The organism is Agromyces sp. NDB4Y10, from assembly GCF_001620055.1.
GTDB classification, from domain to species: domain Bacteria; phylum Actinomycetota; class Actinomycetes; order Actinomycetales; family Microbacteriaceae; genus Agromyces; species Agromyces indicus.
In genome coordinates, this window is sequence record NZ_LQGY01000004.1 from 55,681 (window position 1) to 145,385 (window position 89,705).

General features: G+C 71.3%; 89 protein-coding genes (1 of these 89 running past the window's edge). 63 read left to right on the top strand and 26 right to left on the bottom strand.

What is annotated here, in order from left to right; genetic code table 11:
• Both pknB and AVP42_RS01215 read right to left on the bottom strand, forming a co-directional pair.
• Positions 1–768, bottom strand: partial view of a Stk1 family PASTA domain-containing Ser/Thr kinase gene (gene pknB / locus AVP42_RS01210; RefSeq protein ID WP_067945478.1) — the 5' portion only. The gene continues 1,116 nt to the left of window position 1, outside the view; 768 of the gene's 1,884 nt are visible here — the first part of the coding sequence; the start codon lies at positions 766–768; its stop codon lies off the left edge, out of view.
• Positions 769–889: 121 nt separating this feature from the next.
• The gene (locus AVP42_RS01215) at positions 890–2,086 is read right to left on the bottom strand and encodes a LysM peptidoglycan-binding domain-containing protein (RefSeq protein ID WP_067945317.1); all 1,197 of its coding nucleotides are present in this window, start codon (positions 2,084–2,086) and stop codon (positions 890–892) included.
• Positions 2,087–2,220: 134 nt separating this feature from the next.
• On the opposite strand from AVP42_RS01215, the gene AVP42_RS01220 reads away from it, so the two are divergent.
• On the top strand, positions 2,221–2,559 hold the full coding sequence (locus AVP42_RS01220; protein ID WP_067945319.1) for an Rv2175c family DNA-binding protein: 339 nt from the start codon (positions 2,221–2,223) through the stop codon (positions 2,557–2,559).
• Positions 2,560–2,587: 28 nt separating this feature from the next.
• Here AVP42_RS01220 and AVP42_RS01225 read toward each other — a convergent pair whose 3' ends face one another.
• A complete protein-coding gene (locus tag AVP42_RS01225; protein ID WP_067945321.1) occupies positions 2,588–3,700 on the bottom strand; it encodes a polyprenyl synthetase family protein in 1,113 nt (370 codons plus the stop codon).
• Between the two features lie 76 nt (positions 3,701–3,776).
• Between AVP42_RS01225 and AVP42_RS01230 the strand changes: the two genes are divergently transcribed.
• From AVP42_RS01230 to AVP42_RS01345, 24 genes are all read left to right on the top strand, one after another.
• Positions 3,777–4,172: a DUF3040 domain-containing protein gene (locus AVP42_RS01230; RefSeq protein WP_067945323.1), complete on the top strand. Its 396-nt coding sequence runs from the start codon at positions 3,777–3,779 to the stop codon at positions 4,170–4,172.
• A gap of 247 nt (positions 4,173–4,419) precedes the next feature.
• Positions 4,420–4,851: a division/cell wall cluster transcriptional repressor MraZ gene (mraZ, locus tag AVP42_RS01235; protein ID WP_067945325.1), complete on the top strand. Its 432-nt coding sequence runs from the start codon at positions 4,420–4,422 to the stop codon at positions 4,849–4,851.
• Between the two features lie 104 nt (positions 4,852–4,955).
• The gene (rsmH, locus tag AVP42_RS01240; protein WP_067945327.1) at positions 4,956–5,909 is read left to right on the top strand and encodes a 16S rRNA (cytosine(1402)-N(4))-methyltransferase RsmH; all 954 of its coding nucleotides are present in this window, start codon (positions 4,956–4,958) and stop codon (positions 5,907–5,909) included.
• Positions 5,906–6,490 (top strand): hypothetical protein, encoded by a 585-nt coding sequence (locus AVP42_RS01245; RefSeq protein ID WP_082846891.1) that lies wholly within the window; start codon positions 5,906–5,908, stop codon positions 6,488–6,490. The genes rsmH and AVP42_RS01245 overlap by 4 nt, the downstream gene beginning before the upstream one ends.
• Before the next feature lie 55 nt (positions 6,491–6,545).
• A complete protein-coding gene (locus AVP42_RS01250; protein ID WP_197466915.1) occupies positions 6,546–8,339 on the top strand; it encodes a penicillin-binding protein 2 in 1,794 nt (597 codons plus the stop codon).
• Positions 8,340–8,352: 13 nt separating this feature from the next.
• Positions 8,353–9,897, top strand: a complete 1,545-nt coding sequence (locus AVP42_RS01255; RefSeq protein WP_067945333.1) for a Mur ligase family protein — start codon at positions 8,353–8,355, stop codon at positions 9,895–9,897.
• Positions 9,894–11,306: a UDP-N-acetylmuramoyl-tripeptide--D-alanyl-D-alanine ligase gene (gene murF, locus AVP42_RS01260; protein WP_067945335.1), complete on the top strand. Its 1,413-nt coding sequence runs from the start codon at positions 9,894–9,896 to the stop codon at positions 11,304–11,306. The genes AVP42_RS01255 and murF overlap by 4 nt, the downstream gene beginning before the upstream one ends.
• Positions 11,303–12,397: a phospho-N-acetylmuramoyl-pentapeptide-transferase gene (mraY, locus tag AVP42_RS01265; RefSeq protein WP_067945336.1), complete on the top strand. Its 1,095-nt coding sequence runs from the start codon at positions 11,303–11,305 to the stop codon at positions 12,395–12,397. Before murF ends, mraY begins: the two co-directional genes overlap by 4 nt.
• Complete coding sequence (gene murD / locus AVP42_RS01270; RefSeq protein WP_067945338.1) at positions 12,382–13,935, top strand: UDP-N-acetylmuramoyl-L-alanine--D-glutamate ligase; 1,554 nt, start codon at positions 12,382–12,384, stop codon at positions 13,933–13,935. Before mraY ends, murD begins: the two co-directional genes overlap by 16 nt.
• Complete coding sequence (gene ftsW / locus AVP42_RS01275; protein WP_082846892.1) at positions 13,892–15,148, top strand: putative lipid II flippase FtsW; 1,257 nt, start codon at positions 13,892–13,894, stop codon at positions 15,146–15,148. The genes murD and ftsW overlap by 44 nt, the downstream gene beginning before the upstream one ends.
• Complete coding sequence (gene murG, locus AVP42_RS01280) at positions 15,145–16,245, top strand: undecaprenyldiphospho-muramoylpentapeptide beta-N-acetylglucosaminyltransferase (protein ID WP_067945340.1); 1,101 nt, start codon at positions 15,145–15,147, stop codon at positions 16,243–16,245. Before ftsW ends, murG begins: the two co-directional genes overlap by 4 nt.
• Before the next feature lie 46 nt (positions 16,246–16,291).
• On the top strand, positions 16,292–17,698 hold the full coding sequence (gene murC, locus AVP42_RS01285; RefSeq protein WP_067945342.1) for a UDP-N-acetylmuramate--L-alanine ligase: 1,407 nt from the start codon (positions 16,292–16,294) through the stop codon (positions 17,696–17,698).
• 10 nt (positions 17,699–17,708) lie between these two features.
• The gene (locus tag AVP42_RS01290; RefSeq protein WP_157356665.1) at positions 17,709–18,746 is read left to right on the top strand and encodes an FtsQ-type POTRA domain-containing protein; all 1,038 of its coding nucleotides are present in this window, start codon (positions 17,709–17,711) and stop codon (positions 18,744–18,746) included.
• A gap of 160 nt (positions 18,747–18,906) precedes the next feature.
• Positions 18,907–20,097: a cell division protein FtsZ gene (ftsZ, locus tag AVP42_RS01295; RefSeq protein ID WP_067945344.1), complete on the top strand. Its 1,191-nt coding sequence runs from the start codon at positions 18,907–18,909 to the stop codon at positions 20,095–20,097.
• Between the two features lie 43 nt (positions 20,098–20,140).
• Positions 20,141–20,812, top strand: coding sequence for a YggS family pyridoxal phosphate-dependent enzyme (locus AVP42_RS01300; protein ID WP_231878494.1), 672 nt, complete (start codon positions 20,141–20,143; stop codon positions 20,810–20,812).
• Between the two features lie 33 nt (positions 20,813–20,845).
• Positions 20,846–21,319, top strand: coding sequence for a cell division protein SepF (locus AVP42_RS01305; RefSeq protein ID WP_067945346.1), 474 nt, complete (start codon positions 20,846–20,848; stop codon positions 21,317–21,319).
• A 9-nt stretch (positions 21,320–21,328) separates the two neighbouring features.
• A complete protein-coding gene (locus AVP42_RS01310) occupies positions 21,329–21,634 on the top strand; it encodes a YggT family protein (protein WP_067945348.1) in 306 nt (101 codons plus the stop codon).
• Positions 21,635–21,748: 114 nt separating this feature from the next.
• Positions 21,749–22,450 carry a DivIVA domain-containing protein gene (locus tag AVP42_RS01315; RefSeq protein WP_067945350.1) on the top strand — a complete coding sequence of 234 codons (702 nt, stop codon included), beginning with the start codon at positions 21,749–21,751 and terminating at the stop codon, positions 22,448–22,450.
• The gene (gene lspA / locus AVP42_RS01320) at positions 22,440–23,048 is read left to right on the top strand and encodes a signal peptidase II (RefSeq protein ID WP_067945352.1); all 609 of its coding nucleotides are present in this window, start codon (positions 22,440–22,442) and stop codon (positions 23,046–23,048) included. Before AVP42_RS01315 ends, lspA begins: the two co-directional genes overlap by 11 nt.
• Position 23,049: 1 nt before the next feature.
• Entirely contained in the window at positions 23,050–23,970 is a 921-nt protein-coding gene (locus tag AVP42_RS01325) for an RluA family pseudouridine synthase (RefSeq protein WP_067945354.1), read from the top strand.
• Positions 23,971–24,047: 77 nt separating this feature from the next.
• A complete protein-coding gene (dnaE, locus tag AVP42_RS01330) occupies positions 24,048–27,578 on the top strand; it encodes a DNA polymerase III subunit alpha (protein ID WP_067945356.1) in 3,531 nt (1,176 codons plus the stop codon).
• A gap of 47 nt (positions 27,579–27,625) precedes the next feature.
• Positions 27,626–28,939, top strand: a complete 1,314-nt coding sequence (gene hisD / locus AVP42_RS01335) for a histidinol dehydrogenase (protein ID WP_067945358.1) — start codon at positions 27,626–27,628, stop codon at positions 28,937–28,939.
• A 24-nt stretch (positions 28,940–28,963) separates the two neighbouring features.
• Positions 28,964–29,437 carry a transcriptional regulator NrdR gene (nrdR, locus tag AVP42_RS01340; RefSeq protein WP_067945360.1) on the top strand — a complete coding sequence of 158 codons (474 nt, stop codon included), beginning with the start codon at positions 28,964–28,966 and terminating at the stop codon, positions 29,435–29,437.
• Positions 29,438–29,450: 13 nt separating this feature from the next.
• Positions 29,451–30,506 carry a quinone-dependent dihydroorotate dehydrogenase gene (locus AVP42_RS01345; protein WP_067945362.1) on the top strand — a complete coding sequence of 352 codons (1,056 nt, stop codon included), beginning with the start codon at positions 29,451–29,453 and terminating at the stop codon, positions 30,504–30,506.
• Between the two features lie 52 nt (positions 30,507–30,558).
• Here AVP42_RS01345 and AVP42_RS01350 read toward each other — a convergent pair whose 3' ends face one another.
• Positions 30,559–31,617, bottom strand: a complete 1,059-nt coding sequence (locus AVP42_RS01350) for an App1 family protein (RefSeq protein WP_067945363.1) — start codon at positions 31,615–31,617, stop codon at positions 30,559–30,561.
• Positions 31,618–31,728: 111 nt separating this feature from the next.
• Between AVP42_RS01350 and AVP42_RS01355 the strand changes: the two genes are divergently transcribed.
• The 5 genes from AVP42_RS01355 (at position 31,729) to AVP42_RS01375 (ending at position 35,660) form a co-directional block, all read left to right on the top strand.
• Entirely contained in the window at positions 31,729–32,388 is a 660-nt protein-coding gene (locus tag AVP42_RS01355; protein WP_067945365.1) for a TetR/AcrR family transcriptional regulator, read from the top strand.
• A gap of 107 nt (positions 32,389–32,495) precedes the next feature.
• Complete coding sequence (locus tag AVP42_RS01360) at positions 32,496–33,308, top strand: ABC transporter ATP-binding protein (RefSeq protein ID WP_067945367.1); 813 nt, start codon at positions 32,496–32,498, stop codon at positions 33,306–33,308.
• On the top strand, positions 33,305–33,991 hold the full coding sequence (locus AVP42_RS01365) for an ABC transporter permease (RefSeq protein WP_067945369.1): 687 nt from the start codon (positions 33,305–33,307) through the stop codon (positions 33,989–33,991). The genes AVP42_RS01360 and AVP42_RS01365 overlap by 4 nt, the downstream gene beginning before the upstream one ends.
• On the top strand, positions 33,988–34,731 hold the full coding sequence (locus AVP42_RS01370) for an ABC transporter permease (RefSeq protein ID WP_067945370.1): 744 nt from the start codon (positions 33,988–33,990) through the stop codon (positions 34,729–34,731). Before AVP42_RS01365 ends, AVP42_RS01370 begins: the two co-directional genes overlap by 4 nt.
• On the top strand, positions 34,728–35,660 hold the full coding sequence (locus tag AVP42_RS01375) for an ABC transporter substrate-binding protein (protein WP_067945372.1): 933 nt from the start codon (positions 34,728–34,730) through the stop codon (positions 35,658–35,660). Before AVP42_RS01370 ends, AVP42_RS01375 begins: the two co-directional genes overlap by 4 nt.
• Here the strand turns inward: AVP42_RS01375 and AVP42_RS01380 are convergent.
• Genes AVP42_RS01380 through AVP42_RS01390 form a run of 3 tightly spaced genes read right to left on the bottom strand, consistent with a single transcriptional unit; the run spans position 35,657 to position 37,779 of the window.
• Positions 35,657–36,436: a DedA family protein gene (locus AVP42_RS01380; protein ID WP_082846893.1), complete on the bottom strand. Its 780-nt coding sequence runs from the start codon at positions 36,434–36,436 to the stop codon at positions 35,657–35,659. The two genes, AVP42_RS01375 and AVP42_RS01380, sit on opposite strands and share 4 nt — an antisense overlap.
• Before the next feature lie 43 nt (positions 36,437–36,479).
• The gene (locus AVP42_RS01385) at positions 36,480–37,406 is read right to left on the bottom strand and encodes a M56 family metallopeptidase (RefSeq protein ID WP_067945374.1); all 927 of its coding nucleotides are present in this window, start codon (positions 37,404–37,406) and stop codon (positions 36,480–36,482) included.
• Position 37,407: 1 nt separating this feature from the next.
• Positions 37,408–37,779: a BlaI/MecI/CopY family transcriptional regulator gene (locus AVP42_RS01390; RefSeq protein WP_067945376.1), complete on the bottom strand. Its 372-nt coding sequence runs from the start codon at positions 37,777–37,779 to the stop codon at positions 37,408–37,410.
• Positions 37,780–37,885: 106 nt separating this feature from the next.
• On the opposite strand from AVP42_RS01390, the gene AVP42_RS01395 reads away from it, so the two are divergent.
• The 10 genes from AVP42_RS01395 (at position 37,886) to holA (ending at position 54,061) form a co-directional block, all read left to right on the top strand.
• Positions 37,886–39,298: a cytochrome ubiquinol oxidase subunit I gene (locus AVP42_RS01395; protein ID WP_067945378.1), complete on the top strand. Its 1,413-nt coding sequence runs from the start codon at positions 37,886–37,888 to the stop codon at positions 39,296–39,298.
• A gap of 12 nt (positions 39,299–39,310) precedes the next feature.
• Complete coding sequence (gene cydB / locus AVP42_RS01400; protein ID WP_067945380.1) at positions 39,311–40,315, top strand: cytochrome d ubiquinol oxidase subunit II; 1,005 nt, start codon at positions 39,311–39,313, stop codon at positions 40,313–40,315.
• A 1-nt stretch (position 40,316) separates the two neighbouring features.
• Entirely contained in the window at positions 40,317–41,948 is a 1,632-nt protein-coding gene (gene cydD, locus AVP42_RS01405; protein WP_067945382.1) for a thiol reductant ABC exporter subunit CydD, read from the top strand.
• Positions 41,941–43,650: a thiol reductant ABC exporter subunit CydC gene (gene cydC / locus AVP42_RS01410; protein ID WP_067945384.1), complete on the top strand. Its 1,710-nt coding sequence runs from the start codon at positions 41,941–41,943 to the stop codon at positions 43,648–43,650. The genes cydD and cydC overlap by 8 nt, the downstream gene beginning before the upstream one ends.
• A gap of 130 nt (positions 43,651–43,780) precedes the next feature.
• Positions 43,781–45,646 (top strand): PA domain-containing protein, encoded by a 1,866-nt coding sequence (locus AVP42_RS01415; RefSeq protein ID WP_067945386.1) that lies wholly within the window; start codon positions 43,781–43,783, stop codon positions 45,644–45,646.
• Positions 45,647–45,749: 103 nt separating this feature from the next.
• Positions 45,750–47,153, top strand: coding sequence for an aminodeoxychorismate synthase component I (pabB, locus tag AVP42_RS01420; protein WP_067945388.1), 1,404 nt, complete (start codon positions 45,750–45,752; stop codon positions 47,151–47,153).
• A gap of 87 nt (positions 47,154–47,240) precedes the next feature.
• A complete protein-coding gene (gene leuS / locus AVP42_RS01425; RefSeq protein WP_067945390.1) occupies positions 47,241–49,817 on the top strand; it encodes a leucine--tRNA ligase in 2,577 nt (858 codons plus the stop codon).
• 96 nt (positions 49,818–49,913) lie between these two features.
• Positions 49,914–50,618 (top strand): ComEA family DNA-binding protein, encoded by a 705-nt coding sequence (locus AVP42_RS01430; protein ID WP_082846894.1) that lies wholly within the window; start codon positions 49,914–49,916, stop codon positions 50,616–50,618.
• A complete protein-coding gene (locus tag AVP42_RS01435; RefSeq protein WP_067945392.1) occupies positions 50,619–53,015 on the top strand; it encodes a ComEC/Rec2 family competence protein in 2,397 nt (798 codons plus the stop codon).
• Between the two features lie 29 nt (positions 53,016–53,044).
• The gene (holA, locus tag AVP42_RS01440) at positions 53,045–54,061 is read left to right on the top strand and encodes a DNA polymerase III subunit delta (protein ID WP_067945394.1); all 1,017 of its coding nucleotides are present in this window, start codon (positions 53,045–53,047) and stop codon (positions 54,059–54,061) included.
• A gap of 127 nt (positions 54,062–54,188) precedes the next feature.
• On the opposite strand, the gene rpsT is transcribed toward holA, so the two are convergent.
• The 4 genes from rpsT to AVP42_RS01460 all read right to left on the bottom strand — a co-directional run bounded on the left by rpsT (position 54,189) and on the right by AVP42_RS01460 (position 57,204).
• On the bottom strand, positions 54,189–54,449 hold the full coding sequence (rpsT, locus tag AVP42_RS01445; RefSeq protein WP_067945396.1) for a 30S ribosomal protein S20: 261 nt from the start codon (positions 54,447–54,449) through the stop codon (positions 54,189–54,191).
• A gap of 149 nt (positions 54,450–54,598) precedes the next feature.
• On the bottom strand, positions 54,599–55,351 hold the full coding sequence (locus AVP42_RS01450; RefSeq protein WP_082846895.1) for an alpha/beta fold hydrolase: 753 nt from the start codon (positions 55,349–55,351) through the stop codon (positions 54,599–54,601).
• A gap of 3 nt (positions 55,352–55,354) precedes the next feature.
• Complete coding sequence (locus tag AVP42_RS01455) at positions 55,355–55,981, bottom strand: response regulator transcription factor (protein WP_067945398.1); 627 nt, start codon at positions 55,979–55,981, stop codon at positions 55,355–55,357.
• On the bottom strand, positions 55,978–57,204 hold the full coding sequence (locus tag AVP42_RS01460; protein WP_082846896.1) for a sensor histidine kinase: 1,227 nt from the start codon (positions 57,202–57,204) through the stop codon (positions 55,978–55,980). Before AVP42_RS01460 ends, AVP42_RS01455 begins: the two co-directional genes overlap by 4 nt.
• A gap of 79 nt (positions 57,205–57,283) precedes the next feature.
• Between AVP42_RS01460 and lepA the strand changes: the two genes are divergently transcribed.
• Genes lepA through hemW form a run of 3 tightly spaced genes read left to right on the top strand, consistent with a single transcriptional unit; the run spans position 57,284 to position 61,055 of the window.
• The gene (lepA, locus tag AVP42_RS01465) at positions 57,284–59,140 is read left to right on the top strand and encodes a translation elongation factor 4 (RefSeq protein WP_067945400.1); all 1,857 of its coding nucleotides are present in this window, start codon (positions 57,284–57,286) and stop codon (positions 59,138–59,140) included.
• Positions 59,141–59,170: 30 nt separating this feature from the next.
• Complete coding sequence (locus AVP42_RS01470; protein WP_067945402.1) at positions 59,171–59,818, top strand: DUF1990 family protein; 648 nt, start codon at positions 59,171–59,173, stop codon at positions 59,816–59,818.
• 1 nt (position 59,819) lies between these two features.
• Entirely contained in the window at positions 59,820–61,055 is a 1,236-nt protein-coding gene (gene hemW, locus AVP42_RS01475) for a radical SAM family heme chaperone HemW (protein ID WP_067945404.1), read from the top strand.
• 21 nt (positions 61,056–61,076) lie between these two features.
• On the opposite strand, the gene AVP42_RS01480 is transcribed toward hemW, so the two are convergent.
• Together AVP42_RS01480 and AVP42_RS01485 are read right to left on the bottom strand one after the other, a co-directional pair.
• Positions 61,077–61,400, bottom strand: a complete 324-nt coding sequence (locus AVP42_RS01480) for a DUF4870 domain-containing protein (RefSeq protein WP_067945406.1) — start codon at positions 61,398–61,400, stop codon at positions 61,077–61,079.
• A gap of 280 nt (positions 61,401–61,680) precedes the next feature.
• Complete coding sequence (locus AVP42_RS01485) at positions 61,681–62,070, bottom strand: DUF4870 domain-containing protein (RefSeq protein WP_067945408.1); 390 nt, start codon at positions 62,068–62,070, stop codon at positions 61,681–61,683.
• A gap of 203 nt (positions 62,071–62,273) precedes the next feature.
• Here AVP42_RS01485 and hrcA point away from each other — a divergent pair, with 203 nt between their 5' ends.
• The 9 genes from hrcA to AVP42_RS01530 all read left to right on the top strand — a co-directional run bounded on the left by hrcA (position 62,274) and on the right by AVP42_RS01530 (position 70,049).
• Positions 62,274–63,293: a heat-inducible transcriptional repressor HrcA gene (hrcA, locus tag AVP42_RS01490; RefSeq protein ID WP_067945410.1), complete on the top strand. Its 1,020-nt coding sequence runs from the start codon at positions 62,274–62,276 to the stop codon at positions 63,291–63,293.
• 56 nt (positions 63,294–63,349) lie between these two features.
• Positions 63,350–64,450 (top strand): molecular chaperone DnaJ, encoded by a 1,101-nt coding sequence (gene dnaJ / locus AVP42_RS01495; protein WP_067945412.1) that lies wholly within the window; start codon positions 63,350–63,352, stop codon positions 64,448–64,450.
• 19 nt (positions 64,451–64,469) lie between these two features.
• The gene (locus AVP42_RS01500) at positions 64,470–65,204 is read left to right on the top strand and encodes a 16S rRNA (uracil(1498)-N(3))-methyltransferase (RefSeq protein ID WP_067945414.1); all 735 of its coding nucleotides are present in this window, start codon (positions 64,470–64,472) and stop codon (positions 65,202–65,204) included.
• A 24-nt stretch (positions 65,205–65,228) separates the two neighbouring features.
• Positions 65,229–65,588 carry an HIT domain-containing protein gene (locus AVP42_RS01505; protein ID WP_067945416.1) on the top strand — a complete coding sequence of 120 codons (360 nt, stop codon included), beginning with the start codon at positions 65,229–65,231 and terminating at the stop codon, positions 65,586–65,588.
• Entirely contained in the window at positions 65,575–66,699 is a 1,125-nt protein-coding gene (locus tag AVP42_RS01510; RefSeq protein ID WP_369798121.1) for a PhoH family protein, read from the top strand. Before AVP42_RS01505 ends, AVP42_RS01510 begins: the two co-directional genes overlap by 14 nt.
• Complete coding sequence (gene ybeY / locus AVP42_RS01515; RefSeq protein ID WP_067945418.1) at positions 66,696–67,157, top strand: rRNA maturation RNase YbeY; 462 nt, start codon at positions 66,696–66,698, stop codon at positions 67,155–67,157. The genes AVP42_RS01510 and ybeY overlap by 4 nt, the downstream gene beginning before the upstream one ends.
• Before the next feature lie 5 nt (positions 67,158–67,162).
• Positions 67,163–68,479, top strand: coding sequence for a hemolysin family protein (locus AVP42_RS01520; RefSeq protein ID WP_067945490.1), 1,317 nt, complete (start codon positions 67,163–67,165; stop codon positions 68,477–68,479).
• Entirely contained in the window at positions 68,476–69,369 is an 894-nt protein-coding gene (gene era / locus AVP42_RS01525; RefSeq protein ID WP_067945420.1) for a GTPase Era, read from the top strand. The genes AVP42_RS01520 and era overlap by 4 nt, the downstream gene beginning before the upstream one ends.
• A gap of 101 nt (positions 69,370–69,470) precedes the next feature.
• Positions 69,471–70,049, top strand: a complete 579-nt coding sequence (locus AVP42_RS01530; RefSeq protein WP_067945422.1) for a hypothetical protein — start codon at positions 69,471–69,473, stop codon at positions 70,047–70,049.
• Positions 70,050–70,097: 48 nt separating this feature from the next.
• Here AVP42_RS01530 and AVP42_RS01535 read toward each other — a convergent pair whose 3' ends face one another.
• Positions 70,098–70,739 carry a hypothetical protein gene (locus AVP42_RS01535; protein ID WP_067945424.1) on the bottom strand — a complete coding sequence of 214 codons (642 nt, stop codon included), beginning with the start codon at positions 70,737–70,739 and terminating at the stop codon, positions 70,098–70,100.
• A gap of 98 nt (positions 70,740–70,837) precedes the next feature.
• Between AVP42_RS01535 and AVP42_RS01540 the strand changes: the two genes are divergently transcribed.
• The 5 genes from AVP42_RS01540 to leuA all read left to right on the top strand — a co-directional run bounded on the left by AVP42_RS01540 (position 70,838) and on the right by leuA (position 76,956).
• A complete protein-coding gene (locus AVP42_RS01540) occupies positions 70,838–72,037 on the top strand; it encodes a sensor histidine kinase (RefSeq protein WP_067945426.1) in 1,200 nt (399 codons plus the stop codon).
• Positions 72,034–72,702 (top strand): response regulator transcription factor, encoded by a 669-nt coding sequence (locus tag AVP42_RS01545; protein WP_067945428.1) that lies wholly within the window; start codon positions 72,034–72,036, stop codon positions 72,700–72,702. The genes AVP42_RS01540 and AVP42_RS01545 overlap by 4 nt, the downstream gene beginning before the upstream one ends.
• Before the next feature lie 91 nt (positions 72,703–72,793).
• The gene (locus AVP42_RS01550; RefSeq protein ID WP_067945430.1) at positions 72,794–73,555 is read left to right on the top strand and encodes an ABC transporter ATP-binding protein; all 762 of its coding nucleotides are present in this window, start codon (positions 72,794–72,796) and stop codon (positions 73,553–73,555) included.
• On the top strand, positions 73,552–74,952 hold the full coding sequence (locus AVP42_RS01555) for an ABC transporter permease (RefSeq protein ID WP_067945432.1): 1,401 nt from the start codon (positions 73,552–73,554) through the stop codon (positions 74,950–74,952). The genes AVP42_RS01550 and AVP42_RS01555 overlap by 4 nt, the downstream gene beginning before the upstream one ends.
• A 228-nt stretch (positions 74,953–75,180) precedes the next feature.
• Positions 75,181–76,956, top strand: coding sequence for a 2-isopropylmalate synthase (leuA, locus tag AVP42_RS01560; RefSeq protein ID WP_067945434.1), 1,776 nt, complete (start codon positions 75,181–75,183; stop codon positions 76,954–76,956).
• Between the two features lie 63 nt (positions 76,957–77,019).
• Here the strand turns inward: leuA and AVP42_RS01565 are convergent, their stop codons facing one another.
• Entirely contained in the window at positions 77,020–77,679 is a 660-nt protein-coding gene (locus tag AVP42_RS01565; RefSeq protein ID WP_067945436.1) for a trimeric intracellular cation channel family protein, read from the bottom strand.
• Positions 77,676–78,467, bottom strand: coding sequence for an SDR family oxidoreductase (locus tag AVP42_RS01570; RefSeq protein ID WP_231878496.1), 792 nt, complete (start codon positions 78,465–78,467; stop codon positions 77,676–77,678). The genes AVP42_RS01565 and AVP42_RS01570 overlap by 4 nt, the downstream gene beginning before the upstream one ends.
• Positions 78,468–78,558: 91 nt before the next feature.
• Between AVP42_RS01570 and recO the strand changes: the two genes are divergently transcribed.
• Both recO and AVP42_RS01580 read left to right on the top strand, forming a co-directional pair.
• The gene (recO, locus tag AVP42_RS01575; protein WP_067945440.1) at positions 78,559–79,296 is read left to right on the top strand and encodes a DNA repair protein RecO; all 738 of its coding nucleotides are present in this window, start codon (positions 78,559–78,561) and stop codon (positions 79,294–79,296) included.
• On the top strand, positions 79,293–80,108 hold the full coding sequence (locus tag AVP42_RS01580; RefSeq protein WP_067945442.1) for an isoprenyl transferase: 816 nt from the start codon (positions 79,293–79,295) through the stop codon (positions 80,106–80,108). The genes recO and AVP42_RS01580 overlap by 4 nt, the downstream gene beginning before the upstream one ends.
• A gap of 204 nt (positions 80,109–80,312) precedes the next feature.
• Here the strand turns inward: AVP42_RS01580 and AVP42_RS01585 are convergent, their stop codons facing one another.
• Positions 80,313–80,567, bottom strand: a complete 255-nt coding sequence (locus tag AVP42_RS01585) for a hypothetical protein (protein WP_067945444.1) — start codon at positions 80,565–80,567, stop codon at positions 80,313–80,315.
• On the bottom strand, positions 80,564–80,800 hold the full coding sequence (locus AVP42_RS01590; RefSeq protein ID WP_157356666.1) for a hypothetical protein: 237 nt from the start codon (positions 80,798–80,800) through the stop codon (positions 80,564–80,566). Before AVP42_RS01590 ends, AVP42_RS01585 begins: the two co-directional genes overlap by 4 nt.
• Before the next feature lie 145 nt (positions 80,801–80,945).
• Here AVP42_RS01590 and AVP42_RS01595 point away from each other — a divergent pair, with 145 nt between their 5' ends.
• Positions 80,946–81,248 carry a hypothetical protein gene (locus AVP42_RS01595; RefSeq protein ID WP_067945448.1) on the top strand — a complete coding sequence of 101 codons (303 nt, stop codon included), beginning with the start codon at positions 80,946–80,948 and terminating at the stop codon, positions 81,246–81,248.
• Between the two features lie 55 nt (positions 81,249–81,303).
• On the opposite strand, the gene AVP42_RS01600 is transcribed toward AVP42_RS01595, so the two are convergent.
• The 3 genes from AVP42_RS01600 to AVP42_RS01605 form a co-directional block, all read right to left on the bottom strand.
• Positions 81,304–81,624 (bottom strand): hypothetical protein, encoded by a 321-nt coding sequence (locus tag AVP42_RS01600; RefSeq protein ID WP_157356667.1) that lies wholly within the window; start codon positions 81,622–81,624, stop codon positions 81,304–81,306.
• Positions 81,625–81,731: 107 nt separating this feature from the next.
• Complete coding sequence (locus tag AVP42_RS16335; protein WP_157356668.1) at positions 81,732–82,049, bottom strand: hypothetical protein; 318 nt, start codon at positions 82,047–82,049, stop codon at positions 81,732–81,734.
• A gap of 386 nt (positions 82,050–82,435) precedes the next feature.
• Positions 82,436–83,137, bottom strand: coding sequence for a potassium channel family protein (locus AVP42_RS01605; RefSeq protein WP_067945492.1), 702 nt, complete (start codon positions 83,135–83,137; stop codon positions 82,436–82,438).
• Between the two features lie 169 nt (positions 83,138–83,306).
• Between AVP42_RS01605 and AVP42_RS01610 the strand changes: the two genes are divergently transcribed.
• The 3 genes from AVP42_RS01610 to AVP42_RS01620 all read left to right on the top strand — a co-directional run bounded on the left by AVP42_RS01610 (position 83,307) and on the right by AVP42_RS01620 (position 85,565).
• Complete coding sequence (locus tag AVP42_RS01610; RefSeq protein ID WP_197466916.1) at positions 83,307–83,954, top strand: hypothetical protein; 648 nt, start codon at positions 83,307–83,309, stop codon at positions 83,952–83,954.
• Between the two features lie 58 nt (positions 83,955–84,012).
• Complete coding sequence (locus AVP42_RS01615) at positions 84,013–84,696, top strand: class I SAM-dependent methyltransferase (RefSeq protein WP_369798122.1); 684 nt, start codon at positions 84,013–84,015, stop codon at positions 84,694–84,696.
• A gap of 470 nt (positions 84,697–85,166) precedes the next feature.
• On the top strand, positions 85,167–85,565 hold the full coding sequence (locus tag AVP42_RS01620) for a hypothetical protein (RefSeq protein WP_067945454.1): 399 nt from the start codon (positions 85,167–85,169) through the stop codon (positions 85,563–85,565).
• A 98-nt stretch (positions 85,566–85,663) separates the two neighbouring features.
• Here AVP42_RS01620 and AVP42_RS01625 read toward each other — a convergent pair whose 3' ends face one another.
• The 5 genes from AVP42_RS01625 to AVP42_RS01645 form a co-directional block, all read right to left on the bottom strand.
• Complete coding sequence (locus AVP42_RS01625; RefSeq protein WP_067945456.1) at positions 85,664–86,227, bottom strand: hypothetical protein; 564 nt, start codon at positions 86,225–86,227, stop codon at positions 85,664–85,666.
• 243 nt (positions 86,228–86,470) lie between these two features.
• Complete coding sequence (locus tag AVP42_RS01630) at positions 86,471–87,688, bottom strand: hypothetical protein (protein WP_197466917.1); 1,218 nt, start codon at positions 87,686–87,688, stop codon at positions 86,471–86,473.
• Positions 87,689–87,775: 87 nt separating this feature from the next.
• Positions 87,776–88,561, bottom strand: a complete 786-nt coding sequence (locus tag AVP42_RS01635; protein ID WP_067945460.1) for a hypothetical protein — start codon at positions 88,559–88,561, stop codon at positions 87,776–87,778.
• A gap of 73 nt (positions 88,562–88,634) precedes the next feature.
• Complete coding sequence (locus tag AVP42_RS01640) at positions 88,635–89,081, bottom strand: hypothetical protein (protein WP_067945462.1); 447 nt, start codon at positions 89,079–89,081, stop codon at positions 88,635–88,637.
• 180 nt (positions 89,082–89,261) lie between these two features.
• The coding region (locus AVP42_RS01645) for a GNAT family N-acetyltransferase (protein ID WP_157356669.1) at positions 89,262–89,705 on the bottom strand (444 nt) is incomplete at its 5' end.

Below are 89,705 nucleotides of genomic sequence, written 5' to 3' on the forward strand. Positions count from 1 at the left end.
GGCCGGCCGCTGGTCGGGGTCCCTGGTGGTCGCCCAGAGCACGAGCTCGTCGAGCTCGGGCGGGATCGATGGATTGCGCGTGCTCGGCGCCGGAACGGAGTCGTTCGCGTGCTGGTAGGCGATCTGCATCGGCGCCTCGCCGACGTAGGGCTGCTCGCCCGTGAGCATCTCGTAGGTCATGATGCCGAGCGCGTAGATGTCGCTGCGCGCATCGGCCACGCCGCGCGTCACGAGCTCGGGGGAGAGGTAGGCGATGGTGCCGAGCAGGGCCTGGCCGGTCGCCGTGTTGGCGCTCGCCGCGCGCGCGAGCCCGAAGTCGCCGAGCTTGATGCGGCCGTCGTCGGCGAGCAGCACGTTCTCGGGCTTGAGGTCGCGGTGGACGATGCCGGCCTTGTGGGCGGCGGCGAGGCCCGAGAGCACGGCATCGAGGATGTCGACGGTCTGCTCGGGGGTCAGCCGCGTGTAGTCCTTCAGCAGGTCGCGGAGGGTGATGCCCGGCAGGTACTCCATGACCAGGTAGGCCATGTCGGCGTCCTGGCCCTGGTCGAAGACGTTCACGACGTTCGGATGCGCGAGCCGCGCGGCCGACCGCGCCTCCTGCACGAACCGGGTCTTGAACGTGTTGTCGTCTGCCAGGTGGCCGTGCATGATCTTGATCGCGACGCGGCGCTCGAGGCGGAGGTCGGTCGCGAGGTATACCGTCGCCATGCCCCCGCGGGCGATCCGCGAGCGCACCTGATACCGGCCGTCGACGAGACGGCCGATCATCGGGTCGGCGGGCGGCGCGGTGGTCACCGTACGAGTGTACGAATTCGCGTATGCCGCGAGCCGAACAAACGCCGGGGAGCCTCAGGATCGCAACGGCATCGTGATGACGGATGCCGCGGGCTCAGCCGAGCTCGTCCAGCCAGCGCCGCGCCGTCGCCTCCCACTTGGCGTAGTGGTGCGGATGGGCGCTCCGCTGGACCGCCTGCGCGGCCTCCGTCACGGGCATCGACGACCAGCCGTCGATGTCCAGCAGGCCGGGCGCGATCCCCGCCGTCGGCGAGGTCGGTCCGCCGTAGAAGGCGCGCGCGGCCCGGACCGGGTCCAGCACCTCCTCGGGAGTTCCCCAGCCCTGGCTGGGCCGCTGCTGGAACAGGCCCATCGAGTCGCGGTCGCCGTGGCGGAGGTTCCTGAGGCCGGACTCCTGGGCGGCCGCGGCGAGGGCGATGACGATGCCGCGGTCGGGCACGCCGAGCCGCCGTCCCACCTCGACGATGATCCGGGCGTTCGCCCGCATGTCGGGGTCCAGGGGGACGTCCGTCGACGCGGCGGCCGTGGCCTCGACGGGCTCGGCCCGGCGGACCACGAGTCGCTGGCCCGGGTGGATCACGGCGTCGCGGTCGAGGTCGTTGAGCTCGAGGAGCCGCGCGAGCGTGATGCCGTGGCTGACGGCGATGCCGATGGGCGTGTCGCCGGCGACGACCTCGTGCGTGACGGTCGTGCTCGCGGGGGCCGACGAGCCGCCGTCCGGAGCGTCGGCACGGGGGAGGACGATCGACTGCCCCGGGAAGATGAGGCTCGCGCGGTTCAACCCGTTCGCCCGCAGCACGTCGTCGACCGCGAGGCCGTGCTCGGCCGCGATCCGCCCGATGGTGTCGCCGGGCGCCACCACGTGTCGCGCGATGTCGGGCCGCTCGGCCGTCCGCTGCGGCCCGCCGGCGGGCAGCGCCAGGCGCTGGCCGGGGAAGATCAGGCTCGACCAGCTCAGCCCGTTCTTGGCGAGCACCTCGGCGGTCGACAGCCCGTATCGCGCGGCGATCCCGCTGACGGTGTCCCCGTCGCCGACGGTGACCTCGGCGGGCACGTCGGTCGCGGTGCGCACCTGCGGCGCGGCGGTGGGCGCGGAGCGCTGCGCCTTGGCCTTCGGCGACCGCTTCACCGTCTGGGAGGTCGCCTCCGCCGGGTGCGCGAAGCCGAGCGTCACGGCGACGGCGCTCGCGAGCGCGATGGGGACGGTCAGCAGGCGACGGACGGTGCGCGGCCGGATCGCCGGCACGTGCGCGTCGTCACCTGTCGGTGCGGTCCCCGGATGCTGCGTCATGTTCCCCCTCCGCTCCCAGGCGGACGCCGTCACCGTCTCACGCGGCCCGGAGCGAGTCAAACTCATCCGCGCGCGTCGCCCGGGCCCGGCGAGGGCGGTTCCGTCGGCCCGGTCCGTCGTGGCAGGCTGGATGCGTGACCGATGCCGACCAGACCGACTGGCTGACCATCCCCGAACTCGTCGAGCGCCTCGGCCAGACCCCGAGCCGGATCCGACGCCTCATCGACGAGCGCTACCTCCTGGCGACGAAGATCGACGGCGTGCTGAAGGTGCCGGCCGACTTCCTCCGCGACGACGCGCCGCTGCCGGAGCTCCATGGCACGGCGATCGTCCTCGCCGACGCCGGCTTCAGCGACGCCGAGGCGCTCGAGTGGCTGCTCGGCGAGGAGGACAGCCTGGGCACCACGCCGATCGCGGCGCTGCGCGCGGGCCGGAAGTCGGAGGTCCGCCGGGTGGCGCAGGCGCTCGCCTGAGCCCCGACGCCTCGTCCGCGGCTCGTCGTCAGCTGACCCGCCGGGTCACCGCATCGGCGAGTTCGGCCAGTCCGGCCGCGGCATCCGGCTGGAGGTCGGCGGCGTCGAGCGCCGCCATGGCCTGCGCGGTGTTCTCGTCGATCAACTGCTCGACGGCGTCGACCGCCCCGGCGTCGCGGATGGCTCCCTGCAGGTCGGCCACCTGGGCCTCGGTCAGGTCGGGGTCGCCCAGCAGGTCGTCGAGGCGGCGTCGATCGGCCGGATCCATCCGCTCGCGCGCGATCGCCACGAGGACCGTGCGCTTGCCCTCGCGGAGGTCGTCGCCCGCGGGCTTGCCGGTGACGCCGGGGTCGCCGTAGACGCCGAGGAGGTCGTCGCGCAGCTGGAACGCCACCCCGAGCGGCAGCCCGAACGCCCGCAGCGCTTCGAGGTCGCCGCGCGATGCTCCGGCGATGGCTCCGCCGATCGCGAGGGGCGCCTCGATCGAGTACTTCGCCGACTTGTAGACCACCACGCGCTCGGCCCGGGCGCGCTGCTCGGTCTCGGCCCGCGCGTGCCAGGCGCGCTCCTCGAGGATGTCGAGGTACTGGCCGGCGGTCACCTCGGTGCGCATCCGGTTGAACTCCAGCCGCGCCGCCCGCACGGCTGCGAACGAGCCGAGGCCGGCGAGCCCCTCGTCGAGGAGTTCGTCGCTCCAGCCGAGGAGCAGGTCGCCCAGGAGGATCGCGGTGCCGCGCCCGTAGTCGGCGGAGTCGCCCGACCAGCCCGAATCGCGGTGCTGGCCCTCGAACACGCGATGGGCCGACGGCGCGCCCCGACGCGTGTCGGAGTGGTCGATCAGGTCGTCGTGCACGAGCGCCGCGGCGTGGAACACCTCGAGGGCGGCCGAGGCCGACACGACGGCGGCCAGGCCCGCCTCGTCGCCCGCGTCGGCGCTCCCGTCGCCGCGTCCGCGGACCGCCTCCCAGCCGAGATGGCAGAACCGTGCGCGGAAGCGCTTGCCGCCGCTGAGAAAGCGCTCCGAGAATCCGGACAGCGGGTCGAGGTCGACCGCGATGGAGCGGAGAATGGAAGCGCGATCGGCGAGGAACTCCTCGAGGCGTTCGTTGACCAGTTCGACGAGTCGGGGAGCCGGGACCATCGTCCTAGCCTAGCGACGGCGCGGGAGACTAGAATGGACGCTACGAAGCGTCGGTTCCGAACACGAGGGGAATGAGATGCCGCTTTCGGAGCAAGAGCAGCGCCTTCTCGAAGAGATGGAGCGGAACCTCTACAAGAACGACGCCGACTTCGTCGCGACCGTCGGAGGTTCGGGCCGCGGTCGTCCCAATTACCGGGCGATCGTGATCGGCGTGCTGCTCGCCGTGGCCGGAGCCGGTGCCCTCATCGGCGGGGTCGCCTCCCAGCTGCTCATCGTCGGCGTGCTCGGCTTCGCGCTCATGTTCGTCGGGGTCCTCGTGGCCATCACGCCGTCCAAGCGCACGGCGACCGCCGCGTCGCCGTTCGCCGGCCCGACGCAGACGGGCGCCGCGCGGCCGAGCGCGCCCGCTCGTGGCGGTTTCATGGACCGCCTCAACGAACGATGGGATCGCCGCCAGGAGGGCCGCGACTGACGCTCCACCCCGACTGAACCACTCCGCCTGACGGGCCGATCATCCGATCGGCCCGTTTTTCGTGCTCCCCGGGCGCCACACGTCTCCCCGAGCCATCCACTTCCCTCCACCCTTCGAGAAGCCTGAGAATCCGGGCTTCCACTGAGGTACGACGCGCCGAAACACGGCAATGTCATTGAGTGGTGGAGGACAGTGGAGTAAAGTGGGGCCACACCTGGTTCCTGGCCGGAGGAGTGGGGGTGACGCGATGTTCCTCGGAAGCTACGAGCCCAAGCTCGATGAGAAGGGTCGCGTCATTCTTCCGGCGAAGTTCCGGGAGGAGCTGTCGAACGGCCTCGTGCTCACACGAGGTCAGGAGCGCTGCATCTACGTGTTCAGCGCGCGGGAGTTCGAGAGCATGAGCGACAAGATCCGCCAGGCCCCGGTGACGAGCAAGCAGGCGCGCGACTACATGCGCGTCTTCCTCTCGGGGGCATCCGCGGAGACCCCCGACAAGCAGCATCGGGTGACCATCCCCGCGACGCTTCGCGCGTATGCGGGCCTCGGCCGCGACCTCACGGTCATCGGCGCAGGCAGCCGGGTGGAGATCTGGGATGCGGCGGCGTGGCAGACGTACCTCGCCGAGCAGGAGGCGGCCTTCGCGGAGACGGCGGAGGAGGTGATTCCCGGACTCTTCTGAGTCCTCGGGTCCCGACTCCCAGCCGTGCGAGCCTGCTGCACTTCCCCGCAGCAGGACGAACGGATGGGGATCGGGCCCCGGGGCCCCGGAAGGAGGGAGAGCACATGGACATCGATCGCATCCACACGCCGGTCATGCTGGAGCGCACGCTCGACCTGCTGGCGCCGGCGCTCGAGCGCGAGGGCGCCGTCTTCGTCGACGCCACGCTCGGCATGGGCGGGCACAGCCTCGCCGTCCTCGAGCGCTTCCCGGGCGCCGTCGTGATCGGACTCGACCGCGACACCGAGGCCCTCGCCATCGCGCGGGAGCGGCTCGCCCGGTTCGGCGACCGCATGCGCTTCGTCCACACGGTGTACGACGGCATCGCCGACGCGGTGCGGGGCGAGGGCTTCGACGAGGTCCAGGGCATCCTGTTCGACCTCGGCGTCTCCTCGATGCAGCTCGACCGGGCCGAGCGCGGCTTCGCCTACGCGAAGGACGCCCCGCTCGACATGCGCATGGACTCGACCCGGGGCCGCACGGCCGCCGACGTGATCGCCGAGTACGACGAGGACCAGCTCCGCCGGATCTTCCGGGAGTACGGCGAGGAGAAGCTGGCGGCCCGCTACGCCCGGGCCATCGTCCGGGCGCGCGAGGCCGAGCCCATCACGCGCTCCGGTCGGCTGGTCGAGGTCCTCACGGATGCGACGCCGGCCGCGGTGCAGCGCGCCGGGCACCCCGCCAAGCGCGTGTTCCAGGCCCTGCGCATCGAGGTGAACGAGGAGCTCGTCGCGCTGGAGGCGGCGATCCCCGCGGCCCTCGACCTCGTCTCGACCGGAGGGCGCATCGTCGTGCTCTCGTACCAGTCGCTGGAGGACCGCCTCGTGAAGCGGGCCCTCGCCGCGGCATCGAGCTCCACGGCCCCCGCAGGGCTGCCCATGGAGCTCCCCGAGCATCGTCCGCAGTTCCGCCTCCTCGTGAGGGGCGCGGAGCTGGCGAGTGAGTCCGAGCAGGCGGAGAACCCGCGTGCCAAGCCGGTGCGGCTCCGTGCCGCAGAGCGAGTGAGGAGGCCGTCGTGAGCGCACTGCCGGCCCAGACACGACCCGTCCGACGGCCCGCCACCGAGCGCGGTCCGCGGCTCAGGCCGGTACCCGAGGCGCCCGCAGGTACCCGCGGTCGTCCGCGGCTCGCCTATGCCGTGGTCGCGCTCGCCTCGATCGGGGCGATCGCGATCGTGCAGCTGCTCCTGTCGATCGCGATGACCCAGGGCGCGTACGAGATGGACGAGCAACTCCTGCGGCAGGCGGAGCTGCGTCGCGAGGAGGCGAAGCTCTCCGACGACCTCGACCGCATGGGCTCGCCGCAGTTCCTCGCCATGAACGCCGAGGCGCTCGGCATGGTCCCGAATGCCGAGCCGGTGTACCTGCGACTGTCCGACGGAGCCGTGCTCGGCGAGCCGACGCCCGCCGGTGGCGCCGCGGCATCCGCTGCGCCCCTCGTGCCGAATGCCCTGATCGACGGCGTGCCGCCCGTGACGGAGCAGGCGGAGGGGAAGACTGCGAAGGAGGGCCAGGGGGGCCGGCCCGACGCTCCGGCGGCGGGCACCCCCGCCGCCCCGCCCGCGCTGACCGGGGGGCTGCCGACCCCGGCGACGCACTGATCGCCCGACCGAGCCGACCACACCACACGAGGAGCGAAACCCGACGATGAACCGAGTGAGCCGGCATCCCATGCGGCGGATCCTCGCCGCCGGCGTGGTCCTGCTCCTGCTGGTCGGGTGGTTCGTGCTCCGACTCGTCGACATCCAGGTCGTGCGCGCCGCCGAACTCAACGAGGCCTCGCAGGACGTCCGGTCCCGGGACCAGACGATCTACGGGGAGCGCGGCGAGATCCTCGATGCCACGGGCGCGGTCCTGGCCGAGACCGTCGTGCGCTACGACATCGCGCTGTCGCCCAAGCAGGCCATGCTCGGCCGGGTGACCCGCGAGGAGCCGGACCCCGACGACCCGTCGAGCACCCGGACGGTCGAGGTGCCGCTCGACCAGGTCCTCGCCGAGCTCGGCGAGGTCGTCGGCCGGACGGGCGAGGAGCTCCGCGCGCAGATCGACACCGCCCTCGCCGCCGACCCCGACGACGACTTCGAGTACGCCGCGCGGCACGTCGACACGGCGACCTACGAAGCGGTCAAGGCCCTCGGGATCCCGTGGGTGGAGCCCTACATCCAGCCCGGGCGCCGCTACCCCAACGGGGCCGTGGCGGGCAACCTGCTCGGCTTCACGAACGCCGACGGCGAACCCGTGGCGGGACTCGAGCTGTCGGAGGACCAGTGCCTCGCGGCCGAGAACGGCACCATGCGGTCGCTGCGCAGCCTCACCGACTGGGTGACGATCCCCGGCTCCGAGCAGGTGATCGAGGAGTCGCACGACGGCGGCGACCTGCAGCTGACGATCGACGCCGACCTGCAGTACTTCGTGCAGCGCGTCGCGGCCGAGCAGGTCGCGGCGGTGCAGGCCGACTGGGCCACGGTCACCGTGATGGAGGCGAAGACCGGTCGGCTCCTCGCCGTGGCGGACGTGCCGACCGTCGACCCGAACTCGCCGACGTCCGTCGACTCGCAGGACCGCGGTTCGCGGGCGTTCACCGCGCCGTTCGAGCCCGGATCGACGTTCAAGTCGCTGACCTCGGCATCCGTCATCGACGCGGGGGAGGCGACGCCGACGAGCCGCGTCACCGCGCCGTACCGATACGAACCCGACGGCGCCGACATCACCGACTCCTTCGGCCACGACCCCGAGCGCTGGACCATGACGGGCATGCTCATCGTGTCGTCGAACACGGGCATGTCGATGTTCGGCGAGCGGCTGAGCGATGCCGAGCGGTACGACTACATGCGGGCCTTCGGCCTGGGCTCGCCGACCGAGGTGGGCTTCGCGAGCGAGGCGGCCGGCGACCTGAACTACGACGGCGGCTGGCCGGACTCGCAGACGCGCTACGCGACCATGTTCGGCCAGGGCCTCACGACGACGGCCGTGCAGATCGCGAGCGCCTACCAGGCGATCGCGAACGGCGGCGTCCGCAAGCCGGTGACGCTGGTCGACGGATGCCGCATGCCCGACGGCACGCTCGAGGGGGAGCCGGCCACCGAGGGCCGGCGGGTCATCTCCGAGGCCGCCGCGCAGGAGACCACCGACATGCTCGAGCGCGTGTACGAGGACGCATGGGTCTCGGACCTGTGGGAGATCCCCGGATACCGGGTGGCCGCGAAGACCGGTACCGCGCAGTTCTCCGACGGCGACGGCTACGAGGCGGGATACCTGGTGTCGGTCGCCGGCTTCGCCCCGGCCGACGACCCCGAGTTCGTCGTTTCGGTGAGCATCAAGAACCCGGTTAAGATGAATTCGTCCGCCGCAGCTGCTCCCGTCTTCCAACAGGTGATGAGCCAGGTGCTGAAGAAGTATCGGACGGTTCCATCCGGCGCTCCGGCGCCTGAACTGCCAGCAAACTGGTGAGAAAGTTGGGTTCGTGACCGGAACGCCTCCGACGGCACTCCGGCCGCAGCACCCGAATCCTCGTTCGCTCCGCGGCCTCGCGGAGGCGTTCGGATTCGAGGTGCGCGGCGGGATCCACGACTTCGACGTGACCGGCGTGGCCATCGCGTCGGGCGCCGTCCAGGGCGGCGACCTCTACGTCGGCGTCCCGGGCCGCAACGCGCACGGTGCGCGGTACGCCGGCCAGGCGGCGGCGAACGGCGCGGTGGCGGTGCTGACGGATGCCGCCGGCGTCGAGCTCGCGGCGGAGTCCGGACTGCCGGTCCTCGTCACGCCCGACGCGCGCGCCGCGCTCGGCGAGGTGGCGGCATGGATCCACCGGACGGACGAGAACCCCGCCACCCTGCTCGCGGTCACGGGCACGAACGGCAAGACGAGCGTCGTCTACCTGCTCTACGCGATCCTGCGACAGCTGGGCGTCACGGCGGGCCTCACCTCGACGGCGGAGCGTCGGATCGGCGATGAGGCGGTCACGAGTTCGCTCACGACGCCAGAGGCGAGCGAGCTGCACGCGCTGCTCGCGCGCATGCGCGAGGTCGACGTGCGCGCGGTCGGCATCGAGGTGTCGGCCCAGGCCCTCACCCGGCACCGGGTCGACGGCCTCGTGTTCGACATCGCGGGCTTCACGAACCTGTCGCACGACCACCTCGACGACTACGCGTCGATGGACGAGTACTTCGAGGCCAAGCGCGAGCTCTTCACGCCCGAGCGTGCTCGCCGCGGCGTCGTCACGGTCGATACGGAGTGGGGACGCCGCCTGGTGGCCGACACCCGGATCCCCGTCACGACCCTCGCGACCGAGCCGGGCGTCGACGCCGACTGGCGGATGTCGCTCCTCGAGCAGGCGCCGACGCGCACGTCGTTCCGGCTCGAGGGCCCCGACGGCCGCGCGCTCGAGACGCACGTGCCGCTCATCGGCCGCTTCATGGCCGCCAACGCGGCGCTCGCCATCGTGATGCTCGTCGAAGCGGGGCACGATCTCGACCTCGTCGCCGGGGCGATCGCGGAGCGCGGCATCGACGCGTACATCCCGGGTCGCGCGGAGCGCGTCTCGGGCGAGCGCGGACCGGTCGTGTACATCGACTACGGCCACACCCCCGATGCGTTCGAGCAGGCGCTGGAGGCCATCCGCAGCACGACCGACGGACGCGTCGTCATGGTCTTCGGCGCCGACGGCGACCGCGACACGACCAAGCGCGCCGACATGGGCGCGATCGCGGCTCGCGGCGCCGACGCGCTCGTCATCACCGACTTCCACCCCCGCTCCGAGGACCCGGCCGCGATCCGCGCGGCCCTGATCGCCGGGGCCCGCGCGGCGGTGCCCGAGCGGGAGATCCACGAGATCGGCGACCCGCGGGCCGCCTTCCGACGTGCGCTGACGCTCGTCGGCGAGGGGGACGCGGTGCTCTACGCCGGCCCGGGCCACGAGGACTACCACGAGGTGGCCGGGGTGAAGCATCCGTATTCGGCCCGGGACGACGCCCGGCTGGCACTGCAGGAAGCGGGGTGGCTCGAATGATCGCGCTGACCATGGCCGAGATCGCCGAGGCGACGTCCGGGCGGTTCGAGGCGAGCGGCACGGAGGCGACGCCCGAGTCGGTGGTGACGGGTGCCGTCACGACCGATTCGCGCGAGGTCGAGCCCGGCGGGATCTTCGTCGCCAAGCGCGGCGAGGCCGACGACGGGCACCGGTTCGCGCCGGGCGCGGCCGAGCGGGGCGCGGCGCTCCTCATCGTGGAGCGGCCGCTGGGGGTCCCCGTGCCGCAGATCGTCGTGTCGGACTCCGTCGAGGCGCTGGGCGCGCTGGCGACCGAGGTCGTCCGGCGGGTTCGCGCCCTCGGCCGCCTGCGGATCGTCGGGGTGACCGGATCGAACGGCAAGACGACCACGAAGAACCTCCTGCGCACCGTCCTCGAGCAGGTCGGGCCCACCGTGGCCGCCCGCAAGAGCTACAACAACGAGGTGGGCGCCCCGACGACCATGCTCGAGCTCACCGAGGACACCGAGTTCCTGGTGGCGGAGATGGGCGCCTCGGGCATCGGACACATCGCGCACCTCGTGCGCATGGCCCGCCCCGACGTGGGCATCGTGCTCAAGGTCGGCCTCGCCCACGCCGGCGAGTTCGGCGGCATCGAGAAGACGGTGCAGGCGAAGTCCGAGATGGTCACCGACCTGCTCCCGACCGACGTGGCGGTGCTGAACGCCGATGACCCGCGCGTCGCCTCGATGGCGGAGCTCACGCGCGCACGCGTCGTCTGGTTCGGGCTCGCCGAGGAGGCCGACGTGCGCGCCACCGACGTCGTGGTCCACGCCCGCGGCACCTCGTTCACCGTCACGGTGCCCGGCGGGGAGTCGGCCCGGGTGGACTTCTCGGTCCTCGGCGAGCACCACGTGATGAACGCGCTCGCGGCGGTCGCCGCGGCGCTGCAGCTCGACGTGCCGCTCGACACGATCGTCGCCGGCCTCGAGCAGGTGACGCTCGCCGAGGAGGGCCGCATGCAGGTCCTGGGCGGCCGCGACGACATCACGGTCATCAACGACGCGTACAACGCCAGCCCCGACTCGATGGCGGCGGCGCTGAAGACGCTCGCGCAGGTGAAGCGTCCCGGTGCGCGCAGCATCGCCGTGCTCGGCGAGATGAGCGAGCTGGGCGAGTTCGCGGGGGAGGAGCACGACCGCATCGGCCTGCTCGCCGTGCGGCTCGGGATCTCGCAGCTGGTCGTCGTGGGCGAGGGGGCTCGGCGCCTGCACATCTCCACGATCAACGAAGGATCGTGGGACGGCGAGTCGGCGTACGTCGACACCGCCGACGAGGCGTTCGAGCTCGTGACGTCCATGGCCCGCCCGGGGGACACCGTGCTGGTGAAATCGTCGAACGCGGCGGGGCTCCGTCACCTCGGCGACCGACTGGGAGAATGGTTCGCGTGAGAGCACTTCTGACCGCCGGAGCCTTGTCGCTCTCCTTCACGCTCTTCCTGACGCCGTTGTTCATCCGGCTGTTCACGAGGCTCGGATGGGGGCAGTTCATCCGCGACGACGGACCGCAGACCCACCACGTCAAGCGCGGCACGCCCACCATGGGCGGCATCATCTTCATCCTCGGCACGCTGTTCGGCTACTTCAGCGCCACGTTGATCATCGGCGACGGTCCGACCGCGTCGGGCCTGCTCGTCCTCTTCATGATGGTCGGGCTCGGCATCGTCGGCTTCGTCGACGACTTCCTGAAGACCCGCAAGAAGCAGAGCCTGGGGCTCGGCGGGTGGGCGAAGATCGCCGGCCAGACGCTCGTGGCCGCCGCGTTCGCGCTCCTGGCCCTGCAGTTCCCGAACGAGCAGGGCGCGACGCCGGCGACGACGAAGATCTCGTTCATCCGCGACCTGCCGCTGGACTTCATGGTCTTCGGCACGGTGTTCGGCATCGTGGCGTACGTCGCGTGGATCGTGCTGATCTCCGCCGCCGCCTCGAACGGCGTGAACGTCACCGACGGGCTCGACGGTCTCGCATCCGGTGCCTCGATCCTCGCGATCGGCTCGTTCATCATCATCGGGTTCTGGCAGTTCAACCAGTCCCGCTTCAGCGAGAACCTGAACCCGAGCGACCTGTACCGCAGCTACGACGTGCGCGATCCGCTCGACCTCGCCATCGTCGCGACCGCGATCGTCGGCGCGGTCGTCGGCTTCCTCTGGTGGAACACCAACCCGGCGCACATCTACATGGGCGACACCGGCTCGCTCGCACTCGGCGGCGCGCTCGCGGCGCTCGCGGTGACCAGCCAGACCGAGCTGCTGCTCCTCGTGATCGGCGGCCTCTTCGTGATCGAGGCCGGATCGGTCATCGTCCAGCGGGCCTACTTCAAGCTGTCCGGCGGCAAGCGCATCTTCCTGATGAGCCCGATCCACCACCACTTCGAGCTCAAGGGCTGGGCCGAGGTCACGATCGTCGTGCGCTTCTGGATCATCGGCGGCCTCTTCGTCGCCGCCGGCGTGGGCGCGTTCTACTTCGAATGGCTGCAGAGTTGACGGATGCCACGGCCGGCGCCACGCGCCTCGACGGACTGACCAGCTGGCACGCCGACTGGCGCGGGCTCCGCGTCGCCGTGCTCGGCCTCGGCGTGACGGGCTTCGCGGTCGCCGACACCCTGGCCGAGCTCGGCGCCGACGTGACGGTGTTCGCGCGTGACCGCGACGACGACCGTGCCCGGATCCTCGACGTGATCGGCGTCCGCCTCGTCGTGCACCCGCTCGACGAGGTGCCCGCCGACCTCGCCGAGACGCCCCCCGAACTCGTGGTGGTCTCGCCCGGCTTCCGCCCCGACCATCCCGTGCTCCGGTGGGCGGCGGATGCCGGCGTGCCGGTATGGGGCGACATCGAGCTGGCCTGGCGCGTGCGCGACAAGGTGAAGGCCGCCGAGTGGATGCTCATCACGGGCACGAACGGCAAGACGACCACCGTGCAGCTCGCGGCGACGCTCATCGCAGCGCACGACGTGCGGGTCGCGCCGTGCGGCAACATCGGCGTGCCCGTGCTCGACGCGGTCCGCGACCCGCTCGGCTACGACGTCCTCGTCGTCGAGCTCTCGAGCTTCCAGCTCCACGCGATGCCCACGAGCGGTCCTGGGGCGGTGCACCCGTTCTCCAGCGTCTGCCTGAACCTCGCCGACGATCACCTCGACTGGCACGGTTCCATGGAGGCCTACCGGGACGCGAAGGCCAAGGTGTACCAGAACGCCAAGGTCGCGTGCGTGTACAACCGCGCCGACGAGGCGACCATGCACATGGTCGAGGACGCCGAGGTCGAGGAGGGCGCCCGCGCGATCGGCTTCGGGCTCGACACCCCGGGCCCGAGCGACTTCGGCGTGGTCGACGGCATCCTGTGCGACCGGGCGTTCCTCGAGGAGCGGCGGACCGCTGCGCTCGAGATCACCACCCTCGACGAGCTCGAGCCCCGGGGGCTCGCCGTCCCGCACATCGTCGCGAACATCCTCGCCGCCTCGGCGCTCGCTCGCTCGTACGGCGTGCCGGTGGGCGTCATCCACGATGCGCTCGCCTCGTTCCGCCTCGACGCGCACCGGATCGAGACGGTCGCCATCGCGGGCGGCATCCGCTGGATCGACGACTCGAAGGCGACCAACCCGCATGCGGCCGAAGCCTCGCTGCGCGCGTTCGGCCGCGTGGTCTGGATCGTCGGGGGCCTCCTCAAGGGCGTCGACGCCGACGCGCTCGTCGCGCGCCACGCCGCGCGACTTCGGGCGGCGATTGTGATCGGTCGCGACCGCGCCGCGCTCGTCGAGGCGTTCCGCCGACACGCGCCCGACGTGCCCCTCTTCGAGGTCGCGACGACCGACACTGAGAGCGTGATGCCCGACGCCGTCGCCCTGGCGGCCTCGGTCGCGGAGGACGGGGACACCGTGCTCCTCGCCCCGGCCGCGGCATCCATGGACCAGTTCACGGACTACGCCGACCGCGGGCGGCGATTCCACGACGCCGTCCGCGAGCGGCTGGGAGGCACGGCGAATGACGAGCCCGACTCGGACGACCCGCCCGCCGAAGGGCGCTGACGGCTCGGGGCTCGCTGCCCGGATCCGGCTGGGGGCGTTCCGCGCCGAGTCGAAGGACTACTTCCTGCTGCTCGGCACGGTCCTCTTCCTCGTGGTGCTCGGGCTCGTCATGGTGCTGTCCTCCTCGATCGTCCAGTCGGGCCTCGAGAACAACGGCGACTTCACGTCCCGCGCCATGCAGCAGGCGACGTACGCCCTCATCGGCGTACCGGTGATGCTCCTCGCCGGGCGGATGCCCGAGACGTTCTGGATGCGGATCGCCTGGATCGCGCTCGGCATCTCGTGCGCCCTCCAGCTGCTCGTCGTCGCCACGCCGCTCGGCGTCGAGGTCGGCGGCAACACCAACTGGCTGCGCATCGGCGGCGTCCAGTTCCAGCCCTCCGAGCTCATCAAGGTCGCGCTGGTCATCTGGCTCGGCCTGATCGTGACGAAGAAGAAGGACCAGCTCGGCGACTTCACGCACGGCATCCTCCCCATCCTGCTGGTCGGCGGCGGCGCCATCGGGCTCGTGCTCCTCGGCGGCGACCTCGGCACGGTCATGGTGATGGCCGGGATGCTGCTCGGCACCCTCTTCCTCATCGGCGTCCGCCTGCGCCTGCTCCTCGTCCCGCTGCTGTTCGGTGTGGTGGCCTTCGGCCTCGTCGCGGTGTCCAGCGAGAGCCGCATGAAGCGCATCACCGCGTTCCTCCAGGAGCACTGCACCCAGTTCGACACTGCCGACTGCTGGCAGATCCAGCACGGCACCTTCGCGCTCGCCAACGGCGGGATCTTCGGCGTCGGGCTCGGCAACTCCGCCGCGAAGTGGTCGTGGCTGCCCGCGGCCGACAACGACTTCATCTTCGCGATCATCGGCGAGGAACTCGGACTCATCGGCGCGATCGTGGTGCTCGGCCTGTTCGTCCTGCTCGCCCTCGCGCTCGCGCGGGTGCTCCGCGCAGCCGAGACGCCGTTCGCCAAGACGGTCGCGGCGGCGGTGCTCGTCTGGGTCATCGGCCAGGCCTGTGTCAATATCGGTGTCGTGCTCGGCGTCTTCCCCGTCCTCGGTGTCCCGCTGCCGCTCGTCTCCGCCGGCGGCACGGCACTGCTCACCACCCTCTTCGCGATCGGCATCGTCCTGTCCGTCGCGCGCGATCCGCAGGCTCCCGAGCGCGCGGCCGTCCGCGCGGAGCAGCGCCGCGAGGCCCGTGCCGAGAAGGCGGCCCGCGCCCGATGACGACGTACTTGCTCGCCGGCGGGGGCACCGCCGGCCACGTGAACCCCCTGCTCGCCGTCGCCGATCGGCTCCGCGAGCGCGACCCGGCGGCCGACGTGCTCGTGCTCGGCACCGCCGAGGGCCTCGAGTCGCGGCTCGTGCCCGCGCGGGGCTACGAACTGATCACGATCGAGAAGGTGCCCTTCCCGAGGCGTCCGAACGGCGCGGCGCTCCGCTTCCCGGGTCGCTTCCGTCGATCCGTTCGCACGGTCGCCGACGTCATCGCCGAGCGCCGGGTCGACGTGGTCGTGGGCTTCGGCGGCTACGTCGCCACTCCCGCCTACCTCGCCGCCCGGCGGGCCGGCGTTCCCGTGGCGATCCACGAGGCGAACGCCAAGCCGGGGCTCGCCAACCGCCTCGGCGCGCGCTTCGCGGCACGCGTGGGCGTGGCGTTCCGTGGCACGCCGCTGCCGCGTGCGGAGTTCGTCGGGATGCCCCTGCGGCGCGAGATCGAGACGCTCGACCGCGTCGGGCGTCGCGCCGAGGCGGCCGAGCTCTTCGGACTCGATCCGGCCCGGCCGGTCCTGCTCGTCACCGGCGGATCCCTCGGCGCCCGCCGGATCAACCGCACGATGGTCGGCAGCGCGTCGTCCGTCGTCGACGCGGGCTGGCAGGTGCTGCACGTCACCGGCGCGGCATCCGATGTCGACGACCCGGGGATCGACGGCTACCGCATGGTCGAGTACGCCGACCGGATGGATCTCGCGCTGGCGATCGCCGACGTGGCGGTCTCCCGGGCGGGTGCCGCGACGGTGAGCGAGCTCTCCGCCCTGGGGATCCCGGCGGTGTACGTCCCGTATCCGGTGGGCAACGGCGAACAGCGGTTCAACGCGGCCGACGTCGTCGGCGCCGGCGGCGGGCTGCTCGTCGACGATGCGGCGTTCCTGCCCGAGTGGGTCGAGCGGGAGCTCGTGCCCCTGCTCGCCGATCGGGAGCGCCGGTCGGCGATGGGTCGCGCGGCGGCATCCGTCGGCGCCCTCGACGGCACCGACCGCATGGTGGCGCTCGTCGACGGCGCGCTGGCGCTTCCGGGCGCTCCGCCCTCGCCGGGCGCGTAACGTTGACGTCGACCGCCGCACACCATCGAGGAAGCACCACGACACCGTGACCATCAAGCCCGACCTCTCCACGCCCATCCCCGCCGACCTCGGCGCCGTCCACTTCGTCGGCATCGGCGGATCCGGCATGAGCGGCATCGCGCGCCTCGTGCTCGGGGCCGGGCACCGCGTCACGGGCTCCGACGTGCGGGACTCCGACAACATCGCCGCCCTCCGCGACCTCGGCGCGACCGTCGCGATCGGGCACGCCGCCGAGAACCTGCCGGCCGACGTCGACACGGTCGTGGTGACCGGGGCGCTCTGGCAGGACAATCCCGAGTACCAGCTGGCGCTCGAGCGCGGCATCCCGGTGCTGCACCGCTCGCAGGCGCTCGCGTCGGTGATCGCGGGCCAGCGCCTGGTCTCGGTCGCGGGCGCGCACGGCAAGACGACCTCCACCGGCATGATCATCACGGGGCTGCTCGCGCTCGGCGAGGACCCGAGCTTCGTCAACGGCGGCGTCATCGAGGAACTCGGCGTGAGCTCGGCGTCCGGATCGGGCGAGCTGTTCGTCGTCGAGGCCGACGAGTCCGACGGCTCCTTCCTGCTCTACGACACGTCGGTCGCGCTCATCACGAACGTCGACCCCGACCACCTCGACCACTACGGTTCGCTCGAGGCGTTCGAGCAGGCGTTCGTCGACTTCGCCGACCGGGCACGCGAGTTCGTCGTGATCTCCTCCGACGACGCGGGTGCCCAGCGGGTGGCCGGGCGCCTGTCCCACGAGCGCGTGATCACGTTCGGCGAGGCGACGGATGCCACGGTCCGCGTGCACTCGATCGAGACCGACGGCCCGGTGGCGTTCGCCGTCTCGTACGAGGGCGCCGAGTACCGGGCTCGCCTGCGCGTTCCCGGGCGCCACAACGCGATCAACGCCGCCGGCGCGTTCGCGGTGCTCGTGGGGCTGGGCTTCGACCCGGCCGCCTCGCTCGAGGGCATCGCACGGTTCGCCGGCACCGGCCGGCGGTTCGAGCTCCACGGCACGGTCGAGGGCGTGAGCGTCTTCGACGATTACGCGCACCACCCGACCGAGGTGGCCGCCGCGCTGTCCGCCGCGCGCACGGTCGTCGGCGACGGCCGCATCATCGCCGTCCACCAGCCGCACCTCTACAGCCGCACGCGGCTGTTCGCGAAGGAGTTCGCGGAGGTGCTCGAGCAGTATGCCGACGAGACGGTCGTGCTCGACGTCTACGGTGCCCGCGAGGACCCGGAGCCGGGCGTGACCGGGGCGCTCGTGAGCGAGCGGTTCGAGCAGCCCGAGCACGTGGCGTTCATCGCCGACTGGCAGGAGGCGGCCGACCACACCGCGCGGATCGCCCGTCCCGGCGACTTCGTGATCACCCTCGGCTGCGGTGACGTCTACCGCATCGTGCCGCAGATCCTCGGCTCGCTCGAGCGCGAGCGGCGCGCCTGAGGATCGTCCGATGAAGCGGCCGCAGGGATTCCAGCCGCCGGCGGCGCCGGCGCGACCGCCCGGGCGGGATCCTGCGGCGCCGACCCGAAGCTCGGCGCGCCACGGCGCGCCGTCGCGCGATCAGGCGCTCACCGAGCCGATCCGCCTCGACGTCGATGAGCGCGCGGCCGCAGCCGTCCCGATGCGCGCGCAGTCCGAGCCCCGGGAATCGGCGCGCGCCGAGACCGTGCCGTCGACGGATGCCGCGGCCGCGGCCTCGCCGACCGGCACTGCGATGCGCGACGTGCGCGCCGCGAGGCGCGCCCTGGCTGCGGCCGAGCGTCGCCGCCGGCGGTACGAGCGGCAGGAGGTGCGCCGGTTCACGCGTCGCGGTCGGCTGCGGCGGATGACCTGGCTCGCGGGGCTCGCGGCGGTCGCGGCGCTCGCCCTGCTCGCGGTCGGCGTGGCGTACTCCCCGCTCATGGCGCTGCGCGAGATCCGCGTCGAGGGCGCCTCGCGCGTGCCGGCCGCCGACATCCGTGCGGCGTTCGACGATCGCCTCGGCACGCCGCTGCCGCTCATCACGACCGACGAGGTGCGCGGAGCGCTGTCGGAGTTCCCGCTGATCGAGACCTATTCGACCGAGACGGTGCCACCCGGCACCCTGGTCGTGCGAATCGTCGAGCGCACGCCGGTCGGCGTGGTCGAGACCGCCTCCGGGCTCGTGACGGCGGATGCCGCGGGCGTGGTGATCGAACGCGTCGAGGCGGCGCCGGAGGGACTGCCGCTCGTGAACGCGGAGGGCGGGCTGGACGGCGACGCCTACCGGGCGGCCGGTGCGGTGCTCCGCAGCCTCCCGGCGGAGCTGCGCGCGCAGGTCGCGCAGGTGACGGCGGACACGCCCGACGATGTTCGGTTGGAACTGGCCGAGGGCGCGGTGGTCGTGTGGGGGAGCGCGGACGAGTCGTCGCTCAAGGCGACGGTCCTGGCGCGGCTCATGGCGGCCGCTCCGCCGGAGGACGTCGGCGGCTACGACGTGTCGGCGCCGCTCAGCGCGGTCGTGTACTGATCCGTCCGGCGAGAACGGGGCAACGGATCGCGACACGCGGGAGTGCCTCGCGGCCCGGTGGGTCGCCGCCGCTACCGTCGAGATCAGGAATTGCATACTCGGCAAAACTTTAACCTTCGACTGGAGGTTGAAAGTTCAGAGTTCGCACGGAGGGCCGGACATGTCGACTAACCAGAACTACCTCGCCGTCATCAAGGTCGTCGGCATCGGCGGTGGCGGCGTCAACGCCGTCAACCGCATGATCGAACTCGGACTGCGTGGCGTCGAGTTCATCGCGATCAACACCGACGCCCAGGCGCTGCTCATGAGCGATGCCGACGTCAAGCTCGACGTCGGCCGCGACCTCACCCGCGGTCTCGGGGCGGGTGCCGACCCGGAGGTCGGGCGCCGCGCCGCCGAGGACCACGCCGAGGAGATCGAGGAGGCGCTCGCGGGCGCCGACATGGTGTTCGTCACCGCGGGCGAGGGCGGCGGCACGGGCACCGGCGGCGCCCCCGTGGTGGCGCGCATCGCGAAGTCGATCGGCGCACTCACCATCGGTGTCGTGACGAAGCCGTTCAGCTTCGAGGGCAAGCGTCGCCAGACCCAGGCCGAGCAGGGCGTCGCGCGCCTGAAGGAGGAGGTCGACACCCTCATCGTCGTGCCGAACGACCGGCTCCTCGAGATCAGCGACCGGGGCATCTCGATGCTCGAGGCGTTCGCCACGGCCGACCAGGTGCTCCTCGCCGGTGTACAGGGCATCACCGACCTCATCACCACGCCCGGCCTCATCAACCTCGACTTCGCCGACGTGAAGTCGGTGATGCAGGGGGCGGGCTCGGCCCTCATGGGCATCGGCTCCTCGAGGGGCGCCGATCGGGCGATCAAGGCGGCCGAGCTCGCCGTCGCCAGCCCGCTGCTCGAGGCGTCGATCGACGGGGCCCACGGCGTGCTGCTGTCGATCCAGGGCGGCTCGAACCTCGGCATCTTCGAGATCAACGACGCCGCGCGACTCGTCCAGGAGGCCGTGCACCCGGAGGCGAACATCATCTTCGGTGCGGTGATCGACGACACCCTCGGCGACGAGGTCCGCGTGACGGTGATCGCCGCCGGGTTCGACGGCGGCGACCCCATGCCCAAGCCGGTCGAGGTGAAGAAGCCGGCGGCCGTCCCGGCCGCGGTCGGTGCGGGCGTCGGCGCGGTCCTCGCGGGCTCCGACGCGGGCGAGCCGCTCGCGGAGATCGACATCGAGGAGCTCGTCGAGACGGCGAACTGGGGCGAGGCGACGAGCACCACGGCCGACCAGATCGTCTCCGACCCGGCGTTCGCCGACGACTCCGACGACCTCGACATCCCCGACTTCCTGAAGTGAGGGGCCGGCCCGGGGCCGGCGGGACGATGCCGGGGGAGCGGTCGTGAGCGCCCTGGCGGACCGGCTGCACTCGGTGCGCGCCGGCATCGAGGACGCCGCCCGCGACGCCGGGCGCGATCCGGGTGGGATCACCACGATCGTCGTGACGAAGTTCCAGCCGGTCTCGCTGATCCGCGAGCTGGCTGCGCTCGGCGTGCGCGACGTCGGTGAGAACCGTCACCAGGAGGCGCAGGCGAAGGCCGCCGAACTCGGCGACCTCGGGCTCCGATGGCACTTCGTCGGGCAGTTGCAGAGCAAGAAGGCCAGGCAGGTGCGCGCCTACGCGTCCGCGATCCACTCGGTGGACCGCGAATCGCTCGTCGACGCGCTCCGCTCGGAGGAGGCATCCGTCGACTGCTTCGTGCAGGTCAACCTCACCGACGACCCGGGCCGCGGGGGCGTGGCGCCCGACGCGCTGGAGACCCTCGTCGAGAAGGTCCTCGAGACGCCCGGTCTCGAGCTCCGCGGCCTCATGGCGGTGGCTCCCCTCGGCGAGCCGGCGCGGCCCGCGTTCGCGAACGTCCGGACGATGTCCGAGCGGGTGCGGCGGCTCGCGCCCGAAGCCACGTCGTTGTCCATGGGGATGTCGCACGACTATCGCGACGCCATCTTGGAGGGTGCGACACACCTTCGGATCGGCACGGCAATCACGGGCAATCGGCCGACCGGCGGATAGCCTCGAACCACGGAACCACTGACGGAGGCAGCGATGTCGAACCCGCTCAAGAAGACCATGGTCTACCTCGGACTCGCCGATGAGGAGCTCGAGCCCGAGACCGCGCAGCCGGCGCCCGCGCCCGTCGTGCACGCCGCGCCCGCGCCGGCCGCCCCCAAGGGCGGCGCCGCGGTGACGCCGCTCCGGAAGACGCACGTCCAACCCACACCCCCGCAGGCGGATATGAACGAGATCCTCACGGTGCACCCGCGCCAGTACCGCGACGCACAGATGATCGCCGAGTCCTTCCGGGACGGCGTGCCGGTCATCATCAACCTGTCGCAGATGTCCGACGCCGACGCGCGCCGACTCATCGACTTCGCCAGCGGCCTCTCGCAGGGCCTCTACGGCAAGATCGAGCGGGTCACCAGCAAGGTGTTCCTCCTCTCTCCGGCGCACGTGGTCGTTTCGGGTGAGGCGGGCGAGGCCGAGGGCGACGTGGACGCATCGTTCTTCGCGCACGCGTAGACTCCCGACGTGAGTGCCCTCGCCGTCGTCTGGAATCTGGTCTACACCCTCCTCCTCATCTACTTCTTCGCGATGTGGGCGCGGTTCGTGCTCGACCTCGTCCGCACCTTCAACCGCTCGTGGCGTCCTCGCGGCGTCATGCTGGTGCTCGTCGAGGCCGTGTACACCATCACCGACCCGCTCGTGAAGTTCTTCCGCCGCCTGATCCCGCCGATCCGCCTCGGGCAGGTCGCGCTCGACCTCGGGTGGAGCGTCGCGATGCTCGTGGTCATCATCGCGATGACCGTCGTGTCGTCGCTCGCGGCGGCGTCCTGAGCGGATGCCGGGAGCGGTCCGGCGGCGTGTCGCTGCACTGCCTCCGCTCGGGTCTCTTTGCTACCGTTAGCTGAACGTGATCGACAGTTCGACAGATTCGAGGGATGGGAAGCCATGGCGCTAACTCCGGAAGATGTGGTCAACAAGCGCTTCCAGGCGACGAAGTTCCGGGAGGGCTACGACCAGGACGAGGTCGATGACTTCCTCGACGAGGTGGTCGTCGAGCTGCGCCGGCTGAACCAGGAGAACGAGGAACTCCGGCAGCGGCTCGCCGCCGCCGAGGCTCGTTCCTCCGAGGGCGGCCAGGCCGCACCGGCCCAGGCGCCCGCTCCGGCCGCGCCCGCCCCGGTCTACGCGGAGCCCGCCGCCACGCCGCCGACCGTCGCCGTGCCGACGCACACCGCGACGCCCCAGTCGGAGATCGACGAGCAGACCAGCACGACCAACCTGCTCCAGCTCGCCCGTCGCCTGCACGAGGAGCACGTGCGCGAGGGCGTCGAGAAGCGCGACGCGCTGATCGCCGAGGGCCACGCGACCGCCGCGCGCATCGTCGCCGAGGCCGAGGCCAAGCAGCGTGCGCAGATGGGCATCCTCGACCAGGAGCGGATGGCGCTGGAGAAGCGCGTCGACGAGCTCCGCGTGTTCGAGCGCGAGTACCGCCAGAAGCTGAAGAGCTACATCGAGGGCCAGCTCCGCGAGCTCGACACGGCGCAGCCGGTGCAGGTCTCCGGCGGATCCGGGTTCTCGGCGCCCGTCGGCGCCCAGGGCGTGAGCAACGAGCAGCCGTCGCCGACGTTCCAGGGCTTTGCGGGCTGAGCGCCCGGCCAGGGTCGGCATCACCGCACTGCTCATCCTGGTCGGCGTCGCCGTCACCATCTACGGCGTCGACCAGGTGAGCAAGCAGTTCGTGGTCACGAGCCTCGCCGAGGGCGAGGTCGTGCCCGTGCTCGGGAACGTCCTCCAGTGGCAGTTCGTCCGCAACCCGGGCGCGGCGTTCTCGATCGCCAGCGGCATGACGTGGATCTTCACGATCCTCGCCGCCGGCGTGATCACGTTCATCGTCTGGTTCGCACGTCGCATCCGCTCGATCGCCTGGGCCCTGGTGTTCGGGCTGCTGCTCGGCGGCGTGCTGGGCAACCTCACCGATCGCCTGTTCCGTGAGCCGGGCTTCGGCGTCGGCCACGTGATCGACTTCATCTCGACGCCGTGGCTCATCCCCGCGATCTACAACGTGGCGGACATCGCGATCGTGTCGAGCATGGTGCTGTTCATGATCCTCACGATCCGCGGCGTCGGACTCGATGGAAGCCGGCCCGCGCGCGACCGCACGGGCGCCGAGGCCGAGGAGCCGGGCCGCGGCGAACGCGACGCGCGCGGAGGCACGGCCGGCGTCGAGCTGGCGCGCGAGCCCTGACATGGAGCACCGGTCCCTCCCCGTCCCCGACGGGCTCGACGGGTCGCGGGTCGACGCGGGGCTCGCGAAGCTCCTCGGGTTCTCGCGCACGCAGGCGGCGGAGGTCGCCTCGGCCGGCGGCGTCCTGCTCGACGGGTCGGTCGTCGACAAGGCCGACCGGCTGCGCGCCGGCTCCTGGCTCGAGGTGAGCTGGGCGCCTCCGCGCGCGCTCGAGGTCGAGGCGATCCCGGTCCCCGACCTCGGCATCGTCCACGACGACGACGAGCTCGTCGTGGTGGACAAGCCCGCGGGCGTCGCGGCCCACCCGTCGCTCGGGTGGGAGGGCCCCACGGTCGTGGGCGCCCTCGCCGCGGCCGGCTACCGCATCTCCACGTCGGGAGCGGCGGAGCGGCAGGGCGTCGTCCACCGCCTGGACCAGGGCACGAGCGGCCTCATGGTCGTGGCGAAGTCCGAGCGCGCCTACCGCGAACTGAAGCGGCAGTTCCACGATCGCGAGGTCGAGAAGGTCTACCACACGGTGGTGCAGGGCCACCCCGATCCGCTGGCGGGGACGATCGACGCGCCGGTCGGGCGCCACCCGCGGTCCGAGTGGAAGTTCGCCGTGACGACGGACGGCAAGCACGCGGTCACGCACTACGAGACGATCGAGGCGTTCCCCTACGCGTCGCTGCTCGAGGTGCACCTCGAGACCGGGCGCACCCACCAGATCCGCGTGCACATGGCGGCGCAGCGGCATCCGTGCGCGGGTGACGCGATGTACGGCGCCGACCCGACGCTGAGCGCCCGGCTCGGTCTCGAGCGGCAGTGGCTGCACGCGAAGGAGCTCTCGTTCGTCCATCCGGGCGCGGGGGAGTGGACGACCTACGAGTCCGACTACCCGGCCGACCTGCAGCACGCCCTCGACGTCCTCCGCGGCGACTGAGCGAGCGACGCCGCGCGTCAGCGACCCGCACGTCGGCGGCTCGCAATACACTGTGAGCACCCCCGAAGCACCACCCGATGAGGAGCCCTGTGGCCGCCGATTCCTTCGTCCACCTGCACGTGCACTCCGAGTACTCGATGCTCGACGGTGCGGCCCGGGTCGGCGAGTTGATGAAGGCCGCCGCCGCCGAGGGCATGCCGGCCGTGGCGATGACCGACCACGGCAACGTGTTCGGCGCGTTCGACTTCTGGAAGCAGGCGACCGACGCCGGGGTGAAGCCCATCATCGGCACCGAGGCGTACCTCACGCCGGGCACCCACCGCAGCGACAAGACCCGCGTGCGCTGGGGCAACGGCGGCGGTGACGACGTGTCGGGGTCGGGTGCGTACACGCACATGACGCTGCTCTCCGAGACCACCGAGGGCATGCACAACCTGTTCCGGCTCTCGAGCCTCGCGTCGATCGAGGGCTACTACTTCAAGCCGCGCATGGACCGCGAGCTGCTGCAGACGTACTCGGCCGGGCTCATCGCGACCACCGGCTGCCCGTCGGGCGAGGTGCAGACCCGGCTGCGGCTGGGCCAGTACGACGAGGCCGTGCAGGCGGCGGCGGAGTTCCGGGACATCTTCGGCAAGGAGAACTTCTTCGCCGAGATCATGGACCACGGGCTCGGCATCGAGAAGCGGATCATGGACGACCTGCTCCGCCTCGCGAAGCAGCTCGACCTCCCGCTCGTGGCCACGAACGACCTGCACTACACGCACGCCCACGACGCGAAGAGCCACGCGGCGCTGCTCTGCGTCCAGTCCGGCTCGACCCTCGACGACCCGAACCGGTTCAAGTTCGACGCCGACGAGTTCTACCTGAAGTCGGCCGCCGAGATGCGGCACCTCTTCCGCGACCACCCCGAGGCCTGCGACAACACGCTGCTCATCGCCGAGCGCTGCGACGTGCAGTTCAACACGAGCGCGAACTACATGCCGCGCTTCCCGGTGCCCGAGGGCGAGAGCGAGCAGAGCTGGTTCGTGAAGGAGGTCGAGCGCGGCCTCCACGAGCGCTACCCGGGCGGCATCCCGGACGACGTGCGCAAGCAGGCGGCCTACGAGGTCGAGGTCATCAGCCAGATGGGCTTCCCCGGCTACTTCCTCGTCGTCGCCGACTTCATCAACTGGTCGAAGAACAACGGCATCCGGGTCGGTCCCGGCCGCGGCTCCGGCGCCGGATCCATGGCCGCGTACGCGATGCGCATCACCGACCTCGACCCGTTGCAGCACGGCCTGATCTTCGAGCGTTTCCTCAACCCCGACCGCGTCTCGATGCCCGACTTCGACGTCGACTTCGACGAGCGTCGTCGCGGTGAGGTCATCAAGTACGTGACCGAGAAGTACGGCGACGAGCGCGTGGCGCAGATCGTCACGTACGGCACCATCAAGGCGAAGCAGGCGCTCAAGGACTCCTCGCGCGTGCTCGGATTCCCCTTCGGCATGGGGGAGAAGCTCACCAAGGCGATGCCTCCCGCGGTGATGGGCAAGGACATCCCGCTGTCCGGCATCCTCGACAAGGACCACCCGCGCTACAAGGAGGCGGGCGACATCCGCGCCCTCATCGAGACCGACGCGGAGGCGAAGACGGTCTTCGAGACGGCGCTCGGGCTCGAGAACCTCAAGCGGCAGTGGGGCGTGCACGCCGCGGGCGTCATCATGTCGAGCGAGCCGCTCATCGACATCATCCCGATCATGAAGCGGGAGCAGGACGGCCAGATCGTCACGCAGTTCGACTATCCCGCGTGCGAGTCGCTCGGCCTCATCAAGATGGACTTCCTGGGGCTCAGGAACCTCACGATCATCGACGACGCGCTCGACAACATCGAGGCGAACCGCGGCTTCCGGCCGGTGCTCGAAGACCTGGCCCTCGACGACGCCGAGGCGTACCAGCTGCTCTCGCGCGGCGACACGCTCGGCGTGTTCCAGCTCGACGGCGGCCCCATGCGCTCGCTGCTCCGCCAGATGAAGCCCGACAACTTCGAGGACATCTCGGCCGTCATCGCGCTCTACCGTCCGGGCCCGATGGGCGCGAACTCCCACATCAACTACGCGCTCCGCAAGAACGGCCTGCAGCCGATCACGCCGATCCATCCCGAACTCGAGGAGCCCCTGCGCGAGATCCTCGACACGAGCTACGGCCTGATCATCTACCAGGAGCAGGTCATGGCGATCGCGCAGAAGGTCGCCGGGTTCAGCCTCGGCCAGGCCGACATCCTGCGCCGCGCGATGGGCAAGAAGAAGAAGTCCGAGCTCGACAAGCAGTACGAGGGCTTCTCCGGCGGCATGAAGGCCAACGGCTACTCGGATGCCGCGATCAAGACCCTCTGGGACATCCTGCTGCCCTTCTCCGACTACGCGTTCAACAAAGCGCACTCCGCCGCGTACGGCGTGCTCAGCTATTGGACCGCGTACCTCAAGGCGCACTATCCGGCCGAGTACATGGCGGCGCTGCTCACGAGCGTCGGCGACGCCCGCGACAAGCTCGCGCTGTACCTCAACGAGTGCCGCCGCATGGGCATCAAGGTCCTGCCGCCCGACGTGAACGAGTCCATCGGGTTCTTCGCCGCCGTCGGCGACGACATCCGCTTCGGGCTCGGCGCCGTGCGCAACGTCGGCTTCAACGTGGTCGACGCGATCCGTGCGGCGCGCGACGCGAAGGGCCGGTTCGAGTCGTTCCACGACTTCCTGAAGAAGGTGCCGACGCAGGTCGCCAACAAGCGCACGGTCGAGTCGCTGATCAAGGCGGGCGCATTCGACTCCCTCGGGCACACCCGCCGGGCGCTCGTGGAGATCCACGAGGGCGCCGTCGAGGCGGCGGTGAAGGAGAAGCGCGCGGAGGAGAACGGCGACGTCGGCTTCGACTTCGACAGCCTGTTCGAGGACCACGAGAAGGAGGCGGCGCCCTCGCCCGTGCCCGACCGGCCCGAATGGTCCAAGCGCGACAAGCTCGCGTTCGAGCGCGAGATGCTCGGCCTCTACGTCTCCGACCATCCGCTCGCGGGGCTCGAGGCGACGCTCGCGAAGCACGCGTCGACCACCATCACCGACCTGATGAGCTCGGATGGCACGCAGGACGGCGACGTCGCGACGATCGCGGGCCTGGTGACCAGCGTGCAGCACCGCGTCGCGCGGCAGTCCGGAAACCAGTACGGGATGATCCAGGTGGAGGACTTCTCCGGCGAGATCACCGTGATGTTCATGGGCAAGGCGTACCAGGAGTTCGCTCCGGCGCTGAAGGGCGACTCGATCGTCGTCGTGCGCGGCCGAGTGAGCCTGCGCGACGACGGGATGAACCTGCACGCGTACAGCGTGTTCGAGCCCGAGGTGGGACAGGGCGACGAGAACGGGCCGGTCGTCATCTCCCTGCCCGACGTCCGGGCGACGACCGACACGATCACGGCGCTCGGCGATGTCCTCATCCGCCATCGAGGCGACACCGAGGTGCGGTTGAAGCTCACCAAGGGGCGCACCGCACGCGTGTTCGAGTTGCCGTACCCCGTCGCCGTGAGCGCCGACTTCTACGGCGAGCTGAAGAGCCTGCTCGGTCCGAACTGCCTCACGTGACGGGCGTCCAGCGGGCGCCCGGTCGTGATCGGTAGGCTGGGCGGGCCATGCTGCGCACGATCGATCTCCGCGACTCCCGTCCCTCGATGAGCGAACTGCTCGACCTCGTCCCGCGTGCCGCGACGGATGTCGCGGCGGCGCTCGACCCGGCCAGGGAGCTCATCGACGACGTCCGCTCCCGCGGCGAGGCCGCGCTGCTCGACCAGGCCGAGCGGTTCGACCGCGTCCGCCCGGCCGCCGTGCGGGTGAGCGCCGACGAGCTCCGGGCGGCGCGCGATGCGCTGACCGACGAGGTGCGGCGCGCCGTCGAGTCGACCATCGAGCGCGTGCGCGCAGCCAGCGCCGCGCAGGTGCCCGCTCCCGCGACGACCGTCCTCGGGCCCGGTGCCGTGGTCGAGCAGCGGTGGCAGCCGGTGGCGCGCGTCGGACTCTACGTGCCCGGCGGCAAGGCCGTGTACCCGTCGTCCGTGGTGATGAACGTCGTGCCCGCGCAGGTGGCCGGCGTCCGGTCCATCGCGCTCGCCTCGCCCGCGCAGGCGGCCCACGGCGGCCGCATCCACCCGACCATCGCGGGCGTCGCGGCCCTGCTCGGCATCGACGAGGTCTACGCGATGGGCGGCGCGGGAGCGATCGGCGCCTTCGCCTACGGCGTCCCGGGAATCGGCCTGGACCCGGTCCAGCGGGTCACCGGGCCGGGCAACGTCTTCGTCGCGGCGGCGAAGCGGCTCGTGCAGGGCGTCACCGGCATCGATTCCGAGGCGGGACCCACCGACATCCTCGTCATCGCGGATGACACCGCCGACGCCGACCTCGTGGCCTCCGACCTCGTGAGCCAGGCCGAGCACGACGAGCTCGCCGCGGCCGTGCTGGTGACCGACTCGCCGGCGTTCGCCGAGCGGGTGCTCGACCGGCTCGCTGCCCGGGTCGCGGCGACCCGCCACGCCGACCGGATCCGCACCGCCCTCGAGGGCCCGCAGTCGGCCGTCGTGCTCGTCGACGACCTCGTGCAGGCCGCCGACTTCGCGAACGCGTTCGGGGCCGAGCACCTCGAGATCCAGGTGCGCGACGCCGATGCGACGCTCGCCCGGATCGAGAACGCCGGCGCCATCTTCATCGGCCCGTACTCGCCGGTGAGCCTCGGCGACTACGCGGCCGGATCGAACCACGTGCTGCCGACCGGCGGGCAGGCGCGCTCCGCCGCGGGCCTGTCGGCCGCGACCTTCCTCCGGCCGCAGCAGGTGGTGCGGTACGACGAGGCCGCGCTCCGCGAGGTCGCGCCGGTCATCGCCGCGCTGTCCGCCGAGGAGGACCTGCCCGCGCACGGCGAGGCCGTGACGGCCCGCTTCGGCGACCGACCCTGACCGCGCCGCTACGCTGGGAGCACCATGCACTGCCCGTTCTGCCGCCACCCGGACTCGCGCGTCATCGACTCCCGCACGAGCGATGACGGGCTCTCGATCCGTCGCCGCCGCCAGTGCCCGGAGTGCGGCCGTCGGTTCTCGACGACCGAGACGGCGAGCCTCGCGGTGATCAAGCGCTCCGGCGTCATCGAGCCGTTCAGCCGCGAGAAGGTCGTGCTCGGCGTGAAGAAGGCGTGCCAGGGGCGGCCGGTCACCGATTCCGACCTCGCCGTCCTCGCGCAGAAGGTCGAGGAGACGATCCGCTCCACGGGCGCGTCGCAGATCGAGGCGAACGACATCGGCCTGGCGATCCTGCCGCCGCTCCGCGACCTCGACGAGGTGGCCTACCTCCGGTTCGCGAGCGTCTACCAGGCGTTCGAGTCGCTCGAGGACTTCGAGTCGGCCATCGGCCAGCTGCGCGAGGAGCACGGGCGCCTGCCCGCGCGTCCGGTCGAGTAGCCTGTCCCACGGCATGTATCGACTTCTCTTCTCCCAGGTCTTCACGCGCATGGACCCGGAGCGCGCCCACCACCTCGCCTTCGGCGTCATCCGCCGGCTGCCGCTCCTCGGCATCGGCCGCCTGGTCGAACGCGGCACGGCGCCCGCGCCCGAGCTCGCGGTCGAGGCGCTGGGGCTGCGGTTCCCGTCGCCGTTCGGCGTCGCCGCGGGCTTCGACAAGGATGCGCTCGCGGTCGTCGGCCTCGGTCACCTGGGCTTCGGCCACGTCGAGGTCGGCACCCTCACCGCGATCGCGCAGCCGGGCAACGAGCGCCCGCGCCTGTTCCGGCTCGTCGCCGACCGCGCGCTGGTGAACCGCATGGGCTTCAACAACGGCGGTGCGGATGCCGCGGCGGGCCGCATCTCGCGGCTGTCCCGTCGCCCCCATCGACCGGTGCTCGGCGTCAACATCGGCAAGAGCCGGGTCACGCCCGTCGAGCGGGCGACCGAGGACTACGTGCGGAGCACGAAGGTGCTGGCCCCGCACGCCGACTACCTCGTCGTCAACGTCAGCTCGCCGAACACGCCGGGACTGCGGGGTCTGCAGGAACTCGACGCTCTCGCGCCGCTGCTCGAGGCGGTCCGCGAGGCCGCCGGGCGCACGCCGTTGCTCGTGAAGATCGCGCCCGACCTCGACGACGCCGAAGTGGTGCGCATCTGCGAGCTCGTCGTCCGGCTGGGACTGGACGGGATCATCGCGACCAACACGACCATCTCCCGGGCCGGGCTCCTGACGCCGCCCGCGGAGGTCGAGGCGATCGGCGCGGGCGGGCTCTCCGGCGCGCCGCTCGCGACCCGGTCGCTCGCGGTGCTGCGCCTCATCCGGGAGCACGTGCCGGCGTCGCTCTGCGTGGTGTCGGTGGGTGGCGTGGAGACCGCCGAGGACGTGCAGGAGCGACTGGACGCCGGAGCCACGCTCGTCCAGGGCTACACGGGCTTCGTCTACCGCGGCCCGCTCTGGGCGCGCCAGGTCAACCGGGGACTCGAACGCCTGCGGCGCGAGCGGAGCGTCGCGGCATCCGTCGCCTGACCGCCGAGGTCGACGCCGGCGCGACGAGCCGCCGATGCGCGGTGCATGCCGCTCAGAGCATGCCGATGTCCGCGAGCCGGTCGGCCAGGGTCGCGCCGTCGCTGGCGGACACCCAGGGGACGTCGGCGCCGTGCTGCTCGGCCTTGCTGCGGCCGCCCGCGAGCACCGCCTCGCCGACCGAGAGCTCGCGGATCGCGACGGCGGCGACCCGCTCGGGGTGCTCGGCCGCGAAGGACGCGTAGAGCTCCTCGTCGTGCTGGCCGTCGTCGCCGATGAGCAGCCACCGGATGTCGGGGAACTCCTCGGCGAGCCGCCGCAGGTTGTCGGACTTGTGCTCGCGGCCGCTGCGGAACCAGCGGTCGTGCGTCGGACCCCAGTCGGTCAGCAGGATGGGGCCGGCGGGGTAGAGGTTGCGAGAGAGGAACCGGGTGAGCGTCGGGGCGACATTCCAGGCGCCGGTCGAGAGGTAGACGACCGGGGACCCCGGATGCTGGCGCACGAGCCGCTCGTACAGCACGGCCATGCCCGGAGTGGGGCTGCGGGCGTGCTCGTCGAGCACGAAGGTGTTCCAGAACGCCACGAACGGGCGGGGGAGCGCCGTGACCATGACGGTGTCGTCGATGTCGGAGACGATGCCGAAGTGGACGTCGGGTGCGACCACCCAGATCGGCGCCTCGACCGGCTCGGATCCCTCGACCTGCAGCACGGCGCGGTTCCAGCCCGGTTCGAGGTTGGCCGGAACGCGCGTGTCGACCACGCCGCCGCGGTCGGCGAGCACCTCGATGCGCTCGCCCCCGACCTCGATCGTCACGCGAACGTCGCCGACGGGGACGCTCGTGAAGCTGCGCCAGCCGCGGATGCCCTGCTCGCGGCGGCGCCGGCGGCGCTTGGACGTGCCCTCGGCCGACGCCGGCTTCGCGAGGAGCACGCGGCAGAACACCCGCACCCACTCCGTCGAGCCGTAGCCCGTGTACGGCACCACGGTCGGGACGTGGCCCCGGCGCCGCGCCCAGCGCTCGCGGACGTCGTGGATCCAGTCTTCGAGGCGCGCGGCACCGTGCCGGACCGGTCGTTGCCGGGAACCGGCCGGGACAGGGGAACTCACCGGCATCCACTCAGTCTTTCATGCGGTCCCGACCATGGGTCAAACCCGGCGCGACGCCGCCCGCGTCCGCGAGGTCGCGCGTCGCGGGTAGAGTGGTCCGGCAAGTGAGGAGGTCCCGTGCCCAACATCGACCTGATCCTCGGGACCGATCACGGCCGGAGGCGCTCGGTCCGCACCGAGCCGACGCAGCGCCGGAGCACCCAGCGGCTCGACGCGCTGCTCGACGCCGCGGCCGAGATCGTGGACGAGCTCGGCTTCGAACGCCTGACGACCCAGATGGTCGCCGAGCGGGCCGGCGCGTCGATCGGCACGGTCTACCGGTACTTCCCCGACCGCGTCGCCGTCCTGCACGCGCTCCGGGAGCGCAGCGTGCGCCGGTACCGCGAGCGGCTCGCCGAGGCACTCGAGCAGGCCGAGCTCGCCGACTGGTGGAACGTCATCGACGCCGCCCTCGCGGTGTGCGCCGAGCTGTACCGCGACGAGCCCGGGTTCACGGTCATCCACGCGGCGCCTCGTGAGCTGTCCGAGCGCGACGGCGAGGCGGAGATCGCCCACCGCCTCGCGCTCCTCCTCGAGCACGACTTCGGCATCCGCAACGACGCCGAGACCCGGTTCCGCCTCGGCATCGCCGTCGAGATCGGCGAGGCGCTCATCCACCGCGCCTTCGCGCGCGACGCGGCCGGCGACGTTCGGTACCTCGACGAGGCGCGGCGCGTGGTGCGCGTGTACCTCGACGAGCACCTCGCCGACCGGGTCGCGGCGACGACCGCGGCCTGAGAACCTCCCGAGAGCCGCCCGAACCGGCCTGCCGCCGTTGCCACGGACCGCCGCGAGGTGTTTGGCTTGAGGATGCGCCGACCGGCGCCCCGCACGGGGGAGGCAGCATGATCGAGTTCCGCGGTGTCACGAAGCAGTTCCCCGACGGCACCGTGGCCGTCAGCGACGTCGACATCGTCATCCCGCCGCATGAGACGACGGTGCTCGTCGGCTCGTCCGGCTCGGGCAAGACGACCCTGCTCCGGATGATCAACCGCATGGTCGACCCGACCGGCGGCCAGGTCCTCATCGACGGGACGGATGTCGCGACGGTCGACCCGGTGAAGCTCCGTCGGGGCATCGGGTACGTGATGCAGAACTCCGGCCTGCTCCCGCACCGCAAGGTGATCGACAACGTCGCGACCGTGCCGCTGCTTCGAGGCGAGTCGAAGCGCGCGGCGCACGCGCGCGCCCTCGAACTGCTCGACACGGTCGGCCTCGACCGGTCCCTCGCCGACAAGTACCCGTCGCAGCTCTCGGGCGGACAGCAGCAGCGCGTGGGCGTCGCCCGCGGGCTGGCCGTCGACCCGAACATCCTGTTGATGGACGAGCCCTTCGGTGCGGTCGACCCGATCGTGCGCGCCGAGCTGCAACAGGAGCTGCTGCGGCTGCAGGGCGAGCTCGGCAAGACGGTCGTGTTCGTCACCCACGACATCGACGAGGCGTTCCTCCTCGGCGACCAGGTCGTGATCATGCAGCAGGGCGGTCGCATCTCCCAGGCCGCCTCACCGGCCGAGATCCTGGCGAACCCCGCCGACTCGTTCGTGGCGGACTTCGTGGGCGCCGATCGCGGCAAGCGGGCCCTCCACGTGCGCGAGGTCGACGGGCGGAGGATCGTCGTCGACGCCGACGGGCGCCCGGCCGGGGTCCTCACCTCGTGAACTGGCTCTGGTCCAACCTCGACCGCGTCGGCGAACTCGTCGTGGTGCACCTGGCATTGTCGGTGCCGGCGATCATACTGAGCTTCGTGCTGTCGGTCCCGCTCGGATGGATCGCCCACCGGCACCGGTGGTCGCGCGGCATCCTGCTCTCGATCGTCGGGCTGCTGTACGCCATCCCCTCGCTCGCGCTGTTCATCGCGCTGCCCGCCGCCACCGGGCTGAGCCTCCGCTCGCCCGTGAACCTCGTGATCGCCCTCACGCTGTACGGCATCGCCGTGCTCGTGCGCACCGCGACCGACGCGTTCGACGCGGTCGAGCGCGACATCCGCCAGTCGGCCACCGCCATCGGCTATTCGGCGGCGGGGCGGTTCTGGGGCGTCGAGCTCCCGCTCGCCGGGCCCGTGCTGCTCTCCGGGCTCCGCGTGGTGATCGTGAGCACCGTGAGCCTCGCCACGGTCGGCGCGGTGATCGGCGTGCAGAGCCTCGGCAGCCTCTTCACCGACGGGTTCCAGCGCGGCATCCAGGTCGAGATCATCACCGGCATCGTCGCGACGATCCTGCTCGCCCTGCTGCTCGACTGGATCGCCGTCCTCCTCGGCCGCCTGCTCATGCCGTGGACGCGCACGTCGCGGCTCCGCCGTGCGGCGCCGGTCGAGGTCGCCGTCGGAGCGGAGGGCTCGTGAACCTCTTCGCCGACGCCTTCGCCTGGCTCGCCGACCCCGCCAACTGGAGTGGCGCGGGCAGCATCCCGCAGCGCCTCGGCGAGCACCTGTGGGTATCGGCGGTCGTGCTCGTCATCGCCGCGGTCATCGCCCTGCCCGTGGGCGCGTGGGTCGGACACACCGGTCGCGGCCGCGAACCGGCCGTCATGCTCTCCGGCGGACTCCGCGCGCTGCCGACGCTCGGCGTGCTGACGCTGTTCGGCACCTGGCTCGGGATCGGCCTGCAGGCGCCCGTCATCGCGCTCGTGATCCTCGCGATCCCGCCGCTGCTGGCCGGCGCGTACGCCGGCTTCGAGTCGGTCGACCGGCGCACGATCGACGCGGCCCGGGCCATGGGCATGCGGGAGCTGCAGATCGTCGGCAAGGTGGAGCTGCCCCTGGGACTGCCGATCGTCGTCGGCGGCATCCGCTCGGCCACCCTGCAGATCATCGCGACGGCCACGCTCGCGGCGTACATCGCCGACGAGGGGCTCGGCCGCTTCATCTTCAGCGGGCTGAAGACCCGCGACTACGCCGAGATGCTCGGCGGATCCATCCTCGTGATCCTGCTGGCGCTGGTCGTCGACGGGCTGTTCGCACTCGCGCAGCGGCTCGTGGTGCCCGCCGGCGTGCGCGCCACGCGCGCCAGAGAGCTCCGTTCGGGACCGGCCCGGTCTCGAGCGGCCGTGGGGCAACCCATCACCGAAGGGAACCAGCAATGACCACAGCAGGAAAAGGCCGGCTCGTCGCCCTGGCGGCGGTCGCGGTCGGGGCGACAGTGGCCCTGGCAGGGTGTGCATCCGGCGATCCGCTCGACAGCGGATCGGGCGGCGAGGGGGGCGACAGCGGCTCGGAGACGATCATCGTCGGCTCGCAGGACTACTACTCGAACGAGATCATCGCCGAGTTGTACGCCCAGGCGCTCGAGGAGAACGGCTTCACGGTCGACCGGCAGTTCCGGATCGGCCAGCGCGAGGTCTACATCCCCGAAATCGAGGACGGCGCGATCGACGTCTTCCCCGAGTACACCGGCAACCTCCTCCAGTACTACGTGCCCGACACGACGGCCACCACGAGCGACGACGTCTACGCCGAGCTCGAGGGTGCGCTTCCCGAGGGGCTGCGCGTGCTCGAGCAGTCGCCGGCGACCGACCAGGACTCCTACAACGTCACCCGCACGTTCTCCGAGGAGAACGGGGTCACCAGCCTCGCCGACCTGAAGGACGTCTCGACCCCGATCACGCTCGGCGGCAACTCCGAGCTCGAGACGCGCCCGTACGGGCCGGAGGGCCTGAAGTCCGTCTACGGCGTCGACGTGGCGTTCACGCCCATCGAGGACAGCGGCGGCCCGCTGACCCTGAAGGCGCTCGTCGACGACCAGGTGCAGATGGTGAACATCTACAGCGCCGACCCGAACATCGCCGCGAACGACCTCGTGACGCTCGAGGACCCGGAAGGGCTGTTCCTGTCGTCGAACGTCGTCCCCGTCGTGAGCGAGAAGGTGACCGACGAGATGGCCGAGGTCATCGACACGGTCAGCGCGGCCCTCACTCCCGAGGACCTCGTGGCGCTGAACGCGCTCAGCGTGAACGAGCAGCAGTCGGCCGACCAGATCGCGAGCGACTGGCTCGCCGAGAAGGCCCTCTTCTAGGGCTCTCGACGTCGCTCGGAAGGGTCGGTCGCCTCGGCGGCCGGCCCTTCGTCGCGTGCGACGGCCGGTTCCCCGGCGGGCTCGACCTCGGGCGCGATGCCGTGCGGGGCCACCGCGGCGCCGGCGTCGTGCACCGCGTCATCCGCCATGTGCCGCGCCTCGAGCCGCATCAGGACCTTCTTCGCCGCCCACACGAGCACCAGGAACAGGACGATCGCTCCGACGAACAGGTAGCCGGCCCAGTGGAGGTCGTCGCTGAGGCTGCGGTAGCCGCCCGCGGCGGCGCTGCCGACGCTCACGTACGCGAACGACCAGATGATGCACGCCGGGGTGGTCCAGGCGATGAAGCGCCGGTAGGACATGTCGCTCATGCCGACGGTCAGCGGCACGAGGGAGTGCAGCACGGGCAGGAACCGCGAGATGAAGACGGCCGGCCCGCCGCGACGGGCGAGGTAGCGACGCGCGCGGTGCCAGTTGTGCTCGCCGATCCGGCGACCGACGCGCGATCGTTCGATGCGCGGTCCGAACCATCGCCCGAGCGCGAAGCCGATGCTCTCGCCGACCAGCGCGCCGATGATGACCGTGAGGGCGAGCGCGAGGTACTCGACGGGACCGTCGACCGCGGTGGAGGCGACGATGACGATGCTGTCGCCCGGGACGACCAGCCCGATCAGCACGGAGGTCTCGAGCATGATGCCGATGCCGGCCAGGACGGTCCGCAGCACGGGATCGACACCTTCGACGGTGCCGAGGATGCCGTCGAGCAGCTCGTTCACGCTCCGAGCCTAGGGCGTGGGTCGCCGTGGCGGCTGTGAGCCGTCAGAGCGTCACGGCGGCGAGCACCACGACGGGCGTCGCGACGATGAGGGCGGTGGCGATCCAGCTGGCCGTGCGGGCGACGGGGCCGAGCGGATGCCGCCCCGGTTCGAGCCGCTCGAGGCGCTGCTCGAGCATGCCGGCGTCCGGATTCACGCCGCCGGCGTCGGCGTACGCCCCGGGCTCGCCGGCACTCCCGACGAGGACGAGCGCCCGCCGGAGCGGCTCGGGACCGGTCTCGCGGCGGGCGCGGTCGTCGGCGAGCAGTTCGGTGAGCAGGGCGACGGCCCGTTCGGCGCGGTTGGCGATGGGGAACCAGGGGAGCGCGCCGTGCCACGCCCGGAACGCGAGCAGGACGAGGTGGTGGAACTGGTCGAGGTGCGCGCGCTCGTGCGAGACGACGGCGCGCAGCTCGTCGGCGTCGAGCAGCTCGACGAGCCCCTCGGTGATGACGGTGGCGGTGCGGATGCCGGGGACGCAGTAGGCGACGGGCACGGGGTGCGAGAGCACGCGCGGACCGGACGGGTCGGCGGCGGGCTCGGCGAGGAGGTCGACGAGCCGGTGCTGGCGCCGACGGGCCCGTTCGGCGCGGATGGCGGTCGAGAGGAGGTTCAGGGCGAGGTGCACGGTGAGCCCGACGGCGAGGGTGAGCGCCGCGAGGTGGATCACGCCGTAGCCGCCGGGGATCGGGCCGGCGGTGAAGGCGGGCAGCAGGTCGCGGGCCGCGCCGACGATCGATCCGCCCGGCGACGCGCCGAAGACGAGCAGCGAGCCGATCATGGCGAGGCCGCCTCCGAGTGCGATGCCCTGCCAGAGCGCCAGGGCCGTGGCGGGGGAGCGCGCCGGCCAGGATGCCCGGGCGAGGGCGACGGGGACCGGCCAGGCGAGCGCGAGCGCGACGACGCCGAGCAGGACGGCGGCGGCGACCACGTCAGCGACGCACGAGCTCGTCGAGGAGGCGGCGCAGCGTGCGCGCCTCGCCGTCGCTGACCGTGCCGACGAAGCGGGCCAGCGCCGCGTCGCGGTCGGAGGAGGACGAGAGCACCTCGTGCATGAGTTCGGCGGTGTGCTCGGCCCGGGAGAGCAGCGCGCGGTAGCGGTGCGGGCGCGTCTCGCGGGCGCGGGTGACGAAGCCCTTGCGCTCGAGGCGGGAGAGCACGGTGAGGACGGTGGTCGTGGCCGGGGTGCGCGACGGGTCGGACGGGTCGGCGAGGTGCTCGCGCACCTCGTTCGCCGTGAGCGGTCCGTCACTCTTCCAGAGCTGCTCCATCACGGAGCGCTCGAGGTCGCCGAGTCCTGCCATACATCGAGGATACCGCGCAAGGGCCCAAAGGTTCTACACATCGTAGAAAAGTGCTCTACGCTGTGTAGAAGAACGCGCCGTCACTCCCACGAAAGGGGCCCCCGCAGTGAACGAGCTCCTCGATCCGCTCCTGCTCGCCAGGTGGCAGTTCGGACTCACGACGGTCTACCACTTCCTCTTCGTTCCCCTCACCATCGGACTCGCGACCACCGCAGCCGTCTTCCAGACCGCGTGGGTGCGCACGGGCAGGATCGAGTACCTGCGGATCACGCGGTTCTTCGGCACGATCTTCCTCATCAACTTCGCGATGGGCGTCGTGACCGGCATCGTGCAGGAGTTCCAGTTCGGGATGAACTGGTCGGAGTACTCCCGGTTCGTCGGCGACGTCTTCGGTGCCCCGCTCGCCCTCGAGGGCCTGCTCGCGTTCTTCCTCGAGGCCACGTTCATCGGCCTCTGGATCTTCGGCTGGAACCGGCTCCCGCAGAAGCTGCACCTCGCGACCATCTGGGTGGTCGCGATCGGCACCATCCTGTCGGCCTACTTCATCATCGCGGCCAACGCCTTCATGCAGAACCCCGTCGGCTACCAGATGAACGCCGAGCGCGGGCGCGCCGAACTGGTCGACATCTGGGCGCTGCTGACGAACCCGGTGGCCGTCGCCGCGTTCCCGCACACGATCGCGGCATCCTTCATGGTCTCGGCCGGCCTCGTGATCAGCGCCGCCGCCTGGCACCTCGCGCGCAACCAGCACCTCGACACCATGCGTCCCGCCCTGAAGTTCGGCCTCTGGACCATGGTCGGAGCCGGCGCGCTCACCACGTTCTTCGGCGACCAGCTGAGCCTCGCGATGGTCGCCACGCAGCCCATGAAGATGGCCGCGGCCGAGGCCACGTACGACACCGTCTGCGGTGCGGACGCCTCGTTCTCGCTCTTCACCCTCGGCACGCCCGACGGCTCCACCGAGCTGTTCTCCATCCGCGTGCCCTACCTGCTCGCCCTGCTCTCGACGCACACCCTCGACGGTTGCGTGGAAGGCATCAACGACCTGCAGGCGCTGTACACCGACCTCTACGGTCCCGGCGACTACGCGCCCATCATCTGGGTGACGTACTGGTCGTTCCGGTGGATGATCGGCCTCGGCATGCTCCACATCCTCGTCGCGGTCGCCGGCCTGTGGCTCACCCGCAAGGGTCGGATGCCGCGCCAGCGCTGGGTCTGGACCGTCGCGATCTGGAGCTTCCCGCTCTCGCTCATGGCGATGATCGTCGGCTGGGTCTTCACCGAGATGGGCCGCCAGCCCTGGATCGTGTTCAGCCTCCTGCCCACCGAATCGGCGGTGTCGCCGAACGTCACCGGCCTCGAGGTCCTGATCTCGCTCGTGGCCTTCACGCTCATCTACGGCGCCCTCGCGGTCGTCGAGGTGAAGCTGATCCTCAAGGCGATCCGCACGGGACCGCCCGAGATCGCCGCGCCGGACCCGGAGACGGGCGAGGTCGAACACGCCGCCACGGTCTACTAGGAGGAGACGGACATGGATCTCGCAACGCTCTGGTTCTGGATCGTCGCCTTCCTCTTCGTCGGCTACTTCGTGCTCGACGGGTTCGACTTCGGCGTCGGCATGTCGCTGCCGTTCCTCGCGAAGGACGACACCGACCGCCGCGTGCTCATCAACACGATCGGCCCGGTGTGGGACCTCAACGAGACCTGGGTGATCGTGGCCGGCGCCGCGCTCTTCGCCGCGTTCCCCGAGTGGTACGCCACCCTGTTCTCGGGGTTCTACCTCGCGCTGCTGCTCATCCTGCTCGCGCTCATCGCCCGCGGCGTCTCCTTCGAGTACCGGCACCAGCGACCCGAGCTCGCCTGGAAGCGCCGATTCGACTCGATGATCATCATCGGCTCGGCGGTCCCGGCGCTGCTCTGGGGCGTCGCCTTCGCCAACATCGTCCAGGGCGTCCCGCTCGACGCGGACCACAACTACACGGGCACGCTGTTCGACCTGCTCAACCCCTACGCCCTGCTCGGCGGCCTCACCACGCTGCTGCTCTTCTTCACCCACGGCGTCGTGTTCGCGGCGCTGAAGACCGACGGCGAGATCCGCGAGCGCGCCCGCCGCCTCGCGGCGAAGGCCGGCGCCATCACCATCGCGGTGGCCGCCACCTTCCTCGTCTGGACCGGCCTCGCGAACGGCAGCGCCTGGCTCTGGGCGCTGGCCGCGGTCGCCGCGGTCGCCCTCGTCGGCGCCTGGCTCGCCAACGGACGCGGCGCCGAGCGAACCGCGTTCACCCTGATGGCCGTCACGATCGGCGCGGCGGTCTTCGGACTGTTCGCGGCGCTCTTCCCCGAGGTCATGCCCGCATCGAACGACCCGGCCAACAGCCTCACCATCGCCAACGCCTCCAGCACGCCGTACACGCTCACCGTCATGAGCTGGACCGCCGTGATCTTCCTGCCGCTGATCCTCGCGTACCAGGGCTGGACCTACTGGGTCTTCCGCAAGCGCGTGACCCGGCAGACGATCGACGCCGCCGCCCACTGACGTGCGCCCCCTCGACCCACGACTCATCCGGCGCTCCCGCGCGGCGCGCGGCTTCCTCATCGGCGGCGGCGCGCTCGCGCTGCTCCAGGCCGGCTCGACGATCGCGTTCGCCTGGGCGCTCGCGTCGCTCGTCGTGGGCCTCATCGAGGGCGACGTGCCGTGGGGGATCGAATCGGTGATCGTGGTGCTCGTCGCCGCGGCATCCGTTCGCGCGCTCGCCGGCTGGCTCTGGGAGTGGCTCGGCTCGGCCGGGGCGATGCGGGTCAAGGCCGAGCTGCGCGACGACCTGCTCGCCGCCCTCGAGGCCCGGCCCGGCGACGCGCGGCCCACGTCGACGGCCGACGCGGCCACGCTGCTCGGCCCCGGCCTCGACGCCCTCGACGAGTACTTCGGGCGCTACCTGCCGCAACTGGTGCTCACCGCGGTCGCCACCCCGATCCTCGTCGCCGCGGCCTGGTCGGCGGACTGGGTGTCCGGGCTCATCCTCGTGATCGTCCTGCCGCTCATCCCCGTCTTCATGGCGCTCATCGGCATGGCGACCGAGGTCGTGCAGCGCCGGCAGTGGCAGCGCCTCCAGTCGCTCTCCAAGGGGTTCCTCGAAGTCGTCGGAGGACTCGCGACGCTCATGCTGTACGGTCGCGCCGAGCGCCAGGTGGAGCGCATCCGCACCGTCACCGACCAGTACCGCTCGAGCACCATGAAGGTGCTGCGGGTTACGTTCCTCTCCGGGTTCACGCTCGAACTCGCGGCGAGCCTGTCGGTCGCGCTCGTCGCCGTCTCCATCGGACTGCGACTCGTCGCGGGCGACATGTCCTTCGCGCCCGGGCTGTTCGTGCTCGTGCTCGCGCCCGAGGTCTTCCTGCCCATCCGCAACGTCGGCGCGGCGTTCCACGCCTCCACCGCCGGCCTCGAAGCCTCTCGCAGCGCCCTCGACCTCCTCGAGACGGACCCGGCGGAGCGTCGCCCCGACCAGCCCGCGCAGCACGGCGACCCGACGACGGATGCCGCGGGCCTGCACCTGCGCGGCGTGCGCGTCACCCGCGACGGGCGCACCGCGGCCGACGGCGTCGACCTCGACGCCGCCCCCGGCGAGATCGTCGCCGTCATGGGGGCGAGCGGGTCGGGGAAGTCGTCGCTCGTCGCCGCGCTGCTCGGCTTCGCCCCCTACGAGGGCACGGCCACCCTCGACGGCGTCGCGCTCGGTCCGGGCACGCGGGCGCGACTCGCGTGGGCCGCGCAGAGCGCACACCTGCTCGAGGGCACGGTGGCCGAGAACGTACGCCTCGGCGCCGAGCACGCCCCCGCCGCCGTCGCCGACCGGGCACTCGCCCTCGCCGCAGCCGAGGTGCCCGCCGGCACCGTGCTCGGACCCGGCGGCACCGGCCTCTCCGGCGGACAGGCCCAGCGCGTCGCCGTCGCACGCGCCATCCACCGCCTGCTCGCGACCGACGCCTCCCTGCTCGTCCTCGACGAGCCGTCGTCGGCGCTCGACGCCGATCGCGAGGCGGCGCTCGCCGCAGGGCTCCGCGAACTCGCCGCCGAGGGACGGACCGTCCTCGTCGTGACCCACCGCGAGACGCTCGCGGCCCACGCCGACCGCGTCGTCGCCATCCGGGAGGTCGCGCATGCGTGAATCGACCCGAGACGTGCTCCGCCGTGCCGTCCCGCCGGCCGGGCGGCTCGTGCCGTCGATCCTCCTCGGGGTGCTCGCGGGCCTCTCGAGCGTCGCGCTGCTCGCCTCGAGCGCCTGGTTGATCGCGCGCGCCGCCGAGCAGCCGCCCATCCTCTACCTGTCGCTCGGCGTCGTGGGCGTCCGCGCCTTCGCGCTCGGCCGCGCGGTGTTCCGCTACCTCGAACGCCTCGCCGGTCACGACGCCGCCTTCCGCCAGCTCGCGGAGATCCGGACGGGGGTGTTCGAGCGCATGCTTCCCGTCGCACCCGACGGGCTCGCTACAAGCCGCCGCGGCGACCTCCTCGCGCGATTCGTCGGCGACGTCGACGAACTCCAGAACGTCTCGTTGCGGATCGTGCAGCCGCTCGTCAGCGCCGCCATCGTCCTGGCCGCGGCCATCGCCGGACTGGCCTGGCTCGCCCCCGGCTCGGCGTTCGCCGTCCTGTCCTGCCTCGGCGTCGGCATCGCCGTCGCGGTGACGGCCCAGCAGGTGCTCGCCGCGCGCGCGGACGCGCGGCTCGCCCCGCTCCGCGGACGGCTGCAGGCCGCGATCGTCGAACACGTCCAGGCCCTCGACGTCCTCGTGGCCTTCGACGCGGCGGCGCCGAGCCGGGCCCGCATCCGGCGGATCGGCGCCGAGCTGCAGCGGGCGACCCGGACGCGCGCGGCCGCGCAGGGCCTGGCTGCGGCCGCGATGAGCGCGGTCGGCGGGGTCGCGGCGGCGGCGAGCCTCGGAGCCGCCGCCCCGCTGCTCGCCGACGGCCGGATCAGTGGTCCCACGTTCGCCGTGCTGTGCCTGGTCCCGCTCGCGATCGCCGAGGTCGCGGCGGCGATCCCCGTGGCGATCGGCGCCGTCCGCACCGTGCGGGCGAGTGCGGAACGGGTGGCCGACGCCGTCCCGGCGGGTGTCCCGGCGGAGCTGCCGCAGCCGCGGTCCGGCCCGGCACCCGAGCCGAAATCGTCGCATCGGCGCCGGACACCCGGCCTTCGGCTCAGGGGCGCCAGTGCGAGCTGGCCGCGGGCGAGCGGCGCCGGGCATGCCGGCTCACGCGACCTGGCGCCGCTCGACCTCGACGTCGCCCCGGGCGACCGGGTGCTCGTGGAGGGGCCGTCGGGCTCCGGCAAGACCACGCTGGCACACGTGCTCGTCCGGTTCCTCGAGTACGAGGGGTCGTACCGCCTCGACGACGTGGAGGCTCGCGACCTCGATCCGCGGGACGTCCGCCGCGTCGTGGGCCTCGTCGAGCAGCGGCCGTGGCTGTTCGACGAGGACCTCCGCCAGAACCTCATCTTCGCCCGGGACACCGCCACCGATGCCGAGCTGCTCGAGGCGCTGGATCGGGTCGGGCTCGGGTCGTGGGTCGCCGAGCGCGGCGGACTCGATGCCCGCGTGGGGGAGCGGGGCGCGCTGGTCTCGGGAGGCCAGGCGCAGCGGATCGCCCTCGCCCGGGCCATGCTCGCCGACTTCCCGGTGCTGGTGCTCGACGAGCCGACCGCCAGCGTCGACGCGGATCGCGCGGACGCCCTCCTGGCGGACCTGCTCGGGGCCGCCGCGGATGGCCGCTCGGTGATCCTCATCTCCCACACCGGAGCGCCTGACGGGCTCGTCGACCGGCGCATCCGAATCGACCGGCCGGCTGATACCGTCGGCCAGCGAGAGTGACGATTCCTCGCGTCGTGCGCACGGATCTTGCGTTCTCGGAACGCACCCCTAGTCCGGGGGACAACTTCTCTGCTTGACTCCCCCCAATCGTCCGCCCGGCGGACGGCATACCCCCAGCAGAGGAGCCTTCATGTACCGAAGTGCCGCACTCGCGGGCACGGCCATCGTCGCGGCGGGAGCACTCCTGCTCGGCGCGGGTCCCGTGCTCGCACACGACGAGCCGCTCGTCGACGACGGAGTCCTCGACTCCGGCAAGGAGACCCACAACCACCACTCGCACGGCCAGCAGCACGGAGAGGAGGAGGGCCACCTCCCCGCCTCGAGCGACAACGTGCTGAAGATCGGCAACCTCGACCTCTTCGAAGGCGCGGAACAGCCCGGCCGGATCGCCGACGTCTCGGCGTACGGCAACTACGCCTACCTCACCGCCTTCTGGGAGCCCGCGTGCGATCGCGGCGGCGTCTACATCGTCGACATCGCCGATCCCGAGGCGCCGAAGCTCGTCACGAAGATCGACAGCCACCGCGGCACCTTCAGCGGCGAAGGGTCGCAGGTCATCGACCTGAAGACGAAGCACTTCACGGGTCAGCTCCTCGCCTACCAGAACGAGATCTGCCCGGGCGACGACAAGGGGATCGGGGGCGTGACGCTGGTCGACGTCACCAACCCGGCGAAGCCGAAGAAGCTCGTCGAGGGTGCCGGTGACTTCGACGTGCCGGGCAAGGCGCAGACGAAGGCCCACGAGACGCATTCGATCCGCATGTGGACCGACGGCGACCGGGCGTACGTGGTGCTCGTCGACAACGAGGAATCCGCCGACGTGGACATCCTCGACATCACGAACCCCTCGAAGCCGGTCCTGGTCTCCGAGACCGACCTGGTCGACGAGTCCGCACAGCCCCTCGGCGAGGTCCACGGCGACGCGACCTTCCTCCACGACATGGTCGTCGAAGAGGTCGACGGCGTGATGACCATGCTGCTCTCGTACTGGGATGGCGGCTACATCAAGCTGAACGTCGACGATCCGGCGAACCCCGTGTTCATCGACGACACCGACTTCGAGCAGTTCGATCCGGTACGGCTCGAGGTGGCCGGCGAGCAGATCACCCCGGAGGGCAACGCGCATCAGGCCGAGTTCACGAACGATCGCGAGTTCTTCATCGCGACCGATGAGGACTTCGATCCGTACCGCGTCATCGCCCAGATCGAGGGCGCCGGCGAGTTCACCGCCGTCCAGGGGTCCGACGTGCCGCAGATCTCGCCCGAGCAGAGCCTCGCCGGAGGCACGCGCTACGTCGGCCTCGCCTGCACCGCAGCCTCCGTCCCGGCGCCGGGCGGCGCGACCGTCGCCGTCATCGAACGCGGCACCTGCGCGTTCACCGACAAGGTCCAGGCCGTGGAGGCCGCAGGCTACGAGGGAGCGATCGTCTTCAACTCCGACGCCGCAGGCAACTGCGACGCCCTCGTGTCGATGCTCGTCGACGCGGGCATCCCGGCGGTGTTCGCCTCGCGCACCGACGGGTTCCGCATCCTGACCGGCGGTGTCCCGGCCGGCTACACCTGCGGCAGCGGGACTCCGTACCCGGTGCCGCTCGCGGTCGGCGACCCCGGACGCGACGTGGACGTGAGCGCCGTGTTCGACGGGTGGGGCTACGTGCACCTGTACGACGCCGAGACGATGGAGGACCTCGACCAGTACTACGTTCCCGAGAGCCAGGACGCCGCCTACGCTTCGGGCTTCGGCGACCTGTCGGTGCACGAGATCGCGACCGATCCCGACGAGAACCTCGCGTACGTCTCCTACTACGCCGCGGGCTTCCGTGTGGTGGAGTACGACCGGGAGACGGGGCTGAACGAAGTCGGCCACTTCATCGAGGAGGGCGGCAACAACTTCTGGGGCGTGGAGGTGCACGAGCACCCGAACGGCGAGAAGTACGTGCTGGCATCGGACCGCGACAGCGGCCTGTACATCTTCCAGTACGACCCGGAGGGCTGATCTGCTCGAACGCCGGTGGGCGGGTGCGGGAGCGCCCGCCCACCGGCGCGTCCGCACCCCGCCAGCGCGCGGACCGCTTCGGCACCGGCAGTACGCTCGGAGGGTGCCACGACGCATCCGGAGCCTGACGCTGCCCGAGTGGCGCGACCCCGAGGCCGTCTTCGTCGCACTCGCGGCGGCGGCGCCGATCGCGGCCTGGCTCGATGGCGGGGACGGTGCCCGCGACGGTCGCAGCGTGATCGCGATCGCCGACGCCGGCACCCCGGTCGTGATCGCCGGCGACGCCGACCGGCCCGATGACGTCTACGCCGCGCTCGCGGCCGGCATCGGCGACGTCGACCCGATCGACGACCTCGGCGCGTCGGCACGTGCCGCGGTGGGCTGGCACGGATGGTTCGGCTACGAGTTCGGCGCCCGCACCCTCGGGGTTCCCGCGTCCGCGACCGAGGTGCCGGCCGCGGCGTTCTTCCTCGCCGATCGGGTGATCGTGTTCGAGCACTCGGACCGGCGCGTGCGGCTCGAATGGCTAGAAGGGGAGCACGCGGCATCCGTCGAGGGGTGGGTCGAGGCGACGCGAGCGACGCTCGCCGCCCTCCCGGCGGGCATGCCGGACCGGACGCCGTCGGCGACCGCTCCCGCGGCATCCGCACCCACGCGGTGGCGGCACGGCGCCGAGGCGTACCGTCACATGATCGACGCGTGCCGCGAGGCCATCGTGCGCGGCGACGCGTACCAGCTGTGCCTCACCAACCGGGTCGAGCTCGACGTGCGGCCCGACCCGGTCGAGGCGTACCTGCGACTGCGACGCGGCAGCCCGAGCCACCACGGGGGCTTCCTCCGGTTCGGCGACGTCGCGCTGCTCAGCGCCTCGCCCGAGCAGTTCCTCCTCGTCGAACGCGACGGCACCGTCGCCACCAAGCCCATGAAGGGCACACGCCCGCGGTCGGCCGACGCGGCGACCGATCGGGCCCTGCGCGCCGAGCTCAGCGCGAGCGAGAAGGAGCGCGCCGAGAACCTCATGATCGTCGACCTCATGCGCAACGACCTCGGTCGCATCGCCGAACTCGGCACGGTCGCCGTGCCGAGCCTGCTCGAGGTCGAGGAGTACCCGCACGTGCACCAGCTCGTCTCGACCGTGACGGCGCGCCTGCGGCATCCGCTCACGGCACTGGACGCCGTGCGCTCGGCGTTCCCCGCCGGATCGATGACGGGGGCGCCGAAGGAGAGCGCGATGCGGATCCTGCACGAGCTCGAAGGCGGGCCGCGCGGCATCTACTCGGGGGCCTTCGGATGCCTCGGGGTCGACGGCACCGCCGACCTGGCGATGGTCATCCGGTCGATCGTGCTGACCGCCCGGGGCGCGTCGATCGGCACGGGCGGCGGCATCACGGCGCTGTCGGACCCGGAGGAGGAGGTCGAGGAGACGCGACTCAAGGCGCGCGCGCTCATCGCCGTCCTCGGCGGCGAGGACCCCGCCCGCTCGCAGGCGCCCCGGTCCGCCCATTGAGTAGGCTTGTCCCTCGGGCGCCGCGCTCGCGCGCCCGTCCCGGGCCGAGCGCCCGCACCCTCCCCGCGCAGCACGATTGAGAGTCACGTGGCACACGAGCAGGACACCCCCGAGACCGCCGACGCCGGCACGTACGACTTCGCCGCCATCCAGGCGAAGTGGAGCCCGGTGTGGGAGGAACTCCAGCCGTTCCGCGCCGCGCAGCCGGGCGACACGCGCCCGCGCAAGTACATCCTCGACATGTTCCCGTACCCCTCGGGCGACCTGCACATGGGCCACGCCGAGGCCTTCGGATTCGGCGACGCCGCGGCCCGCTACTGGCGTCACCAGGGCTTCGACGTGCTGCACCCGATCGGGTGGGACTCGTTCGGCCTGCCCGCCGAGAACGCGGCGATCAAGCGCGGCGCCGACCCCAAGGCGTGGACCTACGCGAACATCGAGCAGCAGAAGCGCTCGTTCAAGCAGTACGCGCCGTCGTTCGACTGGTCGCGCGAGCTCCACACGAGCGACCCCGAGTACTACAAGTGGAACCAGTGGCTGTTCCTCAAGCTGTACGAGAAGGGCATCGCCTATCGCAAGGCGGGCCAGGTCAACTGGTGCCCGAACGACCAGACCGTGCTCGCGAACGAGCAGGTCGTCGACGGCCACTGCGAGCGCTGCGGCAGCGTGGTGACGAAGAAGGCGCTCACGCAGTGGTACTTCCGCGTCACCGACTACGCCGACCGCCTGCTCGACGACCTGAACCAGCTCGAAGGCAAGTGGCCCGGCAAGGTCATCACGATGCAGCGCAACTGGATCGGCCGGTCGTCGGGTGCCGACGTCGACTTCGCCATCGAGGGCCGCGACGAGCCCGTGACGGTGTTCACGACGCGTCCCGACACCCTCTACGGCGCCACCTTCATGGTCGTCGCGCCCGACTCGGCACTCGCGGCCGAGCTCGTCGAGGGCGCCTCAGACGACGTGCGCGCGCGGTTCGAGCAGTACCTCGAGTCGGTGCGCGCCGAGAGCGACATCGACCGGCTCGCCACCGACCGCCCGAAGACGGGCGTGTTCCTCGACCGGTACGCGACCAATCCGCTGACGGGCGAGCGCCTGCCGATCTGGGCGGCCGACTACGTGCTGGCCGACTACGGCCACGGCGCGATCATGGCGGTGCCCGCGCACGACCAGCGCGACCTCGACTTCGCGCGCGCCTTCGAGCTGCCCGTGCGCGTGGTCGTCGACACCAACGCACCCGTGACCGGCGTGATCCCCGTCATCCCCGTCGACGACCAGGGCGTGCCGCTGCCGCTCGAGGACCTGCCCGAGCTCGACCCCGCCTCGACGGGCGTCGCGCTCACGGGTGAGGGCCGCCTGATGAACTCCGGCCCGCTGAACGGGCTCAGCAAGTCCAACGCGATCCGACGTGCCATCGAGATCCTCGAGGAGCGCGGCCTCGGGCGCGCGGCGAAGAACTACCGCCTGCGCGACTGGCTGATCTCCCGACAGCGGTACTGGGGCACGCCCATCCCGATCATCCACTGCGAGCAGTGCGGCGAGGTGCCCGTGCCCGAGTCCGACCTGCCGGTCCGGCTGCCGGATGCCGCGGGGCTCGACCTGCGGCCGAAGGGCTCGAGCCCGCTCGGCGCGGCCGAGGAGTGGGCGAGCGTCACCTGCCCGAACTGCGGCGGCGACGCCCGGCGCGACTCCGACACGATGGACACCTTCGTCGACAGCTCGTGGTATTTCCTGCGCTACCTGAACCCGAACGACGACGACCGCGCCTTCGACCCCGCCGAGGCCGAGAAGTGGATGCCGGTCGACCAGTACGTCGGCGGCGTCGAGCACGCGATCCTGCACCTGCTCTACGCACGGTTCTTCACCAAGGTGCTGTTCGACCTCGGCTACCTCGGGTTCACCGAGCCGTTCACGTCACTGCTCAACCAGGGCATGGTGATCATGGACGGCCACAAGATGTCGAAGTCGAAGGGCAACCTGGTCGAGTTCGCCTCCGAGCTGTCCGCCCACGGCGCCGATGCGCTGCGCGTCACCATGGCGTTCGCGGGCCCGCCCGAGGACGACATCGACTGGGCGGACGTGTCGCCGGTCGGTGCCGCGAAGTTCCTCGCGCGCGCCTGGCGCATCTCGGGCGAGGTCGCCTCGAGCCCGGATGTCGAGTGGAAGACGGGCGACCCGGCGCTGCGCCGCATCACGCATCGCCTGCTGGCGGACGCGCCCGGCCTGGCCGAGTCGTTCAAGTTCAACGTGATCGTCGCGCGACTCATGGAGCTCGTGAACGCCACGCGCAAGGCGATCGACTCGGGGGCCGGCCCGGCGGATGCCGCCGTGCGCGAGGCCGCCGAGGTGACCGCGATGATCCTCGACCTGTTCGCCCCGTACACGGCCGAGGACATGTGGCAGCGCCTGGGCTACGAGCCGACCGTGGCGAACGTGGTGTGGCGGAAGGCCGACCCCGCCCTGCTCGTCGAGGAGTCCGTGACGGCGATCGTGCAGGTCGACGGGAAGGTGCGCGACCGCATCGAGGTGTCGCCGAAGATCGGCGCCGACGAGCTCGAGTCCCTCGCCCGCGCGTCGGACGCGGTGACCCGATCGGTCGCCGGGCGCGAGATCGCGAACGTGATCGTGCGCGCGCCGAAGCTCGTGAACATCGCCACGCGCCGCTAGCCCGACCCGGCCTCCACAGGCGGGGCCGGCTCCGGTTCGTCGCACGTGACGCGGGTTCGCTGCCGACGGTCGTGCCGGCGCGGCTAGCGTGCCCGCATGCCCGTGCGTGAGCCCATCGAATCCGACCCGGTCGAGTCGAGCGCCGACGTCGACCCGCTGACCGCGCTCGACGAATCACGCGTCGGGCCCCGCCGACGCATCGCGGTCGGGGCGGCGGTCGTGGTCTTCGTCGCCTCCGTCGCCGTCTCGGCGTTCGCCGCGTTCGCCTCCGGCGGCGGCGGGATGCAGGGCGAGGTCGGCGCGCCGGGCGTGACGATCGACGGCGTCGGCGCGGTGGATCCCGCCGCCTCGGGCACGGCGAATCCGGCGGCCGCGACGCCCACGCTCCTCGTGCACGTCCTCGGCGCGGTCGCCCGGCCGGGCATCGTCGAGCTCGCGCCGGGTGCGCGCGTCGTCGACGCCGTGGGGGCAGCGGGCGGACTGGCGCCGGACGCCGACCCGGGCGGGGTCAACCTCGCCCGCGCGCTCGTCGACGGCGAGCAGCTCGTGGTACCGGTCCTCGGGGCCGAACCCGCCGCCGCGGCATCCGGTGGCGCGGCGGCCGGGGATGGGCGGGTGAGCCTCAACCAGGCCGACGTCGCCGCTCTCGACACGCTTCCCCGCATCGGTCCCGCGCTCGCCCAGCGCATCATCGACTGGCGCGAGGCGAACGGCCCGTTCACGGATGTCTCGCAACTCCTCGACGTCGCCGGCATCGGCGATGCGGTCTACTCCGGTCTCGCCGACCTCGTGACGCTCTGAGTGCGCCGCCACGACCTGCGCCTCCTGCCCGCCGCGATCGTCGCATGGGCGGCCGCGTGGCTGGCGACGGGGGTGCCGGATGATGGGATCCCGGTGTGGTGCCTGCCGGTCCTGTGCTGGCTCCTCGCCGGGCTCGTGCTCGCCGCGGCGATCATCGCCGAGCGACGACGCGGGTTCTGGCGGCCGGAGATATCGGGTCGGTCGGGGGAGACGCCGGGGCAGCGCGCGCGGGTGCGCCGTCTCGCGCATCGATGGTCGACCCATATCGCCCTCGCGGCCGCGTGCGCCGGCGTCGCCGCGACCTCCGCCGGCATCGCGCTGGCTGGGCGCGAGACGGGCACGCTGTCCGAGGCTGCGGCGTCGCGCACCTGGGTCGAGGTCGAGATGCGCCTGGAGTCGGCGGCTCGCCCGTCCGTTCCGGCGCCATGGGAGGAGGGCTCGAGCAGTTGGCGGGCACCCGCGACGGTGACCGCGGTGGACGGGCGGTCGCACCGGCCCGTTCGCGTCGAAGCGGTGGTGTCGGGGTCCCCGTCCGTGCCGGGCTTCGGCACGACGCACCTCGTCCGGGTCCGGGCGACCGCCCTGCCCGCCGCGGACCGCGAGGCCTTCCGGTTGCGCGGCGAGCTCCTCGAGTCGGGCGGGGCGCCGTTCCTCGTCGGGTGGACCCATCCGCTCCGGGCGGGCCTCGCGGACGCCGCCGATCGACTGGGCGGCGACGGCGGTGCCCTCGTGCCGGGGCTCGCCATCGGCGACACGTCGGCCGTCTCCGACGAGCTCCGGGAGGCCATGACCGTCGCCTCGCTGACCCACCTCACGGCCGTCTCGGGAGCGAACTGCGCGATCGTCACGGCGGCCGTGTTCTGGGCGGCCGGCAGGGCGGGCGCGCCGCGTCCGCTGCGGATCGGGATCGCGTTGGCCGCGCTCGCGGGGTTCGTCCTGCTCGTGACACCCGAGTCCAGCGTCGTGCGCGCCGCGGTCATGGCGGTCGTCGTGCTGGTCGCGCTGGGCGTGGGCCGGTCCGGCGGAGGAGCGTCGGCCCTCGCCGTGGCCGCGGTGGTCCTCCTGGCGATCGACCCCTGGTACGCCCGCGACTTCGGCTTCGCCCTGTCCGTGTGCGCCACCGGAGGGCTCATCCTGCTCTCCGGACCGCTCGGTGCGCGACTGTCGCGCTGGATGCCGCGGCCGGTCGCCGTGATGACCGCCATCCCGCTCGCCGCGCAGCTGGCGTGCCAGCCGGTGCTGATCCTGCTCGAACCGTCCATGCCGGTCTACGGCGTGCCCGCGAACCTCCTCGCCGCGCCCGCAGCTCCCGTCGCGACGGTCGCCGGGCTCGTCGGGTGCCTCATCCTCCCCGTCCTGCCCTCCGTCGGCTTCGCGGCGCTGCAGGTCGCGTGGCTGCCTGCGACGTGGATCGCGCTGCTCGCGCACGGCGTCGATCGGCTCCCGGTCACCTCCCTGCCGTGGATGCCCGATGCGCCGGGCGCAGCGCTGTGCGCGGTCGGGGTGGCGGCCGGGCTGGTCGCGGCCATCCGTGCTGGCACCCGGGTGCGGACGGTGGCCGCAGTGATCCTGATCGTGTCGGTCGCACTCCCGCTCGGAGCGGCGGCCGGTCGGCCCGTGGTCGCGCGAGCGGTGCTCCCCGCAGACTGGGAACTGGTGCAGTGCGACGTCGGCCAGGGCGACGCCGTGCTCGTCCGCGATGGCGATGCGGTCATGCTGGTCGATGCCGGCGCGGAACCGGCGGCGCTCGCCCGCTGCCTCGACCTGACCGGCGTCGACCGTCTCGACCTTGCGGTCATCACGCACTGGGATGCGGATCACGCGGGCGGCGTCGAGGCGATCGCCGGTCGGGTCGACGTCGTCCTGCACGGCCCGCTCGACGGGGCCAGGTCGAGCCGGGCGCTCGACCCGCTCGTCCGCGGCGGGGCCGAGGCGGTCGAGGTCGGCGCGGGCGCCTCCGGTGCACTCGGGCGGGCCCACTGGCGGGTGCTGTGGCCTCCGCCGCGCACCGAGCCCGGCAACGATGCGAGCGTGGTGATCGACCTGCGCACAGCGCGATACCGGGCCGTCTTCCTCGGCGACCTCGGAGAGACGGCGCAGGAGCGGCTGCGCCGCGACCATCCGATCGGCTCGGCCGACCTCGTGAAGGTCGCCCACCACGGCAGCGCCGACCAGAGCAGCGAGCTCTACCGCCAACTGCGGGCCCCGGTCGGCCTCGTCGGCGTCGGCGCCGACAACGGGTACGGGCACCCGACCGATTCGCTCCTGGACCTGCTCGACGAGGCCGGGACCCACGTGATCCGAAGCGATCGGTCGGGCACCGCGGCGCTCGTGGCGATCGAGGGCGGGTTCGCCGTGTGGACCGAGCGTGCGGATCAGGTCGGTGGTGATCCGTAGACTGGTGCGGCACATCGGAGGGAGCGCACGTGGCGGCACGCGGAGGCACGGCGAAGTCCAAGGCGGCGATCCCGCAACTCGCTTGGAGCGCCGTTCGACCGGCGCCGGTGGTCCTGGTCTCGGGCGGGGAGGAGGTACTCGCCGAACGGGCCGTCGCGATGCTCCGCGACACCCTCCGCGACGAGGACCCGGCGCTCGAGGTGAGCGACCTCGAAGCCGACGGCTATCGACGCGGCGAACTGCTCACGCTCGCCAGCCCCTCGCTCTTCGGCGAACCCCGGCTGATCCGAGTGGCCGCAGTCGAACGCTCGACCGACGACTTCCTCGTCGACGCGCTCGAGTACCTCGAGGCGCCCGCCGAGGGCACCGTCGTCGTGCTGCGGCACCGCAGCGGCACCCGGGGCAAGAAGCTCCTCGACGCCATCCGAGCCGGCACCGGCGGCGGCATCGAGATCGTCTGCGCCGAGCTCAAGCGCGACGCCGACAAGCAGGACTTCGCGGCGGCCGAGTTCAAGCTCGCGGGCCGCAGGATCGCGCCGGCCGCGTTGCGCGCGCTCGTCGCGGCGTTCAGCGACGACCTCGGGGAGCTCGCCGCGGCCTGCCGGCAGCTCATCGCCGATGTGCCCGGCGACGTCGACGAGGCCACGGTCGCCAAGTACTACGGCGGCCGCGTCGAGACCACCGCGTTCACGGTCGCGGACTCGGCCATCGCGGGGCGCCACGGCGACGCGATCATCGCCCTGCGGCACGCGCTCGACTCGGGCGCCGACCCGGTCCCGATCGTCGCCGCGTTCGCCATGAAGATCCGCACGATGGCCAAGGTCGCCGGCGCGCGCGGCGCGGCGGCCTCCTCGCTAGGGCTCGCGCCGTGGCAGGTCGACCGGGCGCGCCGGGACCTTCAGGGCTGGGATGACGAGGGCCTGGGCGCGGCCATCGAGGCCCTCGCCGCTGCGGATGCCGCCGTGAAGGGTGCCGAGCGCGACCCGGTGTTCGCGCTGGAGCGTCTCGTCGGCGTGATCAGCGCCCGCGGGCGCGCCCTCGCCTGACGACGCCCGTCGCGGGCACACGCCCTCGCCGCGGGCACACGCCCGTGCAAGGCCCGTCTCGGGCGGGAACGCCGAAGGGCCCCGCACCGTCTCCGGTGGGGGCCCTTCGGTCGAGTGCGGCGGTCGCTCAGAGCGCGGCGACCTGCTTCGCGATGGCCGACTTGCGGTTCGCGGCCTGGTTCTTGTGGATGACGCCCTTGCTCACGGCCTTGTCGAGCTTGCGGGTCGCGACGCGGAGGGCCGCGGTGGCCTTCTCCTTGTCGCCCTCGGCGATGGCCTTGCGGGTCGCGGTGATGACGGTCTTGAGCTCGCTCTTCACGGCCTTGTTGCGCTCCTGCGCCTTCAGGTTGGTGCGGATGCGCTTGATCTGCGACTTGATGTTTGCCACGTGGTTCGTCTTTCGTGTGTTCTGCGGGTACCGGAGTTGCCGCAATCGGTAGAGGGGCCGTCGCGGCGCATCGTGCGGGGTGGGACCCACACGCAAGCCAACAGGCAACGATACCAGTTCGCCCGGCACGACGCCAAAGCGCGCGGCCGTCAGACGGGCGCGCGCGAGGCGTCCCGCCGGGCGGCGCGCAGCTCGAGCTCCGCCACGACGCCGAGGATCGTCGCGGTGAACTCCGCCGGTCGCACCAGGCTCACGAGGTGCGTCGCCCCCTCGACGTGGATCAGGTGCCCGTCGCGGGCGGCGCGAAGCAAGCGGCGCTCCTCGATCCGGAAGTGGTCGTACCTCCCGTTCACGAACCAGATCGGCACCTCGACGGCCGCGATCGACGCCTCGATGTCGAGCTCGGCGACCGCCCCGATCGCCGGCTGCATGACGTCGAGGGCCACGCCGCCCGCGACCACGTCCTCGACCGCGGCCGGCGGCAGGAACAGCCGCGCCATGGTGTCGTTCAGCCATCGGCCGCGGTCGGGCAGCCGCCGGATCACGGCGGCCAGTGCCAGGTACCCCCGCAACCCGGCACCGCGGGGCCGGGTGCCGCAGGACGCGGCCACGAGCCCGTCGAGCCGGTGCGGATGCCGCGCCGCGTACTCGATCGCGAGGTACCCGCCGAGGCTCAGCCCCACGAGCAGGCGCGGCGACCGCGGGTCGGCATCGGCGAGCGCCTCGTCGATCGCGCGCATCGCGTCGTCCAGCGTGAACGCCTGGTCGAGGCGCGCGCCGTGGCCGGGCAGGTCGACGGGGACCACCTCGATGTCGTGTCGCGCGAGGCGCGCGACCTGCCCGCGCCACATCGTCGCCGACGTGCGGATACCGTGGACGAGGACGACGCGGGCGCGCGGCATCCGTCAGCCCGCCCGGATCGCGCCGAGTTCGCGCGCCTTCGCGACGGCGGCGGTGCGCGAACCCACGCCGAGCTTGGTGAAGATGTGCACGAGGTGCGACTTCACGGTCGCCTCGCTGAGGAAGAGCGCCTGGCCGATCTCGCGGTTCGTGCTGCCCGCCGCGACCAGCGCGAGCACCTCCGCCTCCCGTACGGTGAGCCGCTGGTCGGCGCTGCGCTGCGACGCGTCGAGTCGTGAGGCCACCGCGGGCGCGAGTGCCGACTCGCCGGCGGCGGCGGCACGGATGGCGGCGACGAGCTCGCCGGGCGGGGCGTCCTTCAGCAGGTAGCCGCTCGCGCCGGCTTCGATCGCGCCGAGGATGTCGGCGTCGGTGTCGTAGTTCGTGAGTACGAGCACGCGGGGTGCGCCGGGAGTGGCGCGGATCCGCCGGGTGGCGTCGACGCCCTGCAGTCGCCCGGGGAACTGGAGGTCCATGAGCACGAGGTCGACGCCCGGCGTCATCGCGAGCGAGACCGCCTCCTCGGCCGTGGACGCCTCGGCGACCACGCGCAGGTCGGGTTCGGCCTCGAGCAGCGCGCGCATGCCCGCTCGGACGACGGGATGGTCGTCGCTCAGGACGAGCCGGATCATGCCGTCACCGCCGGGATGCGCACCGACAGCGCCGTGCCGCCGCCGGGAGAGGACTCGACGTCGGCCGAGCCGCCGAGCGCCTCGGCCCGCTGCCGGATGGCGCGCAGCCCGAACGAGGCGCCGGCGGAGCCCTCGGGTTCCAGTCCGGCCGGGTCGAAGCCGATGCCGTTGTCGACGACGTCGAGCGCGACCTCGTCGCCGAGGTAGCTGAGCGTGAGCTCGGCCCTGGCGGCATCCGCGTGCTTGACGACGTTGGAGAGCGAGCCCTGGGCGATGCGCAGCAGGGTCGCCTCGATCGACATGGGGAGGGCCACCGGGTGCCCGCTCAGCGAGAACGAGACCCGGGTGCGCGACCCCGACTGGGCTGCCTGCTCGTTGGTGGCCTCGGCGAGCCGGCGGAGCGCTGCCGGCAGCGTCTGCTCGTCGAGGGCGGGCGGCGTGAGCTCCCGGATGAAGCGCCGCGTCTCTTGCAGGTTGTCGGCGGCGGTCTCGCGGGCGAGCCGGAGCTTGTCGCGCACGGCGCTGTCGTGCACGTCGCGCTCGGCGGCGTGCAGCAGCATCTGGATCGAGGAGAGGCCCTGGGCCACCGTGTCGTGGATCTCGCGCGCGATCCGCTCGCGTTCGGCGAGCGTGCCCGCCTCGCGGCTGGCCGCGGCGAGCTCCTCGCGCGTGGCGAGCAGGTCGAGGATGAGCGACTGGCGCTCGCGCGACTCCACCGCCATGGCCCGGTACCCGAGTCCGATGATCACGGCGACGCCCGCGGAGATGAACGGCCCGAGGATGCTGCCCACCTCGAATCCGAGGTGGGAGGTCGTGCTCCACACGCTGAGCAGGAAGGTCACGGCGACGAGCGGCACGGCGTAGCGCGCGGGCAGCACGTGGAGTTCGAGGAAGAACAGCGGGAACGCCAGGAACGCGGCATCCGGGGTGAGCGCACCCAGCCCGAGCCACAGCCCCAGCAGCATGACGAGCCAGGCCGCGCGCATCCAGGGCGTGACGACCTGGTGGGCGGTGACGACGCCGACGGCGTAGGTGCCGATGAAGGCGATCGAGAGGATGGCGATCGCCACCCGCTGCTCGCCGCCGGTGATCACCGCACGGGCGACGACGAAGAGCGTGAGGCCGACCACGAGGACGTGCAGGCCCACGCGGAGCGACGTGAACACGGGACGGAGCGCCGACGGCTGCACCCGTCCGACGAGTGGGGCATCGAGCACGGTCATGGTGCGATTCAGCGTAGTCCCGGGGCCCCGGAGCGGCATCCGTCGAAAGTGGGATCGCCCGCATGGGAGAATCGTCGGGATGTCTCCGAGAGCCGCTGACCCCCCGGTGCCCGCCGCCACCGATCCCGCGCTGATCCGCAACTTCTGCATCATCGCGCACATCGACCACGGCAAGTCGACGCTGGCCGATCGCATGCTGCAGATCACGGGCGTGGTCGCCGACCGCGACATGCGCGCGCAGTACCTCGACCGCATGGACATCGAGCGCGAGCGCGGCATCACCATCAAGAGCCAGGCCGTGCGCATGCCCTGGGAGCTTTCGGGCACCGCGTACGCGCTGAACATGATCGACACGCCCGGGCACGTCGACTTCAGCTACGAGGTCTCGCGTTCGCTCGCGGCGTGCGAGGGCGCGATCCTGCTCGTCGACGCGGCGCAGGGCATCGAGGCGCAGACGCTCGCGAACCTGTACCTCGCGCTCGAGAACGACCTCGAGATCATCCCGGTCCTGAACAAGATCGACCTCCCGGCCGCCGAGCCCGAGAAGTACGCGCGCGAGCTCGCCGACCTCATCGGCGGCTCGCCCGACGACGTGCTCCGCGTGTCCGGCAAGACCGGCATGGGCGTCGAGGACCTGCTCGACCGCGTCGTCGAGCGCATCCCCGCCCCGGTGGGCGACGCGGATGCCCCGGCGCGGGCGATGATCTTCGACTCCGTCTACGACAGCTACCGCGGCGTCGTCACCTACGTCCGGATGGTCGACGGCAAGCTGAACCCGCGCGAGCGCATCCAGATGATGTCGACCAGGGCGACGCACGAGATCCTCGAGATCGGCGTGAGCGCGCCCGAGCCGACGCCCACCAAGGGCCTCGGCGTCGGCGAGGTGGGCTACCTCATCACGGGCGTGAAGGACGTGCGGCAGTCGAAGGTCGGCGACACCGTCACGACCGCGTCGAAGCCGGCCGCCGAACCGCTCGCCGGCTATACCGAGCCGCTGCCCATGGTCTTCTCGGGCCTGTACCCGATCGACGGCAGCGACTACCCCGAGCTCCGCGAAGCGCTCGACAAGCTCAAGCTGTCGGATGCCGCGCTCGTCTACGAGCCCGAGACGTCGGTCGCGCTCGGCTTCGGCTTCCGCTGCGGGTTCCTCGGGCTGCTGCACCTCGAGATCGTCACCGAGCGGCTGCGTCGCGAGTTCGACCTCGACATCATCGCGACCGCGCCGTCCGTGGTCTACGAGGTCACGACCGAGGACAAGAAGACCGTCACGGTCACCAACCCGAGCGAGTTCCCGACCGGCGGCAAGATCGCCGAGGTGCGGGAGCCCATCGTGAAGGCCGCGATCCTCGCGCCGAAGGACTACGTCGGCACCATCATGGAGCTCTGCCAGTCGCGTCGCGGCACGCTGCTCGGCATGGAGTACCTCGGCGAGGACCGGGTCGAGATCCGCTACAACATGCCGCTCGGCGAGATCGTCTTCGACTTCTTCGACAACCTCAAGTCGAAGACCGCCGGCTACGCGTCGCTCGACTACGAGCCGGCAGGCGACCAGGCGGCCGACCTCGTGAAGGTCGACATCCTGCTCCAGGGCGAGCAGGTCGACGCGTTCAGCGCGATCGTGCACCGCGACAAGGCGTACGCGTACGGCGTGCTCATGACCGGTCGCCTGCGCGAGCTGATCCCGCGGCAGCAGTTCGAGGTGCCGATCCAGGCGGCGATCGGCGCCCGCATCATCGCGCGCGAGTCGATCCGCGCCATCCGCAAGGACGTGCTCGCCAAGTGCTACGGCGGTGACATCACCCGCAAGCGCAAGCTCCTCGAGAAGCAGAAGGAGGGCAAGAAGCGCATGAAGATGGTCGGCCGCGTCGAGGTTCCCCAGGAGGCGTTCATCGCCGCGCTCTCGGGCGAGACCGAGAAGAAGGACGCGAAGAAGTAGCGCTCAGGCGCCATTTCGTAGAATCGACGGATGACTCGACGCAGCACGTTCACCGACCAGTCGGTGACCTACGGCGCGATCGGCGCCACGCTCGATCCCGACCTGCTGCGGTACCCGCCCTCCGGGTTCCGCCCGGCCGAGGACTCGGTGAAGCTCGGTTCCGGCCGCGAGCGCTTCGACCGCGCCGCCGAGGAGCTCATGACCTGGGGCGTCCAGAAGGGCGCCGGGTTCGAGGTGGCCGAGGTCGCTCCGGGCACGGGCGCGCAGTACACGGGCATCGCGTACGACGCCGACGGCTCGCCCCTGACGGAGCAGCCGACCGCGCGGGCCGAGCAGCGCTTCGCCGCCGACGGCACGCCGTTCGTGTCGGCGGGCATGACCGCGGTGCTCCGTCGCCGCGAGCGGTTCCGCACCCGCGTGGTGCCGGTGCTCGTGGTCTACGTGGTCGACGAGCCGGGCCGCATCGGCTTCGCCTACGGCACCACCGGAGAGTCGCCCGAGCACGGCGAGGAGGCGTTCGTCCTCGAGCACCGCGACGACGACAGCGTGTGGCTCACCATCCGCTCGGCGCTCGAGCCCAGGGGCGGCATCCACCGCCTGCTCGCGCCCCTCGTGCGTCGTCGCCGGCGTGAGCTCACCCGCGCCGAGCTCCGCGCGCTGCACCCCGCGTACACCTGACGTGGCCGGTCCGCTCCCGATCGCCGATCCCGCTCCCGCTGACGGCCTGCTGCCCGCGACGGCGGTGACGGATGCCGCGACGCGCGCCTTCGGCCTGTACGTCCACGTGCCGTTCTGCCGGGTGCGCTGCGGCTACTGCGACTTCAACACGTACACGGCGGGGGAGCTGCGCGGCGTCAGCCAGGCGCAGTACGCCGACCAGGCCGTCGACGAGATCCGGCTCGCGGGTCGCGTGCTCGCGGCATCCGGCGCACCGGACCGACCCGCCCAGACCGTGTTCTTCGGCGGCGGCACGCCCACGATGCTGCCTGCGACCGATCTGGTGCGCATGTTGCGCGGCATCCGCGACGAGTTCGGCCTCGCGAGCGGCGCCGAAGTGACCACCGAGGCCAATCCGGACTCGGTGGGACCGGAGGACCTGCAGCGCCTCGCCGAGGGCGGGTTCACCCGCATCTCGTTCGGCATGCAGTCCGCCGTGCCGCACGTGCTCGCCGCGCTCGACCGCACGCACGACCCCGCCCGCGTACCGCTCGTCGTCGGCTGGGCGCGCGACGCCGGGCTCGACGTGAGCCTCGACCTCATCTACGGCACGCCGGGGGAGTCGCTCGACGACTGGCGCACCAGCGTCGAGTCGGTGCTCGCCGAACGACCCGACCACGTCAGCGCCTACGCGCTCATCGTGGAGGACGGCACGAAGCTCGCCCGGCAGCTGCGTCGCGGCGAACTGCCGGCGTTCGACGACGACCTCACTGCCGACATGTACGAGCTGGCCGACGAGCGGTTCGCTGCGGCCGGGTACGAGTGGTACGAGGTGTCGAACTGGGCGACGGATGCCGCGCACCGCTCCCGCCACAACCTCGGGTACTGGCGCGGCGACGACTGGTGGGGCGTCGGCCCCGGCGCCCACAGCCACGTCGGCGGTGTGCGGTGGTGGAATGCGAAGCACCCGGCGGCGTACGCCGAGCGCCTGGCGGCGGGCGTGTCGCCGGCAGTCGGGCGCGAGACGCTCGGCGCGGCGGCGCGCGAGACCGAGCGCGTGCTGCTCGGCACCCGGATCCGCGACGGGCTCGAGCTCGCCTCGCTGGGTGCCGGCGGTCGCCGCGAGGTCGCCGCGCTCATCGCCGACGGACTCGTGGACGCGAAGAACGCCCTCGCCGGGCGGCTCACGCTCACCCGGCGAGGGCGTCTGCTGGCGGACGCCGTCGTGCGGCGCCTGCTGTACTCGGTGATCGAGTAGCGCCGAAGGCGCGTACCGAGATCAGCTCACGAACTTGATCGCGATCGGGTAGACGTAGGGCTGGCCCTGGTTCGCCTTCATCGCGGCGATGATGCCGAACACGATCGCGGCGACCCACGCGGCGAACAGGATCAGGAAGCCGATCAGCACGAACGCGAGGACCCAGCCGACGACGTACGCGATGAGCAGCGTGATCTGGAAGTTCAGCGCGGTGGCCGAGTGCGCGCGGATGAACGCGCCGCGGTCCTTCAGCACCAGGTAGCCGATGAGCGGCGGCAGGAACCCGAACAGGATGCCGCCGATGTGGATCAGCGTGGCCCAGAGCCGCTGGTCGGGCGGGCTCATCTCCTGCGCTGCGGCGCCGTAGCCGGGGCCGCCCGCGGGCGGCGGGGTCGGGCCGCCGGGCGGCGGGGGAGGCGTGCTGCCTCCGGGAGGAGGCGGGGGCGTGCTGCCGCCGGGCGGCGGAGTGCTGGGCGGAGTGGGCGGGGTGGGAGGTGGTGCGTCGGACATGATGCTGGCTCCTTGGTCGGTCGCACGCCGTGTCGCGAGGCGTTTCTTCATGCTGGCACACGGCGACGCGCCGGTCGAGAGGTCTCGAACCGGCGCGTCGTGAGGAGCTGTGCGGCTACTTGATGAGGCGCAGGGCGAACGGGTAGCGGTAGTGCCGACCGTCCTTCACCTGCAGGAAGGCGATGATCGAGAAGACGACGCCGAGGATCCACGGCACGTAGGTGAGGAAGCCGAGGACGGCCCCGATGCCGAAGGTGACGATCGTGAGCACCGTCACGGCGATCCACAGGGCGACCGTGGCGATGGTGAGCGTGATCTGGAAGTTCAGCGCCTCCTTCGCCTCGGTGTTCGTGAACGAGCCGCGGTCCTTGAAGACGAGCCAGATGATGAGCGACGGCAGGATGCCGAGGATGCCGCCGAGGTGGGCGAACGACGCCCACTGGACGTCCTGCTCGTGCGAGAGCGGCGCGGCAGCGGCCGGCTGCGGGGTGTTGGGATCGGTCATGCGGGGTGCCTTTCGGGTTTGACGGGGGATGCCCGCCGGCCGCGCCGAGCGGGCGCGCGCCGGTGACGGCGATGCACACGCTACTGCGGCAGCACGCGGACCGGCAACGGCGCCATCCCCGGATGACGCGATATGATTAGCAGTCAGCTGAACCGAGTGCTAAGCGCACGATCCGCCCGACCGGTCGAGGGAAGCGAGGGTCCATGGTCTCCGAGCGCAGTCTCGCCGTCCTCCGTGCCATCGTCCAGGACTACGTGGCCTCGCGCGAGCCGGTCGGCTCGAAGACGATCGTCGAGCGCCATCACTTCGGCGTCTCGGCCGCGACCATCCGCAACGACATGGCGCTCCTCGAGGAGGAGGAGCTGATCGCGGCGCCGCACACGTCGTCCGGTCGCATCCCGACCGACAAGGGCTACCGGGTGTTCGTCGACCAGCTCGCCGACATCCGCCCGCTCTCGACCGCGCAACGGCAGGCGATCGAGACGTTCCTCGGCGAGTCGAACGACCTCGACGAGCTGCTCTCCCGCACGGTCCGGCTCGTCGCGCAGCTCACGCGGCAGCTCGCCGTGGTGCAGTATCCGAGCTTCGCACGGGCGCGCGTGCGTCACGTCGAGCTCGTCTCGCTGGCGCCGACGCGGGTGCTGTGCATCCTCATCTCCGACTCCGGCCAGGTCGAGCAGCGGCTGGCCGAACTCGACCACCCGGTCGACGAGGAGACGCTGCACCGACTGCGCGACCGGCTCAACGAGGTCGCCGCCGGGCTCACCATGACCGAGGCGGCGACCGCGCTCTCGGCCGAGACCGAGCAGGCCGACCGCGCCCACGCCGAGGTGCTCCGCACGCTCGCCGCGACGCTCGCCGACCAGGCGAACGTGACCCGGAGCGACCGACTGGTCGTCGCCGGCGCGGCGAACCTCGTGCGCACCGAGCAGGACTTCGCCGGCAACATCCTCGGCGTCATCGAGGCGATCGAGGAGCAGGTCGTGATCCTGCGGCTGTTCGGCGAGATGCACTCCGACGACGGCATCGCCGTGCGCATCGGCCGCGAGAACGCCCCGTACGGGCTCGGCGAGACCTCGGTCGTCACGAGCTCGTTCGCCGTGCCGGGGCGCGACGTGTCGCGGCTCGGCGTGGTGGGTCCCACCCGCATGGACTACTCCCAGAGCATGGCCGCCGTGCGCGCCGTGGCTCGCTACCTCTCCCGGACCCTCGGCGAGAGCTGATCCCCGGACCGCCCCGCGCGGCATCCGTCACCGGCAACCGAAAGGACACGCCCTCCGTGGCCGACCATTACGAGGTCCTCGGCGTCTCGCGCGACGCCACCCCCGACGAGATCAAGAAGGCCTACCGGCGGCTCGCCCGCGAGCTGCACCCCGACGTCAACCCGGGCACCGAGGCATCCGAGCGCTTCAAGCAGGTCACGCACGCCTACGACGTGCTCTCCGACCCGAGGCAGCGGCAGCAGTACGACCTGGGCGGCGGCCAGGGCGGCTTCAACGGGGCCGGCTTCGGCGGGTTCGGCGACATCTTCGAGACGTTCTTCGGCGCGGGGCAGTCCACGCGCGGCCCGCGCTCGCGCCGCGAGCGCGGCCAGGATGCGCTCATTCGGCTCGAGGTGGCCCTCGACGACGTGATCTTCGGCACCCACCGCGAGATCGACGTCGACACCGCGGTCACCTGCGAGACGTGCCACGGCTCGTGCTGCCAGCCCGGCACGGCTCCGGTCACCTGCGACATCTGCGGCGGCACCGGGCACATCCAGCGCGCGGTGCGTTCGCTCCTCGGCAACGTGATGACCTCGAGCCCGTGCGGTTCGTGCCGCGGCTACGGCACGATCATCGCCACGCCGTGCCCCACCTGCCAGGGTCAGGGTCGCGTCCGGGCTCGCCGCACCGTTCCCGTCGACGTGCCGGCGGGTGTCGACACGGGCGTGCGCCTGCAGATGCCCGGCTCGGGCGAGGCGGGCCCCGCTGGCGGGCCGAACGGCGATCTCTACCTCGAGATCAAGGTGCGCAACCACGAGGTGTTCAGCCGCAACGGCGACGACCTGCTATGCACGCTCGAGGTGCAGATGACCGATGCCATCCTCGGAACGACCGCGAAGGTGGAGGCGCTCGACGGCGACGTCGACCTCGAGCTGAAGGCGGGCGTGCAGTCGGGCGAGATCCTGACGGTGCGCGACCGCGGCATCACGCACCTGCGCGGCGGCGGCCGCGGCGACCTCAAGGTCGCCGTCCACGTCGTGACGCCGACGAAGCTGAGCCACAAGGAGCGCGAGCTCGTGCAGCAGCTGGCCAAGCACCGCAAGGCGCAGCCTCCGCAGCTCGGCCACTTCCAGCAGGGGCTGTTCGCGCGCCTGCGCGACCGGTTCCTCGGCTGACGGCGGGGCGGATGCCGCGATGAGCAGCCTCTACCTCGACGAGACCCTCGACCTGGCCGGGGTCGCGCCGGGTGCGTCGGTCGTGCTCGACGGCGACGAGGCGCGCCACGCGGTGACGGTGGCGCGGGTCCGGGTGGGCGAGCGCGTCTCGATCGGCGACGGTCGAGGACGCATCGTGACGGGCGAGGTCGCCGCGACGGAGTCGCGCCGGCTCGAGCTCGTCGTCGACGAGGTGCGCGAGGAGCCCGAGCCGGCCCCGCGGCTGACGCTCGTGCAGGCGCTCGCGAAGGGCGACCGGGACGAGCTCGCGGTGCAGGCGGCGACCGAGCTCGGCGTCGACCGGGTCGTGCCGTGGGCGGCGACGAGGTCGGTGTCGCGCTGGGAGGGGCCGAGGGCCGAGAAGGGCCGCGCACGCTGGGCCGCCATCGTGCGTGAGGCGGTGAAGCAGTCGATCCGCTCGCGCATCCCCGTGGTGGAGCCGGTCGCCGCCACGCGCGAGCTCCCGGCTCGGCTGCAGGGCGAGCGGATGCTGCTGCTCGTGCCCGGCGCCGAGACCCCGCTGTCCGGCATCCGCCACGACGGGCGTGACCTGTCCCTCGTGGTCGGACCGGAGGGCGGCATGGACCCCGCGGAGATCGCGCGGCTCGTCGACGCCGGCGCGGAACCGGTGCGGCTCGGCGACTCGGTGCTGCGCACCTCGACGGCCGGCCCCGCGGCGATCGCGGTGCTGTCGGTCGCGCTCGGGCGGTGGTGAGCCATCCGTCGCTACGATGGGGGGATGAGCGGAACGGCTGAGCCCACGGTGTTCGAGCGCATCGCCGCCGGCGAGATCCCGGCGCGCATGGTCGCCGAGACCGAGCGCATCATCGCGTTCCACGACATCTCGCCGCAGGCGCCGGTGCACGTCGTCGTGACGCCGCGCACGGCCGAGTACCGCGACGTCGTCGAACTCGCGGCCGCCGACCCCGAACTGCTCGCCGAACTCGTCTCGGTGGCTCGCGGCATCGCCGACGAGCTGGCCGACGGCCAGTTCCGACTGGTCTTCAACACCGGCCCCGCTGCGGGCCAGACGGTGTTCCACGTCCACGCCCACGTCCTCGGCGGCGGGCTCGAGGAGGGATCGCTTGGCGGGCGCTGACGACCAGGGCGAGATCCGGCCCGCCGCCCCGGCGGCGGCATCCGACGAGGACCGCATCCACGTCGACGGCATCGCGATGGTGCGCCTGCTCGGACCGCAGGACCGGCTGCTCACGAGCATCGAACGCGAGTACCCGGGCGTCGACGTCCACGTTCGCGGCAACGAGATCGCCATCCGCGGCGACGACGACCAGCGGCGGCGCGTGCGCCGTCTCATCGAGGAACTCCTCGAACTCGTCCGTGGCGGCGAGGACCCGACGCCCATCGAAGTGAGGAGCTCCGCCCGAATGCTCGACGCCGACCCGAACTCCCGGCCATCCGAGGCGCTCGGCCAGGTGATCGTGTCGGCTCGTGGCCGCTCGATCCGCCCGAAGACCGAGGGCCAGCGCGCGTACGTCGACGCGATCGACGAGAACACGATCGTCTTCGGCATCGGACCCGCCGGTACCGGCAAGACCTACCTCGCGATGGCGAAGGCGGTGCAGGCCCTCCAGCGCAAGGAGGTGAACCGCATCATCCTGACGCGTCCCGCGGTGGAGGCGGGGGAGCGGCTCGGCTTCCTGCCGGGCACGCTGACCGACAAGATCGATCCCTACCTCCGGCCGCTGTACGACGCGCTGAACGAGATGATGGATCCCGAGATGGTGCCGAAGCTGCTCGCCTCGGGCACCGTCGAGGTCGCACCGCTCGCGTACATGCGCGGCCGCACGTTGAACGACTCGTTCGTCGTCCTCGACGAGGCGCAGAACACGACGCCCGAGCAGATGAAGATGTTCCTCACCCGACTCGGGTTCGGCTCGCGGATGGTCGTCACCGGCGACATCACGCAGGTCGACCTGCCGGGCGGTTCGTCCGGTCTCCGGCTGGTCACCCGCATCCTCGACGGCGTCGACGACATCCACTTCGCGCGGCTGACGAGCGACGACGTCGTCCGCCACACGCTGGTCGGCCGCATCATCGACGCCTACACCGAGTTCGACCAGCGCGCGCAGGCGCAGCGGTTCGAGCGCGAGCAGGCGCGCGAGTTCGCCAACCGGGCCGAGCGTCGCGGTGCGGAGCGCCGCGGTGCCGCCGGTCCGCGCGACCACCTGCCGAGGAAGAGGAGCACGTGAGCATCGAGGTCAACAACGAGTCGGCCGTCGAGGTCGACGAGGCGGCGCTGCAGCGCCTCGCGGTGTATGCGCTCGATGCCCTGCACGTCCACCCCGACGCCGAGCTCGCGATCGTCCTCGTCGACGAGGGCGCGATGGAGCAGCTGCACGTGCAGTGGATGGACGAGCCGGGGCCGACCGACGTCCTGAGCTTCCCCATGGACGAGCTTCGACCCGGCACCGAGGACCAGCCGGCGCCGCCCGGCCTGCTCGGCGACGTGGTGCTCTGCCCGCAGGTCGCCGAGGCCCAGGCTCGCGCCGCGGGGCACTCGCTCCTCGACGAGCTGCAGCTGCTCACCGCGCACGGCATCCTCCACCTGCTCGGCTTCGACCACGCCGAACCCGCCGAGGAGCGGGAGATGTTCGGGTTGCAGCGCGACCTGCTCGTCGGCTTCGCCATGCAGGAGCGCCGCCGCTGACCATGATGCTGCCCTGGCTCTTCCTCGCCGCGGCGCTCGTGCTCGTCGCCTTCGGCGGACTCATGGCCGCGGTCGATTCGGCGATCAGCGTGAGCTCGCGGGCCGACCTCGTGGAGATGTCGGTCGGCGCGCGCGCCGAGCGGTCCCTCCGGGCGATCGCGGACGACGCCGGCGCGCACGTCAACGCCGTGAACTTCATGCGCATCCTCGCCGAGACGACGGCGGCGGTGCTCGTGACGCTCGCCTTCGCGTCGTTCCTCGACGATGTCTGGCTCGTCCTGCTGGTCTCGGCGCTGATCATGACCGCCGTGTCGTTCGTGCTCGTCGGCGCCAGCCCGCGCAGCGTCGGGCGGGCGCACGCGTCCGCCGTGCTGCGCCTGTCGGCGCCGCTCATCCGGTTCGTCCGGGTGCTGCTCGGGCCGCTGGCCGACGCGCTCGTCGCCCTCGGCAACCGGGTCACGCCCGGCCGGGTGCGGTTCGCGGGCGTCGCGAGCGAGGAGCAGCTGCTCAGCATGGTCGACGAGGCGACGGAGCTCGAGGTGCTCGAGCAGGGCGATCGCGAGCTCATCCACTCGATCTTCGCGTTCGGCGACTCGCTCGTGCGCGAGGTGATGGTTCCGCGCACGGACATGGTGACGATCGACCGCTCGGCGCACCTGCCCCAGGCCATGGCCCTGTTCCTGAAGGCCGGCTACTCGCGCATCCCCGTCGTCGACCGCGAGGCCGACGACGTGGTGGGCGTGCTGTACCTGCGTGACCTCGCCCGGCTCGGGTTCGAACGCCCGATCGACGCCGAGACATTGACCGTCGACGATCTGACCCGGCCGGCGAACTTCGTCCCCGACTCGATGCGCGCCGATGCCCTCCTCCGGCAGATGCAGCTCGAGTCCAACCACCTGGCGATCGTGGTCGACGAGTACGGCGGCATCGCCGGGCTGGTCACCATGGAGGACCTCATCGAGGAGCTCGTGGGCGAGATCTCCGACGAGTACGACCGCGACAGCGCGCAGGTCGAGGAGCTCATGGACGGCCGGTTCCGGGTCACCGCGCGCCTGCCGGTCGACGAGCTCGGCGACCTGTTCGGGCTCGACCTCGAGGATGAGGACGTCGACACGGCCGGCGGGCTCCTGGCGAAGGAGCTCGGCCGGTTGCCGCAGCCCGGCGACCGCGCCTCGGTGAGCGGCCTGGTGCTCGAGGCTGAGCGCACCGAGGGGCGCCGCAAGCGCATCGCCACGATCCTGGTCGAGGCCGACCAGGCACTGATCGACGTCCGCGCCGCCTTCGGCGACGACGTCGCACCGACCGAGGGAGACCGCCCATGACCGACTACCGCGCCGGATTCGTGTCGTTCGTGGGGCGGCCCAACGTCGGTAAGTCGACGCTCACCAACGCGCTCGTCGGCGAGAAGGTCGCCATCACGAGCTCCAAGCCGCAGACCACGCGTCGCGCCATCCGCGGCATCGTGCACCGCGACCACGGCCAGCTCATCGTCGTCGACACGCCGGGCCTGCACCGCCCGCGCACGCTGCTCGGCGAGCGCCTCAACTCGCTCGTGCAGACGACCCTCGGCGACGTCGACGTCATCGGGTTCTGCGTGCCCGCGAACGAGGCGATCGGGCCGGGCGACCGGTACATCAACGAGCAGCTCGACCAGTACCCGCGCGCGAAGAAGGTCGCGATCGTCACCAAGACGGATGCCGCGGGCAGGGCCAAGGTCGCCGAGCAGCTGCTCGCGGTGTCGAAGCTTCGCGAGTGGGACGCGATCATCCCGGTCTCGGCGCCGAAGGGCGAGCAGCTCGACGTCCTGGTCGACGAGCTGCTGCAGCTCATGCCCGAGTCGGAGCATCCGCTCTACCCGGCGGAGACGACCACCGATGAGGAGCCCGGCGAGCGGATCGCCGAGTTCGTCCGCGAGGCCGCGCTCGAGGGCGTGTCCGACGAGCTGCCGCACTCGATCGCCGTGGTGGTCGACGACATGATCGAACGCGACGACAAGGATCTCCTCGAGATCTACGCGAACCTCTACGTCGAGCGCGACAGCCAGAAGGGCATCATCATCGGCAAGGGCGGGTCCCGCCTCCGCGAGGTCGGCGAACGCGCTCGCGCACAGATCGAGGCGCTGCTCGGACGCAAGGTGTACCTGGCGTTGCACGTGAAGGTCGCCAAGGACTGGCAGCGCGACCCCAAGCAGCTCGGCCGGCTCGGGTTCTGACCGGGCCCGTCCCGACGCGTCGGCGACGACCGCCGATGCGCTCCCGCGCATCCGGGGCTTCCCTGACCCACCGGGGGGTGCGCGCTCACTAGGCTCGCCGCATGGCTTCCCTACACCGGTCGGTCTCCACCGGCATCAGCACCGCCGTCCTGCTCCTCGCGCTGACCGGCTGCACCGCCCCTTCCGAGCCCGTCGCCACGGAGTCGGCCGCCGCGCCGACGACGACGGAGGCGACTCCGACTCCGACTCCGACGCCGGAGCCGAGCGCCGAGCCCTCGACCCGGCTCGCCGATTGCGGCACGGTGCTCGACGAGGCCGGGAACGCGGACCTCGCCGAGGACAACCTGAAGCCGTTCGAGTTCCAGTACCAGAGCTGGGACTACCCGTTGCTGGCCGAGTTCGTTGCCGACGGCGTGGTCTGCCAGTGGGCCGGCGGCGGCGACGTGTTCGTCGTCGTCGGGCAGCTCGCCATGGACGAGGCCACCTGGGACGCCACCCGCGCCGACCTCGAGGCGACCGGCTACCGTCAGGACGACTCGTTCGGGATCGAGGGCTTCGTCGACGGTCCCGATTCCCCGGATGAGAGCTACCCGGCTCGCGGCTTCGTCTGGCGCGACGGCATCCTGTACTACGTCAGCTACCCGGGCATCCTCGAATTCGTGCCCGCATTCCAGTCCTGACGCTGACCGGCGGGGCGGCCCTGCGGGAGGGCGGCCACCCGGTCTCGCTCAGTCGGCCGGGCGCAATTGCGCGACGACCACGACGGCGTCCTCGCCGTACCGATCGTCGAACGCGCGTTGGAGCGTGCCGTCGTCGAATCGAACCTCGACCACGAGGCGTCCGTTGAGCGGGACCGACGCGAGGAGGCCGGGCACCTCGCCCTCGAGCTCGGACTGCAGCGCGAGCGCCTCGTCCTCCGGCAGCGGGCCCGCCGGGAGGGCGGGATCCCACGGATCCGGCGCATCCCGATCGGCGGGCGGGTCGTACAGCGCGGCGAGGATCGGCTCGCGCGTGACCGTGAACGTCTCGCCGTCCCAGTCGCCCCAGACCGCGTAGGCGCCCCAGGTCACGCCCGAGGCGGTCTCCTCGCCCTCGACGGTCTCCCAGTCCCATCCGACGACCTCGGGACCGCCGCACTGCGGCGGGTACGACTCGGCGATGGCGCCGAGGCACAACTGGGGCGCGTCCTCGTCGACCTGGAGCACCGTGCCGACGGCGTGCACCTCGGTGACCATCTCCGGAAGCGCGGTCGGCAGCCACGGGTCCTCGGTGCCGCGCGAGGCGCCGCCGCCGCTCGTGGCGCAGCCCGCGAGCGAGACGAGCAGGGCGGATGCCGCGAGCATCCCGATCGTGATCCGTGGTGCGTGCATCGTGCCTCCGTCTCCATTGTCGGGGCAGGGGTCCGCCGAAGGGATGATTCCGCGGATTGCGCGCCGGACGGCGCCCGGGCAGGGCGTACCGTGGATCGGTGAGCAACTCGACGAACCGCGCCACGCTCATCGTCGACGGCATCCTCGCCGCCCTGTTCTTCGCGGTGTGCGTGCTCTACGCGTTCGTCGGCGGGTGGCCCGACGTGGTGGTCGTCGTCCTGTTCTCGGCGGCGCTCGCGATCCGGCGCGCCGCGCCGGGCGTATCGCTCGTGGTGGCGTGGGTCGCGGCGTGCGCGCAGATGCTCATGCTGCGCGAGCTGCAGCCGGCGGATGCCGCGGTGTTCGTCGTGGTCTACTCGACCGCGGCGCACGGCTCGAAGGCGGTGCGCTGGTGGGGTCTCGGCTCGGCCGGGGCGGGCGCGGTCATCGCGTCGGCGTACCTCTCGGTGGTGATGCCGCTGGTCAACGGGGTGGGCATCGCCCCGACCACCGACGCGATCGGCCGCATCACATGGTCCGCGCTGCTCTTCGGCGCCGCGATCACTGGGCTGGTCCTGGCGTGGACGATCGGCCTCCTCGCGCGCACGGTCCGCGATTCCCGCGAGCAGCGCCGCCGGGCAGAGCTCGACCGGCGCGAGCGGGAGCACGCGGAGTACCGCTACGTGGTCGAGCAGGAGCGCACGCGCATCGCGCGCGACATGCACGACGTCGTGGCGCATTCGCTCGCGGTGGTGATCGCGCAGGCCGACGGCGCGCGGTTCGCGGCCCGCACCCGCCCCGAGGCCGCGATGGATGCGCTGGAGACGATCTCGGGGGTCGCGCGGGGCGCGCTGGGCGATGTGCGGCTGCTGCTCGGCGAGCTCCGGCATCGCGAGGGCGAGTCGCCGCAGCCGGCGCTCGACGACCTCGACGACCTCCTCGAGCAGGTGCGCGGGGCGGGGCTCGACGTGCGTCGCACCGAACGCGGCGAGCGCGTGCCGCTCGGCGCGGGGCACCAGATCGCGGTGTACCGCATCGTGCAGGAGGGTCTCACGAACGCGCTCCGGCACGGCGACACCGCGCAGCCGGTCGACCTCGCCTTCGACTGGAGCCCGGAGGGCGTGGACGTGCAGGTCGAGAACGCGGTGACGGATGCCGCGCACCCCGGCACCGGTGACGAGACCGGTCCGGGCCCGAGGCACGGCATCCCGGGCATGCGCGAGCGGGCGGAGCTCGCGGGCGGCACGTTCGCCGCCGAGTCCCTCGAGGACGGTCGGTTCCGCATCACGGCCCGCATCCCCGCGCAGGCCGCGTCGTGAGCGCCATCCGCGTCGCCCTCGTCGACGACCAGGCGCTGTTCCGCGCCGGCATCCGCATGCTCGTCGAGTCGCAGCCCGACCTGGTCTTCGCGGGCGACGCCGCCGACGGCCGGGCGGCGATCGCCCTCGCGGAGCGCAGCCGCCCCGACGTCATGCTCATGGACGTGCGGATGCCGCAGCTCGACGGGATCGCGGCCACCGAGCGCATCCTCGCCGATGCCGAGCGCGACGGCCGCGTGCCGCCTCGCATCCTCGTGCTCACGACGTTCGACCTCGACGAGAACGCGGCGCGCGCCATCCGTGCCGGGGCGAGCGGATTCGTGCTGAAGGACGCCGAGCCGGAGTTCCTGCTCGCGTCGATCCGCACGGTGCACCGCGGCAACGCGGTGATCGCCGCGAACGCGACCCGGGAACTCATCGCGAGCGCGTCGCGGGCGAGCGGGCGACGGCCCGCACCGGCGGCGTGGTCGGAGCTGACGGCGCGCGAGCGCGACATCTTCCGCCTCGCGGCCAAGGGGCTCTCGAACGCTGAGATCGCGGCATCCGAGTACCTCGGCGAGGCGACCGTGAAGACGCACCTGAGCCGCGTGCTCGGCAAGCTCGGCCTCCGCGACCGCGTGCAGCTCGTCGTGTTCGCGTACGAGCACGACCTGCCGGTCGACTGACGTCCCGGCCCCGAAGGTCACCCGAGCGGATGACGCGGGCGAGCCGATCGGCGGACGCGTGCGTCCCGGTCCCGTCCATAGCGTCAGAGGCATGCAGATCCAACCCTCAGACCTCGGACTCGTCGCCCGCGTCGCCGGACTCGGCAAGCGATACGGCTCCGGTTCGGGCGCCGTCACCGCGCTCGACGACGTGTCGCTCGGCCTCCGCCGCGGCGAGTTCACCGCCGTCATGGGCCCGTCGGGCTCGGGCAAGTCCACCCTGATGCACATCATGGCCGGCCTCGACTCGCCGACGTCGGGTCGCGCCTGGCTCGGCGACACCGACATCACCGAGCTTCCGGATGCCGCGCTCACGGTCCTCCGCCGTCGCCGCGTGGGCTTCGTGTTCCAGTCCTTCAACCTGGTGCCGACGCTCGACGTGGAGGGCAACGTGCTGCTGCCCTTCGAACTGGACGGACGGACGCCGTCACGTGACGAGCGCGCCGTGATCGACGGGCTCCTCGATCGGCTCGGGCTCGCCTCCCGGCTCCGCCACCGGCCGCATGAGCTCTCGGGCGGGCAGCAGCAGCGCGTCGCGATCGCGCGGGCCCTCGCGACGCGGCCCGACCTCGTGTTCGCCGACGAGCCGACCGGCAACCTCGACTCGCGCACCGGCCGCGAGGTGCTCGCGATCCTCGCCGAGGCGAGCCGGGACTCGGGCCAGTCGATCGCGATGGTCACGCACGACCCGGTGGCCGCCAGCCACGCCGACCGCATCCTCTACCTCGCCGACGGCCGCATCGTGCGCGATGCGACGCGTTCGACGCCCGAGGAGATCGCGACGTACATGCTCGCCATGGAGGCCGCCGCGTGAACCGCCTGAACCTCGCCGACCAGTGGCCCACGTTCACCGTCGCGACGCTCGCGTCGGCGTTCGGGGCGATGCTGCTGCAGGTCACCGGGCTGCTCGGCGCCTCGATCCGCGCGGACGACACGGCCGCGTCATCCGGTACCGCCATGCTCATGCTCGCGATCACCGCCTGGGTGTTCATCGTCATCGCCGTGTACGTGGGCGCCATCGTGACGTCGAACACGGTGGCGACCGTGGTGGCGGGGCGCACCCGTCTCATCGCCCTGCTGCGGCTCGTGGGGGCCTCGGCCCGGTCGCAGCGTGCCGCGATCGCCCGCGAGGGGCTCGTGGTCGGCACCGCGGGAGCGGTCGCGGGCGTGCTCGTGGGGTCGTTCGCCGCGTGGGGCCTCGGCCGCTGGGCGGTCGTCGCGGACGTGATCCCGGACACCCCGTACGACTGGGTCAACGTCTGGGTCGCGCCGCCCGCCGCGGTGGTCGCGCTCACGACGTGGCTCGCGGCCTGGGTCGGGTCGCGGCGCGTGCTGTCGGTGCGTCCGGCCGAGGCGCTCGGCGGGGCGAACGAGTCCTCGCATGACGAGCTCCGCACGCGCCGCGGCCGGAACGCGACCGCGATCACCCTCACCGTCGCGGGGGTCGCCCTGCTCGCGCTCGGCGTCCTCGCCGGTCTCGTCACCCCGCTCGGGGTGTTCATCGGGCTCATCGGCGGCATCCTCTCGTTCACCGGGATCGTGCTCGGCGCGCACGTCGTCATGCCGCCCGTGCTGCGCGCGGTGGGCCGGCTGCTCGGCCGGTCGCCGTCGGCGCGGCTCGCCGCCGAGAACGCGGTCCGCAATCCCGAGCGGAGTTCGCGCATGACGATCGGCCTCGTCATCGGCGTGACGCTCGTGACGATGTTCGCCGTCGCGATGGAGTCGTACCGCGTCCTGATGATCGAGTCGGTCGCGGACCGGCCCGAACTGGTCGCGGGCATCCAGGCGATGGTGGATGCCACGGTCGCGGTCTTCAGCGTCCTCATCGGCTTCAGCGCGCTCATCGCCGCGATCGGCCTGGTGAACACGCTGTCGCTGAGCGTCCTGCAGCGTGGCCGCGAACTGGGCCTGCTGCGCGCGCTCGGCTTCGAGCGCCGGCAGCTGCGGGCCATGGTCGTCGCGGAGGCGGCGGCGCTCACGGCCGCCGCGACGGTGGTGGGCGTCGCGCTGGGGGTGGCGTACGGCTGGGCCGGCGCCCAGTCGCTGCTCGGCGGGGCGACGGGGCAGCCGCTGCTCATCGCGCCGGTCATGCCCTGGCCGGTGCTCGGCCTGGTGGTCGTCGCGGCGGTCGTGCTCACGATCATCGCGTCGGTCGCGCCCGCGCGACGTGCCGCTCGCGTCTCCCCGGTGGAGGCGCTCGCGGTCGGCTGAGCGAGAGGGTCGGATGCCGGGTCCTGGGGGCGGCATCCGACCCCTGCCGCGCGTCCGCGTGCCGCGGCCCGTCACGGGGCTGCGGCTCCGGGCGCGCTGGTGTTAGCCTTGTCGCGTGCTTCACGGCCTGCTTCTCCTTAGCTGCCGCAGCGAGTCCTAGTTCACAGGCCTCCCTCGCTGCGGAGTCTGTCGTCGGCTGAAACCCCCGAAGAGCGAGAAGAGCACCTCATGAAGAACACCCAGAAGCCCTCCGCGATGCCGGTCCATCGGTACCGCCCCTTCCATGAGCAGATCCGCGTCGACCTGCCGGATCGCACGTGGCCGTCCAAGCGGATCGAGAAGGCGCCGCGCTGGTGCGCCGTCGACCTGCGCGACGGCAACCAGGCCCTCATCGACCCGATGAGCCCCGAGCGCAAGCGCATCATGTTCGACCTCCTCGTCCGCATGGGCTACAAGGAGATCGAGGTGGGCTTCCCCTCGGCGAGCCAGACCGACTTCGACTTCGTGCGCAGCCTCATCGAGGAGGACGCGATCCCGGAGGACGTGACCATCCAGGTGCTGACCCAGGCGCGCGACCACCTGATCGAGCGCACGTACGAGTCGATCCGCGGCGCGAAGCAGGCGATCGTGCACCTCTACAACTCGACGAGCGTGCTGCAGCGCGAGGTCGTCTTCCGCACCGACAAGCAGGGCATCATCGACATCGCCCTGCACGGTGCCCGGAAGTGCCGCGAGATGGAGGCGACCGTTCCCGGCACGACCGTCTACTACGAGTACTCGCCCGAGAGCTACACGGGCACCGAGCTCGAGTTCGCCGTCGAGGTCTGCAACGCCGTGCTCGAGGTGCTGGAGCCCACGGCCGAGCGGAACGTCATCATCAACCTGCCCGCCACCGTCGAGATGGCCACGCCCAACGTGTACGCCGACTCGATCGAGTGGATGTCGCGGCACCTGGCGCACCGCGAGCACGTCATCCTCTCGCTGCACCCGCACAACGACCGCGGCACGGCGATCGCCGCGGCCGAGCTCGGCTACCTGGCCGGCGCCGACCGCATCGAGGGGTGCCTGTTCGGCAACGGGGAGCGCACCGGCAACGTCGACCTCGTCGCGCTGGGCATGAACCTGTTCACGCAGGGCATCGACCCGCAGATCGACTTCTCCGACATGGATGAGATCAAGCGCACCGCCGAGTACTGCAACCAGCTGCCCGTGCACGAGCGCAGCCCGTGGGCGGGCGACCTCGTCTACACGGCCTTCTCGGGATCGCACCAGGACGCGATCAAGAAGGGCTTCGAGGCGATGGAGGCGCGCGCCGCCGAGCGCGGCGGCACCGTCGACGACCTGGCCTGGGCGGTGCCGTACCTGCCGGTCGACCCGAAGGACATCGGCCGCAACTACGAGGCCGTGATCCGCGTCAACTCGCAGTCCGGCAAGGGCGGCGTGGCCTACCTGCTGAAGAGCGACCACGCGCTCGACCTCCCGCGGCGCCTCCAGATCGAGTTCTCGGGCGTCGTGCAGGCCAAGACGGATGCCGAGGGCGGCGAGGTCACGAGCGACGAGATCTGGCGCATCTTCAACGACGAGTACCTGCCGGCGCCGCAGGACCGACCCGCCGAGAAGTGGGGCCGGTTCGAGCTGCTGTCGCTGCGCACCGAGAGCGACCTCACGGGCGACGTGCGGGTGCGCGTCGGCCTGCGCGACGGCGACGAGCGCGTCGACGCCGACGGGTCGGGCAACGGTCCGGTCGCCGCGTTCCTGTCGGTGCTCGCGGCCGAGGGCGTCGACGTCCGCGTGCTCGACTACAGCGAGCACGCGATGTCGTCGGGCGGTGACGCGATCGCCGCGGCCTACGTCGAGTGCCAGGTCGCCGGCCGCACCCTGTGGGGTGTGGGCATCGACGCGGACATCTCGACCGCGTCGCTCAAGGCCGTCGTCTCCGCGGTCAACCGGGCACTGCGCGCCGCGCGCGTGCGCGAGGAGGCCGAGGCGCCGGCGCTCGCCTGAGCCACCGGTTCGAGCGGGCGGGCGCGGCATCCGTCGCCCCGCCCGCACTCGGGTGCTCGGAGCTCAGCGGCGGCGCCACACCCGCCAGCTCGCGATCGCGCGCTGCTCGGGAAGGCTCCAGCCGAAGCGCACCGACCCGAGGCGGATGACGGTCGTGACGATGACGCACGCGATCGCGGCGACCGTGATGTTCGCGCCGAGGGCGACGAGCACGACGATGAGCACGGTCCCGGCTCCGGCAGCGACCGCGTAGAGCGACCCGACGTGCATGAGCGCGATCGGCAGGTTGAGCGACACGTCGCGGAGGATCGACCCGCCGACCGCGGAGACCACGCCCACGAAGACCGCGGGCACCTCGGGCACGCCGGAGGCGAGCGCCTTGCTCGTGCCGATCGCGGCGAACAGGCCGATGGTCACCGCGTCGAGCGCGATGATGAGCGGGTTCAGCCGGGTGAACAGGCGCAGCAGCGCCATCCCGAGCAGCGCGGCGAGCGTGGCGACGACGAGGTACCAATTGCTCTGCATGGCCGCGGGCAGCTGGTTCAGCAGGACGTCGCGGAGGAGACCGCCGCCGAGCCCGACCAGGATGCCGATGAGGGCGACCCCGAGCAGGTCGAGCCGGCGGTCCTTCAGGCGCCCGGCGAACATCGCGCCCTGCAGGGCGCCCACGCCGACGGCGGCGAGGTCCGTCCAGAGCGGGATCTCGAACGCGGCCACGTTCACGATGCGGCACCGTCGCGCCCGTGCGGGGCGTCGGATGCGCCGTCGGCGACCGCCGCGAGGTACTGCTCGAACGTGATCCGCCCGTACGGCTCACCCGGGACCAAGTTGGCACCCGACGCGAACGCCGCGAAGCGCGTGCCGGGAAGACGGAACGGCACGGTCGGGCGCCGGGAGCCGCGCGCCGCGATGTAGGCCCGGGCGAGGTCGCGCGCGGTGCGCACCTCAGGGCCGCCGATGTCGGGCACGAGCCCCGCGGCATCCGTTTCGACCACCTCGACCAGGCGCCGGGCGACGTCGACCGCGTCGATCGGTTGGAACGAGAACGACGGCGCGAACACCACGGGGGAGAAGCGCTGCACCGCGAAGAGCGACGCGACGAGGTCGTGGAACTGCGTCGCTCGGAGGATCGCCCAGCGCAGCCGCGATTCCGCCACGAGGCGCTCCGAGGCGCGCTTGCCGCCGTAGTAGCCGAGCGGGATGCGATCGATGCCGACGATGGACTGGTAGATCAGGCGCGGCCGGCCGGAGCGCTCGGCGAGGCGCACGAGGTTGCGCGTGAGCTCGGTGTCGTCGCGCAGGTTCGTCGCCAGGTGGAGCACGGCGCCGACCCCCTCGAGTGCCGCTTCGACGCCCTCGCCCGTCTCGAGGTCGCCGCGCACCGTGCCGGGCGCGCCGCTGCGGCTGAGCACTCGCACGTCGAATCCGCGGGCGGTGAGCTGCGGGACGACGGCGCGACCGAGCGTGCCGGTCCCGCCGGTGACGAGGATGGGAGCGGACGTCGAGGTCACCCGACCCATTCTGCCGTCCGGCGCGACCCGATGCGCCGGGTTGCGGCGACGACACGGCGCCGACCTCGGCGGTCGGTGGGAGAATCGACGGGTGCCCGTGTACCGAGATGACGCCGTCGTGCTGCGCACCCACAAGCTGGGCGAAGCCGACCGCATCGTCACGCTGCTCACGCGGCGGCACGGCAAGGTGCGCGCCGTCGCCCGCGGGGTGCGGCGCACCGCGTCGAAGTTCGGGTCGCGGCTCGAGCCGTTCATGGTCGCCGACCTGCAGTTGTACGAGGGCCGCACGCTCGACGTGATCACCCAGGCCGAGACGATCGGCTCGTACGGCGCCGAGATCGTCGACGACTACGAGGCCTATACTGCCGCGAACGCGATGGTCGAGACCGCCGACCGCGTCACCGAGGCCGAGGGTTCGACGCAGCAGTACCTGCTGCTCGTCGGTGCGCTGCGTTCGCTCTCGCGGCGCGAACACGGGCCGGCGCTCACCCTCGACTCGTACCTGCTGCGCGCGCTCGCGATCGCCGGCTGGGCGCCGAGCTTCGTCGACTGCGCCCGCTGCGGGCGCCCGGGCCCGCACACCTCGGTCGTCGTGCAGCTTGGCGGGGTCGTGTGCGACGAGTGCGCACCGCCCGGCGCGCCCCGCGTCGCGCCCGCGACCGTCGACCTGCTCGGTGCGCTCCTCGCGGGCGACTGGGCGATGGCGGATGCCGCACCCGAACGAGATCGCGCCCAGGCGAGCGGCATCGTCGCGGCGTACACCCAATGGCATCTCGAGCGCGGCTTGCGCTCGCTCTCCCACGTCTCCCGAGGAGCGACCCCCCAGTGACCCCGAAGCCCTACACCCACAAGGATGCGGTGCCCTACCGCCCGCTCGACTGGACCGGGGTCCACCCGCCCGCGTTCCCGAAGGGTTCGGTGCCCGAGCACGTGGCGATCGTCATGGACGGCAACGGCCGCTGGGCGAACCGCCAGGGCCTCACCCGCATCGAGGGGCACAAAGCCGGCGAGGCGGCGCTGCTCGACGTGGTCGCGGGCGCCATCCAGGCCGGGGTGAAGCACCTGTCGGTGTACGCGTTCTCGACCGAGAACTGGAAGCGGTCGCCCGACGAGGTGCGCTTCCTCATGGGCTACAACCGCGACGTGCTGCACCGGCGCCGCGACCAGCTCAACGAGTGGGGCGTGCGGATCCGGTGGGCCGGCCGGCGCCCGCGGCTGTGGCGCTCGGTCATCGACGAACTGCAGCACGCCGAGCGGCTCACGGCCGGCAACGACACCATGACGCTCACCATGTGCGTCAACTACGGCGGGCGGAACGAGCTCGTCGACGCCGTCCGCTCGATCGCCGACGACGTGGCATCCGGTCGCCTGCGCCCCTCGGCGGTCACCGAGAAGCTCATCCAGAAGCGGCTCTACGTGCCCGACCTGCCCGACGTCGACCTGTTCGTGCGGAGCTCGGGGGAGCAGCGCACCTCGAACTTCCTGCTGTGGCAGTCGGCCTACGCCGAGATGGTGTTCCTCGACACGCTCTGGCCCGACTTCTCGCGCACCGACCTGTGGCACGCCATCGACCTCTACGCGTCGCGGAACCGCCGCTTCGGCGGGGCCGTCGACCGGCCGGCGGAGGACGTGGGCGCGTAGGGTCGTGCGGCGGTCAGCCTCGCCGGTTGCGACGTCGGTGTCGCGATTGCGGGGCGATCAGCGGGCAGGATTGCGGGCGGGTCTTCCGGGCAGGGGTGCTTCGCGCTGAACCGCGTTGTCACCGCGGGTCGCTCTTCGCCGCTAGGGACCGGCTATCGGGCGGCGAGCACTGGATGACGGATGCGCGAGGCCCGACGGCCGATCTCAGCTCTCCGACTCATCCGGAATGGTCGGATACCGCCACGAGTGAATGACGTTCCACCACGCACGGACGGCAAGCCCGACGAACGCGAGCCAGAAGATCAGCTGGAGAGGCCACGGCATCGGACCGCTCCCGAGGGACATCAGGATCAGCGCTCCGGCGGCGAACACGTTGAACGTTGCGCCGACGGCACCGGTCGGGCCCCACGGGTTCAGCGTGTCGGACCACCCGAACCAGCGGCGCACCAGACCGATCATGACGGGCCACTCGTCGCGAAACCGACCAGCGCCATGGCCAACCAGAACGCTGCGGTAGCGAACATGAAGAGGATGAGGACATCGGCAATGCGTTTGCCGACTCGTAGGCGCGAGGACTCAACGCCGCCGTTGATGATCCTGAGACGGTCGACCAACCAAGCGCGGACTGCTGCGGAGCCGATACCGACCATTCCCCACCAGAACGCGAGGAAGAACATGGCAGTCGTCGGCATCCCGGTCACTCCCTCTCGATCACCAGTTCAGATCGGGCTACGAGGAGCCGCGGATGGAAGCGTATCGTCTCGATGAGTCGATCAAACCGCAGCCGTCCTTGATCGGTCATCTTTGAGGGATCGAGATCGGACATAGGGTCGAGGAATGAAAGAGGCGGCACCCTCAGCGCTCGGGGGCGTCAGCGTCTTCGCGCTGCTGGTAGTCCGGGGCCTGCTTCTTTGGATCGTCATCCCGGTCGGCTTCATCGCTTGGCTGCTCTTTGGCTGGGTCCTTGGCGTCGGAGCCGGTCAGTTCCTCGGGTGGGTCGACCTCAACCTGATCGCCGCACTACAGCGTGTCCTTGTCCACCGCGTCAACGGCGAGTGGCCAATGCCACGAGTCGCTTTCGTGCCCATTGCCAAGCTGCAATCCGTTCGTCATCGCGTTAGCGTGCTCGACCCCGTCTGAGGGTGTCGTCGTTGAGGGATTGCATCTGATCGCTGGTCCGCTCGGCTGATTCCGACTAGCCGGTCGAATGCCCAGGACCACGCCCCTTCGGCCCGCCAGTGCCCTCGGCGGCGGCGGACCGCTGGCGGCGCCTCCGAGCCCAACCGACGAGCAGGAGCGCCCCGCCCGCGAGAGCAGTGGACGCGACGAGGTAGAACCAGTAGAAGTCGTTAATGACCGGGAACAGCAAACCGGCCGCGCCAGCGCCGACAAGGACAATCAAGCCCATGGCGAACTCACCGGAAGCCGAGCGTAGCCGGAACAGGTCCCGTACACGGCCGATTGCGGGGCGTGAGGAATCCCTGCGCCGTCCTCGCGATGCGATGTCCTCGGCCATGCGCCGACCCTATCCGACAGGTCTCGGCAGATCCTTTTGGCACTGTTCGTTGAGGGGTCGCCGTGCGGCGCGGACAGTCCCGGGTCGGCGCGGAACCGGGATCGCATTCAGCGCCGACTTCTGCATACCCCGAAGGCGTCCTTGACGGCTGCCGCGATGCTCTGCCGCAGATCGAAATGGCCGGCACCCGTCTTCACGCGAAGCACGCGCGCTCTGAACAGTCCAGGAGACGTTGGCGCCATATCTCCGACGATGTAGGCGAGACCAATATCGACGTACTGCTCGAGCACCCGTCGAAGCTCGTCATCCGTGATCTCCTCATCGAAGTGGTTCAGCGAGAAGCCACCATCGACGTCAAGAGCGATCCACCTGTCTCCCGGGGTCCAGACAACTGCCCATCGTTCAGGTGCAGTAGTGCGCCTCATCCGAAGAAATCTGGCGCCGTTACGGATTCCGAGATCAGTGTTCACTCCGTCCTGTCGGGGCTGGAGTGCGCGCAGCGCCGCCTCAACCCTCGGGACCTCCACGATGCGACCCTTCCGCTTGGCTCACAGCCATCATCGCTGATGCCGCGGGAGGGCGACCCGCACCAGAGTGACGCGTTGAGGGATTCCGTTAGGACTGGTGCTTGCGGCTTCTGACCCACATGGCGAGAGCCACGATCCCCATCGCTGCGACTGCAACGCCTCCGAAGACCAACGTGTTCCACACGACGAAAGAGTCCACGCCCGACGGTCTCACGCGCGAAGCGCGAGCGCAACGATCACCGCGCCCGTCGCGGAGACCCGCTGAGGGATCGGCCGAGATGAAGTCAGCCGCGGGTGAGCTCTTCTCGAAGAGCGCGGATCTCTGCTGTGAGCAGGTCCATCTCAACTCTCGTGGCAGCTTGGTCGTTGCTCGTGGACTGGCCCACCTTCTCAACGATCCAGGACGCCAGGGTCGCCGTGACCACACCAATCAGGGCAATTCCGCCGATCATCACCCCGACCGCGATGAACTGACCTGTCGGCGTCACGGGGAAGTAGTCTCCGTAACCAACCGTCGTGATGGTCACGAACGCCCACCACAGTCCATCTCCGATCGTCTGGATCGACCCATCCTGACCCCGCTCCGCATCGAGGACGGCAACGGCAGCGACCCAGACCAGCAGCAGCGATGCGCCGATGACGTAGAGGATCACCCGACCACGGAACGCTGCGCCGGCCGTGCGCTGGAGCACGGCGAGGAGAGTTACGAGACGGAGCAGCCGAAGTGGTCGAAGCATCGGGAGGACCACGATTGCAAGGTCGAACAGATGGGTGGAGAACCAACGCCACCGATGCGCCGCGAGCCACAGGTTGACGACGTAATCGATGACGAACAGCCCCCAGGTGACCCAGATGACTGCTTCGGCGACGTCCGCGGCGGTGCCGGTGAGTTCGCCGATCACTTGCCACGAGTACGCGACGAGGAATGCCATGGCGGCGATCGCAAGCGGCCAATCGGCGAGCTTCTGCCAACGTTGCTGATCCATGGCGGCCAGCCTATGGTGGGGCACCAGTCGCACTGAGGGATCGTCCGTGCGCCGAGGTGGGCTCCGACGCTCTTGGCTGCGCTTGTCAGCGGATGTCCGCTCGGTGATGCTTCGAATACTCTGAGTCAGGTCGACGGATGGAGTTGCCGGGCGTGGTGCGATGCTGAGCGTGAGACGGCGAGCCGGCCCGCCGCCGAAGCGTCGCCTCGGAGCGCTCTACCTCGCGATCATCTCGGTGATCGTGATCATCGCTGGGGTGACGGTCGGCTCACGATCAGGGCCGGTGAATGGGATCTTGGCAGCGACTGCCACGCTGATGCTGCCGCTGCTGATGACGCCGCTCTGGTTGGTATCGTTCGCGATCGGCCGTTCGAGGCTTCGCCGGCTCCGCGACGCATCCGATCTCGCGGCTGACTGTCTCGCCGTGCGCACGACCGCGGACTTCTCGTCGTTTCCGCCGTCTGAGCGGCGTACGTTCGACACGTACGTTCGGCCCTGGACGACGTACCAGTTGCTGACGCTGACGCCCGAGGCGATGGAGCTTCGGACCTTTCCCCGCATGGGATGGTCCGGCGGAGCACGGTTGCGGTTCGACCGGGTCGCCACGGTCGACGTCGGCAGCGCCGACTTCGGTGACTTTCGGGAGCGCGCGATCATCGTGTCGGGCACCGAGCGCGGCCGAGAGTACGCCATCGGGATCGTGCCGGTGAGGGAGCAGTCGCTGCTCATCGTTCCCGCCAGCGACCAGCAGTTCCGAGACCTCGCGGATGAGGTCGTCACCGCGGCGGAAGCGACCGTGGCGCTCCGCCGCTCGTAGCGGAGCCCCACGATGATGCCTCGATGGCGCGCTTGCAGATCGCGCTGGGGGATCGTCGGTGAGTCTGAGCGAGGGCATGATCGAGGGCGGCGCAGCCTCCTCCTCGCAATCGGTCGATACGCTCAGGGCGATGACCGATGTGACCCAGGCGTACTCCCGCCGCGCCGCCGAGTACACGGACCGTCTCGGATCGATGGATGCCGTCCACCCGGCCGATCGGCAGCTCGTCGACAGCTGGGCTGAGATGGTAGGCGGCCCGGTGCTCGACGCGGGCTGTGGGCCTGGGCACTGGACGAAACACATCGCCGACCGCAGCCTGAACGTCTGCGGCATCGATCTCGTTCCGGCCTTCATCGAGCACGCTCGCTCGACCTACCCCGGGATCCGGTTCGACCTCGGGAGCATCGACCACCTCGAAGCACCTGACGACCACTTCGGGGGCGTGCTCTCCTGGTACTCGACGATTCACCACCATCCGTCGCGCATATCGTTACCGATCGGCGAGTTCGCGCGTGTGCTTCGTCCGGGTGGAGCTTTACTTCTGGGCTTCTTCGATGGCTCGACGACCGATGAGTTCGACCACGCTGTCGCACCTGCGTACCGGTGGCCGGCATCCGCGCTGCACGAAGTCTTGGGAACGAACGGCTTCAAAGTCCTTGAAGCGTATCGGCGAACCGGGCGAGGACACAGGCCTCACGGCGCCATCCTCTGCCAGCAGAACGTTGACGCCCCGCCGATCTGATCCGGGCCTCGACCCTGCCACGTTACGTCGGCCGCGCACCGCTGAGCGATCGTGCGTGCTCAGGGACGCTAGTCACGCGACGTCAGGTCAGGGGATGGCACCCTTGCCGGCATCTCGCGCAGCACCGGCTCCATACGCGCGGGCCTGCGCCTCAGCGTGCGATGCGTCCGCAGCGTGACCCGATCCCTGGGAGTTTCGACGGTCTCGGACCGTCAGGATCCAGACGAGCCCGCCAAGGAGAGCGATCCCGACCACGATTGCGATGCTGACGATCTCCATCGATGCTCCATTCGCTTTCGGTCAAGCTAGCACCGCACTCTCATTGAGGGATCGTGGGTGGTGGCTGGACGCACTAGCGCGGCAGACTTGGCCCAGGTCGGCTGCCGGGCGACGAGGGGGCGTGGTTGGTAGTGTCTACGGGTTCCGCGGGGGTGGAGCGTCGGGGTTCGACCGGCGCACCCAGGTGGGTCATGCCGGCCCTGCTCGCGGCCTGGTTACTGGCCGTCGTGACCAATATCGTGATCGCGCTCAACGCGATCACCGAGATGTTGTACTTCGAGCTCGACATTCCATCCAGGGAGGGCCTCATTGCGGCGAGGCCGTGGGTGCGGGGCAGCATGCTCGGGTTCATCGTGCTCGCCGCACTGGGTTGGTGGATGGGCTCGCGCTGGTGGCAGGCGCTCCTCGTCGCGTCAACGGGGGTGGTCGGCCTCATCCTGCTCCGGATCGAGGACAACGGCCCCATCGTCGCAATACCGTTCCTGATCGTCACCGGCCTCGGCGCCCTGGCCACCCTGTTCACCGCACGCCCCTTCACCGGAAAGAAGCGCCGCCAGCCACGGACCGCGACAGCAATGCCGGAGGCGTAGGGGCCTCTTCTGAGACAGTCCCCGCGAGCGGATCGCCCTGAAACCCACCGATCCGACCCCTCGCAGAACGGGATCGTCCGTGCGTCGCCGGCGACCTGCTATCGGAGGCCATCGGCCGTTGCCCGCTCGCGCGAGAGGTGCTCGATCTGGGCGGCGAGCCGACGCAGCCGCGGCCGACGCGCCGTCAACGCACACAGTGTCCGCTCGTCGAGGACAGCGAATGTGATCGGCTCGGACTGCGCTCGGAGCGTCAGCACCAGCACGTCCGAGCGGCCGGTGAACATGCGCGCTCGCGCGGTGTCCACGCGCTCGACCTCCTCGATCGGGATGAGCACGGTTCCGGCGCCCCGAGCCTGACTCATGAAGCCAAGGTGCGAACTGTTCGCGAAGAAGACGAAGCAATCGTCGCCGACCTTCTCCAGAACCGGGTGGCCCACGGCCGCTGAGAGCGCGGCGGAGGTGCTCAGTCCACGACGACCAACAAGAATGAGCGCCCCACGGTCCTGCCTGCTGAATGCGCGCGCGCGACGCAGGACAGGGACCCGGAACGCCAGTACGCCGGCGCCGTAGAGGCCGGCGATGAGAACGAGCGAGCCCCCGACCAACGCCCAGCCTCGGGAGGGATCAACAAGAAACGCGTCGACGAGGGTCAGCGCCGTCACAAGCCCATATGGGACCGCCAGGCCGATCGTGCCCCAGAACCACCTCGTGCGGGCAAAAGGGACCGCGCCGGCCGCAACATCGCTCAATTGCTGTTCCCCGCACTTCTCGCTGGCACGTCCATGCCCATCTTGCAGCAGTCGAGCGCTCGAGCTTGGTGAGGGATCGTCGGTGGACCGGGTTGCGGTCGGCTCGAGGAGCGGCACATCGATGTCGACGACGTGTCATCTACCGCGGCTGGCGCCTCAGCGGTCGTGCCCATCTCGGGCGGGTGCGGGGTGGGGTGAGTTGCCGCGGCGAGCTCGTCGGACTGATCCGTCGATCACGAGGCTCGCCGACCAGATGAGGGCTACGAGGCCCGGGATCCAAGCCGTCAGGCGGCCGTCGGACCACCCGGTCGCGGCGAAGACCACGAGACCGAGGATTACGACGGCAGATAGCGCGAGCCATAGCCGAGGGTGTCTGCGGCGGAAGCTTGACGGTTCGGGTGCCGCGGCCTCGACCTCGGCGCGCATCTCGTCGCGAAACTGCTGACGAAGGCTGCGCGCAGTGATCACGATTCGGTCGGCGTACGACTCCTCATCGTTGGACAGGAGCAGGAGCGCTGATGGGTGAATCCGAAGGATCGCACAGAGATCGTGAAGTGCTGCAGCGTGCGGTCCTCGACGGAACAGCGCACGCAGATGAGCGCTGCGCTCCTGGTCGAGGCGGAACCGTTCGACCCACGCAGCAGGGTCAGCCTCGTCGAGCACGAGATCACTGAGCATCGCGCTCACCGTTGCGCCATTGTGGTCGACTTGCCCGGGCTTGCTCGGGTCGACCCGGAGCCACGGCCTCCGCCAGGTCATGACGACCGCATGACGGCGATGTATGAAGGCCGCGGACGTTTCCTCGCCAACTCGCCACATGGCGATGCCGTCGGTCATCGCCCAAACACCGCCCGTCAACGCCCTGTCACGGTCCGCCGGATCGTGGACTGTGAGCGCAAGGCCCATCTCCCCGGCGTCGACGGCGGCGAACGACATGTCGAATCGCGCCGCGAGAGCCTCCAGCACGCCGGGCTTCTCGTGCGTCGTCCACACGATCGCGTCAACGTGCCCCGACCCAACGGGCGCCGTCTCGAGGACCGCCTCAACACCGGGTTCATCGTCGAGCTGCTCGATGCGCTCACCGGCAAGAGTGCTTCCTCGCCCAGCCAGCCTGTTCAGGCCGCTGATAAGCCGATCCTGGTCCAACCGGGACCATTGCAGTTCCGGGCCATATGTGTCGACGACTTCAAGGGGCGACCCGTCATCGTCCAACGGAACAAGCGCGAACGTGCCGCCTTCGGACTGGCTGTGCCGCACGGCCGCAGGCACGCGAAGTTGGCGGAAGAGTCCCGCGAGGTCTTCGGCGCGATCGGCTTCGGACGCCGGCAGATCGAGTCGTGCCCAATAAGCCGGCTCCGGCTCGAACGCGGACATCACGCCGCTCAGCCTATTCGGCGCTCCTCGGCACGGCCGATCTCGTCCGGTCACGCGGGGCCGAGCGCGACACCACCAGCCGTATCCTCAAGCCTGCACCGAAGAACCGGGCCCTCTTCTCGACGTTCTCGCTTGCGACTGCCAAGCCGCGTCAAGTCCTTCGTACTCCCGCGTGAGGTAGGCGAATGCCTTATTGCCGGGTGCGAGGTCGAACACCGTCTTCCTGTATACGCGTCGAAGCGGGATGCCGAGTTCGACGAGGTTGGGAAGCTTCGCAAGCGTCGTCAGCTGTTCGACTGGTAGGCGCGTCCCTGGCAGGTGAAGGGCTCGCAGGTTCGTAAGCCGACCGATCCATTCGAGATCGGCCACCTCGAGCGTCCGGTCCGAACCGAGATGACCGTTGCCGAACGCCAGCCTCTCGAGCGACTGAAACTGACCGATAACCTCCGGGTTGCGAGCCGAGAAGGGCTGATCGAGCACGAGCGTGTGCAGCTTGTGGAGGGACGCCAGCGGTTGTAAATCCTTGACTGCGCGGGCACCGCCGAGCGAAAGCGTGCGCAGCTCCTTCAGCGAACGCAAGGGATTCAGGTCCGAGTACGGCCCCCACTTCACCGCAAGCGACTTCAGTTGATGCTGTCCGCCAACTGCATCGAGCAGCTCCTGCGGTACTTGAGAAACGAGATTCAGGTCCGTGATGCCTGTGGTCGAGCCGCTCAAGAACTCGACCCACTCGGCGAGGATCCGCTTCTGCTCGCTGCGTTTCGTGACTCCGTTGCCCTCCAGTTGCGTCGCCTGGACTTCAACCGAGCGCTGGCCTCGATACTGCTCGACGCGCCAGAGAGCCTCGCGTCGACGTCCGAAGAAGTTGGCCACCGGAACATCTTGCAGCACATCCTGCAGCGATCCGCGGCGGCCGCGAGGCGGTGCGAACTTGGTCGCCGCGGCCTTATGAGCGCGCGCTCTGCCTCGGCTCGATGAGTCCTCGTCGGCTCCGGCGTTCGCGCTGCGCCGCCCGGCCGTACTCCCGTGCCGACGGGAGCCACAGCAGCACCGCGCCGACCGCCCCGGCGATCGCGCCGGCGATGAAGGTCAAGGCCGCATCGACGACGCCAATCATCGTCAAGATTGCGAAGCCCGTTGCGACGAACAAGGGCCACCGATGCCCTCGAAAGATGAAGAAGGCGCACAGTAGCGGGACCGATATCGCCACGACGGAGAACACCGAGAAGACGATGACCGTCAGGATCACCGCTGTCAGGGGATAACCCGAGTACTGAGATAGGGAGAAGACGGGTATCGCGTTGATGGAGAAGAGACCCGCTGACGTGGTCAGCGCCATGGCGCCGGCCATGACGCTCACCGGCGCTCGGTCGAACAGGAGCCTCTTTTCCACGAACGTTCCTCTCACCGCGCCTATCCCCGGTGTCTCGATTGTGGACTAAACGGCCAGCTCAGCGCCTCAGACCTTGACTGTCCGACTCGCTGGTGGGATTTGGAATCTCCGAGCGTTTCGCGCGAAGGGATCGTTCGTGCGTTGTGGTCGGAGTTCCATGAACGAACCTGCCGTGCCGAGCTACCGGGGAGTTCGAGGGCTCCATTCGTGCTCGAGAATGCTCATCATCACATCGTCGTACCAATGACCGCCGACCAGTGCGGCGTCGCGTTCGCGACCTTCCTCGACGAAGCCGCATCGGAGGTAGCACCGAATCGCGCGATCGTTGTACGCGAGCACTCGCAGGTCGATCCGGTGGAGATTCAGCGTCTGGAAACCGTGCCGAAGGATGGCCAGAGTGACCTCAGTTCCGAGCCCGAGTCCGATCGCGTCGCGGTCCAAGATGCCTATGGCGTAACGCGCACGACGGTCCGCCGGGATGATGCTGTGGAGTCGGGCGGTACCGATGAAGCGCCCCGCGAACTCGATCGCCCAGTGGGTGGCGTCGCTCTCTGCCGTCACCTCCAGGAACCACGCTTCCGCTGCTCGTAGCGTGATCGGTCCTGCTGTATCGGCCGTGGGGGG

Coding starts and splice junctions, on each gene's coding strand:
- AVP42_RS01215 (WP_067945317.1), bottom strand. CDS start 2,086: ATGACGCAGCATCCGGGGACCGCACCGACAGGTGACGACGCGCACGTG.
- AVP42_RS01225 (WP_067945321.1), bottom strand. CDS start 3,700: ATGGTCCCGGCTCCCCGACTCGTCGAACTGGTCAACGAACGCCTCGAG.
- AVP42_RS01230 (WP_067945323.1), top strand. CDS start 3,777: ATGCCGCTTTCGGAGCAAGAGCAGCGCCTTCTCGAAGAGATGGAGCGG.
- mraZ (WP_067945325.1), top strand. CDS start 4,420: ATGTTCCTCGGAAGCTACGAGCCCAAGCTCGATGAGAAGGGTCGCGTC.
- rsmH (WP_067945327.1), top strand. CDS start 4,956: ATGGACATCGATCGCATCCACACGCCGGTCATGCTGGAGCGCACGCTC.
- murF (WP_067945335.1), top strand. CDS start 9,894: ATGATCGCGCTGACCATGGCCGAGATCGCCGAGGCGACGTCCGGGCGG.
- murD (WP_067945338.1), top strand. CDS start 12,382: ATGGCTGCAGAGTTGACGGATGCCACGGCCGGCGCCACGCGCCTCGAC.
- ftsW (WP_082846892.1), top strand. CDS start 13,892: ATGACGAGCCCGACTCGGACGACCCGCCCGCCGAAGGGCGCTGACGGC.
- murG (WP_067945340.1), top strand. CDS start 15,145: ATGACGACGTACTTGCTCGCCGGCGGGGGCACCGCCGGCCACGTGAAC.
- AVP42_RS01290 (WP_157356665.1), top strand. CDS start 17,709: ATGAAGCGGCCGCAGGGATTCCAGCCGCCGGCGGCGCCGGCGCGACCG.
- ftsZ (WP_067945344.1), top strand. CDS start 18,907: ATGTCGACTAACCAGAACTACCTCGCCGTCATCAAGGTCGTCGGCATC.
- AVP42_RS01305 (WP_067945346.1), top strand. CDS start 20,846: ATGTCGAACCCGCTCAAGAAGACCATGGTCTACCTCGGACTCGCCGAT.
- AVP42_RS01315 (WP_067945350.1), top strand. CDS start 21,749: ATGGCGCTAACTCCGGAAGATGTGGTCAACAAGCGCTTCCAGGCGACG.
- AVP42_RS01325 (WP_067945354.1), top strand. CDS start 23,050: ATGGAGCACCGGTCCCTCCCCGTCCCCGACGGGCTCGACGGGTCGCGG.
- dnaE (WP_067945356.1), top strand. CDS start 24,048: ATGAGGAGCCCTGTGGCCGCCGATTCCTTCGTCCACCTGCACGTGCAC.
- hisD (WP_067945358.1), top strand. CDS start 27,626: ATGCTGCGCACGATCGATCTCCGCGACTCCCGTCCCTCGATGAGCGAA.
- nrdR (WP_067945360.1), top strand. CDS start 28,964: ATGCACTGCCCGTTCTGCCGCCACCCGGACTCGCGCGTCATCGACTCC.
- AVP42_RS01345 (WP_067945362.1), top strand. CDS start 29,451: ATGTATCGACTTCTCTTCTCCCAGGTCTTCACGCGCATGGACCCGGAG.
- AVP42_RS01350 (WP_067945363.1), bottom strand. CDS start 31,617: ATGCCGGTGAGTTCCCCTGTCCCGGCCGGTTCCCGGCAACGACCGGTC.
- AVP42_RS01360 (WP_067945367.1), top strand. CDS start 32,496: ATGATCGAGTTCCGCGGTGTCACGAAGCAGTTCCCCGACGGCACCGTG.
- AVP42_RS01375 (WP_067945372.1), top strand. CDS start 34,728: ATGACCACAGCAGGAAAAGGCCGGCTCGTCGCCCTGGCGGCGGTCGCG.
- AVP42_RS01390 (WP_067945376.1), bottom strand. CDS start 37,779: ATGGCAGGACTCGGCGACCTCGAGCGCTCCGTGATGGAGCAGCTCTGG.
- cydB (WP_067945380.1), top strand. CDS start 39,311: ATGGATCTCGCAACGCTCTGGTTCTGGATCGTCGCCTTCCTCTTCGTC.
- cydC (WP_067945384.1), top strand. CDS start 41,941: ATGCGTGAATCGACCCGAGACGTGCTCCGCCGTGCCGTCCCGCCGGCC.
- AVP42_RS01415 (WP_067945386.1), top strand. CDS start 43,781: ATGTACCGAAGTGCCGCACTCGCGGGCACGGCCATCGTCGCGGCGGGA.
- AVP42_RS01430 (WP_082846894.1), top strand. CDS start 49,914: ATGCCCGTGCGTGAGCCCATCGAATCCGACCCGGTCGAGTCGAGCGCC.
- AVP42_RS01450 (WP_082846895.1), bottom strand. CDS start 55,351: ATGCCGCGCGCCCGCGTCGTCCTCGTCCACGGTATCCGCACGTCGGCG.
- AVP42_RS01455 (WP_067945398.1), bottom strand. CDS start 55,981: ATGATCCGGCTCGTCCTGAGCGACGACCATCCCGTCGTCCGAGCGGGC.
- AVP42_RS01460 (WP_082846896.1), bottom strand. CDS start 57,204: ATGACCGTGCTCGATGCCCCACTCGTCGGACGGGTGCAGCCGTCGGCG.
- lepA (WP_067945400.1), top strand. CDS start 57,284: ATGTCTCCGAGAGCCGCTGACCCCCCGGTGCCCGCCGCCACCGATCCC.
- AVP42_RS01470 (WP_067945402.1), top strand. CDS start 59,171: ATGACTCGACGCAGCACGTTCACCGACCAGTCGGTGACCTACGGCGCG.
- AVP42_RS01480 (WP_067945406.1), bottom strand. CDS start 61,400: ATGAGCCCGCCCGACCAGCGGCTCTGGGCCACGCTGATCCACATCGGC.
- AVP42_RS01485 (WP_067945408.1), bottom strand. CDS start 62,070: ATGACCGATCCCAACACCCCGCAGCCGGCCGCTGCCGCGCCGCTCTCG.
- hrcA (WP_067945410.1), top strand. CDS start 62,274: ATGGTCTCCGAGCGCAGTCTCGCCGTCCTCCGTGCCATCGTCCAGGAC.
- AVP42_RS01500 (WP_067945414.1), top strand. CDS start 64,470: ATGAGCAGCCTCTACCTCGACGAGACCCTCGACCTGGCCGGGGTCGCG.
- AVP42_RS01505 (WP_067945416.1), top strand. CDS start 65,229: ATGAGCGGAACGGCTGAGCCCACGGTGTTCGAGCGCATCGCCGCCGGC.
- AVP42_RS01520 (WP_067945490.1), top strand. CDS start 67,163: ATGCTGCCCTGGCTCTTCCTCGCCGCGGCGCTCGTGCTCGTCGCCTTC.
- era (WP_067945420.1), top strand. CDS start 68,476: ATGACCGACTACCGCGCCGGATTCGTGTCGTTCGTGGGGCGGCCCAAC.
- AVP42_RS01530 (WP_067945422.1), top strand. CDS start 69,471: ATGGCTTCCCTACACCGGTCGGTCTCCACCGGCATCAGCACCGCCGTC.
- AVP42_RS01535 (WP_067945424.1), bottom strand. CDS start 70,739: ATGCACGCACCACGGATCACGATCGGGATGCTCGCGGCATCCGCCCTG.
- AVP42_RS01550 (WP_067945430.1), top strand. CDS start 72,794: ATGCAGATCCAACCCTCAGACCTCGGACTCGTCGCCCGCGTCGCCGGA.
- leuA (WP_067945434.1), top strand. CDS start 75,181: ATGAAGAACACCCAGAAGCCCTCCGCGATGCCGGTCCATCGGTACCGC.
- AVP42_RS01585 (WP_067945444.1), bottom strand. CDS start 80,567: ATGATCGGTCTGGTGCGCCGCTGGTTCGGGTGGTCCGACACGCTGAAC.
- AVP42_RS01590 (WP_157356666.1), bottom strand. CDS start 80,800: ATGCCGACGACTGCCATGTTCTTCCTCGCGTTCTGGTGGGGAATGGTC.
- AVP42_RS01595 (WP_067945448.1), top strand. CDS start 80,946: ATGAAAGAGGCGGCACCCTCAGCGCTCGGGGGCGTCAGCGTCTTCGCG.
- AVP42_RS01600 (WP_157356667.1), bottom strand. CDS start 81,624: ATGGCCGAGGACATCGCATCGCGAGGACGGCGCAGGGATTCCTCACGC.
- AVP42_RS16335 (WP_157356668.1), bottom strand. CDS start 82,049: ATGAGGCGCACTACTGCACCTGAACGATGGGCAGTTGTCTGGACCCCG.
- AVP42_RS01605 (WP_067945492.1), bottom strand. CDS start 83,137: ATGGATCAGCAACGTTGGCAGAAGCTCGCCGATTGGCCGCTTGCGATC.
- AVP42_RS01620 (WP_067945454.1), top strand. CDS start 85,167: ATGCCGGCCCTGCTCGCGGCCTGGTTACTGGCCGTCGTGACCAATATC.
- AVP42_RS01630 (WP_197466917.1), bottom strand. CDS start 87,688: ATGTCCGCGTTCGAGCCGGAGCCGGCTTATTGGGCACGACTCGATCTG.